This is a genomic window from Haloarcula sp. H-GB4 (assembly GCF_030848575.1).
Taxonomy (GTDB): domain Archaea; phylum Halobacteriota; class Halobacteria; order Halobacteriales; family Haloarculaceae; genus Haloarcula.
In genome coordinates this window covers 171459-285938 of record NZ_JAVDDX010000003.1, presented here as the reverse complement: position 1 = coordinate 285938, position 114480 = coordinate 171459, and the positions used below count along the sequence as shown (strand labels likewise).

Genomic DNA, 114480 nt, shown 5'->3' with positions numbered 1-114480 from the left:
TCGCCAAGTTCCTCAAGCAGCGATGCCGTAACGTCTCCGTACCCGAGAACCACGACGTGGTCCTCAAGGAGTGTGAGTTCTGATGCTGTCATGACTCCGAACGCTGTCGCCATTCTGGATTCGATAGCAGGGCCGATGAGCGCGCCCACGGCGACGGTGAACGCGCCGGTTCCGAACAGGATGATAGAGAGCGAGAACCACCGTGCTTCCGCCGTCACGGGTGTGATATCGCCGTAGCCGACTGTTGCGATTGTGACGACGACGTAGTATACGGCGTCGCCCCAACTGTCGAGTTCGAGGAATTGACCTCGAAGCCCGTAGGCACCCACAGTCCCGTAGAGAACGACGCCGAAAATCGCCGACAGCGATGCGATCTGAATCGGCGAGAGGTCAAGAGACTGATCGAATCGGTGACGGTTCCGGACCAGCAGTGGGTACGTGACCAGCGTTAGCAACAACAACGGGATATCTGTTGGCTGAAACGTGGCAAGCGGTAGCAGTACCAGACCGAGAAGCACGACGGCCGCCACGCGCCAGGCAAGCTGTTTGCGCCGCTGGAGTCCAACCGTCACAATGCCGAGGATGAACGCGAACAACACCCCACCAAACCTGACGAAAAGTAGCGGAATATCGACGACTGCGGTCAGTGGGCCAGTGAGTGCAATCGACGCCTGGCTGAGGTTCGAAAGACCGGTCACGAACGCCAGCAGCGCGACCACACCGGTCAGGACGACCGTCGGTTTTGCGCCAGATAGCTCGTCCCACTCGATGAACGGAACTCTGTCAGCCGGGTAGAACACGTCCTCCAGTGTCCGGTCCGACGAGTCTTCTGGGACGTTAGCCATTGACATACGTTTGTCGGAGTCAATATAAAAATCACGCGGCGAACGCACACTGGACTCAAGTCACCGCCTCCCGTACGATCGGATCAATGCGTCGATTGCACGAGCATAGATGTCGCTGTTCGCCCAGGGCACTTAGAGGGAGTGGGGACCAACTCATCCGGAGGCTGAACCGATGAACGCCGCCGTCCTGTTTGGGCTGGGAACGATGATAGCCTGGGGGTTCTGGATCGCGTTCGGCAACGTTGCGTCGAGTACGATGGACCCGGAGACCGCGGCGTTCGTGTCGTACGCCACTGCGACGGTCGTCACCGGAATATACGTTATCGTCTCAGACGCATCGTTCGTCGTCACAAACCGGGGGATGATGTTCGCCAGCGCGGCGGGCGTCGCGGCGGCTGTCGGCGTAGTGTCGACGTTCGTCGGCGTGACTGTGGGGCCCACATCAATCGTGTCCACCATCGGTGGGATGTACTTCATCACCGCCGCGGTCATCGGCGTCATCGCGTTCGGGGAGTCAATGACGTTGACGAAAGTCGCCGGCATCGGTCTGGCGCTGATAGCGATTGTCGTCATCAATCAATGACTGGACACAACTGGTAAGCGCCCGAGAATGTTGTGCAAGCGTGACCCGTCACGGCAGGGGTTTATCCGATGGGGACAGGTACGGCCGGATATGAAGCATGTAATCAGCACCGACGAGGCACCGGCCGCGGTCGGAGCGTACAGTCAGGCAACGTCGAACGCCGACCTCCTCATCACCGCCGGACAGCTCCCGCTCACAACGGACGGCGAACTGCTCGACGACGAGCCTGTCTCCGACCAGACACGACAGTGTCTTCACAATGTCGCGGCGATTCTGGAGTCAGAAGGGCTCTCGCTGGACGACGTACTCAAGACAACCGTCTATCTCGACGACATCGACGACTTCGATGCGTTCAACGAGGCCTACAGCGAGTTTTTCGAATCGGAGCCACCGGCGCGGAGTGCCGTCGGCGTGGGTGCGGTCCCGAAAGGTGCAGCGGTGGAAATCGAAGCTATCGCAACCACCGACTAGCGGGGGCGGCCGTTCCGTATCCTACCGCAACTCCATCTGTTCTGCTCGCTCTGCGGCGAGCGTCGTCAGTTCGTCGACGCTGCTGTCCGAGCGGTCCGCGAGGACGCGGAGCAACATCCCGAGCTGTATTGCCGCTGCCTCCCGGAGTTCGGCTGCTTCTTCGGTGTCGTTACCGAAGTAGTACTCGTGGCGGCCGTCCTCGTGGATAATACCGGTGTACACTGAGCGCAAGTCGTCCTCAGTTATCGCGGCCGACGCCTCCGTCTTGACTTCCTCGAACTGTGGATTCATCATTTCGATTGGAGTAACGTCCCGCTACCTCATTGTTTCGACGGAATGGTCTGACCAGCGCTGTCCCATCAATATGTGGACAAGTGATATATTGTGCGGGAAGATGACTCCACTGCAACCGGTGGTCCCGGGACCGCTCGGCTGGGGTTTTTAATCGTTCAGCACGACGCACAGAGTATGACACGGGAAACCACGGCCCTCGCTCATTCGACCGTCGTCCGGGTGTCGACGGACGGCCGGTCACAGAGTGGGGACCGGGTCTACTCCGCTGCACGAGCGGCGGCGGACTCGGTCCCTGTGGTCAGGACAGGGCCGACGGGCATCACAGCGGTCACGCCGCTGGTAATGACTACGAGTAGCGGGCGGACAGCGTTCTACGCCAACCCCTCACCGGCGACCGTCCGTGACCTCGTCGCCGAACTAGAAGCTGAGACAGTACCGACAGCCGACGCAGACGCCGTCGTCGAACACGACCCCAAGACGGCGTCGCTTCCCGTCCCGGAGCACGGACCGCTCTCGGTCGGCCACCGTGACGTACTGGGCCCCTGTGGCTGGGTGGCTCCGCTCGAACCGGCTGACTGGTTGTTCGTCTCGACTGGGCAGACTGCCGACGCTGCAGCAGCAGCCGGGCTGCTGGGCCGGGGCCGCGGGGACGCCGCCGCTGACGAACCGGTCGCCGAGACGTGGGAGACGGCCAGCGAAACCGACGGTGACCCGGTGGTCGTCTGTAACGCCAACGACGCCAGCGACCTCCCGACGGGCGACGACACGCTTCTCTCTGGCGCACCGATGGCAGTCCTCGACGGGATTGCAGCAGTCGCCGAGCACGTGGACGCCGGCGACGCCGTCATCTATGTCAACGAGTCGCAAATTGACCTGCAAGCGGACCTCCGGGAAGCAATCGACGCAGCCGGCGACAGCCTGCCAGTTGTTCCGCAACTGGTGGCCGGCCCGGACGAGTTCCGTGCCGGCGAACCCACGGCGGCGCTCGAAGCACTGGAGGGGGCCGACCGCATCGAACCGCGGCTCCAGCCGCCAGCACCGGCCAAACGAGGGCTATACGGCCGCCCAACAGTCATCCACACGCCGCGGACGTTTGCGCACGTCCAGCGGGCCATCGCCGAGCCAGACAGCGTCGACGCTGACGCCGCTGACCCCGGAACACGACTCGTAACGGTCACTGGCGACGTTGCCAACAATGCAACCGTCGAACTCGGGTCCAGCGCGAGCCTCGCGGCGGTACGTGAGGCGGTCGAGATGGACGGGTCGTTCAAAATGGCCTGTGTTGGCGGCGTTCTCGGCGGTATGACTCGCAGCCTCGACATGGCACCGACTGCGCAGTCGCTCCAGGCGGCGGGCCTCGGAACCGACGGCGTCGTCGAACTGTTCGACACCGACCGATGTGCCGTCGAGACGGTCGGAAAGCGGGCGCGGTTCGCATCGATGGAGAACAGCGGCCGATGCGTCCCTGGTCGCGAGGGGACGAAACAGCTCGCTGAACTCCTGCGCGACATATACGACGGCTCGTTCGAGAGCGACAAGATACGCGAACTGTCCCGGGTGATGCGCCAGTCGAGTAACTGCCAGACCGGCGCACACGCGCCGCGACCGGTGACCACAGCTATCGACGAGTTCGAACCGGAGTTCCGCGCCCACACTGACGGACATTGTCCAAGCGGTACCTGTACGGAGAAACTATGAGCACAGACAGATCGATTCCACGAGTTCCAGACCTAGACGACCCACAGCCCGAGACGCCAGTCACCCGCGAGTTCGAGACCGGAACCGCCAACGACCCCGAGGTGGGGACCGACACGGACGGCCCGACAACGCTCACCGTCGACGGCGAGCCAGTCACTGTCTCCTCAGGCTCGACCATTATCGACGCGCTACAGGACCTCGACGACGATATCGTCAGCGTCGACCCCGGTGCCGAGGGCGTCGAAGACGACGCCGACGTGCCGGCGCTGTGTTACTACGACCGCGACGGGGACTGTAGCGACGAGATCGGCCCACGCAGCGAGTGTCGCACCTGTATGGTCGAGACCGAGGAACACGGCCTCGTCCCGTCGTGTTCGTTCCCCGCCGAAGACGGCCTCTCCGTCTCGACGGACACGCCCGATGCCGAGGAGGCCCGCAGCGTCAACCTCGACCTCGTCCTCTCGAACCATAACCTACGGTGTACCACCTGCAATGGCAACGGCCGCTGTGAACTCCAGGACGCCGCCATCAGCGAGGGCGTCGACCACCCCCGCTACGGCGTCTTCGACGAGCGCGACCAGTACGAACCCATCGACGACACCTCCTCGTTTATTCAGATCGACCGCAACAAGTGCATCCTCTGTAACCGGTGTGTCGACGCCTGCAACGATGTGCAAGTCGAGGGCGTTCTCCGCGTCGAGGGCCACGGTGAGGACACTCGCATCGGCTTCCAGTCCGACGCCGAGACCATGCACGACTCGGAGTGTGTCTCCTGTGGCCACTGCGCTACCGTCTGCCCCACCGGCTCGCTGACCGAGAAGGGCATCGACGGCGCGGCGACGCTCCCGCTGCCGGGGTTCACGCAACGGAACTCCATCGGGACCGTCATCGAACACGAGGACGCCGAGACCATCGATGACACCACCGCCCCGAATCGCGGATTCGAACCCGGTGACCCGAGAGCCGATGAAAAGAAAGGCCTCGCCAAGTTCGCGTCGCAGGCCAAGCGACGAGCCGGCGACATCGCCAAGGACTATGGGAAGAAGGCGTTCCTCGCCGGCGAACACACCGCCGAGAGCATCGCGGCGAACACGATGCCTGAGGGTCGACTGTTCGACATCGCCAGCGTGGTCAGCGACTACCGGCTCTCGAAGATCGACAAGCAGGAGACGACCTGCGGGTTCTGTGCCGTCGGTTGCCGGTTCGAGATGTGGGGCAAGGACGGCGACTCGCTCGGCGTCGTTCCGGTTGATGACCCCGACGACGCGCCCGCGAACAACTTCTCGACCTGCGTGAAAGGGAAGTTCGGCCACGAGTTCGCCAACAGTGAACAGCGAGTCACGGAGCCGCTCATCCGCAACGACGACGGCGACCTCGAACCGACGACCTGGGACGAAGCGCTAGACTATGTGGCTAAGCGCTTTAGCGAGATTCAGGACGCCCACGGCATCGACTCACTGGGCTGTCTGGCCTCATCGAAGGGGAGCAACGAGGAGGCGTACCTCGTCCAGAAGTTCGCCCGGCAGGTGCTGGGCACGAAGAACATCGACAATTGCGCGCGGCTGTGTCACTCCTCGACGGTGGCAGCGCTCCAGCAGACGCTCGGCTACGGCGCGATGACCAACCGCATCAACGAGGACATCGGCGAGGCCGACGCGTACCTCATCAGCGGCTCCAACACGACGGAGTCACATCCGGTGCTCGCCACGCGGATCAAACAGAACGTCCGCGAGGGAGCCGACCTCGTCGTGTTCGACCCGCGGAAGGTCGGCATCGCCGAACATGCCGACCAGTACACCCGGACCAACCCCGGATACGACGTGGCCTGGCTCAACGGCCTGATCCGGTACATCATCGAACACGACCTCCACGACGAGGACTTCATCGAGCGCAACACGAAGAATTTCGAGGAAGTCAGAGAGAAAGTCCAAGCGTTCACGCCCGAGAAAGTCGAGGAGCTGGCAGGTGTGTCGCCAGAGGAGCTTGCTTCGGCGGCCGAGACGCTCGCCGAAGCCGACAGCGTCGTGTTCGGCTGGGCGATGGGCATGACCCAGCAGAGCCACGGGACGGAGAATCTCATCGCGATGGCTGACCTCGCGCTCGTCCTCGGGCAGGTCGGCAAGCCCGGTGCCGGCCTCTCGCCGTTCCGCGGCCAGAACAACGTTCAGGGCGGCGGTGGCGACATGGGAACGCTTCCGGGAAGCCTGCCGGGCTATCAGAACCCGGCAGATGAGGAGGTCGGCGAAAAGTTCGCTGACGCGTGGGGCGAGCGACCGCCCGAGGAACCCGGACTCAAAGTGCCGGAGATGCTCGCCGAGGCCCACGCGGGGAACCTCCGGGGGATGTACGTCGTCGGCGAGAACCCGGCGCTCTCGGAACCCGACATCCAGCACGCCGCCGAGGCCTTGGAAGACCTGGAGTTCCTCGTCGTACAGGACATCTTCATGACCGAAACAGCGGACTACGCCGACGTGGTGCTGCCGGCGGCCACCTCGCCGGAGAAACACGGCACATTCACCAATACGGAGCGCCGCATCCAGCGGGTTCGGCCCACGTCCGAGCCGCCGGGCAAGGCCCGCCAAGACTGGGAGATAACGCAGGCGTTGGCCCGTCGGCTGGGCTACGACTGGGACTACGACCACCCGCGGGAGGTCATGGACGAAATCAACTCGCTTGCGCCCATCTACGGCGGCGTCACCTACGACCGGCTCGAATCTGGCGAAGAGCACGGCCTCCAGTGGCCCTGCTGGGACGAGGACCACGAGGGCACGCCGTACCTCTATGACTACGACGAGGGGAACTTCAACTTCGAGGACGGGAAGGCCCGCTTCGTTCCCGCCGACGGCGGACACCCCGGCGAAATTCCCGACGAAGAGTACCCGCTGACGCTCACCTCGGGGCGCGTGCTGTATCACTGGCACACGGGCCAGATCACCCGCCGCGTCGAGGGGCTGATGAGCCACGTCGGCGAGAGTTTCGTCGAGGTGCATCCCGAGACCGCCGAAAAGCTCGGCATCGCCGATGAGGAGTACGTCCGCGTCGAGTCCCGACGGGGTGACATCGTTGTCAAGGCGCAAGTGACCGAGCGTGTCGGCCCGGGGACGCTGTTCATCCCGATGCACTTCGCTGCCGGCGCGGTCAACAAACTCACCGGCGAGACGTTCGACCCAACCGCCGGCATTCCTGAGTACAAAGTGTCGAGTGTTCGCGTGGAAGTGCTGGGCTCGGAGACAGACGAGACGGTGCTCCGGACGCCGGACGCCGGCGGGAAACAGGTCCGGAAGCGAGGGACAGGCGACGACTGAGTCGGCGCATCCGCTTTTTATTAATACACGGGGCCGTGAATGGGATTGTGACAGGCTCAGACAGTCGCCGAGTATACAGACATATTTCGGTTTATTTACCGCTATCTGTTAGCGTTAGTAGTTATCCATACCGAATTTACGTAAGCAAATATTTCTTACTAAGAGGGTAGGTGTGAACTATGTCTATACCTAACCAGATAGCATTGTTTCAATATAAGCTATTTGCTCTTACCTCACTGCTTACTCACGCGGCCCGGCCGGTCGATCCGCGATTTCATCAAGGAGGTCGACGAGTGACTCTGTTGCTAGGTCCAGCAGGGTCTCCCCGCGTTCGGCGCTGCCCTCACGCGGATCACCGACAACCCCGTTCTCAGTGAACTCGTCGGAATCGAACGCAAGGTTGACGCCGCTTTGCCACTCCCCCCAGCCGTCACTACCACCGTCTGCGGCCTCATCCAGCCGGCCCTCGTGGACAGTCTCTGGGTTCGTATGCTGGAGCAGCGAGGTTTCCAGCGGCCCACCATGGCCCATGTCGGCGCTGTGGTCGCCGACTGCGTTGAACCACGTGAACGGAACGGCAAAGGCCTCGTCGTGGCGGGTTATCGTGCCCGCGACTTCCCGCAACGCGTCGATGTTGCCGCCGTGGCCGTTGACCAGCACCACGTGGTCCCAGCCGTGGCTGGCGAGGCTCCGGACGATGTCACGGACGTAGGACCGAAACGTCGACTCGGAGGTCCACAACGTCCCTGAAAAGGCGCGATGCTCTTCGGCGACGCCGACGGGGACTGCCGGTGCGACGACGACGGGGTCATCATGGCGCTCAGCACCGTGTTCGGCGACCACCTCGGCGTCGAGCGTATCCGTTCCGAGCGGCGCGTGTGGCCCATGTTGCTCCGTGCTCCCGACGGGGAGCAGCGCAAGGTCCGTCTCGACCTCGGTCATATCAGTCCACGTCTCCGTCTGCAGTTCCATGGTCGCATCTCTTGTCGGGGCGAAATAAAGCCATTCTCTCAGCGGGTAGTACAGTCGAGGCACAGCTTGCGTCTCCAGTTGGCGTCCGGACGCGGCTTTAATACGCATTGACACGTGTGTTGTGACAGCATGGCTATCGATAGCTCGGGTTCGGTTCCAATGACGGTCATCAGCGGGCCGCTCGGCGCGGGGAAAACGACACTGGTAAACAGGTTGTTGAGTGAGCCCGGAGAACGGCGAATCGCCGTCGTCGTCAACGATATGGGAGAAATAAACGTCGATGCCGAGCTTCTCGCGGACGAAGCAGAGTCGGGGGAGGAGGGCGTCGTAGACCTCTCGAACGGCTGTATCTGTTGCCGACTGCAGGATGACCTCGTCACCGAGGTGACGCGACTTGCCGAGGAGCGGACGTTTGACTATCTTGTCGTCGAAGCCTCCGGTATTAGCGAACCGATTCCCATCGCCAGAACGCTGACAGTCGGCCCGGACGAGGGCGACCCGCCCGACGGCTTGCATCTAGATACGACGGTTTCAGTCGTTGACGCCTACGGATTCTGGAAGGCGTTCGATCCCGAGGAATCGCTTCCGGAGGCTGCCCCCGACCCCGAACGCCCGCTCACCGAAGTACTGATCGACCAGATAGAGTTCTGTGACGTGCTCCTCCTGAACAAGTGTGACATGGTCCCCGATGATGCGCTGGACGCCGTAGAAGCCGCAGTCAGGGCGCTCCAACCCCGAGCAGCCATCCATCGAACCACGTACAGCGAAGTCGACCCCGGCGATGTACTGGGGACCGGACAGTTTGATTTTGAGGATGCCAAGCGACAGCAGGGCTGGAAACAGGCGTTAGCCGGGGCGGACAACCACGATGGTCACGGTCATGACGACGGGGCGGCAGCAGCCCACGGCGTCGAGTCGTTTGTCTACCGCCGTGACACGCCGTTTCACCCCGGTCGGTTCAACGACTGGCTCGACGACTGGGACGGGGCTATCGTCCGCGCAAAAGGGTTCACCTGGGTCGCCAGCAGACCCGAGACGGTGCTGGGCGTGAGTCAGGCTGGCCCGTCTATTCAGGCCGGACCCATCGGGAAGTGGGGCGACGACGGCCCGTCCACGCGACTCGTCTTCATCGGACAGGAGATGGACGAGGACGACATCAAAGCCGAACTCGACAGCTGTCTGGCCACGGACGAAGAGCGAACGCAGACGTTTGTCAGCGATCCGTTCCCACGGGAGGGGTGAGTCAGGTCGCGCCGTAGCCAACCTCCTCGCGGAGTTCGTCCCACGACTCGTGGAAGCCATAGGTCGACTCGGAGTCGCCGCCCATCGCGTCCTGATAGACGTCGTCATAGGACAGGAGCTGCGTCCAGCCGTCGTGGAACCGGTAGCTACAGTACTGACACATAGCTGTTCATACCGGGTAGCAGGATGTATAGCTATCGCCAAAAAATGAGTCGGTGGCTCTGTGTCAGGGCTCCAGCAGCACCTTCGTGACGCCTTCTTCACGGTTGTCGAAGGCCTCGTACATCTCGGGAGCTTCTTCAAGGCCGACACGGTGAGAGACTACCCAGCTGGGGTCGGCGCGACCCTCGATAATCAGGTCACGTAGTTCCCGGTTGTACGACTTGACGTTACACTGTCCGGTCCCGAGCGCCTGACCTTTTTCGAAGAGCAGTCCAAAGTCAATGCCGAGGCGGCCCTGGGCGGCCATGTCGTCTGGAGCGCCCGGGTCCTCGGGAACGTAGAGCCCCGGGATTCCCAGTTCGCCGGTCGGTTTCACCGTTCGGATGAGGTTGTTGATGACGACGGCCGGATTCTCCCGCGCTGGGTCGTACGCGTCGTCACCTTTCTTGTCCGGGTCGATGGCCTGATAGCCAACAGCGTCTACACCCTTGTCGACTCCGCCACCGTGTTGCTCTTTGATTTGCTCGACCGGATTGCCGTCCTCGAAGTTGATCGGCGTCGCGTCGCAGTGTTCTTCTGCGAGTTCAAGCCGGCTCGGAACACGGTCGACGGAGTAAATCTCCGCTGCACCCTTGATCTTCGCGCTGTAGGCGGCCATCAGGCCGACCGGACCGGCCCCATAAATGGCGACGGAGTCGCCCGGCTCGAGGTTAGCGAGTTCTGTCCCATGCCAGCCTGTCGGGAAGATGTCCGCCAGCAGCGAGAAGGCGTCCTCGTGCTCGTCGCCCTCCGGGAGTTTGAGTGCGTTGAAGTCCGCGTAGGGAATGCGGAGCTTCTCCGCTTGCCCGCCCTTGTACGGCCCCATAGCGACGTATCCGTAGGCTCCGCCAGCGAAACCGGGATTGACGTTCGTACAGAACCCGGTATACCCGCTCTCGCAGTTCTCACAGAAGCCACAGGCGACGTTGAACGGCGCGACGACGCGGTCGCCTTCCTCCAGTGAGGAGACGGCCTCCCCGACTTCGGTGACGATACCCATGTTCTCGTGGCCGAACACGATGCCGGGCTCCGCCGCGGTCCGCCCCTCGTACATATGAAGGTCGGACCCGCAGATACATGACGTCGTGATATCGATGAGTACGTCGTTCGGATGTTCTACTTCCGGTTCATCTACTTCTTCGACAGCCACTTCTTTCGGTCCCTTATACACAACAGCGTTCATTGACATTGTTTAACACAACCATATGTCCCATAGGATAGCTGTCACTTATAACTAGTTAACTGTAATGAACAATTCGATGATGGCCCGTGACGGCGCAGTCCGGGGGGTCGCGCCATGCCCGTAACGGGTATGAACAACGCAAAGAGCCCGGAAGCTCCAGCGAGTCCTATTCCCCGGTCGAGGCAGATATCTCCTTCCGTGACCCGGTAAGCGGTGAGCCGTCGTCTCCTGATAGGCGGACAGTCAGGTAGACCAGCGAAACCATGACGGTGTATTCGAGCACACTGACCACCAGATGTAGCTCGGACGGGATGCTCACCGAGATGATGACCGGCGGGTGATTCATCGATGCATGGAACAGAGCGACGAGCCAGAGGTTGCCAGTCAGTGCATAGACGCTCCCGTAAGCGAGTCCCATGAGCGCCAATCCGAAGAGTCTGGCTGCAAGCGCGGAGCTAACGCCGTGCCCCGATGCGAGAAACCACCGCGGGAGGTGAAAGAGAGCGAACAGGACCGCGACGAGTCCGATACCGGACAGCACTGCGCGACGAGTCGTCTCACCGGCCAACCGAGTGAACTTCTGCTGGAGGTACGTACGGAAGAGGAACTCTTCCGGGATTGCAGTGAACAGCAGCGAACTGAAAAGTGCCGCGAGATACAGTAGCGGGTGGGCAGCGGTTCTCGACAACGAGGCTTCGAACCCGGGGATGCCACCCATCGCGAGAGCGACCGCAACAAGGTTGTACAGTCCCCAGAACACGGTGACCACCCCGATCACGGGGCCCAGTGTGCGAACAGACGGGAGCAGAGAGCGCGGTGAGACGGTTTCAATTCTGAGCGCACCAGCCGTGAGTGCGACAAGGAAGACACCCCAGAGCATTCCCAAGACGGGCGGCGGCGATGCGCCGGGGGAGATAGTCACTAGTCCGGAGAGGACACCAATCACTATGAGGTACGTTGCAACGGGAACCAACGGCCCGCCGCTGAATCTCGGCAGGCCAATACCAGGGCGCAACATCCAGTCGGAATCCAATGGCCGACCCAAAATTAGCTTCTATCTCGAATTTCGGTGGGCCTCTGTCGTCGACAAGTGTCCAATGTGTTGGTTATGCACAACCACTCGACTCGATGTTTAAAACTAGTTTTTAGTCACTGGTAGCTTTAGTATGCTCCCGTCCAACGGATCAAACGCCGGTGACCGCCCGTAACAGGTCCCGGCTGCCAGCGCCCTCCCGATGTGCCGCCGGTTTCCACGAACTGGAATCCACCCAGTCCGGTTGTCCGCACGACAACGGGTACGTCCCGCCTTCCCCGTTGTCGATCGCTCAATTCACAGTACCGTTGGTACTACAGTTGGGTCTCACACCACACAGACGGAAAGTAACCATGAAACGACGTGTCCGCCGGCTATACTGTTGCTATGTGGATGTACGTGTGTCAGTTTTCACAGCCGATGTGGTCTGTAATGTGTCTCGCCAAGTAGCAGAGCACCTCGGTACGGCGCTCGACACTCGATCAGTGTTCACTGAAAGACCGGCGATCCACGGACCAGCGAGAGTATCGCAGCAGGTGGTCAGCGATGCGTGATCGGACTGTATTGCTGCTGGCCGTCGTCACAATCGCGTTACTCACTGGAAGCATCGCGGTGCTCGCAGTCGCAGGCCCGACAGAGTCTCGCCCGAACAGGGCCGATGCCGCATCAGTATCGGTGTCGGACGAAGCAGCCGGCCGGTTCGCACGTCTCCACGCAACCGGAGTCACAGGGTCGAATGTCTCGGTCGGCATTGTCGATCCGACCGGATTCGACACAGAGTCGAAAGCGATTGCCGGTCAGATCGCCAGAACACGGAGCTTCGGTGTTGGTTCCGTACACAATACCCACGAGGCCCACGGGACTGCGACGGCCGCCGTCGTGTCGCGGACCGCACCGGACGCCAGCCTATATCTCGCTCGGGTTGACAGCGTCGACAGTTATCGACAGGCAGTCGACTGGCTGGTCCGAGAGGACGTCGATGTGATCGTCGCACCTGTTTCCTTCTACGGGCAGCCAGGCGATGGAACCGGGCCAGTCGCCCGGAGCGCGACACGAGCGACAGAGCGTGGGTCTGTGTTCATCGCCCCAGCCGGTAATCTCGCACAATCTCACTGGTCAGGGCAGTACACGACCGGAACCGTCCAAAATCGGACAGTCGCGTTTACCAGCGGAAACAGGCAGAACTACATCAGAGGTGGGACCGAAATTACGGTCTGGCTTTCGTGGGAACGAGCACACGCAGATGAGGAGTACACGGTCGAACTGTATTGGACGAACGGCACCACCTCTCGCCTCGTCGCCCGCTCACAGCCCTACCGCGGCGACGACGTACCAAACGAACGAATCGTTGCCGACGTCAGGTCCGGCGACTACTATCTCGTGATTCGCGGGCCAGCATCGCCGACTGGCGCGCGGTTACGGCTCGTCTCACCAACGCACGACCTCCAGCACACGTCGGCTCGAAACAGCATCGTCGCTCCGGGGACGGCCCACAAAGTGATTACTGTCGGAGCATACAACGGCCGTGTCGATCAGCTCGAACCGTTCAGTTCGCGGGGCCCGACAGTGGATGAACGGACCGGTGTCGACATTGTGGCACCGGACAGGCAGTTCGCCGCTGCCGCACCTGACGGCTTCGTCGGCTCTTCGGCCGCAGTCCCATACGTCGGCGGAACCGCGGCCCTGCTGCTAGAGGCAAACGAGTCGCTGTCGCCTCGCGAAACAGAGCGCCTGCTTGAACAGACCACGAGAGACGTGGGACAGCCAGGACTCGACAGCGAAACCGGCCACGGAGCGGTCCGTCCAGTTCGTGCGGTCCAGACGGCACAGAACCGCACCGAAGGTTAAATATCGTTTTAAGCCAGCCACAGGCCTTTGGGGAGTCCGTGTCATACATCCGACAGCGACGCTATGTCGAGCCTCATCGAAACGATACAGGAGCGGACCGGGACAGCCGACGAGTCACCGCGGGTACTCGATGTTGCAGAGAACGAGACCGACGACGTACTCGATGCGCTCGCCTCAGACACCAGTCGGTCGCTGTTCCGCACACTGTACAACGAGCCCGGAACGCCGTCCGAAATAGCGGACCGATGTGACACGTCGGTCCAGAACGTCCACTATCACGTCTCCAATCTCGAGGACGCGGAGCTCATCGAACCGGTCGAAACGGTGTATTCCGCGAAGGGCAACGAAATGACCGTGTACGGTCCCGCGAGCGATCCGATTGTACTGGTTGGCGACCGCGACCTCGCGCCGCGTGTCCAGCAATCGATGACCGATATTGTTACCGGGGTCGGGCTGATCGGCTTTGCGAGTCTCTTCATCCAGTGGGGCGCAGAGCGACTGGCAGACGCAACCGCCGGGACTGGGGTCTTGGCTCCTGCGAGCCCACATACCGGGCCAGCCAGTGGACCCAGTACGCTCGCATGGTTCGTTTTCGAAGTCGTCGAGCCGGGTGTGCTATTTTTCTGTCTCTGCCTCACCGTTCTCAGTCTCGCTGCGCTACTGACTGACGAGTGACTGTGAGCGAAGGTGTCTCACAAGAAGGACAGTTCTACCATGGCCGATTTGCGGGCAAAAACTCACAGACCTCGATCCCAGATTGCAACGCGACAGCCGTGGGTAGAGCAATGTGAGCAGGCCGCTGACGATGGAAGCCACTTTACATCTGAGGTGTTTTCAAAAACCGTGCGTGTAGCGGACCGTCACAGCGTCAGTTCATGACGGACCGAAGACCGACTCCCACGCCAACGATAGCGAGCACTCCGCCGACAACGAGAGCGCCGACACTGATCCCGAAGTCTCCAGCCTGTGACTGCTGTGCGGCCGGCGTTTCGCCGGTAACCGAGTCGGCATCATCCGAAGCGGCGTCCGCGGACGTGGTATTCCCATCAGTGATGCGCAGCGAGCCGACCGTATCGGGCTGCCTCTCGGCCACCTCAGTCCCACGGTACAGCGACAGCTCGTAGGTGCCCACATCGAGTTGCGAATCGAGGGCGACCTCCGAACCGGATTCAACTGATACGGCATCGGCGTCTGCGGCGGTTTCGAGGGTGGGTTCGTCGTGGCCGGCCGCCGTGGTATCAAACAGGAGGGCGACACGATCATCGTCGTTCCCGTCACGGACGGTCGCATTGATCTCGTAGTTGACCTCCGGGCTCCCGATAGAAATGGTGGCCGCGTCAGCGGTCGCGAGAGCTATCTGAATTCGAGCAGTCTCTCCCTGCCGCCCCTGAACCACAGTTTCCTCCAGCCCAAAGTCGGCCGACTCCTCAACCTCGAATTGCTCGCTTGTCGTCCCGTTGGCTTCGATGACGATCGTTCCGACAGTCGGTCTCCCGTCAGTCGACTGCCCATCGAACACGCGGTACGAGTACGCAGCGGCGGCGAGCGTGGACGAGAGATCCGGCTCCGACTCGGTCACGGTCAGCGAGTCACCGTCGTCCGCCACGCTGAGCGTCGCTCCGTCCGTGCCGGCCACCGCAGTATCGAAGAGGACTAGCACCTCGCCGTCACCGTCATCGTCACTGACGGTCGCGTTGATCCGGTAGTTAGCCGCCTCGCTGCCAATGGAGAGTGTTTTCGTTCCTCCATCAGTCATTGAGACCGGAATTTCGGCGGTGTCGCCCTGGGCGACCTCAACGACGTTTCCGCCATCGTCAGTCGGTTCCGGGGTCTCTATCTCCGGTACCGGATCAGTACAGTTTCCGTCGCACGGGGCGATGGTCTCAGTACGTTCAAACAGCCAGTCGCCATCGACATGAGCGGACAGTTCGTAGGATGTGTTCGCTGGGTGGCGCGACAGATCGAACTGGGCGGCGAACGTCCCATTGGGCTGTACTATGACCTGCCTTTGGTAAAGGAACGGGTTCGACGAGTTCTCTGACACGATTTCGACCGTCATTTCCGTCCCAGGTTCCAGTGTGGTCTCCCCGGTGACCACCTGTTGTTGGTCGGCGTGCAGTGGGAGGCTGTCCTCTGAGACCGTGGCCTGCTGCTCCGTAGCGGCAGCCTCCGGGTCAGTACAGTTGTCGTCGCACGGGGCGATAGTCTCGGTTCGGTTAAACAGCCTGTCACCGTCGGCATAAGCGGACAGGTCGTAGGATATGTTCGCTGGGTGGCGCGACAGATCGAACTGGGCGACGAACGTTCCATTGGGCTGTACTGTGACCTGCCTTCGATAAATGAACGGGTTCGACGAATTCTCTGACACGATTTTGACCGTCATCTCTGTCCCGGCTTCCAGCGTGGTCTCCCCAGTGACCACCTGTTGTTCGTCAGCGTGCAGCGGGAGGCTATCCTCTGAGACCGTGGCCTGCTGCTCCGCGGCAGCAAGCCCCGGACCCGTCACCGCTGCGGCGATAAGCACCGCGGCCAGCACCACTGATCTGAGACTCACAGAATCACCTCCCGTGGTGCGGGCAACCGGGCGTACGTTTGCGGGCGATGCTGCCAACAGTCCCACGTCGCAGGTGGAGGGCCAGTCGCTGGCATACGGGTAGCGGTTACGCTGGGACTAAAAAATCACCAGCGATAGGTTAAAATCGCGTTGAACTCGGTCATGCTGCTCCGGTCAGTGAGCCGGCGAGTTGGCTGGGGCGTAAAAAGGTAATATATGTGACACTGTTTCGGTGGCGATAGTGTTCATGGCATCCACGTAGGCAATTATTTTGCAGTAAGCGACGAGAGGTCGCGGAGAGATGCAGTAATTTTATGATAATTTCGTTATTATTGACTAATATGCGAACGGTCCTCGCAAACCAGCTCTCCAACGTCCGGGTCGTGAGCACCGATGGCCGCGAAGTCGGCACACTGCAAAACATTACGGTCAATACAACTACGGGAGAACTTCAAACAATTGTCATCAACAGCGACATTCAAGAAATATACGGCGCTGAGCGGGATTCCGACGGCGATATTCGATTGCCGGCGTCCCTCATCGAGTCGATGCGGGATCACCTGACCATTCAGCCGCCTGCAGAACAGCGTGTCGCAGGTGGCGATACTGTGGATTCATAGGTAACCCGTCGGGTGTTCAAACGGGCCGGTCCGAATGCAGTTGTTAGTCGTGCGTATTCAAGTATCGTTGGCTGACAGGTCTGTCAGCGCAAATACGAACGGGTTCGGGCGAATACTCTTTTTTACAAATAGCTGAGGAGGGTTATGGAAGCACTATCGCCTGCACAGCACTATCCCGGCGTTGTACTCGGTCTCCTCTGTGCTGGTGTCGGAGCTGTGCTACAGGGGATCGATGGGAGCGTTCTATGGGGCCTTATCGGGTACTTTCTGGGTAAATCGATACAGAGCATACTCTGGACTGTCACCGGCGAACGGAGCTCGTGACCGAAGGCGATTGGCACAAAACTCCTAGATAGCCGTGATAGACGCAGTATAAGTAGCGTACCTTTTTCGGTGGAGGCCCCCATGCTCGCTTTCTCTGGTACGATCCGAGTTCTGTAACTGTCAGGAGATGGTTTCCCAGTCGAGTAGGGCGCTGAAATCGGATTAGCTCGCCAAAGGGCAAAGCCCGATTCGATAGCCGATGTATCGTGTGTGAGACAGAGAGAGTATCCAATAAGGAGACACTGTGGACGGTTCAGGACCTGGCAGCGGTGTTTTCACGGGTGCCACTCGGGGAGTCGAACACGTCCCCGCACAGCGGAGACCATTCTCGGAACAGGCGTGAAACCGAAACTGTGACTGTCGTGTCCCTAACAGAATTGTAAATCCGATGTATCTGTTTCGCTTGAAGCTGGCGGCCACCATTGCGGTCAGGACGATGAGGCCAAGCAATTTGACGCCGACGAGATACCCTGACTGGTTGCCGTCCAATCGGTGGGGTGATCCGGATGCGGCCGAACCCCTTCGGGACAGGTGACATCAGTCCACTCGTTTACCGACCAGTATAGAGATGCCAAGGGAGATTCAGTTGCGAGACCAGTCGGAAGGAGAACGCCGTGAACAGCTCTTCGACGTACTGTCGGGAGCCGAGGTCGGTGATACCATCGAAGTCGTGGCCGACAGGGATATCGACCCCCAACTGGTTCGCTACCAGCTGGAACAGAACCGGTCGCTGGAGTGGAAATACGCACATCCCGACGCAGAGCCGCGAGAGCTCCAAGTGACCGTCGGCGAGTCGCTTGGGGACGAGTCACTCCCCACAATCGATGTCCGTGACCTGAAGCCACAGCGACGACACGAGGCGCTTCTGGATATCTTCGACGGTCTGGCGGCGGGTGAAGGGTTCGTCCTCGTCAACGACCACGACCCCAAGCCGCTGTACCACGAGCTTAAATCGATGCACGGGGACGTAGTCGAGTGGGACTACGCGAGTCAGGGCGGCGGTGAATGGCAGGTCAAGATCGTCAAGACCGATGCTTCCGAGACCACCGACGAAGACATCGTTACGCGGTATGACGTCCGCGAAATCCCAAAACAGGAGCGGCATCCGACGATCCATCACCGATACGGAATGATACCCGAGGGCGAGACGATGGAACTCATCGCCCCACATGAGCCGCGGCCCCTGCAGCGAGAGTTCAGACAGCAGTACGGCGACGCCTTCACCTGGGAGGTCGTCGAATCAGAGCCCGGCCGCTGTCGTGTCCAGATCACGAAGACCGAGAGTAGGGACGAGTCCAGTGGTTCGGATGCCCCTGCCGATGCCGTGTCGGCAACCCCATCTGACGACGAGTCGCTCAATATCACCGAGGAACTTGATGTCAGAGATCTCCCGCCAGCGCAGCGACACGAGCAAATCTTCGAGGCGTACGCCGAACTGGACACCGGGAGCGGATTCGTCCTGGTGAACGACCACGACCCCAAGCCGCTGTACCACCAGTTCGAGGCCGAGGCGGGCCCGGAGTTCCGCTGGTCGTACCGCCAACAGAACCCCGGCGAGTTCAGAGTCCTGATCGGAAAGGCCGAGACAACCGTCGGCGAGTCAGCCGACGAAGAGACGGAGGTCCCGTTCTGACCATGATCGACGGCCACAAATTCCGAGAACAGCGGAATAGAACGCTGCCAGCAACAAACACAGGTAACAGCTCCCAATGACGGAACCAATCGATTTGGAACGACCGCTCGGCGCACTCGTCAGAGAGAACCCGGCGTTCGCTCGCGTCTTCGAATCAGTCGGACTCGATTTCTGCTGTGGCGGGGACCGGACACTCCGGACAGCCTGTACCGAAGCAGACCTTGATCTCGATGCCGTCCGAGAGCAACTGTACGAGGCTCGCAGACAAAGCGGGGATAGCGGGGACAAATGGAAATCGATGACTGCACTCATCGAGCACGTCGTCGACAGCCATCATCAGTACCTCTGTGAGGAGCTATCGGCCCTGAAACAGCTCGCTGAGGAGGTTCGAAGCGTCCACGTGGAAGAGCATTCAGAACTGGCGGACATCGAGCAGGAAGTCCTTGAACTGGCCGAGGAGATGCGTCAGCACACGACAGAGGAGGAACAGGACGTGTTCCCCATCATCGAGAAGCTCGACAGAGGCACTGAACTCACAGACGAGGAAAGAGCGGTTCTGGACGAGGCGCTTGCGGACCTCGAATCGGACCACGAAGCGACGGCGGAGCATCTCGAACGGATTGCTGAGCTGAGCGACGGGTACGCAGTTCCGGACGACGCCTGTCCGAGCTATCAGAGCCTGCTCGAACGACTCGAAACACTGGAACAGGACACACATATGCATGTCCACAAAGAGAACAACGTCCTGTTCCCGCAGGTGGAATCACAGCTCGCGGGCCAAGCCTGACGGCGAAAAGAGCGATTGGCAGCCGTTACAGTACTGCTCCTCTCCGTCCGAGGTGGCATAACGTTCGCGGCGTTGCTCTCACTACCGATATTTGGAACCGGTGTCCGCACTCTGGGAGGTTCTCTCGACCTCGGTCGACTGGTCGTTCCGTTGCTAGCCCTCGCGCACGTGCCGGCCGTTATCGCGCTGATCAGTCTCTGGTCGATAGGCTGTGACGTCTGTGAAACAGGGGTACAAGCTAACGGCAGCCGATGTCATCAGAAGCCTGTGGTGTAGCTACAAGACAGTCGAACGGTGGGATTACAAGGAGCCTGTTACCGTAACATCGCATCGGCGTACTCACTTGCTGTCTGTCGGGCCGTTTCGAGTTCCGCGGTGTCGTCTAGCATCACGGCCCGAGTCCGGGCACCGTCGATGATCGTCAGCAGCGAGCGGGTAACGTGCTCCGCGTCAACGTCGTTGAACACACCCTCGTCGATCCCGTGGTTGATGACTGCCTTGAGTATATACCGGATATACTCGTCATTCTGGTGGAACCGGTCGCTGAACGCTTCCTTGTACGGTGCTTGACTCCGCATCTCTAGCAGAGCGACCGAAAGATCGGGATTTTCCTGCGGTTTGACAAGCAGTTCGTCGAGCAAGAGGTCCAGTCGTGCTTCAGGGTCTGTTGTCTCGACATCGTGAATCGAATCAACGAACCGCTCCAACAGATAATCGAGAAAGGCCGCAAGAAGATCGTCTTTCGTGTCGTAGTAGTAATGCACTGCAGCCGTCGATTTGCCGTACTCGTCCGCGATCCGTTTTATTGTGAGGTCAGCGTACCCGTGCTCGCGCAACGCCCGGTAGGTCGCCTGCATTATTTCCTCGGTCTGGTCCGAGAAGGTACGGTCCGATGGTCCAGCCATTGCCTAACGGTTTCACCTATGGTTGGATAACCGTTGTGACCCACATACTATTGCTCAGCCAAATTATTAGTTAGTTAGTCTATTCGACGCCTGAATGACCCTATTTATCATCTATGATTTAGATTGTCGACTTCAAAGCGTTTTTGACTAACCGGTTAGTAAGTATTGTCACAGCCGTTATGGATGACGATACAGCTACCGAAATTCTTGAAGCGACGTACCGCGCCCTCTGCCAGCACGGGTACGCCGCGCTCACGGTCAAAGACATCGCTGCCGAGGCAGACCGGAGCAAAGCGTCTATTCACTATTACTACGACAGCAAGGAGAACCTCTTTACGGAGTTTCTGAATTTCCTCTACGAACAATACACTGCAAAGATAACGGCAGTCGACGGGAATACGCCGCGAGAGGAACTCACTTCGTTATTGGATACAGTTCTCACTGATGGGCGACCGACGCCCGGTCAGGAGTTCAGAACAGCGTTACTCGAAATAAAAGCACAGGCCCCGTACAACGATGCTTTCCGGACACAACTGGCCAAGTTCGATGCTGCTCTCTTCGACCAGTTGCGGGACATTATCGCGGCCGGCGTCGAAACCGGTGAGTTCGATGAAACAGTTGAGCCGACCGTTGCAGCGGAGTTCCTCGTGACGGCGATTACGGGTGCCCATACCCGACACGTCGCCACAGACCGTTCAATAGACCAGTTCAACGAGACGATTACGCGCTACGCTGAGACCCATCTTCTTGCAGACGCACCGGCGGAGGCGACCCACTAATGGGGATTCGAAGTCGCGTTAGCGCCCTGTTCAAAGGCCCCGAGGAGTTCGACCTCACGTCGGGTGGCATCGGGAAGCCGCTGTTTTTCCTCTCGATGCCGATTGTCATCACGAACCTCTTTCAGACCGCGTACAACCTCGCGGACACGTTCTGGCTCGGCCAGTACAGCACGGACGCGCTGGCGGCGATCAGCTTTGCGTTCCCGATGGTGTTCCTGCTTATTTCGCTCGGGATGGGGATATCCGTCGCCGGCAGCGTCCTCGTCGCGCAGTTTACCGGCGCAGGTGAGGAGCGCGAAGCTGAGTACGCTGCGTCCCAGACAGTAACGTTCGCCGTCATCGTCTCGTTCGGTCTCGGTATCGTGGGCTATCTCGGCGTCGATACGTTTCTCGGCCTGATGGGCGCGTCCGAAGACGTCCTGCCCATGGCGACCAGCTATATGGAAGTCATTTCGCTGGGTCTGCTGTTCATGTTCGGCTTCTTCGTCTTCGTCGCGCTCATGCGAGGCTACGGCGACACGATAACGCCGATGCTCGTCATGTTCGGCTCGGTCGTTCTCAACATCATCATCGACCCGTTCCTGATCTTCGGCTGGACGGTCGTCGAGAACGCACCGCTCGTCGGGACCGTCTCGTTCCCCGAGCTCGGCATCGAAGGGGCTGCCATCGCGACCGTCTTTTCGCGGGCGCTGGCGCTGGTCGTCGGGCTGGCAATCATGTTCCGAGGGAACCGCGGTGTCCAGATTCACCTCCGCGACATGGCCCCGGACCTCTCGTATCTCCGCCGGCTCGTTCGCATCGGCCTGCCCGCCTCCATCGAAGGAACAGGCCGTGCGCTATCGATGAACCTGCTGCTGGTCATCGTCGCGATGTTTCCGGATACGGTTGTCGCTGCCTACGGGATCGGGACGCGCGTTTTCTCAGTCGTCTTCCTGCCAGCCATCGCAGTTGCGCGTGGCGTTGAGACGATGACTGGCCAGAACATGGGGGCTGATAAGCCGGACCGGGCAGCGAAAGCGGCAGGCCTTGCAGCGACGGTCCTGTTCGGCGTGCTCTCCCTAGCTGGCGTGCTTGTCTGGTTCATCGCCGCACCCATAGCCGACCTGTTCACCACGGATCCCGAGGTCGTCGAAATCACGACGCAGTTCCTCCGGTACGTCGCGCTTTCCTTCGGGTTCATCGGCATCATGCGGGCCTACACCGGGAGCTTCCGTGGTGCCGGAAAGACGCTCACTGCCGCAGCGATATCGGTGTTGATGCTCGGCGTCATCCGCTTCCCGATTGCGTGGTTCGCCGCTGTGCCGCTCGGTGAAACCGGAATCTGGATCTCATTCGCTGTCTCGAATGTCGCTGGAGCGATTATCGCGTACGGCTGGTATCGACGCGGGACGTGGCGAGACAGCGACCTCACCGAAAGCAAAGTCGACGTTGACGAGGCAGGTATCGAGATATCCGCAGACGGAGACTGATAGCAGTGGGTGGTGAGCGCGTGTGACACCCTTTGGTGACCCAATGCTTTCAGGGGAGCCATCGTTACTACTGCCGTGTCCCCTGATCCGAACCCCAGTCAGGAGCCCTCGTCGCCGTTGTTTGCGGCGATCTACGACCCGGCAACGGCGCTCATCGAGCGGGCGCTCTTACGACCACATCGTGAGTATCTGGTAGCGAATCTGGATGGAACGGTGCTGGATCTCGGCGCTGGAACCGGCGCGATGTTCCCCTATTTCGATAGCGTTGCGACCGCCTCGACGGAGTTCCACGCTATCGAGCCGGACTCGCATATGCGGCGGCAGGCAGCAGAGAAGGCGAACGCGCAGGCCACGCCGATTCGCATCGAGTCGTCGCCGGCGGAAGCCCTCCCGTACGACGAGGAATCCTTCGACGTCGTTATCGCCTCGATGGTGTTCTGTACGATACCGGACATCGAGTCAGCGGTGAGTGAAATCGCCCGCATACTCAAACCCGGCGGCGAACTGCGGTTCTTCGAGCACGTCATCGACGACGGCTGGCGCGCCTGGGTTCAGTCGGCTCTCGCACCGCTCTGGAAACGACTCGCTGGCGGGTGCCACCTGACCCGTCAGACAGGGTCGCGGCTCGTCGCCGACCAGTCATTCGATGTCGTCGAAATCGAGCGACTCGCTCTTGGCGTCACACCGATCCGGCCGTTCGTTCGGGGACGGCTCCGCAAGCGCTCAGTGTCTCCGGGGCAGTAACTCGGCGGCCATTAGCTCTGGCTCTGTGTGACAGATCCCTCCTCGTTCGGCTGGATGACGACGAAGCCGTCGTCGCCGGTGAACTCCATCTGGATTGATTCCCCGGAGGTCTGGCCGATTTCGAACGTCTTGTTCATCTCGATAGACGGCGAGAGATTCGAACTCCACGCAACGGTGGCATCCGGGTCGGTGAACACCGGCGGCGTCATCACTAGCGGGTCGCCGTGTGTCGTCAGCGCGATTTCTCCGGGGCCAGTAAGGTAGACGTTCGTCAGGCCGCCAGCCGCCATGCCAGAGAGGCTGCCGACAGTGTTGATTTCGTAGTCGATGGTTGACTCGAACGCGAGCACGTCAGTGCCGTTGACCGATATCGACTCTCCGTCATCGAGTGCCAAGACCTGTACCTTCTTGCCGTTCTCGGCCACATAGAGGTGGCCGCTTCCTTCAGCCTCCATGACCGGCGTCCCTTCGCCGCTCACAGCCTCCTTGACGAAACCCGTGATACCGCCTTCCGCTGAAGACTTGCCAGTGAACGTGACCTCGCCGGTGTACGCGATCATCGACCCGGCCTTGACCATCACTGTCCCGTCAAGGGGGATGTCGAGCAGCCTGTTGTTCTCTTTCTGGAACCCATCGCCACCGTCTGCGGGGGCGTTGGAGCGGACAAATTCCTGTAGGTCCATAGTTACATCGGGACACTCGACAGGCCATGCTCATAGGCTTCGTGAAGGATTAAACTGCATTTTGTGCGAAATGGTCTCATATTGAGGGGGCCAGATAGCTACCAGACAGAGAAGAGGTCAAAATTTAGTATAGCTGTATAACTATTTCGAATAGCTATACAGTTGTCCGAGGAGATCAGTAACGCCGGCTTTGGTTTTGAGGTATCGCCGCTCCTCATCAGGAGTCCGAACAGCGTAGTCGTATACGACGCTGTCCGGGCTTTTGCGGACAAAGTCACCAACGAAGACGACGAGTTCGTCCGCAGCGAGGTCCAGTTGGTTCAGGAGTCGTTCGAGCGTCGGGCGACAGCCGTGGACGTCGCCGACAACATAGATCTCCGCCCATGCATCGCTGTGGATTCACTGATGTGATGCGCCGAGGTCTGCATGAAACGTCGGTGGTGAGACCATCTCTGTGGGGCCGTTGGCGATACGTCGGTGAATCTGCTATAGGCATTGTATATGAGTGCGATATAGCGGTATGAGAGTGAACGTATGCTCGTGACCTGCTGTTAAACCCGCTGGTGGCGATTGGCTACTTCTTGGTTATTACAAGAGGCGGCGAGTCATCCCTCGACGGCATCTCTGGTGTGTTCGGCGTCCAGTCCGAACAGCAGTCCGGCGAGAAACAGTAGTTCGTTACCCTGGTAGTACTGTTCGATCACGAAGTTGACCAGGCCGTTATCCGGCGTGGTCGCACCCAACAGCACCAGAACGAGCGCAAGAGCGGCAGCAAGTCCAGCGATCCACCGGACGACGATGCCTGAGAGCAGCCCCACAATAAAGACGACAACAGCAGCGAAGAGGCTCATTTTCCGCTCCGGGGCATAGCGGCCGTTAGTCTGCCAGCGGTTCCCATACAGAGCTCAACACTTCCACCGGATATAATTCTACTAGCAGCAGGGAACCCAGAGCCGGATCACTCGATTTCGCCAGCAACACGCGTCAGACAGCCCTCACCCGGTTCGAAGTACGAGTAGTGGTCGGCAACGAGGTCAGTGACATTCACGTCTTGGTAGCCGTCAGGAAGGGGCCCCGCGTCACGAGCGCCAGCGTGGCCGACGGCGTGTGTCCGATCTGACGCTCGGTACACCCACGAAAGGACCTTATCGTTGTGGCTGTGGAAATTCGACACTGGGGCGTCAACAGCCTCGATAGCGTCGCCGTAACGGCCACCCTGGACCACGCTATCGTAGGGAATAGCGCCGCCGAGCAGTGACACCGAAGCAAGCGCGTCTGTCGCCCCTTGCTCGGCAAGCACGCGAAGTGTCTCGCCGGTCACCCGCGCGCCAAGCGAATGGGCGAGCACGTGGACGGGTCGCCCGTCGGTTTCGGCCCACTCGACCAGCCACTGGGCGAGGGGAGTGCTGTTCGCCACAGCGTTGTCCTTGGCCTGCTCCCATTCGACGTTGGACTCCCAGCTGTATGCGACGACCGGTGCAGATGTAGACTCTTCGAGCGCGACCTGCGCTGTGTAGGCATTATTTCGCGCCCTCTCAGCGTCGGTGCTGAACCCATGGATGAACAGAAACACCTCCGACGCGTCGTCGAACGACCACGTGCCCTCGGTCTCGGCAGTCGGCCCTTCCGGTGAGTCGAGAAGTCCGCGCGTAGTGACGACGGGCTGTGAATTCGGCGCAGTGTACCCGCCGGAGTCGCCCTGCAACGACCAGTACACGTAGGCACCGCCACCCCCAAGCAGACCGAGTCCACTTCCGAGACCGATAAGCAGTCGCCGTCTGGTCACACCGGTTTGACTGTCCATAGCTGGTAGCTTGTGGATAGGTCACAGGTGTGCAGATAAGTCAGTTGAGGTTGTCGCGCCCGGAAACGGAATACAACGCAAGCGCTGTGTCACAGCCCATAGGCTTCATGTCTCAGCGGGCGGTTACGGGAGCCATGACGACTTGGGACGAACGATACCGAACGGGCACATACCCACAACGCCCGGATCCACACCCGGTGTTAGAGCGATACCTGCCAACCTTTCCACCGGGTCGGGCGCTTGACATCGCAACCGGCACCGGGCGCAACGCGCTGCCGGTCGCAGCGGCCGGGTACCGCGTCGACGCGGTCGACCAGTCGCGTGCGGGGCTTCAGATTGCCCGCGAAAACGCACACGCCGAAGGCGTCGAAGACGATATCGAGTGGATACAGGCGGACCTCGAATCGTTCGCGTACCCGGCATCAACGTACGATGTCATTACGATTAGCTTCTATCGCCCCGTTGACCGCCTTCCCGATATCATCGAGGCGCTGGCCGACGGCGGCTGTCTGTTCATCCAGCACCATCTCCGGACGACCGATGACGTTGACGGCGGCCCCTCGGGAGACCGATACCGGTTCGCCTCGAACGAACTACTCAGGGCCGGGCTCGGGCTGACAGTATTGCATTACGACGAGCGGACCACGACGACGGACGGGACGACCGCCGCCACCGCTCAACTGGTCGCCAGGAAGTCACAGGGCAGCCGACAGTCGTATCCAGACATCTCAGAGTAGGACAGCGGTCGGAGACCGGGAACCGTCAAGAAGAGGACCGCAAACGGGAGCCCGGGGCTGACTCAGTGATCAGTCCCCGGTTGATTCTTCGCCGCCATCGGTCAGCGCCGGTAGCCGCTCACGCTCAAACCATGCGAACTCCCGCGGGAACTGCCCCGTCGCCGCCAGATCCCAGGGGTCGCCGTCCGTGACCAGTGGCCCTTCCAGCCACGAGGTCACGAGGTTCCAGACGAAGATGAGCTGGCCGATGACTAGCAGGACGACGCCCAGTGTCGCCAGCTGGTGCAGGAGCGTAAACAGGTCTACCGGGCCAGCGGTCAAAGCGTACGTGGCGTACCGGCGGGGCATCCCAGCGTAGCCGAGCAACACCATCGGGAAGAACGTGACGTTGGTTCCGAGCAGCGTCAGCCAGAAATGCCACTTCGCCAGCGACCGCTGGTACCACCGGCCGGTGTACAGCGGGAACCAGTAATAGATGCCCGCGAAGACAGCGAAGGCGATCCCGCCCATGATGACGTAGTGGAAGTGGGCGACGACGTGGTACGTGTCGTGCAGGATCAGGTCGACGGGAATGGCGGCTTCGAACACGCCGGTGACGCCGCCGATGATGAAGTTCCCGACGAACCCGACACAGAAGAGGAACGGGGCTGTGGTCCGCAACGCACCGTTCCACATCGTCGCCATCCAATTGAACGTCTTCACCGCGCTCGGGATGGCGATAGCAATGGAGACTGCCATGAACGAGGCCCGCAGTCGGGGGTCCATCCCTGTCGCGAACATGTGATGCGCCCAGACGCCGAAGGAGAGCACCCCGAGGGCCAGCGTCGAGTAGACGACAAATTTGAAGCCGAACAGCTTCCGGCCACAGAACTTCGGCAGGATGTAGCTCACGAGCCCCATCGGCGGCAGGACGAGGATGTACACCTCAGGGTGGCCGAAGAACCAGAACAGGTGCTGCCACAGCAGCGGGCCACCGCCGTCGAGCGCAAAGAACGTCGTTCCGAGATTCCGGTCGAGCAGCAGCATGACCAGCGCACTTCCCAGCAGTGGGAAGGCGAACAGGATCTGTGCGGACTGCACCAGAACGGTCCAGGAGAAGATATCGAGGGTCGCCCAGGTCACATCCTCACTCCGTTCGGTGAAGATGGTTGCAATGAAGTTTATCGCTCCCATCGTCGCCGCGACGCCTGAAAGGTGGAGACCGAGAAGCATCAGGTCTACACCGGGGTTTTGCTGTTCGATCGACAGCGGCGTGTACATCGTCCAAGCGGTCTGTGCCGGTTCGATGTTTTCGAGGAACGGCCCACCAAGGACGCCGCCCCAGATGAGCAGGGCGGCCGGCGGCAGTAGCCAGAACGCGATGGCGTTGATTCGTGGGAACGCCATGTCGTCGGCCCCGATGAGCAGCGGGATCAGGTAGTTCGAGAACGCCGCCAGCATTGGCGTCCCAAACAGGAACAGCATCGTGATGCCGTGAGTCGTAAGGAGTCCGTTGTAGGCACTGGTGCTGAGGAAATCCTCAGCAGGATACAGCAGTTCGAACCGCATCAGAACCACGGCGATACCACCCCATGCAAACGCGACCACGGCAAACACACCATAGAGGATCCCGATGTCCTTGTGGTCGACCGTCGTCAACCACCGGAGAATCCCGCTCGGTTTCTCCGCGTGAGCGCGTTCGTGAGCACCGTGGCTGCCACCGATTGCAATCGTGTACGACCGCCAGTCTTCGATTCGTGCGAGTATGCCAGCGATACCGACGAGCAGTACCGCCATCAGTACTGTTGTCGCCAATGCACCTACAGACACCATTTGGAGGGTGTTTATACGCGCTCCACGTGATTTTTATCGGGAAGATGTTCGGAGACGATTTATACGCATTCTGGGTGCGGGCGGTAGCAGCCACAGACGAAGCGGTTCGGGACCGAGGCTTTCAGTCGTGCGGTCGGACCTCCTTGCGATGCACCTACAGCACCGAAACCGACAGGAGCGAGTGTGCGCACTCGCCGGCGTTCGAATCAGGCCGCATCGGCCAGATGCGACTTCTGCCCTGCAGTTCTTTGAGACTGCAGTGATGGGGAGGGCGTACGATGACGGCGACTGATTTCGGCGCCGTCCGAGAATACGATGATGACCGGTTCTCGGCCGTCGAAGTGTTCCGCAGCGAGCGAATGAAAGTCGTCTGTGGCTACTTCGAACCCGGGCAGTTCATTCCGGTACATGCACCTGCAAGCGACGTAGCGGTACACGTCCAGTCTGGGACCGGTGTCGTCCGTGACGGGGACACGAAGCGCGCGGTCGAACCGGGCGATGTGGTGGTCGTCGAGGCCGATACCGACCGCGGCGTCAAAGCGGATGAGGATGGTCGGCTGGAGGCATTACTGGTAACTGCACCGCCGCCGACCGATGCTGAACACGACCCGGTTCGGAGGGGGCTCAAAAAGGGCGAGTTCGACCCCTAACGCCCAGCCGGATTCGTCCCATCGTTGAGGACACAGGGACCGAACTCACTCCACAACGTACGAGTGGTGTGAGCCACGGGTTCGTACGTCGACGAAATGGTGGCGGGTCGCATCGCCCACGTCGCCGACGGCGGACTGGGGTGTCTCGTCTGCACTGTACACGTTCTCTGCTGGGAGCAGGTCGTGGTCAGCTAGCCTGTCGATGACGGCAGCGGGGAGGGATGCGCCGTCCCGGACATCGACGATGAGTAACTGGTCCGTGAAGCTCTTGGCGAGAAACGCGTCGGTGATCGGCTCGTAATCGGTAAGCTCCCCAGCCAGAGTGCGAAGGTCTGCCTGCCGGTCGGTCATTGATATCTGGTAGGTCGGCTTCACCGAAAGCCGTGCGTACGAACATCTTCCTGCTGACCATCACAGTTCCTCGATGATTTCGCTGGCGAATGTCGTCATCGCCGCCTGTGGCTCTGCTGCTCGAATCCCGACGATAACGTGGTCAAGGCCGTAGTCTTCGAGCCGTTGGAAGTATTCTCGGAACCACTCGACGCCGGCCCGAAACCCCTGATGGAGCGGTTCGGGTTCGGCTGTGGGATCAGCAGCGAACTCGACTTGAAGGGCAATCGTGAACGGTTTCTCGGGAGCGTGACTCCGCCACGTGTCGAGGTACGACTCCAGCGTCGATTCGGGGAGGTGATAGAATATCCAACCGTCGCCGTTCTCTGCGATCCACTCCGTCGACTGTCTGGCGTTCCCCGTCGGAAACAGCGGGAGCGTGTCCGTCGTCGGCTTCGGGAGGATATCCAGTTCGCCGTCGAGGTGGCCCCAGGAACCATCGAGCGTCGGGTACTCCTCTCGCCAGAGCGCACGGAGTGCGTCGACGCTTTCACGCACCAGTTGGCCCCGGTTCTCGGGGTCGACATTGAACGCCGGATACTCCGGGTCACGGTCGCCCGAGGCAACACCAAGCACGAGACGCCCGTCGGAGAGCCGGTCGACAGATGCGGCCGATTTCGCCACATGGAGCGGGTGGCGCAACGGGAGGACAATGCTTGATGTGCCGAGTGTGACCGACTCGGTGTGAGCAGCGACGTGGGACAACAGCGACCACGGGTCGAAGGCCCCGCCGGCGTCCCCGAACCGCGGCCAGTACGTCGGCACGTCTCGCGCCCAGAGCGCGTCGAAGCCGACTGCTTCGGCGTGGCTTGCGAGCCGGAGTTCCGCGTCGATATCCGGCGTCGACTCCGTTTCGCCTGTGAGCGGAAATCCGAGCCCGAACGAGAGCCCGTCCTGCTCGTACAATCGCCGATAGCCGGCGTTCGCGTGGTCCACAGCAGTCATCAGGGTCCTTTCACGCTGGAGCCGTATTTGCACACGGGTGGCTTGCCCGCTACGGGCCGCCGTCTGGGGTATCGACCGTCACGGTTCCCGCCTGCTCGCTTCGGGGAAGCTGCCAATCGATATGTAGCGCGCGGTCCGGGAACGACGGCTTCGCAACGACTTCGAGCGTCCGGTCTTCCGCCGCCGGTGTGACAGGCGCGGCGATCATCAGTCGGGCCACGTCGGCCCGCGAAACACTCCCCCAGAGCTTTGCTCCGGGTTCGGCGACGGAGACGGTGTCAGTTCGTGGCCCGTTCGTGAGGACGCCTGGACGGAGAATCGTGTGTCGAACCGGCGCCTCACGGATCGCGGCCTCGGCCGCTGCTTTGGCACGCTGTATCGGCTGGATGGCAACATCGAAGGCCGCCGCGAGCGGACTAGCCGGCTCGTCGCCGACCCCGATAGCGGATTCCATGACGAATGCCTTGACGCCGGCGTCGACAGCCGCATTGAGTAGATTGGTCGTTCCCTTGCCGTCGACGTACTCGTCCCGAGACCAGACGTCCGTGATGTTCGAGCCGACGGCGCTCAGGACGACATCGACATCCGACAACGCATCGGTCAGCGCAGTCGGATTCAGCAAGTCGTCGACGACAACCTCGTCAGCGCCGGCCGCCTGCAGGTCGTCTGTTTTTGCCGGTGTGCTGGTCAGTGCCCGGACCGTCGGCACGCGCGAACTGAGTAGTCGGAGCATCGCTCGCCCGGTCCCGCCGCTGGCTCCGGCGACAAACACAGTCTCCACGTCAGAAGGGTCCATGCTGTAGCTAGGGACTGCCGATACATGATTGGCCGGGCCTGTGCCACCTGCCGGCTTGCTCAGTCGTCACACGGGGGCGTCTGCTGGGACGACGATGGCTGGTTGAACCGTCGATAGAGCCGGCGCAGTTCCATGCGGATGGTCACACGCTCGATGAGGGCGAAGCCTGCAACGACGACGAGGAAACCAACAAGCGTCCACAGTGATACCGACGAGCCGAGCAGGACCCAGCCCATGAGTGCGGCGAATATCGGCACAACATAGGCGACCAAGTTCGCACGAACCGGGCCGATACGACTGATGAGGCCGAAGTAGATGGCGTAGGCGACCGCCGTCGAGGGAATGCCCACAGCCACGATGCTCACAATCGTCTCCGGGCCGATGCCGATGACGGCCGTGGGCGGCTCCCCGACCAGTAGGCTTGCGACGTGGAGGAGCACCGCGCCGGCGGCCATCGCCCACGCAGTCAGCGGGGTACTGTCCATCTGCGGGCCGACACGCTGGAGGAGGACACTACCGAGTGCAACGGCCGCGGCCGCGCCGAGGACCAGCAGTTGCCCGATAGCGCTCGCGTCGGTGAACGTCGACGGCGACGGCTGGACGATGAGGATAACGCCGCTCAGCGCGACACCGATCCCGAGCGCGCCGAGCCACGAGAGCCGGTCACCCAGCAGCCACCAAGCAAACACGGGGGCGAGAATCGGGTTCAGACCGTACATCACGGACGCCGCTGCGGGCGTCGTCGCACCCTGACCAAGGAACAACAGGCCGTTGTTGAGCGCGATCAGGAACAGCGCCGCCATCCCAATGCCCACGAAGTCACCACGAGTCCGCGGTAGCCACGTTGACCGGGGCCGGGTAAAGACGATGTAGCCAAGCAGCGTTACCGCCGCCAAGTCGAACCGGAGGCCGGCAAACAGCACTGGTGGCAGCTCACGAAGCCCGGTTTTGATTGCGACAAACGAGCCCCCAAACAATACGGCGAGCAGGACAAACAGCGCGCTGTCGCGGTAGCGAGCCGGGATTGAGGGCCGCTCAGTGACCGCGGACCGCAGCATAGGCCAAGTCAGTTGGACCACCCGTCAGAGCGAAAATATCTCATTACCTGATCAACGGGTCGAAATGTGAAGAGGGCTGTGGGAGACGTGGTGTCACGGACCGGCAGCCGATTGGCAAATCCAACCGAGAAACTCCGGCGTCGACTCAGTCCCACGCGGCCGGCCCGAAGTCCGGGTCAACACGTCGGTCAACAGTATCGATATTGTCGATACTGTCGATTTCGGCGTCCGTCAGCGACAGGTCAAGGCTCGCCAGATTGTCCGTAATGTGGGCTTCACTCGTGGCCTTCGGAATCGCTGTCACACCCTTCTCACGGAGCCACGCGAGGCTGACCTGCGCTTCGCTGGCGTCGTGGTCGTCGGCGATGGCTTCGATGACGTCGTGACCGAACACCTCACCGCGTGCCAGCGGGGAGTACGCGACCAGTTCGTAGTCCTGTTCGGCCGCGTGCTCGCGCAGTTCTGCCTGCTGGAGGAACGGGTGCGTTTCGACCTGATTTGCGAACACCGGTGCATCGAGCACGTCCATCGCCGTTTCGACGTGATGCGGTTCAAAGTTCGAGACGCCGATGTTGTCGATCAGGCCGCGGTCAACGAGTTCGTCGAACGCAGGAAGCGTCTCCTCGGGCTCGTACTCGCCCGCCGCCCAGTGGACGTACAGCAGGTCCACCGAATCCACGCCGAGTTTGTCGAGACTCTCTTCGGTCGTTTCGATCACGTCGTCGTGTGAGAGATTCGAAATCCAGACCTTCGTCGCTAGGAAAATATCGTCACGATCCACGTCAGCCGCGGCGATACCGTCGCCGACTGCGCTTTCGTTGTCGTAGGCCTGCGCGGTGTCAATATGTCGGTAGCCGGCTTCCAGCGCCGTCCGAACGCTCTCGGCGCACTGTTCTGCGTCTTCATTCTGCCAGGTACCGAGACCGAGCATCGGCATACCGCTCGTTCGTGGACCACCATCTGTCGAGGACTGTTTCTGAGTCATTATCGGATACCGGAGCTTGTGACTTTAAGCCGTTTGGAAGCCGGCGGGTAGCGCCGACTATTGGATAGTCTGCAGAGAAGCCAGCTATCGCAGGTAGGACAGAGGCAGTCAGAAGCCGTATGACCCGAAAATCCAGAGCGCAACCAAAGGCGACACAGCGAGGAACGATCCGAGAGCGACCGTCCCGAAAACCGTCTCCCAACCCAAGTCACGAACCGGTTTCTCATACCGCCACAGTTGAGTGATGACGTAGACACCGGCGATGACCACGCCACCGAGCAGCATAAACGGCGGAAATCCCAATGACGGAAACTGCCGAAAACCGACCGCCGGAAACGGCTCCGAACCGCTCGACGCCGCGAAATCGAGACCGATGCCGACAGCGCCGACGGCGGTGGCCGCGACGACATACAAGATACCAGCAATGACATGCCGGAGTGCTGCAGCTAGCGCGAGCTGCTCCCGATCGGCTGGCAGGACCGACGGGGAAGCATAGCTCCCGACTCCAGTGTAGAGGAACGGAACCGTTAGAACACCGACAGCAGCGGCGTACGGAAGGACTGACGAGATTGCGACGATGAGAACCGCCACGGTCAGGGCATATGTGCGTCCGGTCGGGCCCCCGAGAACCAGCGCTGGCACAACCAGCACGGCAGCGACTACCGCAGTAAACAGACAGATCGGGACAGAGTAAGGCCGGAACCGCCCGACAAAACGGGATAGAGACATGCCAATGCCGTTTCGGACCCAGGGGCATAGGTTTTCGGCTCTCCAGCAAGCGAGGAGTCGGCATGCTTTTACTCTCCGTTGCAGTATCGTGACATTGGAATGCCACTATTGCGGGTGAAACGTGTCATCACCGAGTCCTGTCCGGACCGACTGTACCCGCTAATTGCCGGACTCTATCAGACCGCGTTCCCACCCGACACGTCCGAGGGAGCGGCAGCGGCGACCATTCTGGATCGGAAGGAAGTTGTGCCAGAGTCGCTCCCGGCGGCAGCACTTGAACACGTGCAAGTCCTTCCCCATCGGACAGATCTGCTTGAACACCTGCCGACCAGCGGGACTGTTGCCGAGTTCGGCACTGGAGACGGGTCGTTCGCCGCGTCAATCAACAGGATCACGCGGCCGGAAACGCTCTCTCTGGTCGACCGGTGGGAAAGCGACGAAGACCGAGAGGCTGTCAAGCGACGCTTCAGCGGGCAAGGAGACACTGTCCGTCTGCGGGACGCTGAGCCGATTACCGTACTCCGTGAGACCAATACCGGCTCGCTCGACTGGGTGTATATCAACAGTTCCCACAAGTATGAGGCCACGCTGGCCGAACTCAGAGAGAGCCAGCGGGCAGTCGCAGACGACGGCTACATCGCAGGCGACGACTACAAAATCGTGAACGGCGTCATCCCCGCCGTCCACCAGTTCTGTTCGGAGACCGACTGGCGGCTGGCGTATCTCACGCTCGAAACCCATGGGCGGCGGAGTTACGCGCTCCACAAGCCGTAAGCGCTGGATCCGCGTCGAAACCCAGTGACGCGAGCGGCGTTATCAGCCAGACTGTTTATACGGCCGGACAGGTTTGACCCTGTATGACAGATTTCGGATTACAGGTGCGGATGCTTGTCGTCGGTGCGATTCTGTTCGGGTTCTACGTGTTCGCCGGAACAGCACTGTCGGTGCTGTTAGGCCTGCCGCTTGTCCCGGTGCTCCTCGGCGGCATCCTCGTCGTGCCGGCGATCCAGTACAAACTTGGAAAGTGGCTGGCGCTCCGTGGCGCGGAGGATATGCCGGATAACCAGCGGTTCGGCTACGTCCACCAGATGGTCCGGCGACTCTGCAGAGATATGAATATCGAGGAGCCGCGACTGATGGTGATGGACATGGGCGTCCCCAACGCCTTCGCGGTCGGACGGAAGGGTGCGGGTGTCGTCGTCGTGTCGAGCGAACTGATGCAACTCCTGGATGATGACGAACTGGAGGGCGTGATCGCACACGAACTGGCTCACATCAAGAACCGGGACGTCATCACGATGGTTGTCGGGCAGTCCATCGGGATGCTCGTCGGCTACGTCGCCTACTTCGCAGTGCTGTTCGGCGGCGAGCGAAACATCGGTTCCTGGATCATAGCGACGATCGCCTCCTCGCTCGCAAACGCGCTTGTCATGGTGTTCGTGCTGGCTATCTCACGGTATCGAGAGTATGTCGCCGACGCGGACGCTCGCCGCGCCATCGGTACCGGCGAGCCGCTGGCTCGTGCGCTCGAAAAAATTTCCCGCGGTGCCGAGGGTCGCGAGTCGACAGTGGAGGACAGCATGAACGCCCTCTGCATTTTCAACGCCGACAGGGGGCTATTCGAGAAGCTGTTTTCGACCCACCCGCCGACGGAGAAACGCATTCAGCGGCTCCGATCCTGAGCGCCGAGAATTCCAGCATCTCTTCCGAATCCCCCGCAACGTGTCGGTGTTCTGCCGGTCGGATTGTGGGAGCGAACGGCAGCGTACAGATGTCTGCTAACTGGCCGCTTATCAGCGTCGAGCCGAAAGTAACGCTATGTCTGACACAATGCAAGCGGCGGTCGTGCCCGAGCCAGGGGCTGACTTCGAGGTCGTCGAACGAGACGTGCCCGAGCCGGACCCCGGCGAGGTGCGGGTTTCGGTCGACGCCTGTGGCATCTGTCACAGCGACGTGTACGCAAAAGAGGGGACCAACCCGGTTGTCTCCTATCCACGGGTTCCCGGTCACGAGGTGGCAGGCCACGTGGACGCCGTTGGCGACGCTGTTGACGCCTGGGACGTGGGCGACAGAGTCGGCGTCGGCTGGCACGGCGGCCACTGTTCGACGTGTGACCAGTGTCGACAGGGGAACTTCCTCCAGTGTGAGAACGGCGAAATTACCGGACTGAGCTACGACGGCGGGTACGCCGAGTACATGACCGCACCGTCGGAGGCGCTCGCGAAGATTCCGGAGTCACTCGATGCGGCGGCCGCGGCGCCGCTGCTTTGTGCGGGCGTGACGACGTTCAATGCGCTCCGGAACAGCGATGCGAGCGTCGGAGACCTCGTCGCCGTACAGGGCGTCGGCGGCCTCGGTCACCTCGGCATCCAGTATGCACACGCGGCCGGCTTCGAGACGGCCGCTATCTCCCGAACGCCGGAGAAAGAATCGCTGGCGAAAGACCTGGGAGCCGACCACTTCATCAACGCGGCGGAGACAGATGCTGGTCAGCGACTACAGGAACTCGGTGGGGCCGACGTGGTGCTGGCGACGGCACCGTCAAGTGACGCCATCAGTTCTATCGTCAGCGGCATCGGTGTCGACGGCTCTGTCGTGGTTGTGGGCGTCCCCGGTGAGCCGGTGGGCGTGAGCGCACAGCAACTCGTCCAGAACCGGGGCGCTGTTGAGGGCTGGGCCTCCGGACACGCCCGTGACTCACAGGACACGCTGGAGTTCAGTTCGCTCCGCGACATCTCTCCTGAGATAGAGACCTACCCGCTTGAAGATGTCAGCGAGGCTTATGGACGGATGATCGACAACGAAGCGCGATTCCGGGCCGTGCTGGAACTGTAATCGGGCAGGTTGCGCTACCGGCGAGAATGCGTATTCCAACGACACACCCACTTGAAACTACACCCTCCCGCAGTGATATTCCGGAGAGCAACGCCTTTGTCTGTGGGTCAAGAACCCATATTCAATGGACCGCACCGCCGACGACCGCGTCTATTACGTCATCAGCGACCTCCATATCGGCGGCGACGAACAGCTAGAGGAGGTGGAGTTTCTCGATGAACTGCTTGATTTTCTATCGCGGCTGGAGACCACTGAGGAGAACGTCGAGCTACTCATTAACGGCGACGCGTTCGGGCTGTGGGAATTCACCGGGATGTCGGGACTAGAGAAGTTCGACGTCCTCGAGGAGACCTATCCGTCGCTGTTCGAGCAGCTGCGAAAGACCGGCGAAAACATCCAGATTACCCTGATACCGGGCAATCACGACCACGACCTCGCAGCCTACGACGAGTACGTGGAGCGGTTCGCGGCGTACAACGTCACGCTCGTTCAGTCGAAGTCGATTACCCGTCCGGTGGGGGACCAGGCCATCCACTTCGAACACGGCAATCAACAGGACCCGAACAACCGTATCGAAGACTGGGGCGATACCAATGTGACGCCGCTCGGTTATTACTACAACACGCTCGTGACGAGCCGGGCCGGCCAGCTCTCGGACCGGGGTCGGTACAACTGGCTCAAGGACGTACAGGCGGTGACGCCGACGGAACGGGTCCCAGTGTGGATGCTCTCGAAGTATTTCTACCGGGAGATGAACCCGCTGTTGCGGTACGCACTTGTCCCGTTCCTGTTGCTGTTCAACATTAGCGCTATCTTGGCGATCCTGGCAGCGCTGAATCTTCTCGGTGTCTGGTCCGCGCCGGTGGAAACGACCACATCGTTTCTGGGTCAGTTCGGCACCGTCGGGACCGCCATCTGGATGCTGCTCGTAGTGAACGCGTCGCTGGCCGGGCTCCTGTTGCTCGTGGGCATCCCACTGTATCTCCTGCGGCGGGACATCAAGAAGACAATCAACCGCTTTGGCGTCTTCGAGACAGACCTCACGGTCGATACCCAGACGACGTACACGGAAGCCGCGCAGAAAATATTCGAACAGGAAGACGACGTGGTCGTCTTCTGCTACGGTCACACACACCGACCGAGTGTGCAGTCAGTCGACGGTGGTCTGGTCGTTAACACCGGGACCTGGCTCAAACGGCTCCACCGGCGGGATGGTGTCATCGGGCTGCTCCCCCCGGTGTTTTATCCCTCCTACCAGCTCTGTGCAGTGCGCATCACCGCCGAGGCGGGGCAGGTAATCGTCGACTACGAGGAAGTCCAGAAACCAAGCCCTAGCCCGGAGGAGTTGACACTCACCGAGCGCCTGCTGACGCTCGGTCGGACACCGAACCCCGAACTTCCGGAGCGTGCAGTCGTGGAAACTGAGCAGTCGAAGCCTGTGCCGGAGCCGGCCGAGTAATGGGTAGACCGGTCCGACAGGAGCGTGGCCGCTGTCGGAGATGAACCGGAGCAGGGAGATCTGAACCAGCCATTGTCGGTACGTCGACTGAAAAGTCGTAATACCTGCCTTCGTGCGTGATTGGGACCTATCGAGCGTCAGACGGATGGAGATCGTTTGCTCCCGAAACGGAGATCGCTGCAGAAAAGTCTATTACATACGACTGTAATGGCTACGTATGAGCAATACCGCGGACGATGGTCGGGCTGACGGGTCGCCACCGTCCACGGCAGAGTTCACACCGGAGCGAGTGCTCTCGGTGTTTCAAGATCGGGCGGACCAGGCGAAGCCGTTGACGGCAACCGATGTGATGGACGCACTCGGCTGTTCCCGGAAGACGGCACACAACAAGCTCGACGTACTCGTGGAACGAGGGGATCTGGAAACGCGGAAGGTCGGGGCACGGAGTCGGGTCTGGTGGATCCCGTTCTCCCAGCTTGTCGGCTCGGGCGCGGAACCACAACAGGAACGAGAGCCCCCAGTCGAGCACAGTATCGCCGACGCGGACCTTCCAGGGACAGGGGATGTACTCGACGACCGGCGTGCAGCGCTGCGGGCTGCGTACGACTATCTCCGCGAAAACCCCGACACCGATGCCGGGGAACTCATTACCGAAGTGTTTCAGGAGCATCCAGCGGGCTACAAGACCGCTGACGAGTGGTGGGACGCCATCGGGCCTGCACTGGAGGATCTCCCACAGGTTGATTTAGCTGCCGACCACGAACACGTCTGGCACTACGTCGGTGGGTGAGTTAACCGATGTCAGAGGAAAAGCCGACGGAACAGTCGGACGTAGCGGAAGAGACGGAGTCAGAGACATCGGAGGTGTACGCTTCTCGCAAAGAGCAACGGTATCCAATCTCGTCGTACACCCCGGTCGCGTACGACAACCTCGAGGTAGCACCGGAGAGCGACGACCATCCGGACACGGGCACCGGCGGGCGGTTCAGAGAACTCTCGTTGCCGAAAGTACCGAAGCTCCGCCACGTCGTCGGTCCCAGCGCGATCATGCTTGGGGCGTCGCTCGGCAGCGGTGAGACGCTGTTCTGGCCGAATCTGGTCGCCAGCTACGGGTGGGGACTGTACTGGCTGTTCCTCGTGGCTGTCTGTCTCCACTTCGTCATCAACACGGAGATACAGCGGTGGACACTCGCGACCGGTGAGAGCGTGTTTCGAGCGTTCGAGCGAGTCCACCCGGTCCTCCCACTAGCCATGCTCATAGGCGGGTTTGTCAGTCTCGGCTGGCCGGGGTGGGCCGCAAGCGCCGCGCAAATCGGTGCTCAGGGCCTCTCCCTCGGCACCTATGAATTTGCCGGCGTCAACATCGTTGGCTGGCGACTGTTTGGCATCGGGCTCATGGTGTTCATCTGGGTTACCTACCAGGTGACGCCGCTGATGTACAACGTCGTCGAGAGCCTCCAGCTAATCCTGGTAGCGCTGTCTATTGCGTTCACACTGCTGCTATTCGTTCTCATCGGATCGGTGGACGTGCTGGTCAGCGTCCCAGGGAGTCTGACTGAGGTGGGCGACTACTCACCGGTCGGGACTATCGCCGTGCTGGTTGGAGCGCTGGCCTACGCCGGCGCTGGCGGCTACCTCAACCTCTCACAGAGCCTCTGGATACGGGAGAAGGGCTACGGAATGGGCCGGTATCAGGGCCGGATCAAGAACCCCTTCGCCGGCGACGACCCTGAGACAGTCCACGAGGACGGGTTCACGTTCACTCCGGATACGCAGAACCTCAAACGGTGGCGCGGCTGGTGGCGCGTGACACAGCTCGAACACCTGTTGACCTTCCTACTGGGCCTCCTGCTGGTCACGACGATGCTGGTCGTCATCGCGGTGTCACAGGCACCGGGCGCGACGAGCGACGCGGTCGATATGTGGCTGATTGAGATTGCGCCGTCGGTCGGCGGGTTCACGACGAGCGTCATCTACGTCACGCTGTTTCTCGCCCTGTTCACGACCGAATACGCGATTATCGAGTCGTTCGTCCGGAACAGCTCCGACATCATCTACGAGCTGTACGGGCGGGAGGCGGGCTGGAGCCTGCCGCGGTTGTTCTGGGGACTGCTGACCGTCTTCTGTGGCTGGGGGATTCTCATTCTCATCCTTCCGATATCGATAGACGACCCCTTCGGGCTGCTCGTCGTCGGAGCGTCGATGTCCGGTCTGTTGATGTGGCCGTATATCGTTATCGTCCAACTCGTCAATACAGTCCGGCTCCCGGAGCACACAATGCCGGGCTGGGGTCGGATCGTCGCAATGTGGGTCGCCGCCGCGTTTTTCGGCTATTTCAGCGTCCTCCTGATTGGAACTGGGCTGGCGACACGACTGGGGCTGCAGGCGTTTGCCGTCCAGACGGCCGTACTCGGGAGCGGACTGGGCGGGTACGTGCTCTGGGTGATATACCTGCTGGTGCAGGTGTATACGATGTACCGAGTGGGGCGTGCAAAAGTCGCGGCGGACGGAACAGTCACTGACGCAGCCACTGCGAAAGGGTGGTTTTCGTGACCGACGAACTCCGCGTCCACTTGCACTACACGATGCGGGGCTCGTACCCGCTCCGACTTATCGACGTGTTGTTCTGTACGGACCGGGCTTACTTCGTCGAATATGACTATCTGACACCCGTCGACCTGTTGTTCGGGTCGCCGGATCAGCGGGCCGCCGCATTCGCCTCACAGGTGGTCGAGGAGGGCGTCCCCACGGCAATCGAGATGGCCGAACAGGTCGAGACACAGTCATACGACACGCTCGACAGCGTCGATATCCACACTGGTGGCCGGATCGGTCGGCCAAAAATCACCGCACAGCCCCGGACAGACTCCGCGACGACGGTTCGAGTCCACGGCCAGTTCGACCCCGAACCGTTCACACAGGCGCTTCGGTCAACAGTTGACGGACACGACGTCACGGTCAGACAAAGAGACGGGTTCGGGTTCTGACCACTGCCGGGAGATGTCGCCGGACCCAGTTACCGTATCGCCGCCGCAACCAGCTCAATGGGATGTGGCGGCTCCGCGTCACTGTCGCCGAAGTCGTCAATCTGGGACCGACAGGATGCGCCGGGCGCGACGACTTGCTCGGCGGGCGAGTCATCTATCTGTCCCAGCAGGAGGTCCGCGATGCCCTCACTCATCGAGTAGTGTTCGGCCTCGTAGCCGAAACTACCGGCCATGCCACAACAGCCCGAATCGAGCGGGTCAACGGCGTAGCCAGCACGGCGCAGAACGCCGACGGCATGGTGGTCTTTCTTCGTTGCCTTCTGGTGGCAGTGGCCGTGGTACGCCAGCGAGTCGCCCGAATCGTCGAAGGAGATAGCCTCCCCCAACCGGTACGTGTCAAGATACTCGCAGACACCATACGTGTTCTCCGCGACAGTGTCGACGTCGTCGCCGGAGAGCAAGTCACGGTAGTCGACCTGATACATCACTGCGTCCGAGGGCTCGATGGTGACCACGTCCCAGCCGTCGCGGATTCGCGGCGCGAGCGCGTCCACGTTCGCCCGTGCCGTCTCGCGGGCGTGGTCCAGCATACTCTTGGAGAACGCAGGACGACCGCTGTCGGTCACGTCGTCAGGCACGACCACGTGGACGCCCGCCGCCTCCAGCACTTCTACAGCGGCTTTCCCGACATCCGGATGGCTGTAGTTCGTGTAAGGGTCGGCGAGCAAGAGTGCCTTCCGGTCAGCTTTGTTCGCCGCAACCATTGCTCCGCCGCGGTCAGCCCACCAGTCCCGGAACGTGGTCCGGTGGAAGCCGGGTAGCGTCCGCTCTTCCGTGATGCCGACTGTTTTCTCCATGAGGAGTCCCGAGCCCGGCAGGTCCATCAGCCAGTTCGACACCGGGGCGAACGTGCTTCCAAGCGAGAGCACCGTCTCGACGTTGGCAAACAGCCGATCACGCAACGAAATACCCTCTCGCTGGTGATGCTCGTGGACCACTTCGGCTTTGAGCTTCGCCATGTCGACGCCGCTCGGGCAATCCTTTTTACAGCCCTTACAGCCGATACAGAGGTCAAGAACCTCCGTGACGAACTCCTCCTCAAAGGGGTCGTCGGGGAGGTCACCGTCCATCGCCGACCTGAGCATATTGGCTCGGCCGCGGGTGCTCGTGATTTCTTCCTCTGCGGCGCGGTAGGTCGGGCACATCACGCCGCCGGTGGTCTCCTGATGGCCGGTACAGCCCGCACAGCCGTGGCAGAGTTCGACCATCCCCTGAAACCCGTTTTCGTTGTCCCAGTTGAGCGCGGGGTCGAAGCCCGCGTCGAACTCGTAGTCGGGGTCGTACCGGAGATTCTCAGCCGGGTCGTGCTCACCACAGATGTTGCCCGGGTTCAGCCGCCAGTCGGGGTCGAACGCCGACTTCAGGTCGCGGAACGTCTCCCAGAGGTCGTCGCCGTAGAGCTTGCGGTTCCACTGGGTTCGGGCACGCCCGTCGCCATGTTCGCCCGACACGGACCCGTCGTACTGGACGACGAGATCCGTGATAGCGTCGGAGATGGTTTCCATCGTCTCGATGCCGTCCCCGGATTTCAGGTTTAACAGCGGTCTGATATGCAGGACGCCGGGGCCGGCATGGGCGTAGTATGAGGCGAACGTGTCGTGCTCATCGAACAACTCCCGGATGTCAGCGACGTACTCCGGGAGGTTCTCGGCCGGGACCGCTGTATCTTCGACGAACGGCCAGTGCTTGTCGTCGCCCGTCCGCGACAAGAGAATCGGCAGCCCGGCCTTGCGCATCTTCCAGAACTTCGCCTGCCGGTCTGCGTCGTAAGCCTCCAGCGCATCGACAGCGTGAACCGAGGCGTCGGTGACCGAACCCGCCCCGTCACTTGGCGACTCTCTGGCGTCGTAGCCCGGAAGTCGGTCGGCGAGCAAGTTGGCGACCTTCTGTGCGCCGTCATCGGGCGAATTGGCGTAGAACTCCACGAGCAGCGTCGAATCCGTCTGTTCTGGGAGCATGCCAACAACGTCGGCGAACTCCGGCGTCTCCGCGGCGAGGTCCAGAAGCACGTCGTCCATCACTTCGACGGCCGACGGGTCGTGATCGAGAATCGGAGCGACGTCCCGCATCGCCGAGATGATGTTGTCGTAGGTCAGCATGGCGACGGCCGTGGCGTCGGGTACGGGTTCAAGCGAGACCGTCGCCTCCGTCACGACGGCCAGGGTCCCCTCGCTCCCGGCGAGCAATCGGGCGAGGTTGACTTCGCCGCGCTCCCTGGCGCTGTGAACCAATTCGTCCAGATTGTACCCGGAGACGTTGCGTTTGAGCTCCGGATATTTGTCGTCGATCTTGGTAGCGTCTTCTGAGAGAATTTTCGCGACTTCGGCATAAATCCGGGTTTCGAGGTCGGCGTCCGGGCCGGCCTCGGTCGCCCGTGCTTCGAGGTCGTCGACGTCTACCCAGCCGAAGGTCGTCCGGGTTCCGTCCGCGAGGACGACCTCACATTCCTCGATATAGGCGTCCGTTTTGCCGTATTTCAGCGAGTGTGCGCCGGTCGTGTTGTTCCCGATTGCACCGCCGAGAACGCTTTTGTCACCCCACGCGGGGTCCGGCGCGAACTTCAGCCCGTGGGGTTCGAGTTGGTCGTTGAGCCGGGCGATAGTGATACCGACCTGCGCACGAGCCCGCTCGGCCTCGGGGTCGATCGACAGCGTCTCGGCCATGTGCCGCTTGAAATCGAGGACGACCGCCTCGTTGACGGCCTGTCCGGCGAGGCTGGTCCCGCCACCCCGGGGAAGCACCGGAATATCCTGCCTGTCGCAGTACTCCATCACCGCGACCACGTCCTCGGTCGAGACCGGCGAGACGACGCCGATGGGGAGCTGTTCGTACGCGCTCGCGTCGGTTGCGAACAGCTCACGGGTGTACGTATCGAAGCGCACGTCGCCGTTTACGCGGCGCTCCAGGGCCGTGACGAGGTCCGGCCGGTTGACGCTGTCGCCCTGATAGTCGTAGTTCGCGCTCGGGTCTGTCGCCGGGTCACGTTGCTCGGGGAGTCGGGAATCGTATGCCATGAGTAGGGAGTAGGTGGAGGGTAGGTGGGAAGGTGAGTCGGGTTAGAACGCGCCTGGAGCCACGACGTAGGCCAAGATGAGCGTCAGTATGCCCGTGAACACGCCGTAGTACAGCACCGGTATCAGTTCGAGACGGATGACACGCCCCTCCTCACCGATAAGGCCGACCACGGTAAGGGCGGCGACCACGTTGTGAATCGCGATGAGGTTGCCGATTGCGCCGCCGACTGCCTGTGCGGCAACGACGATCTGTGTCGGCGCACCGATCTGCTGAGCGGCCTGGAACTGGAACAGCCCGAACAGGATGTCGCTGACCGTGTTCGAGCCGGCGATGAACGCGCCGAACGCGCCGATGAAGCCCGAGAAGAACGGGAACATCTGTCCGGTCCCACTTGCTGTTATTTCCGACAGCAGGCCAAGCATCCCGGCGTTGGTCGGCGCGGCCTCCAGCACGACAGCACTGCCGGTCCGTTGCATAATCATGACTGTCGCGACAGCGAACCACAGCGCCACGACAGCCGGCGCAATGTTTCGAAGCGCCTCGCTCCACGAGGCCTTGATATCGTCCGTGGACATCCCATGGAGCGCGTAGGTAATCACGGCCACGAGGACGAAGAGACTCCCGGGAAGGTAGAACATCTCGACGCCCTCCGAGAACGGCGTGCCGAGGATGTTATTCCACAGCAGAACACCGTTCGTCGAGAGGAACTCCTGAATCGGACTGACAACGCGGGTCACGACGAGCAGCGCGGCGACGAGGAGATAGGGCAGCCAGGCCATCCCCAGCGACATATCCTGCGAGTGCGAGTCTTCAAACGTTGCCGTGCCACCGTCGGCTGCGACAGTTCCTTCTCGGCTGCCACCCGACGTGGTGCCGACACCCTCTCCGGGTTCGATGCTGCCGATCCAGTGGTCCGGCCACTGGGCCTGCGGGCCGAAGTCCCATTCCTCGTCGGGGAGGAAGTAACCGGCACGTAGCGTGGTCGTGACCACGAGTAGCCCAACCATCGCACCCAGCAGTGCCGGGAACGTCGGCCCGAGGAAGTACGCAGTCGCGACGTATGGGATTGCGAAGGAAGCCCACGCGAAGAGGCACAGCGGCAGGACTTCAAGCGCCGGCTTGATCGATCGCTCCTCGCCGAAGAACCGGGTCATCATCGCCACGCCGATAAACGGAATAGCGATACCGACGATAGCGTGGATGAGCGCCGCCCACAGACCGATCTGAGCGACGTACGCGCCGACGCTCTCGAAGCCACCCTGTTGCAGCACCTGCTGTGAGGCGCCCGTGCCCTCTGCGAACACCACGTCACGCAATCCGATGATCAGCGGCGTCCCGACCGCACCGAACGTGATCGCGAGGATGTTCCCCGTGAGCGCAACGACCACTGCGGCCAGTGGGGGAAAGCCCAGACCGACCAGCAGCGGGCCGACGATCGCCGCGGGCGTCCCGAATCCGGCCGCGCCCTCGATGAACGAGCCCATGAGGAAGACGAGCAGGATGACCTGCACGCGCCGGTCGTCGCTAATCGAGGAGAACCCTGCGTTGATTACCTCGAACGCGCCTGACTGTTTCAGCGTGTACAGCAGGAGTATCGCCCCAAAGACGATGACCAGGATTCTGGTCGCTGTCAGCGCTCCGCGTATCGACGCGGCGGCAATCAGCCGGGGGGACATCTGCCAGCCGACGAAAGCGGCGATAGCTGCCACCGCCCACGCAATAGGCATCGTCCGTGTTGCAGGCTGGTACAGCCCGACCATCAACACTGCAATCGTCGCCAGCGGTAGCAGTGCCATCAGCACCAGTGTGTGTTCAGACATTGGTTCTCACCCCCACAATCCGTTCGTCCGGACAGGCCAAACTTTCACCAGCCACCCAATTCCGGAGATGGTATCGTAGTCTCATTTCGGAACCACCTCAATACGTGGTTCTATCCCTCGTGACCCTCTGTTGCAGCGGTTTCTGGTAGGGTGCATCAGTCGCGTCGTCTGGCAGGGAGTATTTATACCTATCTACTGTTTACATTATCCTCTGTTCAGAATAACGACAGAAGGGAAGCGAGAAGCCCTGACGAGATTAAAATCAGGGTTTATCATGTATGTACTGGCGGGATGGGATACAGTCGTGTGTATCCGGTATAGCAGTGCTTTACGCGGCGATTTCACTCGACTGTACTCCTACGGAAGAGCCATACAGTCGTCTGTATTTGGTCGTTTCAGGTCGTTATTCACAGTCTTGTGGATATAGTTGGAAATCGAGTTGTATTGGCGTTCAACATTGCGATTGTCATGGCCACTGTGGCGCGGCGCTGGCGCGCGGTAGACATGAGCCGGATACTCAGGGCCGAGATGCGCAAAACCGTATCTGAGACAGATGAATATCTCGTGGAAGGTTCTCAGCGACTGTTCAACAGCGGTGAAACGCATAGCGCTCACTAATCGCACGGATTGCCGCTTGGCGAACGCCGTTACGGCGGAGGTCAAAATCACGACTATGACACGTGTCACGGTCTGGAACGAGAACGTCCACGAGCAGGAACACGAAGCTGTCGCGGACCTCTACCCCAACGGGATTCACGGCGCTATTGCCACAGCACTCGAAGAGCGCGGGTTCGACACGGAAACCGCGACACTTCAGGAACCCGAACACGGGCTCACCGAGGATGTACTGGCAGAAACGGATGTTCTGACCTGGTGGGGCCACGCCGCGCACGACGACGTTGCTGACGAGGTTGTCGCCCGAGTGAAAGAGCGGGTCCTCGACGGCATGGGGCTCATCGTCCTCCACTCGGGCCACTATTCCAAGATCTTCCGCGAACTGATGGGAACGACCTGCAGTCTGAAATGGCGCGAAGCCGCCGAAACCGAGCGGTTGTGGGTCGTCGAACCAGGTCACCCCGTCACCGACGGCGTCGACGAGTACATCGAACTCCCAGAAACCGAGATGTACGGCGAGCGCTTTGACATCCCCGCGCCGGACACGCTCGTGTTCAACTCTTGGTTTGAGGGCGGCGAGGTGTTCCGGTCAGGGTGTTGCTACCGCCGCGGAGCGGGCCGAATATTCTATTTCCGCCCGGGCCACGAGACCTATCCGATTTACCACAACGACGCGGTCCAGCAGGTCCTCGCCAATGCCTGTGAGTGGGCCACGGCTGGGGACGGTCCGGAGCCATCGTTTGGCAACGCCGACCCGATTGAGGACATTGACGAAAGCGACGAGCGGTCGGTCCACTGATTTCGGCATCGGGTTCAGCGGAACTAGATTCCGCCGAGGCGCATACTTTTTAATACTTCGTATACATTCGGATCTGGACTCGATGTCGTTACTGTGGAAACGCAGGCTGTGTTTTCTCCCGCCATCGTTCAGCGTTTCCCAGATGGTTTACATCGAGTTGCACCTCGGTCGGAAGTACCGATTCGAGATGATCGAACAGCGGATCAAGCGACGTCTCGACCGGTGACAGCACCCGCCACCGATACGCACCGCCGGTGCGTTCCGATTCGAAGACGACACCGTCGCCGATGTAATCGGTAACGACGGTGGGCACCGTACAACACCGGTCAGTCCGGGCGTGATACGTATATACAGTTCTGGCGGCCGGTTGGCAATCAAGAACCTGGTATTCTCGCGTCCCAGAACAGCCGCGTTCGTCGAGACACTCGTTACAGCGTGCGTCATCGAGAAACATCTCATCGAACGCGGAGATTGCGGCAGGGGGACCGTCTACGTGATCGATGCGCCACATGGCGTTTTCAGTCACCGTACACGTGGCGTTCCGGAGTCGTAGCGTCGGATACTCGTGAAACAGGTCCATAACCGGATCAGCACCCGCAGTGAACCTGAGGTTGAACTCGAACTCCTTCACAGCAAACACACTGCTCTGTGTTGCCATAGTGAATCAGTCGATAAAACTGTCGCACGGCTTCAGAATCTCGAACCTGCTGCAGCGACGAAGTAACGGCTCGCTGTCGCAGTTTACGGACCTGCTTAGCACCAGTTAGACCGGGGCGGATCAGTGTCGAACACGGCCCAGACACGCGGGGCAACGGCCGGTAGAACGTTGCTGCATGGTTAGAAATGAGATAGACCCGTCCGGAACCGTTTCGGGGCCTACTCTTTGGGACCGAATACCGCGTCTGCATCGGCGGGCGTATCGAAGTCGTGGAAATGCTCTCCTTTCTCCTTTGTGAGAATGTTCAGGGCTGCCGCTGCACCGTCGCCGGCAGAGATAACCGCCTGCCACTCCTCGGCTCGGACCATTCCCCCTGTCGCGTAGGCGTCGTCAACACTCGTCTCCATCGTCACGTCCACGTCAACGACATCTTCAGCAGTCATCTCACAGCCAAGCGACGCAGCGAGGTCGCGGTTAGCACCCGTCGCGAGGACGAGGTAGTCTGCTTCATATGTCTCGTCCTCAGTTGTAGCCTCAAATCCGCCATCAGTTTGCTGCACGTCTGTCACTTCTGTACCCTGTTTTCGGTCGACACCGAAGCTATCCACCTGTGACCGGGCGGTTTCCATGAACGCAGACCCATCCTGAGAGCCTACCCCGAGATAGTTGAACAGATGTGCTTTGTGCATCCAGGTCCCATCAGTGTCGAAGACTGTCGTTTCCAGCCCGTTTTTCTGTGCAAACAGTGCCGCGCTCAGGCCGGCGGGGCCGCCCCCGACGATGAGAATATCCGTCATGTTTCTGTAATTATATTCCATCGCTGGTAATTGTTTCCATCCAATAAAACGGTCAGTCGGATTCGGCAGACGGCATGAGAACGGTTTTCCACAGCCACCCCGAAGCGGTCATATGCGCGCAGCCATCTACCGTGGCCCCGGTGAGATTACCGTCGAAGAGGTTCCCCGACCGGAAATCGAATCGCCAACCGACGCGATTGTACGCGTGACTCACACGGCTGTCTGTGGCTCCGACCTCTGGTTCTATCGTGGCCAGAGCGACCGTGAAGAGGGGTCCCGCGTCGGCCACGAGCCGATGGGTATCGTTGAGGAAGTCGGAGACGACGTGCGCTCAGTCGAACCCGGCGACCGGGTGTTCGCCCCGTTCGTCATCAGCTGTGGCCGGTGTGAGTTCTGTCGGAAGGGACTGCACACGTCCTGTGTCAACGGCGATTCGTGGGGCGGCGACAACGGCGGCGGCCAGGGCGAGTACGTCCGGGCGACGGAGGCCGACGGGACGCTCGTCCGCGTCCCGGACCGCCACGCCGATGATGAAGACACGCTGGAAGCAATTCTGCCGCTGACAGACGTGATGGGAACCGGTCACCACGCGGCGGTGAGCGCCGGCGTCGGTGAAGGCGACACCTGTATTGTCGTTGGTGACGGCGCCGTCGGGCTGTGTGGCGTCCTCGCGGCGCGTCGCCTCGGGGCAGAACGCATCATTGCGATGGGCCACCACGAGGACCGTCTTGAACTCGCAGAGTCGTTCGGTGCGACCGAAACCATCGCCGCCCGTGGCCAAGATGCCGTGGACGCCGCGGATGACCTGACTGACGGCGGTGCAAACCACGTGCTCGAATGTGTCGGTGCGGCCTCAGCAATGGAGACCGCCATCGACGTCTGTCGGCCGGGCGGGACCGTCGGCTACGTCGGTGTCCCGCATGGCGTTGACGACTCCGGATTGGATGTGTTCTCTCTGTTCGGCGATAATATCGCGCTCAACGGCGGCGTGGCACCGGTTCGTGCCTACGCCGACGAACTACTGGCCGACGTGTTGCAGGGGACGCTCGACCCGTCACCGATATTCACGAAAACCGTCGATCTCGACGGCGTTCCAGAAGGATATCGGGCGATGGACGAGCGTGAGGCAATCAAAGTTCTCGTCAAGTTGTAGTCGGTCTGCGTCGGTTGGAGCCATCAAATCGCTACGTAACTTGTCAGACGTTCTGTGGATAATTCTAAAACAATGCCCACGGGACAGGCCTCCGTGTAGCCAGTGTTATCCTTCTATACGAGTGCAGACCCTGAATGGCGCTAGACTAGTTTTCCGCACGACCGACAGCGAGGGCTGTCAGCCGACGGGTCATAAGCGAGCGCAACGTCGTTGCAGTGACGGCAATATCGGTCGGAGCCAGTGGTGTATGAGTGCGTGTTTCCTTCGTGTACTAGCATATGTTAGTAGATGACATGGTGGTATAAAACTTTTCTGGACAAGTCAATGTCTATATCCTTATATTCCCTATATACTGCTAACGATGTCGGATTTTTCATCCCATTCATCCAGATAATCTAGCGTATGCCTCAATACTGTCGTTCTAAGAGTTTAGATGGTATCAGCTAGATGTCGCCGTTCACGATGTCCGCGACCCGCTGGCGGTCGAACAGCTGCTCCTCCGGCGGAATCTCAGGATACGGCCCCTCAGTGTAGGTCGGCCACTCACCGAACTTCTCCGGGTACAGTTGCTTTGCGGTCATCTCCAACTGGAAGAGATGCAGGATCGGACCCTGATATCTCGCTCCCTGCGGATAGATCCGGTCGTTCTGTACGGCTGTGATTTCTGATCCAACTGGGTCGGATTTGAACGCCTCCCGCCGCTCCGGAAGGCTCGTACTCGGTTCGAATCCACCGAGGTGCAGGATTACGTCGGGGTCAGCCGCAAGTAGCGTCTCGAAGTCGACCACAGAGTTGGTCTCGACCGAGCCCTCGAAAGCGTCCCGTGCGCTGAATGGACGGGTATGCGCGGTCAGGAAGCCGGGGTTGTCAAGTGTGTACGCGTAGATCTCGTCAAGATCAGCTGCGGCGATCATCACCGCCGACGGGCGCTCTGACTCGGGCGGTAAGTTCACGTCGATGGTCGAGCGCATTTCGTCGTGGATAGCCGCGAGCGCCTCGTAGCGAGCCTGTTCCTGAAACGCCTTGGCCACGAGTTCGAACTGCTCCCAGAGGGTGTAGTACTCGTAGTCCGCCCATCCGGACGGCGGTTCGGCGTGCCGGTCACTCAGTGAGTTGCCGAACCAGGGTGAGACGTTGGTAGCGATTTCCTCGAAGTCCTCTCGACCCCAGTTGTCCTGTTTGGCGATCCAGGCTGGGTCTGCTAAGTGGATATCGCTATCCAGTTCATACAGTTTCTCCTTGCTCGGCTTCCATGAGGAGTACAGCCCGGTCCAGTCCAGCGACACCCCCGGCAGCCGTTCGACGAACTGGTTCCATAGCCCACTGTAGTAATCTGGGGCGTGCATGGCCGTGACGGTATCCCCATGCCCCAGCGCGAACGCCATGTCGGCGTGGTGTGTGAGCCGAGTGAAGACGGTTTCCGGGGGCGATTCGAACGTCACCTCTCCCACCGGTGACATCGACACGGAGTACGAACCGTTGCCAGTGGGTGTGTCTGTCTCCACTTCGGACTCCGCCCGTGTGGCTCCAGCTCCCCCCTCGGCGTCGCTGGTACATCCCGCAAGTAGCCCGGCGCTAAGAACCGTTCCCCCGTACTTCACGTACTCTCTCCGCGTCGGTGTCTCGGTGTCTGTAGCGTCGTCAATCATTATTTTAGGCTAGCCTAAAAATTATATAATTGTTCCGGTTCACCGAGCCAGGACAATCCGATCTCAAGCGCAGACTCCAGCGTCCGTGTCAAGAACCCGTCGGCAGAGCTCGATTTCGTGGCCCCTATTCGGCAACGACTTCCTCGCGGTCCGGCTCGGCAGTATCGTCACCACCAGTGTGTTCGTCACCATCGTGGCGGGCCCGGATTGGGTTCACGCGCGGGCCATGGGGCGTGGCCGAGACCTCTGCCTCGATTTCGAAAACGTCCGCGAGTAGTTGCTCCGTCACGACGGCATCTGGCTTCCCCCTAGCCTGTATCTCACCGTTTTTGAGGGCGACCATCTGATCAGCGAGGCGAGCAGCCTGCTCGAGGTCATGGAGGACGACTACGATGGTGATATCACTCTCATCCCGGAGCGTTTCGATAATCTCCATGACCTCAAGCTGGTGGTGCAGGTCAAGGAACGTCGTCGGCTCATCGAGCAACAGCACGTCGGTGTCCTGTGCGAGAACCATCGCGATCCAGGCGAGCTGTTTCTGGCCGCCACTGAGGCTGCCGACTTCGCGCTCGCGGATGTGTCCACAGCCGGCCAGGTCAATCGCCCGTTCAACGGCGGCCTCGTCTTCCTCGGTGACACTGTCGAAGAACCCACGGTGTGGGTACCGACCGTGATACACCAGCTCCTCAACCGAGATACTGTTTGGTGACGTACTCTCCTGAGAGAGCAGCCCGAGCTTTCGAGCGATCGCTTTGGTCTCCAGCGTCTGGATGTCTTGCCCGTCCAGCAGTACCGATCCCGCATCCGGTTCGAGCTGATTGGCGAGGCCTTTCAGCAGCGTGCTCTTGCCCGACCCATTCGGGCCGACGAGCGCAGTCACGGCCCCAGGTTCGGCGGTGATCGATTCACCGTCGATGACCGGGTCATCCGTTCCAGAGTAGGAGAGTACCACATCGTCGCCGACCAGCGGCCGGTCCTGGTGACTGGAATGAGACCCAGTAGGGGTGTTATTTGTCGTGGCGATACCATCCGAGTTAGTATTGTTCTGTGACATTAGATCTCACCCATCTGTTCCTGTCGCCGCATCAAGTAGAGGAAGTACGGGCCGCCGACGACGCCGGTGACGACGCCGACCGGAACCTGCGCGGGGTTCAAAGCCAGCCGTGCACCGACATCTGCAACAACCATCAGCGCCGGACCGACGAACACGCAGCCGATGAGGAGCCGGCGGTAGTCGCTCCCGACGATGAGTCGGACGATGTGTGGAACCACGAGGCCGAAGAACCCGATGATCCCCGCAACGGAGATTGCCGTACTGGCAGCCAGAATAGCAACTCCAGACAGCATGAACCGGACCCGCTCAACACTCATCCCGAGCGAGCGTGCGGTCTCCTCGCCGAGCAGGAGGAGATTCAATTGTCGTGCGCCGGCCAGCGCGAGTAGCGTCGCGGCCAGCGTCGGAATAATAGCGATTCGGAACTCTTCCCAGCCGACACCCGTGAGCGAACCGGTAATCCAAGCCAGTGCTGACTGGACAACGCCCAGATCGTCGGCGAAGAAGAACAGCCCCCGCTGGAGGGAGGTAAACACCATGTTGACGATGACACCGGCCAAGACCAGTCTAACCGGACTCGTTCCGCCCTTCCACGCAATCATGTATACGAGCAGGAACGCGATGGAACCACCGACCGCGGCAAACAGCGGGAGGAACGGGGCGAGACTGCTGAACAGAACGAGAGTCAGCAGTACGGTGAGTCCTGCCCCAGAACTCACGCCCAGCACGAACGGACTTGCCAGTTCGTTTCGCGTTACGGCCTGGAATATCGCCCCGGAGACGGCGAGACACATCCCCGCAAGCACGGCGACGATTACCCGCGGCATCCGGATGTTCCAGACAATGAGCGTCCGTTTCGGCAGTTCGGGAAGCTCGGCCCCGAGGAAAAACGACTGCCATGCCTGAACGCTGAACCACACCTTCGGATCGAACACGGCCTGCCACGCCTCGAGGATCGTCATCGAGTACGCTCCGAAGCTCACCTGAAGGAGACCGGCCCCGAAGGCGACGGCAACGCTCGCAACACACAGCCCGAACAGAGACCCGTCGAGAGTGTCGAGCCAAGATCTGGCTCGTGACCACGCATCGGTGGCCCTCCGTGTCTCGCTGGCCATTACTCGCTCACCTCCGCGCGTCCGTCGCTTGCGCCGAGATAGTCCCGGATCGTTTCGTCGTCCATCGCATCGAGAACAGCGGTCTGGTCGAGCCCCGAAACGACCGCCGCAGGGTCTAGGTAGCCCGCTAGCGCTTCCTGGCCTGTTTCGGTCCGGGCAGCTATCTCGTCGGAGGTGATATACGCCGACCGCCGTTCATCGATGGCCGCCGCACGGACCCGCTGGAAGCGGTCCGAGTCCGACTCGACGGGGGCATCCTCGGCGTACCGGTCGTCGAAATATTCGACCCAGGTTGCTCGTTCAGTCCATTCGTCGTCTAGCTCGGCCTCACGGCGGACCCAGTCCACGCCGTCAGCGACAGCCTCCCACCAGCCGTCGTCAATTCTCGCATCCGCGATTACCCGACGTGCGACCCGCGCACCCCGGCCGGCCGCAATAATCGCCTGCATATCCGCCGCCTCGGACGGTGACGCAACGTAGAGACCCGGAACCGGTGTCGTGCCGTCCGCATCAGCATACTCGCGGTCGAAGGTCTCGCGTTCCTCGCCATCGTGTTCGTGCGTCTCGAACATCGCCGCGTCGTCGTCCAAGCCCCGCATATACTCGCCGTTGTAGCGGGTTGCCGCGATGACACGACGAGTCGTGGCTGTCTCCCCGTCCTGCATCTCGACGACAAACCCCTCCCCATCATCGGTTCTGTCGAGCGAGTCGACCAGCTCAGAGACGACTGTACAGCCGGCGGTTTCGGCGTGGTCCTGAATACGGTCGTACAGCGTCTCTATATCGATGCCGTCCGGGAAGCCGAGGTAGTTTTCGAGGTAGGCACAGCGCTTGAGGGACGAGCGGCCGCGGTCGTAGATAGCCGTATCGAGGTCCGCTCTGGCCGTGAACACACCCGCCGCACAACCCGACGGGCCGCCCCCAACGATGATCACATCACGGTCGAACGTCGTCCCCGTTTGGTTCCCCACTGACACCATAGTCACGACGCTCCGTTCAGTGTCTGTGGCACCGACAGTCGATGTGACTGTGCAGAGGTGCTGGTCGATTCGTTTAACATACTGTTTAGGCCACCCTAAATGGATAAAGCGTTTTCGAAGTTTAGGCAGACCGAACATAATGTAAGCTATCTGCTGTTTCGGTCAGAACGGCACGTCTGGCTGAGCGAATTTGAGAAGTGAGGAAGTCGTATCAAGAAGCGTTCCTACCGACAGCTCAGTCGCCGGCTGCCACTCGAAGCTCGGGGAAGTATCGACCGTGAAAGTCGAACGGGGCTGCGTGGGGAAGCGACGCCTTGGCGCGCTCCTCGAACGTCTGACCATCGAGTACGAGTAGCCGGGACCGGTCGGCGTCTGCGTCCAGCGCAACGACTAGCACCACGCCGTCATCCTCGGTGTCGCCGTCGGGTGCGGGGACGAACACCGGCTCACCGAAGTAGTCCCCGCCGTCGTCGAACGTCTCGACAGTACCTGTGTCTGTGTCGAGTTTCAGGACGTGTCGGGCCCACTCGGTGATGGGCGTATCCATCCCCATCGCGTACACGTAGCGGTGCGGGCGACACCATCGAGACGGTGAAACGGTCGGCAGCGCGCTGCCGTCAGGGTACAGCATCTCGCGTGAGACCGTCGTATCGGCATCGCCGTAGCGAGTCACACCACTTCCGGTACCAAGGTCCACGGTGAACCGCTCGATGCGGCCGACGATAGCGCCCATCTCGCCCGCACGGAGATTATCCAAATACAGCGAGTCGATGGTCGTCGCGTCTGGTACTGTTTCGAGGTCGAACACAAGTTCCCTGCCGCCGGCTCGCTCGAACGCGTTGACGTGGTGGAACCCGAACACGGCGTCGATGACCGGCTTAGCGACGACGGTCCCCGTAGTGCGCTCCATGACGATGATTCGTGTCCCGCGGTCGGGTTCCCACTCGAACTGCTCAATGAAGGGTGCCTGTCGGCCAGGCTTGAGAAACCGTCGTGGGTCAAGCCGGAGTGGGAACTCCGTTAATACGACATACCGGGGTGTGAGCGCGAAGCTGTGCATATACGTCGGCTGGTCGGTGTCGACGCTCCCGATGTGTTTCCGGGTTCCATCGGGCGACATAGCACTGACGTGGTACTGGCTGGTCCGTCCGAACGCCGTGTCGACGTTCACGAGGACACCGCTCGTCGGGTCGCGTTTGACGTGGGCACAGGAGAGTTGCCCTGTCGGCACATCGTCGTCGTGTTCGAGGTGGCCTGTCGTTTCGAGCGTGTTCGGGTCGAAACGCACCTTGCGGGGCGATTCGGTCAAGGCGAAGTACTCGCCACCAAACCGCTCGGCGATAATGTTCGTGTTGTCGTACGGGTCAGTCAGGAACGTCGCCAGCCGCGAGCGAAGCGTCGTCTCGCCGGTCGCAAAGCCGCCCTCAAACTCACCGCTCGTCGCCGCCTCGTACGCGTCCGTCCGGAGGAAGCTGTTCCGGTAGTGCACGGCGTCACTGTCGGGGTCAAAGGTGAACCGGTACAGCATCGCGAATCCGTCGAACCAGTGGTCGACACTGCTACCGTTTGGAAGGGAGAACGCGCCGGGTCCGTTCCGGATAAGACTGCCGCGGAGCCAGTCCGGGAGGCCACCGGTCACGGGTATCGATGTTGCTGTCTCGTCGTGTAGCGAGTGGAACCCAGGGTGAGAAGTCATACCGGTACAATGGGTGACAGGGGCTAAGCCCTGACGCCCATGCTATCAGGGTATCACTCCCGTGTCGTGTACGCGTTCCCGCTGACGACGACGCAGTCGTCCTGTGGTCCGTACGGTCGGTACGACGGCGAGTCTGTTCGGCGACGGCGTAGCGACCGGAGTACGTCGGCTTTCACCCACGCGAAGCCGACCACAATTACGGCGAAGCCGGCGACGGTCACCGGGCCGAGTGTTTCACCGAGCAGGAGCCAGCCGCTGATAGCCGTCACTGCTGGGACTACGTAGGAAACCAAGCTGGTTTCAGCGGCCCCGACTGTGCTGATCAGGCGGAAGTAGAGGAGGAACCCGATTGCGCTGGCGACGATGCCGAGATACGCGATCGCGGCTATCTGTTCGAGCCCAACGGTGACGGTTCCGAGTCGCTCCGAGGGCAGCCCCGCACTGACAACGTGCAGGATGCCCGCACCGAGCAGCGTCATCCAAGCCTGCATGCTCACGAGCGGGAGTGAACTGGTGTAGCGTTCGGTCAGGACTGCGCCGACGGCGAAGGCCACAGCCGAACCGATGAGGAGGGCGACGCCGAGCAGTCGGCCACCGACCGCTCCCGGTGTGGGGTTCGCAATGATAACTACGCCGATGAACCCACAGACGGTGCCGATGAGTTCGTGCGGTCGAGCCCTGTAGCTCGGTATCAGCGTCGATGCGAACGCCGGTGTCACAACCGGCGTGAGACTGAGCAGGATTGCGCCGAAGGAACTCGGGACGTACTGCTGTCCAAGGAACAAGAGCGCGAAGTGTGCGCCGATGAGGACAGTCCCGCCGATGAGAATCAGCGACCAGTCATCGCGAGTCTGTGGGCGCAGTGACCGGCCGCGCCAGAGGGCATAGCCAAGCAGGACGACTGCAGCAATATCGTGTCGGACAGCTGCCAACAGCACCGGCGGGACGCTTTCGAGACCAGTCTTGATCGCCACAAAGGAAAGTCCCCAGATGAGTGCGAGCGCAGCAAACAGCAAGCCAATATGTCGTGTCGAGCGTGTCATTCCAGTAGAGATCAACTATATGTGCTGGAGGAGTATGAAGCTTCTATCGCCACTGTGACGCACACGCACGGCCTCTACGGCCACGTCTGCTGTTCAGAAATTCCCGAGAACAGTGTGTATCCGCAGTGCTATCGAAGCCAGTTGTACCGAGACGTATCGTTCTCCTCGACTCCGTACCACGGAGTTCTCATTCGGCCACCGAACAGTCTTTCAGCTCACTGTCAGTAGCGTCAAAAACGAGGGTGATGCCCACGTCGGCAGTCCCGAACGGATGCTCCGGATCAGCATCCAAGTATGACCCGAGTCAGGTCGACATCGTATCGAAATGCCAGCCCGGGTCGGTCCCAGTTTCGTCAATGTGCTCGGACCGGCACGCCGGACAGCAGTCAGGGACAGCAGTTTCAGACCGGGGAACGTACACCGCGCCGTCACACTCCACACAGGCGTCCGCGACGACTGTCACGCAGTCTGCACAGAGATTGAAGTCGTCGACTGTGAGGTCTCGCAGGGGTTCGAGTTGTTTGTCCAAGAGGTACTCGTCGATAGCCGCCTGACAGTTTTGGCACAGTTGCATAGCGATCCAAATTGACCCATGATACCGTGACACAAATAGTTGCTGCCCGGTTATCGATTGTGAATGTACCGACGGCTAGCTGTTCAAGCACAGCATCACGAGAAAGTGACAGATACAGGTGAGGGCTACGGCGCACGGAACACGCGAATGGTGTCTCGGGACGTCGGTTCTCGAATTAGCTGCGCAAACCCGAGTTCCGAGAATACCTGCTTCCAGTTGCGGTGATACAGCGGGAAATCATCGTCGACGTAGCTCACGTCAGTGTCTGCGCGTCCACGTTCGGGGCTGTTGCCTTCGTTTTCGGCGATAACGAGGAGGTCGCCAGCGATGCGAGCGATCTCTTCGAACACCCATGCGTCATCGGGGTGGATGTGCTGGAGCGTTTCAACCGAATAGACGACATCAAAGGCGTCGTCCTCGAACTCGGTGACGATGTCTTCGAGGGCACCGGTGTGGAACGTCCCCGAATCCGCGAGCCGAGGATAGTGCTCGGCCATCACGTCGAAGGATTCCTCGTTGATGTCGATACCGGTGAGATTCCCGTATCCGCTGGTCTGCAGGTGTGCCAGATGGCGGCCCGAGCCACAGCCCAGTTCGAGGATCCGGGCGTCGTCGTGGACGTAGTGGTCGAGTACGTTGACCAGCGTCTCACTCACCTCGTTTGGTCCGAGTTCAGCGTAGTACGCCGGTGAGAACTTCCCAGAGCGGGAGGCCCAGTCGTCTCGAACATCGTCCGGGTCCATACCCACGGTACACCGTTGCAGAATAAATGTACCACGAAGTGCGCGTCGGACAGCCGTGGGCGCGGGTAAGGGGTCTCACAGTTCTGCAAGTGGCCATCCTGCCAGACTGATAGCCGGTAAAACTACCAGTGACGTGGCCTATGACTCGTGCTGGAGCAATCGGTCAGCCCGCGTTTCGAGTTCGGTCTCGTCAATCTCGCCCGATGCGTACTGTTGTTTAAGCGTCTCCAGCGAATCCGGCTCGGCAGTTGCCTCGCCCTGTAGCTGTACGTACAGCAAAGCGCCGACCGCCACAGCACCGATGATGAACGCTATGAGCAACAGCCACCAGCCGCCGGGGGCCATGCCCATGCCCGTTGCCCCGCCGTGGGGGCCCATCGGTCCATGCTGGAGTAGCGCAGTTGTTGGCGAAAGCATCTGGGACACCTCTGTTTGTAGATACTGCCTTCACGGCATAACTACGGTCGCTGGTTCCCGCAGACTGAGAACGTAAACCGCGACGAAGAGCAACGAACGCAGCACTACAAGGGGTCGATAGACGCCACTGCTAGTGGCTTGCGGCACCGGTGTCACCCGACTCGGAATTCACGTCCGCACCAGTCGTCGATTCGAAGTTCGTACGGCGTCGTCGATGTATCGTCCCAGCTGACTGGGTTGGGGGCGAACTGTGTGTTGCTGGCCAACGAGGCAAGGGCCGGCTCTACATCGCTGTACGTCGTCTCTACCAACTCACCCGTGACCACGACGCTTCGCCAGACCGATTTGGGTTCGGTCTCCTCATACACCGTGAACCCGACGGTGGCGTCCGCGGTTAGATAGCGATGTTTCTGGCTATCGTCGCTCTCTGACAGGTGAAACGCCAGGCTATCCGTCGCCGGGTCATACCCGAACGCGACCGGGAACGGATACGGGGCCGCTCCCGTTGGGCTGGACAGTGCCAGCACGCCGATTCCGTTGTCAGTGAGGACGTCAACGACCGCTTCGTCACGTAATTCTTGCATCCCGAATTCAATGTTGACTGGTAGCTACTTGGAAAGCAAACCGCATTTTCACTCGGTGGGAACGTGAGAGTTGCTTTTCAAATAATGGGTAACAGAACAGGTATGGGAACAGATTCGACGGGGAAATTCGCCGAGTGGGATGAAGAACGGTACAGCACAAATGTCGAGCGGTTCGATGAGCAGCACAAGCGCCTGTTCGGGCTGCTGAACGACCTCCACACGGCGATGAACGAGGGCCATTCCGAGGAGGAGGTCGGTGACATTCTCCGGGAACTCGAACGTTACACGGAGTACCATTTCGGTGACGAAGAGGAGTTCATGCAGAACTGTGGCTACGCTATGGACTGCAGCGACTGTTTCTACAACCATCGTGAAATGCACGAAGAGTTCGCCGGGAAAGTACAGGAACTCCGCAAGAAACACGAGAACGGGAAGTACGTCACGATGGAGGTCCTGACAGTCGCCCGGGACTGGCTCGATGCACACATCGCCGCCGGCGACGAGGACCAGAACTACGCTGACTACTTCCAGACCGAGGTCAGCGACGACTACGAGTACGAACCCGGGCAGCTCTATCATGACCGGACGGCATCAGAAGACCCCGTCCCAGTTGACCGCCAGAGCGAGGACGCCGGCGTGCGCCTCGACAGCGACATCTACGACGGAGGCTCGCTTTCGGTCCCGGACGGGTCAGTAGCGGCCTGGTTCGAGGACATCGTTTCGGACCACGGGGACCGGACCGCGGCGCTTGTCCGAGATGACGACGAGTTCGCCAAGCGGAGTTTCGAGGAGCTGGCCGAGCGGGCGAAGGCAGTCGCAGGCGGACTTCTCGCAACGGAACTGCGCCCCGGGGACCGACTGGCAATCAGAGCACAGTCTCAGTACAAATGGTCCGTGCTCGACCTGGCCTGTCACTTCGCCGGGCTGGTCCCGGTCGCACTCTACCCGTCTGCGAGCGACGACCGAGCAGCCCAGATTATCGAACGGACCGGCGCAACCGGACTCGTGGCAGCAGGAGACGTGGCCGAAGACCTCGCGATGGCTGTCGGGACCGTGCTCGATTTCGAGGACTTACCGACCGAGGAGGCGAGAGTGCTGCCCGGCCTGCAGACTGACGGCGACGGGGTTGCAACAGTCGCGTTCGACGTGGCTTCCCCCGCAGAGAAGGCCGGCTGTGCGCTGACACACCGAAACCTCTTGGCTGCCGCAGAGAGCCTCCGCGAGGCGCTTCCTACCGGCCCCGAAGCGACTGGGACCTGTTCGCTTCCGCTGGCGCACATCTACCAGCGTGTTTCGACGTACTATCTCTGGGCGACCGGGAGCGCCGTCGCCTACCTTGGGGCCGAGGACTTCGTCGACCAGCTCGCGGCCGTCAACCCCAACGTGCTCGTCGGTGTCCCGAAGATGTACCAGCAGCTCTACGGGACGATACAGGACCGTCTCGGCGACATGGGCTGGATGAAACGGAAGGTCGGCGGTCGAGTGGCGTCCTACGGAGAGGGAATCGTCGAGGGACGGGGAACGCCGCTGAAATACAGAGCCGCCAACCGGCTCGTGTACAAGCCGCTGCGGCAAGAAGCGGGGCTATCAAACCTTACCTACGCTCTCTCCGGGACTGGTCGACTCGACGATCATCTGCTGTACTTCTTCCGGGGGCTTGGCGTTCCAATATGCGAACTATACGGCTCCGTCGGAACAACCGGTGTCGGCGCGCTGAACCCGGCAGAATCCTTCGTCCAGGGGTCAATTGGCGACCCGATGCCAGGGGTTGAAATCGCTGTCTCCGAAAACAGAGAACTACTGGTCCGCGGGCCGACCGTCCTCGGTGGGTTCCTTGACAACGACCGGACTGGCGCACAGACGCTCCGAGACGACTGGTACCATACCAATGAAGTCGGGGAAGTAGGACCGGACGGCAAATTGTCGCTCGCCGAGTGAGCGCTGGCGGTAAGCAGACTCGATTGTCGCGTAATCAAACGGTATCGCGGCTAGGCCGAGTCAGACGAACCGAAACCCGAGTGCCACGAGCGGCACGAGAACGAGCAGATACGCAGCTGCCGAGATAGCCCAGTCACGTCGGATATCCGGAATCCGGGCCGACGGCAGTCGGGATCGCGGGAGCACGACGAAGACGAAGAAACCGATCATCAGCGTGTACAGGACAACGGCAGCGAGGACCGCCGCGAGTATCGATGGCCCGCTCAGCAGCCCTTCGCTGGTGAAAAGTACCCAGACGAACAGCGGGCCAGTTAGCCAGCCGGCGATGTAGTGGACCACGCTCGCGAGCCGTCCGGGGGCCTTCTGCGGGGCGCTATCGGTCAATACACCGGAGGCAATGAACGGCGGTGTTTCGCCTTCCGGTAGTCTGGCCATCACCAGATCCATCACAACCGTCGCGACGACACCGGCGGCCACCCCAATCACAAATCTCAGTGACACTGTAAGCGCCGTGACGAGAGGTACCGACTCCATGTAACACTGAGAGGACGGGGCTGTATTTTGTCTGACGATTCAGGCTGACAGTGATACCGATTTGTTGGGTGCGAAAGCCTGTCAGGGCGTACCCCGTAAGGGCTTCATGCGCACACAGGATGCGGGACACCGAGCGGCAGCAGTCGCTGCCATCGCTGACCGCGATTACCGGCGGGCTGGAGATGAATACACGCGGGCTGGGTGGCGTGTTCTCTCGGACCCGCGAGAAGGGATTGAGCCGTTCGGTGCTGACGAGAAGGGCTGGGTCGGTGACGGGCTGCAGTACCTCGCAACAAGCGCGGTCTGTTACCGCGTCGCTGGAAAAGACACGCGCGCCACCCGTCGTGGCGTCGAGGGCGTCGCCGTGGCCAAGGATTTGACCAACGGGCTCGAGCATCCGGTTCAGCACGCTTGTCTCGATGAATTCGTCGCGGATTTCCGGGCCGTCGCAGGGCTTGACGGTATCGAGGCGGCGTACCGCGAAGCGGAATCAGCCTACAGAGACGCTGGAAGTACTGTTGACAACCCACAGGCGTGGGGGACCACGCCGCTGTTCGAGGCCGCTGCAACGCTCATCCAGCAGGTTGCCCGTGGCCCCGCCAATGGTGAAATCGCTCTTCCTTGGGAAGACCTCCACGGCACAGATCCGGATGACCCCGGCAGGTTCCTCGCACAGCGGGCCATCGTCAAGCGTCAACGGTTCCCAAGTCTCATCGAGCAGGTGATCGACGACGGCTTCCTTGCGACCCCCCGCGGAACGACGGAGTACGACACCGACCACCATCGCTGCCCACACTGTGGTTCGACAGATGTGAACTGGGTCGCAGAGAGCGTTGTGTGCCTTCGGTGCTCCCGTCCAACAGACGAGACAAGCTAGTACTCCGCATATATTTTCAAATCAAGGCAGATATCGACATAACATATTTGTATCCAGACAGTCCAACATCAAATAATTCGTGCGATTGGCAACTAGTATTATTTCTCATCTGTTTTGATTGTGCTACGCGTATATTAGCCACATATTCAGTTATCTAGTCTGTTAAGAACTGAAAGTAGAGAGGGATACCCATGTGGACCAACCGCGTTGGTCACGTTGTCGTTTCAGTCGACGCGGGTAGTGACTCCGAGTCGGTACGGGCTTCGATTAGAAGTCGCCGATTAACAATGTGATCGACAACAGTAGTACTATCGAGAATTTCTGTCTCACCGTCGTGGGTTTCTGGGTCGCCAGCGTACCGTCGTATCTTGAACGAGTCCATCGCGTTGCGATTCTCCGAGACCGGTTCGATAACTTCGAGGTACTCACCGGTGGTGGTATTGTGATAGGTTTCGCCCGTAGCAAATCCGACGACAGGGACATCCACAGGCCACGCCCATGAGAACTGCCGAAGATACTGATCGAACTGCCAGACGAGATGTGATGGGTCAAGATCATCGTCAAGCGCACCCACAGTGGGAGAATCGAGCGTCCGGTCCCAGTAGTCGACGACGCATTCCTTGAGGTCGTCTTGCAGACAGTCCTCGACCAGTTTCTGCTCGATCGGGTAGCCGATTTCGATGGCAACGATAGCGTGTCGGTCAAGATGGGTGAGACAGCGCTGGCATTCGATCTCGAATACGGACAGACCAAGTGGGTTATCAGCGGTCAAGTGCGCCAGTTCGTTCCCGCAACTGGGACACCAGAGAAACAACACCCCGCTGTCTGCACCGGATAGTTCGCCGAGCACAGTCAGGTCATCAAACGCGGTGTCGGGGTTGTTTGTTTGGGACTCGGATATCGACTCCGGAGCAGCCTCTGCGGCGTCGTCTGCGTATTTTGCCAGCTTTCGGTCTTTCAGCAGCGACTTGATAACCGAATCGTGCGAGGAGTGCGACTCCGTGTCACGTATCTTCTCTATCTGTTCTTTCGTCCAGTCACGTACGCGGATAGTTGCCATTTATCACACATTCAAACCGGGCTACAAAAACTGTTTCCTTTGATAATGAGGATTAATCTTCGCGCACAACCACCACGTAGAGATCCGTTAATGACTGGCAGCAGAGATACGCCGCTTGATTTCGGCGTTCGAGACACGTATCTGGTTGGCTGCCAGCCGATGAGTGACGAGATCAAGGAGGTCCAGTTCTGACAGTAGTCTGCGTGCATGTGTCTGACTCAGATCGAGACGCTGGGTCACCTCGTCCAGAGAAGTGGACTGGGTAACAGTCTGTGCGAGCTCGGCCACAGTCACGTCCCGGGAGATACCGAGTCCATCCGCAACGAGGTTGTCGTCGCTGTCCTGCGAGTCAGCCTCGGCAAGCAGGTCAGCGACAGACCTGGCTCCCAGTCCGTCCGATTCTTTGGGCGGATTGTTGTCGCTCACCCTGTCGTCAGAAGGGTCTGAACCGGCAGCGGGGTCTGCATCGGTGCCAGTATCGGAATCTGTCTGCACGTCCGCAAGGCTGAGTCCGCCTGCCTGTGGCGTCGTGTCAGTTGGATCGTGGATATCGTACTCCACCATATACCGACGCACAGTTTCGGAAGTCACGTCGGCATCAAGCGCCTCGGTCATCTCCGGGAACGTATCGCAGGCGTCGTAGGCCGCCTGAAGTGCCTCGGGGTCCTTGTATGCTGGCACGGAGTCCGACTGCGAGAGCGTTTCCACTAGTTCGTCGGACGTGTCTTTCTGATCGTCTGATGGGACCGGTATGTCGGTTCCGACGGGGACGGTAACCGTCACATCAATCTCAATTCGTTTGTCAGTCACATCAAACTCCTCAGCGTCGACAGAGACGTCATCATGTATCGATACGCCACCGAATACCGGCGTCGTGAGCGTCAGGTCGGCACTGATTTCGTCGTTATCCGCGGTCGTCTGGCCCCTGACTGAGACCGACTTGACCTCAGTGTCAGACGAATCTAGGCATTCGAGTACCTGCGTGAACGTCTCAAAGGCGTCACTAACTACCATATGCCATTCACGCTCACAGTCCCACTATTACATACGGGAAGCGGAAATATTTTCCACAATACACGAAATAGGCAGATTTGGTTCCTCAACCACGCTGCAGTCCAAATACCATGTGTACAGAATGTGCACATTGACCGGAATATCAAAATATTTCCCAAATTTTTACACCCTAAGGGTGTGTCTTTTCTACAGTCACAGAAGCTACTTTCCAAAATTTATCAGCAGATTGTGTTCACACCTTCAGGGCGTATATCAGATAGGTCCCCAATGACAGCGAACTGAAGTCATACCTATCCAAGAACTGCCCTACAACCGTTCCCAGAGTTCGGCACTCGCATCGCCGACAGCAGTCATATCCGAATCATCGACGCCGGTGATACCTGATGTCTGATCATACACAGGCTCTCCGTCGATAATTGTCCGGGTAACGTCCGCACGGCTTGCGGCGCTGACGACGTAGTAGGGCGCACTCCCGTCCAACACCGGGTTTGGCCCCAGATCCAACGTGACGAAATCACCGCGTTTACCGACCTCGATACTGCCGACAGCGTCCTCCATTCCCAGCACCGCCGCACTGCCGATTGTCGCCCATTCAAGAGCAGTGGCCATGTCGAAGCCGCTCGGGTTGCGCTGCTTGAGGTTGTGGATACCGACGGCTGAACGCATGGTCTCGAACATATCCGGATCCCATCCGTCGTCACCGAGCCCGATTGTCATCTCGTGGGCTTGCATGGTTTCGACATCGGCGATACCGACGGCGTTATTGATGTTGGAATACGGGTTGTGGGCGACGGAAACATCGTTTGCTGCGAGTATTTCGATCTCGGACTCGGTAGAATGGACGCAGTGAGCAGCGATGACTTCGGCGTCGAAAAAGCCCATGTCTTCTAACGCTGGTACCGGTCGTTTCCCGTAGTCGGCGATTGATTCATGAACGTCGACCAGCCCCTCTTCAAGATGGATCTGGATTGGGCGGTCGTCGTCAGTAGCCCTGTCAACACACTCCCTAACGATGTCTTCGGTGTTGGTAAACAGCGTGTGGAGGCAGTAGTGGCCGGATACAGTGTCGTACTCGTCTTCCGCTTCGTCGATGAATCGCTGATTCTCCGCGATTCCGTCTCTGGCCTGGGCTTCAGAGTTCCGGGCTGTCGTCTCGAAGGAAATCATCCCACGGATCGGGGTCTGTGCGACACCCTCTGCGACGGCGTCGAGACCGCCCGGCAGCGTATTCGGCCCGGAGTAGTTGTCACAAAAGGTAGTGACGCCGCTCTGGAGCATCTCGACAGAGGAGCCCAGTGCAGACAGGCGAGCGTCGCGCTCGGTAAACGCCTCGTCAACGTTCCACCAGATGTCGACGAGCGATTCGTAGAAACTCTCGGGTGACGCAGCGAGCGGCGCACCGCGGATCGGGAGCGCGTACATGTGGGTGTGACAGTTCACCAATCCCGGGATGACGACCTCGTCAGTGGCATCTATCACGTCAGCACCGGACGCGTACCCGTCCTCGATAGCGACGATTTCACCATCTTCGACGACGACGTGTGCCTCGGACCGGACCGTGCGCTCATCGTCCATCGTGATGAGCGTCCCTGCGTTCAGTATCACAGGTTGGGGGAAACCGTCAACCGACTAAAAGCTACTCCGCCCCAGAACGGCCCTACCAGCCACTCTATCACAACCACCGTGTGCGACAGATGTGGCGTCTCACACACACCAACTGTTTTCGTCATTCGCCCGGGCTGTTACAGCATGACAGACATTCACATCAAAGGGGCACAGGTGGTGACAGCGTCGGGCATCCAGCACGGTGAAATCACGATATCCGGCGGGACGATAGACGCTGCTGGTCCAGCATCGTCGGTCACAGGCCCCAGTGATCCAGATACTGTCATTGACGCAGACGGCATGGTCGCGCTTCCGGGTGCTATCGACGTGCACACACATATGCACGACGACGAACTCTTTCCGGATGGGATCGACTTCGCGTCCCAGACGGCGAGTGCGGTCGCCGGTGGGGTGACGACGGTCATCGAATTACCGACGCAGACACCTGTCACAACTCCCGACGCACTGCATGAGAAAGCGGAGACGTGTTCGGCGCTCGCACACGTCGATTTCGGCCTCGTTGCCGGCAACGTTCAGGATCCCGACATCGACGTGGCCGGCATCATGGACGCCGGAACAGCGGATTTCAAGACATTTACCGCTGACCCGTACCTGGCCGACGACGAGGCCATCGCAGCGCTCATGAGGCGTGTCGGCAATGCCGGGGGTACGGTTCGCGTTCACTGCGAAACACAGGGACTGCTCGACGACGCGCGATCGACTATCGACGGCGATGAACCCGACGTGTACATGGACTCACGACCCCTCGAAGCCGAACTAGACGCTATTTCACGGGCGGGCTATTTTGCGGAGTACGCCGACTGTCCGCTGCACGTCGTCCACATCTCAAGTGGGAGCGGCGCGCATGAGGGGAACCGCTTCAAATCACGAGCGAACGTCCCAGTGACGCTCGAAACCTGTCCACAGTATCTGGCCTTCTCGAAGGGTGACGTTGCCGATAAGGGACCATTCCTGAAGGTCAATCCCAGCCTCAAATCCGACACCGAGCGGGAGCGGCTCTGGGATGCAGTGCAGGACGGGACGATCGACCTCATCGGCACGGACCACTTCCCGACGTACCGTGAAGCACGGGAAGCCGGCTGGGAGGATATCTGGGAGCCCTATGCCGGCCTCCCGGGCGTCGAAACGATGGTCGAGTACCTCGCCAGCGAAGGCGTCCACGAAGGCCGACTCTCGTGGCCGCGGCTCCGCGAACTCGTGTGTACAGCTCCGGCACGGAACGCCGCAATCTATCCACGGAAAGGATCGCTGCAGGTCGGAACGGATGCGGATGTGATGCTCGTCCGGACCGAGGAGTACGAGGTCACCGCCGACGACCACACGTTCGTCGGTGGCTGGACGCCGTACGAGGGACAGCACTGGAGCGCACGCGTGGACACAGTCATCGCTGGCGGTGAGATTGTCGCAAAGGACCACAGGGTCCAGTCAACGGCGGGCCGTGGCCAGTTCCTGGACCGCCCGCTGTAGCGTTTTGCTGTCCATTGACCTGATTATCAGTTCACAAATAGATGTGTGGCGTGTGTGACCAGTGTGTGAAGGTATGCCATCAATGGCAGAGATCGGTCCCCCCACAATCAAGCTGAAGCCGCAGTACGGTTTTATACCCAGTTGTACTGAGGAAGTAGTATGGGCATGACGCAAGTCACAACCCTCGAGTGTACACTCTGTGGGGCGGAGTACGATCCGAATCAGATCATCTACACCTGTCCTGAACACGAGGGCGTGAAGGGCATCCTCGAAGTAACATACGACTACGATGCTATCGATGACGCGTTCGATGGCGACCTCGGCGGGCCGATCGCAAGTCAATGGAAGTACGAGGCGTTTCTACCAGTCGCAGCGGACGCCGATGTCGTGACGCTCAACGAGGGCGGAACGGACCTCTTCGACGCCCCAAACCTCAGCGACGCGCTGGGCGTCGAAACACTGGTCAAAGACGACGGACGGAACCCGACTGGGTGTTTCAAGGACCGTGCCAGCGCTATCGCTGTCACGAAAGCCAGACACGCCGGTCGCGACATCATCACCTGCGCCTCGACCGGGAACGCTGCCGCGTCGCTATCGGGCTATGCCGCCCGCGGGGGGATGGACTGTCGTATTTTCGTTCCTGGCGACGCCCCGACAGGCAAGCTTGCACAGCCGCTCGTCTACGGCGCGGACGTCCTCGCTGTCAACGGCAGCTACGACGAAGCCTACGACCTCAGCGTCGAAGTCACCGAGAAGTACGGCTGGTACAACCGCAACGCGGCCATCAATCCGTTCCAAGTCGAGGGTAAGCGAACCGTCGGTCACGAACTCGCCGACCAGTCTATCGCTCGCGGACACGTCCCCGACTGGGTCGTCTTCTCGATGGGTGACGGCTGTACGATTGCCGGGGCATGGAAGGGGTTCAAAGAGTTCTACGACCTCGGCTACGTCGACGACCACCCGAAGATGCTCGGCGTCCAGGCCGAGGGGGCGTCGGCCATCCACGACGCTTTCCACGACCACGAGGACATCGACGATATTGCCGAAACGCTGGCCGATTCAATCGCTGTTGGACGGCCACGGAACACGATCAAAGCATGCCGTGCGCTGGAACAGAGCGGGGGGACGAGCGTACTGGTCTCCGACGACGAGATTCTGGACGCCGAGAAACTGCTTGGCAGCACCGAGGGAATCTACTCCGAGCCGGCAGGCGCAACGCCCGTTGCCGGCGTCCAGACGGCGCTCGACCGGGGGATAATCGAGCAAGACGAAACCGTCGTCGTGGTGTCCACCGGCTTCGGCCTGAAGGACACGAAAAGCGCCGAGAGGGCGACCGGGGGGGTGGATCGAATCGATCCAGAAATCACGGAGGTCGAGGGTCTGTACGGCACGGCCGAGGAAGCCGCGGCCGACGACTGACGCCACCGGACAGTTGCCACGACACGGGCCAGCGCGCTGTCGTTTTACGAGCGGTTTCGACACACTGTCGAGTCGGGGGAGCTGCAGTTCCAAAGTATATCAGGTCGCACATCCAACGAGTATCAAATTTTAATGAGACATACGGATAATGATCTCGGACAGAATTAAACACATATATTGGTATAAGGATTCTAGTAGGTGGATTGAAAAGATAGGGGCTGGATGGCGTCCCATGAGCGGTCCAGAGACAGACCAGCAGTCAGTCGTACTGTACGATATCGAAGACAAACCGCCGCTTGGGAAGGCCATCCCACTCGGCATCCAGCACGTGCTCGCGATGTTTCTGGGCAACGTCGCGCCCCCACTCATCCTTGCGGGGGCCGTCGGCTCCGTCACGGGGGAGACGACGTTTCTCGTCCAGATGGCACTCATCGTCGCCGGTGTCGCGACCATGGTCCAAGCGTACCCGGTCGGCCCCGTCGGCGCGAGGCTCCCGGTCGTCATGGGGACCAGTTTCGCGTTTCTCGGGCCGCTTATCGGCATCGGCAATCAGTTCGGTATCGCCGCCGTGTTCGGCGCATCACTGCTTGCTGCGCCGGTCGAGATCATCATGGGTGTCTCGTTCGACCGGTTCCGGCGGTTCTTCCCCCCGCTTGTCACCGGCATCGTCGTGATGCTCATCGGACTAACGCTCATCCCCACGGGAATGAACTACGCTGCGGGGGCCTCGGCCGGTCCGTCAGCGGAGGGATACGGCTCCTTCGTCAACCTCGGCCTCGCCGGGCTCGTTCTAGTCGTCACTGTCGGGCTGAACCAGTTCTTCGAGGGCTTTCTCCGCGTCATCAGCGTGTTCGTGGGCATCATCGTCGGCTACCTCGCCGCGCTCGCACTGGGCGTGGTTGACCTCTCGGCGGTCGCCGCTGCCGGCTGGGTGACGGTTCCCGTTCCGCTCAAATACGGCCTCGCGTTCGAGCCGAGCGCCATCGTCACCGTAGCCTTCCTCTACATCATTACCGGCATGGAAACTATCGGGGACATCTCTGGGACGGTATCCGCAACCGGTCGGAACGCCACGCGGGAGGAAATCCGTGGTGGCCTCGTCGCCGATGGCGTGATGAGCGTTTTCGGTGCAGTGTTCAACGCGCTCCCGAACACGTCGTTCTCGCAGAACGTCGGGCTCGTGAACTTCACCGGCGTCGCCAGCCGGTACGTCGCCGGCATCGGGGGCGTCGTGCTGCTTGCACTCGGGTTTGTCCCGAAAGTTGGGGCAGTCGTCTCGGCGATGCCTGATGCCGTGCTGGGCGGCGGCGCGCTCATCCTGTTCGCGATGATATTCTCCTCGGGCGCACGCCTCATCACGCAAAACGTCGAGTTAGACCACCGCAATTCGACCATCCTCGCGATGTCGATGGCGCTCGGCCTCGGTGTCGCGTTCCGCCCCGAAATCCTCCAGAACTTCCCGTCTGAGGTACAGACGCTGTTCGGGTCCGCACTTGTCACCGGGGGGATGGCCGCCCTCATTCTCAATATTGTGTTCCCCGGCGGGAGTGTCGGGACGGGGCCGACCGAGTACACCGCAGGACTGGAACCCGATCCTGTCGAGACGGGAGCGGGCGCGCCGCCGGTCGACGACGATTGAGAGTCGAGCCGACGAACTACAGATAGCCGTCCGCGAACTCGTCGATCATCAGCCGCCGATCGTCACCCAGCGGATAGAGGATCGGACACTGACAGCCCGTCTCGGCGTATTCCCTAACTTTCTCTCGGCACTGTTCCGGCGTGCCGCTAGCAGTGAGTTTGTGAACCACGTCGTCCGGAATGAGGTGCATCCCCTCCTTGATGTCGTCCTTGTCGGCCGGCCACCCGCCGATGGTATCGCCCACCTCGTCAATGAGGTCCTGACTGACGCCGCTGGCCTTCATGATGTGGGGCTGTTGCCCGAGGTACTGTGTGATGAGTTCGCGGGCGTTGTCCAGAGCCTGCTCCTCGTCGTGGTCCATCGAACAGACGACCAGTTGTGGTCGGTCGATGTCGTCAAGCGAGCGACCACCGCGCTCCGCCCCGGTCTCCAGTGCATCAAGGGCTTTCTCGTTGTACTCCGGGCTGACGAGGTAGTTCAGCAGTGCGCCGTCGGCGAAGTGGCCGGTGAGTTCCAGCATCTTGAACCCGGTCCCACCGACGTAGACGGGAACAGTTCGCGGTCCGTCGTCGCCGTGGACCACGTCCAGTTCTACGTCCCGCATCTGGACGAACTCACCGTCGTAGGTGACGTTCTCCATGTCCAGCAGATCCTGAGTTACTTCGACGCACTCACGCATCGCCCGCAGTGCGCCGCTACGGTCGATACCGACTTTCTCTGCCAGCGGGTCCCACCACGCGCCGATGCCGCACATGATGCGGTCCGGGCCGGCGAGTTCCTCCAGCGTGCTCATCGACTGCGCTATCAACGCTGCGTTGCGCGTCCAGTTGTTGATGACGCCGGTGCCGAGTTTGATGTCATCGGTGACTGCGGCGTACGCGCCGAGCGGGGAGACGGCGTCGCGTGCGAGTCGTGATTCGGCCTGCCAGATCTCGTCGATGCCTTGCTCCTCCGCGTACTGCACAAGGTCCACGTTCTCTTCTAGCGAGTGTTTGTCCTGCAAGTAGATACCGACGCGGTCGCCTCTCTCGAAGACCTGATTGGCGCTCATGAGACATACTGGATTCTCCGAATACCGATAAATAGATTTGGCCACACACACGGTCTGTGGGAGGTGTGGCCGCCAGTATTGACCCGCTCGCCGACCGCTCAGTCCGTCTCGCGGCTGTAGGACTGCAACAGCGCCGAGGGGACCGCGAGCTGGTCGCTCTTGGTCCGGATGACGGCGTAGGCCAGCACGATAATCGTCGCCAGATACGGGTACGTCCCCATGATCTGTGGCGTCATGAGGAACTCGACGACAGGATTGATGACACCCGCGAGGGGAGCATCGGGACCCAGTGTCAACGAAATCGACTGGGAGCGAATGCGGAGCGCGTCAAGTAGCCCGAACAGGTACGCTCCCACGAGCATCCGACGGGGTCGCCACTGCGCGAAGATGACCAGCGCGACGGCGATCCAACCCCGGCCCGCGGTCATGCCAGGGACCCAGAGCTGCGAGAAGGCCAGTGAGAGGTGAGCGCCGGCCGCGCCGGCGAACCCGCCACCGATGAGCACCGCGAGATACCGCAGCCTGAACACGGACACGCCCATCGTGTCCGCCATCTCTGGGTCCTCACCAACGGCTATCATCTCTAGCCCGAGGTTCGAGTGGTGCAGGAAGTACCAGACCACGACCAGTAGACCAAGCGCGAGGTAGTCCGTTGCCGTGCTCCGGAAGAGGGCCTCGCCGATGACCGGGATACCGACGAGGTACTGTCCGATAAGCGGGAACGTGATCTGCGGGAAGCCGCTGATCGACTCTTCGACCCAGCCGGAGCCAAAGAACGTCGTCAGCCCGGTCCCAAGCAGCGTCAGCATGACGCCGCTGATGACCTGATTCGACTTCAGCGAGATACAGAGGAACGCGTGGACCAGCGCCAGCACCATTCCGAGGAGGATGCCGACGGCGAATCCAAGCCAGTGGCTCCCCGTGAGGACGGTCGTGATGAATCCCCCGAGTGCGCCGACGAGCATCATGCCCTCGACGCCGAGGTTGAGGACGCCCGCCCGCTCACTGATGAGTTCGCCCATCCCAGCGAGGAGTAGCACGGTCGCCGCTTGAACGGTCGCATCCAGCAGACCGGCGATGAAGCTCACCATCAGTCGTCACCTCGCTGTGGCTGAGCTGGCGTCTCCGCTGGCCCGCGTTTGAGGTCGATACCGACACGGTAGCTCTTGAAGAACTCCGCCGTGATCAGGAAGAGAATGACCAGCGCTTGAATGATCTCGACCAGCGCCGCAGGCACACCGAACGCCACTTCCATACTCGACCCGCCGACGAACAGCACGGCGAAAAACAGGCCAGCGAGCATCACTTTGAACGCGCTGTTGCGACCAAGCAGCGCAACCGGAATGGCCGTGAAGCCGTATCCGGGTTCGAACCCGGCACGGTATCGACCTTGCGCACCGGCGATTTCGCTGATGCCGCCCATGGCCGCGAACGCGCCCCCGACGACAAACACGAAGAGGTACACGTAGAACTTGCTCATCCCGGCCTGCTGGGCGGCCTCGTCGTTCGAGCCGACGAACGTGATTTCGAACCCGAGCCGGGTTCTCGTCATCAGAACATATGTCACTACGACCATGCAGACGGCGGCGAGCAGACCGGCGTGGACGCCGCCGAACAGTTCCGGAATCGTCGCGGCCTCGGAGAACCGGTCCGACTGCGGGAAGTTCCCGGTCCCGCCCTGCATCGGTCCCCGGAGCAGGTAGCTCTGGATTTCAAGCGCGACGAACGTCAGCAGTAGCGACGTGATGATCTCGTTGACGTCCCACTTCGCACGCAGGTACGCCGGGATGCCAGCCCAGATGCCGCCGGCTACGGCTGCGGCGACGAACATCAGCGGAATCAGTGCGAGCCCCGTGAGCGAGACGTTCAGCCCGATCCACGTCCCTGCAAGCGCACCGGCGACGAGTTGTCCCTCGGCACCGATATTGAACAGGCCCGCTTTCAACGGGAGATACACCGCCAGGCCCGTAAGAATCAACGGAACTGCCTTTGTCAGCGTCTCACTGAGACCGAATTCGGTCACGAGCGTGTCGACGAACATTGTCGTGTACGCCGCGACGGGATCCACGTTGAGAACGACCAGCGCGATGGCGCTCACCGCCAGTGCAGCCAGCACGGTGAATACAGGCGTCCCGTAGGCCAGCCAGGCCGGAATATCTTCGCGTGCGTCGACGGTTACTGCGACGTTCATCAGCTCTCACTCTCCTGTGTGACTCCGGATGGGGGTGGCGCTGTTTCCATCTGGCCTTCGTCGTCGCCGCCACCAGTCATCTCCAGACCGATCCGTTCCCGGTCGGCCTCGGCCGGTGTCGTCTCGTAAACGAACTCGCCCTCGTACACGACAAGAATTCTGTCGCTCAGGTCGAATATCTCGTCGAGGTCCTCTGAGAGCAGGATTATGCCGGTTCCCGCCTTGCGCTGTTCGAGCAGCGTCTCCCTGATGAACTCGATTGCCCCGACGTCGACACCGCGAGTCGGTTGGTTCGCGATGAGCAGGTCCGGGTCGCGGTAGATCTCCCGCGCCAGAATGAGTTTCTGGAGGTTCCCTCCAGAGAGGTCGCCGGCCTGTGTGTCGGTTACGTCGCTGACGCCGCGAACGTCGAACTCCTCAACCAGTGTTTCGGCGTAGTCACGGAGTTCTCCGTAGTCCAGAAACGGCCGGTCGCCGAACCGGCTATCCCTGAAGTCTTTCATCGTGGCGTTGTGCATCACCGAGAGGTCCTCGGCACAGCCGTACTGGAGTCGGTCCTCGGGGACGAACGAGACGCCGCTATCAACGAACGTCTTCGGTTTCGCGCCGGTAATGTCCTCACCGTTGACGACGAGCTCGCCGGCCGTCACGTCCCGAATGCCGGCCATGACCTCCGCGAGTTCCTTCTGTCCGTTGCCGCTTACCCCCGCAATGCCAACGATTTCACCCTGTCGAACCGTCAGGTCGACACCGGAGAGGGCTTCGATGTCTCGATTATCGGTGGCCTTGACCCCGCGTGCGCGCAAAACTGGGTCGCCTAGGTCGACTGCGTCCCTGTCTATTTCAAACAGGACTTCGCGGCCAACCATCATCTCCGCGAGGTCCGCCCGGGAGACTGACGACACCTCAGCGGTACCGACGTTTTCACCCTCCCGAAGCACCGTTACCCGGTCGACGATGGCGTCGACCTCAGTGAGCTTGTGCGTAATGAAGATTATCGAGAGCCCCTCATCGGTCAGCCGTTCGAGCGAGTCGAAGAGCCGCTCCGCCTCGGTCGGCGTGAGAACTGCTGTGGGTTCATCGAGAATCAGGAGGTCGACATCCCGGTACAGCGCCTTGAGGATCTCGACGCGCTGTTGCTGGCCGACATCAAGCTCCCATATCTTCGCGCTCACGTCGATGTCGAATCCGTACTGATCCGCTAGTTCCTGAATCCGTTGTTCGGGCACATCAAGGCCCAATGAAAACTGTCCAGCAAGCGACTGGACGAGGCTATTGTTCCGGATCGCTGCCGGGAGCCAGCTGTCTTCCACATCGCTGCGGAACGCCGTGGCCGGTTCACGTTCGCCGAGCACGACGTTCTCGGCGACGGTCAGGCGTGGAATCAGCATGAAGTGCTGGTGGACCATCCCAATCCCAGCGTCGATGGCGTCCTGTGGCGACCCAAGATCGAGTCGCTTGCCGTCGAGATAGATATCACCGTCGTCCTGCGAGTAGAGCCCGTACAGAATCTTCATCAGCGTACTCTTTCCCGCGCCGTTTTCGCCGAGGAGACCGTGGATTTCCCCGCGCTCGACGGAGAGGTTGACGTGGTCGTTGGCGACGACCCCAGGGAACTCCTTCAGAATCCCCTCCATCCTGAGCGTGGTGTGTTCGGACATGCTCTCTGATCTTGAGCGGGTATCAACAATGTAGTGGCATAATTGTTTCCAAAGGTAGCCATATTCGCCGTCCAGAGCGGGAAATGCCGAACATTTGCCAAGTGTTAGTTGTTGTGTGCCAGTGTTCGTTGTCGACGCTCACGCAGTCTGTCGAGATACCCAGTCATATGAACGTATACTACATATTGTCTCCAGTTAGAGTTCGATGGGGCTATTTTTGTGGCACATATTTTGATAATAGGGTAGAGAAAGCTGCGTGAACGGAACGATTTAAGTTATTGTTTCCGAAATGGCTATTCGGTTCGTTAATGGTTGACAACAAACATACCAAATCGAGACGGGAGCTACTGACAGCACTTGGGGCGGCGGGGATAGCCGGGCTGGCTGGTTGTAGCAGTGGTGGTGACGGGGGCGATGGCGAGGTAGCCACCGATACCGCCGGAGACGGGGCTGCTGAGGGGACTGCGACCAGCAGTAACGGCATGGATTCGCTCACCGCCGCGTGGGTGTATAATTCAGAGGTTGGCGACCTCGGCTGGTCCTGGGCCCACAACGAAGGGCGGAAGGCGGTCGCAGAAGAGTTCGACTGGTTAGAGACCGAGTACACCGAGGCTGTCGCCCCCGCTGATTCCGAGCGGGTGTTCGAACAGTACGCGCAGGGAGACGCCGATATCATCTTCGGCTGTACGTTCGAGTATCAGGACCCGATGGCGTCCGTGGCGGAGCAGTACCCCAATACGTACTTCGAGCACAATACGGGCTACCTGACGATGGAGAACATGGGGCGGTACATGGGCCGAATCTATCAGCCCCGGTATCTCGCCGGGCAAGCGGCCGGGACTGTAACGGAGACCGACACGCTGGGATACGTGGCGGCGTTCCCGATTCCAGAGGTCATCCGTGGCATCAACGCCGACGCGCTCGGGGCCGCGTCGGTTAACGACAGTGCGACACTGAAGGTCAGATGGACGAACTCCTGGTTTGACCCGCCGACCGAGAGCGAGGCGGCGAACGCCCTACTGGACGAGGACGTCGACGTGATGGCCCAGCATCAAGACTCTCCCGCTGCACTCCGTGCAGCTTCCGATGCAGGTGTCTGGGCGACCGGCTACGACGCCCCGATGGGCGACATCGCCGGCGAGAACTATCTCACGTCCCCGATCTGGCACTGGGAGGAGTTCTACGGTCCGACCATCGAGTCTGTCAGGGACGGCAGCTGGGAATCCGACGCGTACTGGGAGGGCATCGAGTCGGGCATCTGTAGTCTGGACGACTGGGGGCCAGGCGTACCACAGGAGGCGAAAGACGCCGTTTCGGAGTCGCAGTCAGCAATACTCGACGGAGAGCTGGAGGTCTGGGCCGGTTCGGCGTTCGAGGGCGAGAGCGACGAATTCCTCTTCCAAGAAATGAGTAGCTACGTCGACGCCGTCGAGGGCGAGGTCCCGAGCTGACCCCGCTACCCGTCTCCACCGACAGTACCACACCTGAATATCACTGTGACTGTCCGACGGTTGCAACAACGTTCGTAGGATTATTGCAGTATTAATGGAAATTACGACCAATTTTGTTCCAATGTATTCCTTCGCTGCAAGGTCGAGAATGGTATCGCTTAAGTAGGAGTTTCCGCTACCTCTACCCAGTTCAGTAATGGTGAATACCAACCGAACGATATCGCGGCGGGAGATGCTGGGTGCGCTTGGGGCGACAGGAATAACCGCACTAGCCGGCTGTAGTGGCGGGAGCGACGACACAAACACGGCTGACGGCACGACGACCAGTGACGATGGGGGCTCCGGGTCGGACTCCGTCACCGCTGCCTGGGTGTACATCTCAGAGGTTGGCGACCTCGGGTGGTCCCACGCCCATGACGAGGGGCGAAAGGCGGTCGACGAAAAGTACGACTGGCTGGAAACCGAGTATACGGAGGCTGTCGCGCCAGAAGACTCGGAGCGTGTTTTCGAGCAGTACGCACAGGGTGACGCCGACATCGTCTTTGGAACGACGTTTGGCTACCAGGACCCGATGTTCAACATTGCGGAACAGTACCCCGACACGTACTTCGAACACGCGACCGGCTATCGCACCCGGGAGAACATGGGACGATACATGGGCCGGATCTACCAGCCCCGATATCTGGCCGGGCAGGCGGCCGGGATGGTGACCGAGAACAACACCATCGGCTACGTCGCCGCGTTCCCGATCCCCGAAGTCATTCGCTCCATCAACGCAATGGCGCTCGGCGCGCGGTCTGTGAATCCGGACGCGACGTTCAAAATCCGGTGGGTCAACGCGTGGTTCGACCCACAGACCTCAAAGCAGGCGGCCAACTCGCTTATCGATGAGGGATGTGACGTCATCTCACAGGAGCAGGACTCCCCCGCTCCGGTCAGAGCCGCAAACGAGGCAGACGTATGGGCCTCCGGCTACAACGCGCCGATGGGCGAATTCGGCGGCGACAACTACCTCATCTCGCCGGTGTGGAACTGGGAAGAGGTGTACGACCCGACCATTTCGGCGGTTCGGGACGGGACCTGGGAATCCGATGCCTTCTGGGGCGGCATGGAGACGAACCTTCCCACGCTCGACGAGTGGGGACCAGAGGTCCCGCAAGAGGTCAAAGACACCGTCGCCGAAACGGAAGAAGAAATCGTCAACGGCGAACTCGATGTCTGGGCCGACTCGCCGTTCGAGGGCGAGAGCGACGAGTTCCTTTTCCAGAACATGAACAGTTTCGTCGACGCCGTCGAGGGCGAAGTGCCGGAGTAAGGGAACCCGGTTCCACGATTTCGGTTCCGTCGGTACCGTCCTGCCGGTAGCGAGCGGGCGGATGGGCACGTCGCCGGACAGTCGGTCAGAGTAGGCAGCCCGGTCAATCAGTCGTCGGCAGTGCGGTCGAGGTCGGGACGGGTCGCACCACCCCATTCCTCGTAGGAGCGGAGCACGTCGCCGTTTCGCTCGCCGGTCAGTTCGCCGACCCGAACAGCTATTTCGCCGCCGACGAGGACGTACTCCATCCCGTCGGAGAACTGGAACGGGTTCTCGTAGGTCGCGTTCGCCGACACCGAGTCGAGGTCAAAGGCCACGAGGTCCGCAATGTAGCCCTCGCGGATGTAGCCGCGGTCCCTGAGGCCGAGGATATCGGCCGGGTTGCCTGCGGCCTTGTACGCCAGCAGTTCCGGCGAGAGTACGTTCCGCTCTCGGACGTACCGTTCGAGGATGCGGCTGAACGCCCCGATAGCTCGGGGATGGGGCTTCCCGCCGAAGATACCGTCCGTGCAGAACGTGCCGCGGTCGTCAGCGAGGAACCGCTCGATGTCTTCTTCGGCCATCACGAAATCAGCCATCGTCACGTCCAGATTCTCCGCGACGAGTAGTTCACACATCGCGTCGACCGGCTCACGGTCCATCTCGGCGGCCATGTCCGCGATGGTATCACCTTGGTAGCGGCTGCTTCCCGTCCGCGTGATAAGAATATTATCCCACGACCCGGCGGCGTACGCGAGGTTCTCCCAGTCACCCGGCTGGGAGATATCAGCGGCAATGCGGTCGCGAACAGCCGCGGAGTTGAGGCGGTGACGGATGTCCTCTGAGTCGCCCTGCCGTGCCCACGGCGGCAACAGTGCTGTAAGCATCGTCGAACCGGCTGTATAGGGATACTGATCGAAGGTGACCCGCTGGCCCCGGTCGACAGCGTCGTCGAACAGGTCGAGCACAGCCTCGGAGTCCCCCCAGTTCTGTTGGCCGCCGACCTTGAGATGTGAAACGTGGGCGTGACAGCCGCCGCGTCGGCATATATCGAGATACCGGTCTATGGACTCGACCACGCGGTCCGTCTCGTTCCAGACGTGAGAGATCATGAACGAGTCGCGCTTGGCGAGGGTGTCCGCAAGCGCCACCAGTTCGTCGTCGCGAGCGTACGAACTCGGCGGATATATCATTCCCTTTGACATACCGAACGCGCCTTCTTCCAGCGCTACTTCGAGTTCCTGTCGGATCGCGTCGAGTTCACCGGGCGCTATGTCGTGGTCGGACGTTGGTCTGTCCAGCCGTTGACCGGTGACTGGCCCGGCAGCGACGACGTGTTCACCGCTGAGTGGGCGGTCCTCGAATCCGGCCAGCATCGACCTGATGTTGCCGTGTGGGGCGTAGTACGCACAGTTGACAGCGGGTTCAGCGGATTCAAGCGCCTCAAGATAGCCGGAAACGGTGTGCCAAGGCCACGTTTCGCCGAGCGTGCCGTCAAGTGATTTGACCCGTTCCGCCCACTCGTCGGTGAGGTTCGGCGGTACCGGAGCGACGCTGACCCCGTCCTGACCGAGGACCTCCGTCGTGATCCCCTGCGTCAGTTTCTCCCTGGCACCGGGGTTCTCGAACAGTCGAAGCTCCGAATGCGCGTGCATATCGATGAACCCCGGCGCGAGATACGACCCGTCGAGATCGATAACGCGGTCGGCGTCTAGCGGGGCCTCGCTGATGGCATCGATTCGACCGTCGGCGACACGCACGCTCGCAGTGAACGGAGAGCGACCGCTCCCGTCCAGCACCCGCGCGTCTCTGAACGCGATAGACGCGGCACTCAGCTCGGTCATGTCTGCTGACTCGCGGAACGGTCGTTTGGCTCTTTCGGTGGTCTCAACCGTGTGTGACAGGGGGCGAGCGCGTGCCACACCGTGTCTGTCGATCTGTGTGGTGCCACCCCGACACAATCTTCAAGACGACACCGCGGAACAGCTACCCAATGCCATCCGTCAGTCTCGATAGCGAGCGGTTCAGACGGCGCTTCGATACGTTCAACAAGATCGGCGCGACAGAACGGGGCGGCGTGAATAGGCCGAGCCTGTCCGACGAGAACAAGGCAGCCCGGGACACACTGGTTGAGTGGTTCCGCGAGGCCGGGCTGGAGGTCCGTATCGATACGATGGGCAACATCTTCGGTCGGCGAGACGGAGCTGACAACGACGCCGCGCCGGTCCTGTTCGGCTCACACATCGACAGCCAGTACAGCGGCGGGCGGTACGACGGCGTTATCGGCGTCCTCGGTGGACTGGAAGTCATCGAGGCGTTCAACGACGCCAGCGTGACGACCGAACGGCCGCTGGAGGTCGTCGCCTGGAGCAACGAGGAGGGCGTCCGTTTTCAGCCGGATATGCTCGGCAGCGGTGTCTACTGTGATATCTTCGACCTCGACTACGCATACGAGCGCGAGGACAAGGAGGGCAGGCGATTCGGCGCCGAACTCGAACGCATCGGCTACAAAGGCGAAACGCCCTGTGAAGCGGACGATATCCACTGCTACTTCGAGATGCACGTCGAGCAGGGGCCGTTTCTCGAACAGCAGGACATCCCCGTCGCTGCCGTCGAAGGCGTGTTCGGCTTTTCCTGGCTGAACGTTACCTTCGAGGGTCAGGCCAACCATGCCGGACCGACGCCGATGGATATGCGCCACGATGCGTTCGTAGCGACGGCGGACGTAACCCGCGCTGTCCGGCGGATCACAACGACCGAAGGAACGGATCTCGTCGGCACGGTCGGCAGTGTCGACGTGTGGCCAAACGCCATCAACGTCATCCCCGAGACGGTGGAATTCACGCTCGATTTCCGCTCGTACGACGACGCCGTGGTCGACGCGGCCGTCGAACAGATCAGGGAAGAGGTTGCCCACGCGGCCGAGCGCGAAGGCCTTGAATACGAGATAGAGGAGATAATGCGGGTCGACGCGGACCCGTTCGATCAGGGCTGCATTGACACAGTCGTCGAGGCCGCCGAGACGGTCCGCTGTGAGTACACGCGACTGGTCAGCGGCGCGGGCCACGATGCGAACTACCTCAACAAGATAGCCCCGACGAGCATGATTTTCGTCCCGAGCGTCGACGGGATCAGCCATCGCGAGAGCGAATTCACCGAATGGGATGACATCGTCACCGGGACTGAGGTACTGCTGAACGCGGTGCAGGCGAAGGCCGCCGAGTGAACTGTTCAGTTTTCAGCGAGTGAACACCACACATATGGCACACGTCACACAGTAACAACCTCGTCTGTCGCACCTGTGTCATCCAGTTGTCTTGTGGTGGCCCATGCCCGTAACTTCGTCTGGCAACAGGCGATCAACACCTGTGAACCATACATATATGAGATGGTGTCGCACACCTGTTCACTAACAGGCGTGTGTTCGTATGCATGCCGAAAACTGGAGGGTACTCTGTGGATATTGAACTCACAATCAACGGCGAGCGGACGATAGTCGAAGCCGGGTCAGGAGATGACCTGGCGACGGTTTTGAGACAGCACGGCTACATCGACGTAAAATGTGGCTGCGACGGCGGAACCTGCGGTGCATCGAAGATATTCGTCGACGGCGAAGTACGGATGGCCTGCGGGATGGAGGCGACAGACGCCGACGGGAGTGAGATACAGACCGTTGCGGCGCTCGGGACACAGGCAGACCTGCACCCGGTGCAACAGGCGTTCGTCGACAACTTTGCCGTCCAGTGCGGGTTCTGTATCCCGGGAATGGTAATCCAGGCGGTGGCACTGCTGGATTCCAATCCCGACCCAACCGAGCAGGAAGTCCGGGAGGCACTGGACGACAACGTCTGTCGCTGCACCGGCTATCAGAAGCCTGTCGAAGCTGTTCTGGATGCAGCAGAACGAATGCAGGGGGAGCAGTCTGTCGCCGCAGACGGCGGCCACCCGGTCACTGTGGCACAGCATGGAGACGAGTCGACCAGTTGCTGTGGAGGTGACTGCGATGAGTAACGACGACGAGACAGCCAAGGCCGACGGCGGAACGGCCTCACAGTCAGAGACTGTCGAAGACGAACGGTTCGAAGAGCACCCGCTCGAATGGGACGAGCCTGAGAACAACGACAAGGCCCCCGACGAGCGCGACAGCGTCTCCCACCGGACGGAGAAGTACGACGACAGAAAGCTCGTCACCGGGCAAGCGAAGTACACCGCCGACTACGAGAAACGGTATCCCGACCTCGCGTACGCGGCAGTCGTCCGGAGCGACATCCCACACGGCCGCGTGACCGACATCGACACGAGCGCGGCCGAGGCGATGGACGGCGTCGACGCGGTCCTGACACCCGAGTCCGACGCAGTGCCGGACGCAAAATACACCAGCGCCGGGCAGTCCTATCCCGAACCGAGCCCGTGGGACATGCACGTGCTGAACGAGCACGTCCGCTACATTGGCGACCCGATTGCCGCCGTCGCAGCCGAAGACCGGGCGACCGCGACCGCCGCCGTCGAGGCTATCGAGGTGTCGTACGAGGATTACGACTACGTCACCGATCCGGAGGACGCCTTCGACGAAGACGCGCCGCAGTTGTTCAAGGGCAGCGAGGTCGAGAACGAGATCGTCGGCAACGACTACGACCGCAACCGGATGGCCCACATCGGGGGCGAACTCGGCGATGTGGATGCAGCACTCGACGGCGACACCCACGTGCACGAGACTGAATGGGAGACGATTCGGCAATCCCACGCCAACGTCGAGAAACACACGTCGCTGGCCTACACGAACGAGGACGACCGCCACGTCCTCATCACCAGTACGCAGGTGCCAAACCACACCCGGAGACAGCTCGCCCACCTGTTCGATATTCCCATTCGCGACATCCGGGTGACCAAGCCGCGCGTTGGCGGCGGTTTCGGCGGGAAACAGGCAATGGTCGTCGAGCCGATTCCGCTCGCACTATCGCTCGCTACTGACCGCCCGGTCCTATACGAAGCCAGCCGCGAGGAGGAGTTCTACGCGATGCGCTCGCGCCACCCGATGAAGGTCAAAGCGAAGACGGCCGTGACCGACGACGGCGACATCAAGGCCATCGACATCTACGCCCTGTCGAACACCGGCGCGTACGGCAGCCACGGCATGACCGTCGCGGGCAACGTCGGCAGCAAGCCGATGCCGCTGTACTCGAAGGTACCAAACGCTCGCTTCGAGGCCGATATCGTCCATACGAACACGCCACAGACCGGTGCAATGCGTGGCTACGGCGCACCACAGGGCACGCTCGCGCTAGAAGGGCATCTCGACGAGGTCGCCCGCGACCTCGATCTCGACCCAATCGAATTCCGGCGGCGGCACCACATGGAGGTGGGCGACCTCGACGAGATCGCGGGGATGATGGGTGGAGAGGGAGCGAACCGCCGTATCCGCTCATGTGGCCTCAACGAGTGTATCGAGCGTGGGAAAGACGCTATCGGCTACGACGACCTCGAACAGCCCGACGAAGACCACTTGCACCGCGGCATCGGAATGGCGCTGTCCGCACAGGGGACCGGCGTCGCCGGTGACGAACTCGGGGCCGCCCAAATAATGATGAACGAGGACGGAAGCTTCCACCTGCAGGTCGGCGGCGTCGACATTGGGACAGGCGCTGACACAGCGTTCCTCCAGATCGCCGCCGAAGTACTGGGCTGTGACGAGGACGACATAATCGTCAAATCCTCCGATACGGATGTAACGCCCTTCGACTATGGGGCGTACGCCTCCTCGACGACGTATATCAGCGGCATGGCGGTCAAGAAGGCCGCAGAGGACGCGAAAGAAAGGATTCTCGACTGGGGATCGAAACTGCTTGAGGAGCCGGTCGGTGATCTGGAAACTGGCGACGGAACGGTGTACAGCGAAGCGAGCGGCGATTCGGTCACACTCGAAGATATCGGCTATGAGGCCGCCTACGGCGACGACGAACGCGAACACATCCTGGGGAAGGGGACCCACTGCACCGAAGAGAGTCCCCCGCCCTTTGCTGCCCAGTTCGCCGACGTGACAGTTGACGAGACCACCGGCGAGTTTGAGGTCCACAAACTGGTCGTCGCGGTCGACTGCGGCGTCGCGATCAACCCCGGCATGGCCGAGGGCCAGATCGAGGGTGCGAACCACATGAGCTACGAGATGGCCGTCAGTGAGGGGATCACGCTCGATGACGAGGGACGGGCAGAGATAGCTGACTTCGACGAGTACGGACTACCGTCGGCGACCGAGACGCCACCCATCGAGTCGATTCTGGTCGAGACCCACGAACCAACCGGTCCGTTCGGCGCGAAATCGGTCGCCGAAGTTCCGACTAACACAGTCCCGCCGGCGCTGTCAAACGCCGTCCGGGACGCTGTCGGCGTCCGAGTCCGAGAGATGCCCATCACCGCCGAGAAAATCAGGTCAAAACTGGACGAGCGTGAAATCTGAATCGGAGTGCGTGGACAGTCACGGCTACAGTGCCGGTGTGTCGGCGTGCCATATCACAAATCCGCGATAGCTATTTACCGTTCTGTTCGTCATGTACCTGACATAGCCAGCGAGCTGATGAGCCATATGGAAATCGAACTGGAAATTAACGATGTGGAACGGACGGTCGAAGCATCGAAGTCCGATTCGCTTCTCGATATCCTTCGACGGAACGGGTACACTGGGGCGAAGCGGGGATGCGACACTGGCGCGTGCGGCTTCTGTACGGTGCACGTCGACGGCGAGCCAGTGAAGTCCTGCGTCGAACCGGTGACGAAAGTACGGGACGCATCGGTCGAGACGATCGAGGGTCTGGGCGAACAGGACGACCTGCATCCGGTGCAACAGGCATTCGTCGACAATACTGCGCTGCAGTGTGGGTTTTGTATTCCGGGGATGATTATGCGCTCGATGGCGCTACTTGCGGAGAACCCGGACCCGACCGAACAAGAGGTCCGGGAAGCGCTGTCGGACAATCTCTGTCGGTGTACTGGCTACAAGAAAATTGTCGAAGCGGTGCTAGACGCCGCTGAGCGGATGGACAGCGGGACAGCGGTCGCCGCCGACGGTGGACAAGCAGTCGATAACGACGGCGGGGCCGCCGCTGTGACCGAGTGTTCATTCAAGAACTGCAATTGCATGGAGGGCGATCAGTGAGCGATTCCGACCGGGTACGGGAGACGAGCAAGCAACCAGAGGGGACAGAGAGGAATGGATCGGACCCAGCCGAAGCCGACAGAGAGTCAGCGACGGGCGCGGCACGCGAACCTGACCGGAAGCCCGAAGCCGAGCGCGACGCCATCACCGTGGACGAAGAGAAAGACGACGCACGGAAAATCGTCACCGGGCAAGCCCGCTACACGGCGGACTACCGCGACCGGTTTCCGGACCTCGCCCACGGAAAGGTGGTTCGCAGCGACATCGCCCACGGCTACGTCGAATCGGTCGACACAAGCGCCGCCGAGACGATGGACGGCGTCAACGCCGTCATCACACCGTTCGATGACGTGGTTCCGGACAAACTGTACTCCAGTTCGGGCCAGTCCTACCCCGAGCCGAGCCCGTGGGATCTGAAAGTGTTGCGCGAACACGTCCGTTTCGTCGGCGACCCGGTCGCCGCCGTGGCGGCTGACGACGCGGAGACAGCCGACCGCGCTGCACGGAAAATCGAAGTCGAGTACCGAGAGCTGGATGCCGTCTTCGACCCAGAAGAAGCCCTCAACGAGGGCGCCCCGCAACTGTTCGAGGCTGATGACGTAGAAAACAAACAGTCGGGGGCTGATTACAGTAAAAATCTCGAATCTGGTTTCGAGGGCGAACTCGGTGACGTAGAGGGCGCGTTCGAACAGGCGAGCGACGACGAGGAGCGACACGTCATCGAGACGGAGTGGGAAACGCCATACCAGTCCCACTGCGTCCCGGAGCCGCACGCGACTATCGCCTACACCGACGAGGACAATCGGCACGTGTTTATTACGGCGACACAGGTTCCCTTTCACACCCGTCGCCAGATAGCGCACCTGTTCGACGTGCCTATTCGCGATGTGCGGGTGAAGAAGCCCCGCATCGGTGCCGGGTTCGGGTCGAAACAGGAGATGGCAATCGAGCCGATAACGTTCGCACTGCATCTGGCGGCCGAGCGGCCGGTCAAACTGGAGATGAGCCGCCAGGAGGAGTTCACCGCGCTTCGCTTTCGGCACCCGATGCAGATGCAGATGCGGACCGTAGTGACAGACGTCGGCGACATCGAGGCGATGGACCTCTACACGCTGTCGAACTCGGGGGCCTACGGCACCCACGGCATGACCGTCGCGAACAACGTTGGAACGAAGCCGCTTCCCCTCTATCCACGGGTCCCGAACGTCAGATTTTCCGGGGATGTGGTCCATACGAATCTCCCGATGGGGGCGGCCATGCGGGGCTACGGCGCGCCACAGGGGCATTTCGCCGTTGAATCGCACATGGATGAGGTAGCCCGCCGCCTCGGCTTCGACCCGATCGAGTTTCGCCTGCAGAACGCGGTCCGGGAGGGCGACCTCGACCGGAGCGTCGCGATTCTGAAAGACGGTGACCGGTTCACCCGGGAGATTCGCTCGTGTGGCATCCGCGAATGTGTCCAACGCGGGAAGGAAGCCATCGACTACGACGGCATCGAACAACCCGACGAAGACCATCGCAAGCGCGGGGTCGGAATGGCGCTCATCGCCCAGGGGAGCGGCGTCGCGGGCAAGGAACTCGGCGCGGCACAGATACAGATGAACGAAGACGGGAGCTTCCACCTGCAGGTCGGCGGCGTCGACACTGGGACCGGCGCGGACACGATGTTCTCCCAGATTGCCGCCGAGGTGCTCGGTTGTACGCCGGACGATGTTGTCGTCATCGCCGCCGACACCGACCTGACGCCGTTCGACTACGGGGCGTACGCCTCCTCGACGACGTACATCAGCGGCCGCGCAGTAAAGAATGCCGCCGAGGACGCCAAAGAGCGGTTGCTGGAGTGGGGATCGAAACTGCTCGGCGAGCCGCCGGATGTGCTCGACACCGGCGACGGCGGCGTGTACAGCGAGCGGACCGGGAACCGCGTATCGCTGGAGGACATCGGCTACGAAGCGACCTACGGCGACGACGAGCGCGAACACATTCTCGGGGACGGCAACCACTCAACCGACGAGAGCCCACCGCCCTACGGCGCGCAGTTCGTCGACGTGACTGTCGATACGGAGACCGGCGAGTACGAACTCAACAGGCTGGTCTTTGCGGCAGACTGCGGCGTCGCTATTAATCCCGCGCTGGTCGAAGGCCAGATAGAGGGCGGCGAACACATGAGCCTCGAATACGCCACGAGCGGCGACCTGACCTTCGATGAGGACGGGAACCCGGAGGTGCTGGGCTTTCGCCAGTACGGGATGCCGCGGACGACGGACCACCCCGAAATGGAGACGATTCTCGTCGAAACACACGAACCCACGGGTCCATTCGGCGCGAAGTCTATCGCGGAACTCCCAACGAACGGCGTCCCGCCGGCGCTCTCGAATGCCATCCGCGACGCCGTCGGCGTTCGGCTGACCGAGTTGCCGTTCACCGCGGCGGACCTGAAGGCGGCACTGGACGGGCAGTCTGCTGACGATTGATTGGTTAGTTTCGGGCAGTTTTGTCCCGGTTAATATCACACACGGAGTGTTTTTCCGTTGTGTCGAGCAAACTATTAAGAGCTGTTCGTGAAAATCTCGAAAGTATGGCGTACATCGGCTTTCTGCTGACAGGGGGTCCCTTCGACAGCGAGCGGTGGCGCACCGCCTACGAGCTGGGGCGGGCGGCGCTGGATCAGGGCCACGAGGTGAGCTACTTCCACTACCTCGACGGCGCGCTCGTCCCCGTTGCGGACCAGACCCTGCCCGGCTGTTCGGACAGCGGGCTGTACGACGAAATGCCGACCGAGAAGTTCCAGGAACTCATCGCAGACGGGGCGGAAGTCATCTGCTGTGGGCTCTGTGTCGATGCACGGGGAATCGACGCGCCAGCCGACTACCCTGAGGGCGTCGAGGTCGGGCTGCTTCCGGACCTCGCGGACATCATCGGCGAGGCCGATCGGGTGGTTTCGTTATGAAGCGAGATGTCGTGGTACTGCTCACTCGCGCCCCGTGCGGCCGAGTCCACATCCCAGAAGGACTGCGCGCCGCCCGCGGCGTCGCGGCCGGCTTCGATATGCACGACGTGACCGTCATATTCACCCAAGACGGCGTGTACGGAGCTCGGGACGCCGTCGACCGCGAGGCGCTCAACATGAGCGGGCACGTCGCCGACCTTGTGGAACAGGACGGACAGATGGTCGCGGACGGGGCGGCAATGGCCGAGCGCGGCGTTGACGAGACCGAAATCGCCGACGATGTGGCCGTCTGGTCGGACGACCGTGTCACCGCCCGTATTCGCGACGCCGACCAGACACTGGACTTCTGACAATGCTATATCTCATCGATAAACCGATGGCAGAAATCGGACTGCGTACCGCCGCCGGGGACCCTGAAGCACATGTCGTCCTGATTCAGGACGGCGTCTACCTCACTCCGGATATCGACACACCCATCTCAGCAGTCGCGAGAGACGTGGCCGTGCGTGGCGTCTCGCTACCGCCGGATATCGACCGGATATCCTACGACGCCGTCGTTGATCGCCTCGTCGAACGGGAGGTCAAGAGCTTCGTATGAGCCTGTTCGAACGACTCGACGAACTGGCTGCCCGGGGAGAGCCGGCGGCGCTCCTGACTATCGTCCGGAAGGACGGCAGCGCGCCGCGGGACGTGGGGGACAAGATGATCGTCACCGCCGACGACGAGTACGGGACCATCGGCGGCGGCACGGTCGAGCACCTCGCTGTACAGGACGCCAGGTCAGTGCTTTCGGGAGCCGACGAGCCTGGCGTCCAGACGTACGAACTCGAACGAGGCGGCAACACGGGCATGGTCTGTGGCGGCGAGATGGACGTGTTCATCGACCGCGTTCGCGGGCAAGCACGGCTCTACATCGCCGGCGGCGGCCATATAAGCGCCGAGCTGGCCCCATTGGCCGAGCGGCTGGGCTATGCCGTCACCGTGGTCGACGACCGCGAGGCGTACGCCGACCCGGCGCAGTTCCCCGACGATACGGACGTGATTCACGGCGACTACGGTGAGGCGCTCAGTGACCTGCCGATGGGGACAGAGACAGCCGTGGCCGTCGCGACGCGGAGCGGGACGTTCGATCAGGCTGCCGTCGCCGCAGCGCTGGACGGCGAGGCTGGCTACGTTGGCCTCGTCGCAAGCGAGACAAAGGCCGACCACGTGCTCGATTCGCTCGCCGAGTCTGGGTACGTCCGTCGGGACCTCAGCCGGGTCCAGACACCGGTGGGGCTCGACCTCGGCGGGAGTGGGCCGGCCGCCGTGGCGCTCTCGATTCTCGCCGAGGTCACCATGGACCGCCATGACGCCACCGGTGAGCGGGCGACGCGCCTGAATCTCGACGACCTCGTCGTCGTCCGCGGTGGCGGCGACCTCGGGAGCGGCGTCGTCTATCGGCTTCAGCAGGCCGGCTTTCCGGTTATCGTCACCGAAGTCGAACAACCGACAGTCGTCCGGCGGGCGGTCGCCTTCGGCGCGGCGCTGTACGAAGACGAGGTGGAAGTCGAAGGAGTCACTGGCCGTGCAGCAGCGGACATCGACGAGGCACTCGAACTGCTCGCCGACGATGTCGTGCCGGTACTCGTCGACCCCGAGGCGACTGTCGCTGACGACCTCGACGCCGCAGTCCTCATTGATGCGATCATGGCGAAAGGGGCGTTCGACACCGATACGCGCCGGGAAGACGCCGACGTGGTGGTCGGGATGGGGCCCGGTTTCGAGGCCGGCGAGGACGTGGACGCGGTCGTCGAGACAGACCGCGGGCACGAACTTGGCCGCGTGTTCTACGAGGGGGCAGCGAGCGAGTACGACGGCGAGCCCGGCGAGCGGCGCGGCTACACCCACGAGCGGGTGCTTCGCGCCCCGACCGATGGCGAGTGGACCCCGGCGGTCGCCATCGGCGATAGTGTCACAGCCGGCGACGTAGTCGGCACTGTCGGTGATAGGCCGGTCGAAACCGAGATAGATGGACTGGTTCGCGGCTTAGTTCACGGCGGCCTCGGCGTCAGTGAGAGCACCAAACTCGGCGATGTCGACCCTCGCGGCGAGTCTGTCGACCCAACGAAAGTCTCCGACAAAGCGTTGTGTCTCGGCGGTGGCGTGCTAGAGGCAGTGCTCCGGTTGCGGTAGAAGGCACCTAATCGACGTTAGCGACGAACTTCTTCGATGGCCGGGTCGTCAATCGTGACACCGCGTCCAGCCGTAACACGGCCGACAACCCGATAGAATACGCCGGCGTTGTCGAATGCCGATTCGACGGCGTCAGCCGAAGCCGGCGGGACGGAGACGAACAGTCCCCCGCTGGTCTCTGCGCTCTCACCCTCAGTCAGTCCGTATCCGAAAAGCGTCGAGAGGGCGGGCGTTCCCGCGATGACCGGGAGGTGCGTCAGTTCGATACCGACATTGGAGCGGGCGGCCACCACGCGGCTCTGGCCGGCGAGGCCGAAGCCGGTAATATCGGTGGCGGCTGTCGCGTGTTCGCGGCACGCGAGCGCCGCGTCCCGGTTCGGTGTCGTCATCCACGCGATGGCCTCCGACTCGATTTGGTCGAGCGGGCGCTCAGTGGCGTCGGTGACCGTCTCGACGAACTGGTCGTCGGTCACGCGGGTCGCCCCCATAGCTGGCTGAGTCCCGAGCGGTTTGGTCAGGTAGAGCCGGTCGCCAGGACTGGCTCCCTGTGATGTGAGGAGAGCGTCGGGACGCGCCGTCGCTGAGATGGCGCCGCCAGCGAAGGGCCACGGACTCATGATGGTGTGGCCGCCGGCGATGACGCCGTCCATCGCGTCCAGCGCGTCGGCCATGCCGGCGAGAATCGGCGCTGCGCTCTCGGTTAGTTCTCGCGGGAGGCCGAGAACGACCAGGCAGTCGACGTTCTCCACCGCACCCGTGGCGAAGGCATCGCTGGCGGCGTTGCAGGCGGCGATACGGCCGAAGTCGTACGGGCCGTCGACAATAGGTGTGAAAAAATCCACCGTCGAAACCAGCGCGAAGTCGTCAGTGAGTTTCCGCGCAGCGGCATCCTCACCGATGCCGAACAGCAACGCGTCGCTCTCACCGGTGAGGCCGGCATCGGCGAGCAGCGAATCGAGGTCGCTCTGGCCGACTTTGCAAGAGCAGCCGTGGAGTTCCGTGTACTCCGTCAGGCGCGTTGTCTCGTCATCACCGTCAGTCACCGCGTCGGGTCCCACACTCAGGCCTCCGATAGCGACGCCATCTCGGTCACCCGAAGTTCGAGTTCGAACTCGTCGGACTCGCCAGCGGTCTCCGCGGTTGTCACGTCGATACCGTGAGTCGTACACATCCGCCGGAGGTTCTCTTCGGCCGGCGGGTAATCGCCTCGCACGACGAGCGTCTCGCCGGTATCGAGGTCTGCAAGCGCCCGCCGGACAATGAGTGCCGGCCGGGGACAGATTTCACCACGAACGTCTACGCGGGCCATACCGGTACGTGTGCCATTAGATCACAAAAACGCTACCGCCGCCACACGTGGTTGCGCCGGTAAGCTATTTGTGTGTCTTGCGCGGAGCGAGCGTATGGATCTGGCTGCTGCGCTGGGCCTGGGTTCCAGCGCCGCTGTCGCCTTCGTCGGGGCCGGTGGGAAGAAAACTGCGATGGGACAGTTGACTGTCGAAGGGACCGACAGGGGGTACGACGTGGGTTACACGACGACGACGGCGATGCCACCGCCGCCTGACCTGCCGCTGACGCTCACGGGTCCGAACGATTGGCGCGCCAATCTCGAAGCCCACGACCCGCCAGTTGCCGTTGCTCGTGAGAGGGTTCCCAACCCAGCACGAGTCGACCGGAAGGTCCGTGGGTTCGAGGCGAGTGTGGTGGAGCAGCTATCCGATGCCGGACTGTTCGACTGGCTCCTCGTCAAGGCTGACGGGGCACGCAAGCGGGAGTTCAAAGCGCCTGGCGACGGGGAGCCAGTCGTCCCGAGTACAGCGACCCACGTCGTCCCGGTCGCCTCGGTCGCCGCCGTCGGTGAAGCGCTGACGACGGACGTGGTCCATCGACCGGAGCGGGTCGCTGATATCACTGGCCTCCGTGTGGGCGACACGATTACTGCGGCGGCTGTCGGGATAGTGCTCACGCATCCGGAGGGTGGCCTCCGAAACGCGCCGGCCGAGGCGTCTGTGATACCGCTAGTCAACAAGGCGGATACCGAACCACAGCGGCGTATCGCTACGGATGTGCTCACCCACGCGCTTTCACAGACAGAGCGGTGTTCTCGGGGCGTCATCACATCGTTTGCGTCGGATGTCTGTGAGGTGGTCTCAACAGCGGATGTGCAAGAGGAGGAGCAGCGATGACTGACTGCGGGGGCACAGCCGGTAGTGTTGCGAGACGAGGGGTATTATGAGCGGTCAACATCGGACCAGAGTCGGCGGTGTCATCCTCGCTGCTGGGCAGGGTTCTCGATACGAGTCGGGTAACAAACTGCTGGCGACTATCGATGGGAAAGCAGTCGTCCGACAGGTGGCCGAAACCGCCTGCAAGTCATCGCTGTCGGACGCTGTCGCCGTCCTCGGCCATGAAAAAGTGGCCGTCGCTGCAGCGCTGGATGGTCTCTCGCTCTCGGTTCAGCATAACGACGAGTACGCGACCGGCCAGAGTACGTCAGTTCGACACGGTGTCGAGTTCGCCCGTTCGGCCGGCTGGGACGCCGTCCTGTTCTTGCTGGGCGATATGCCGTTCGTACGCGTCGAAACCATCGAGGAGCTTCTTGAAGCGTACCGTACAGGAACGGCAACCGTTGTTGTTCCCGAGCACGAGGGGAGACGGGGTAATCCGGTGCTTTTCGACAACTGCCATTTCGATGGGCTCGCCACTGTCTCCGGCGACCGCGGCGGTCGAGATCTCATCGATACCACCGAGCGGACAGCGTTCATCGAGGTTTCGGACCCCGGCGTCCACTGGGATATCGATACCGATACTGATCTCGCCGAGTTCACCGAGCGCCGCGACAGCCTGTAAATTTAAGACACTGATGGTGGAACACTCGGCTGATGAAACGGACCATCAGCACGGCCGATGCACCCGATGCGGTTGGCGCGTACAGCCAGGCGACGACAAACGGCTCGCTCGTGTTCACCGCGGGCCAGATTCCGATGACGCCCGACGGCGACCTGCTAGACGACGAGCCGATAGCGACGCAGGCGGAACAGGCGCTATCGAACGTCGAAGCGGTGCTGGCAGCCGAGGGGCTGGAGATGAGTGACGTATTGAAGGTGACCGTCTATCTGGACGACATCGACGATTTCGAGTCGATGAACGACACGTATGCCGGCTTTTTCGACGAAGAGCCGCCGGCCCGGAGCGCAGTCGAGGTCGCAAACCTGCCAAAGGGCGTGGGAGTCGAAATCGAAGCCATCGCAACGAACGACTGAGGCCGACAGACGCGCACTGCTGTCGTGGGCCACACAGCCGGGATGTGGCGCACACAACTTTCAAGCCCGGCGACTCGCATCACAGCGTAATGCGACCTACGAGGCGTGAATTCCTGGGTACAGCGGCAGCGCTCTCGCTGTCGGGCTGTCTCGGAAGGACAGCGACGGCGACGCTGACGGTCGGTGTCGTGCCCGACGTGGACCCGGATACCGCCATCGAACAGAACACCGAACTCGCGACGTATCTGGCGACCGAACTCGACGTCGAGACCGAGCTACGCACAGCGGCTGACTATGCCGGTATGGTACAGGCGATGGTTGCGGGGCAGGTCGACATCGCCTATTACGGCGGTGTGTCGTACATTCTGGCGCATCATCGAGCAGGCGCAAAGCCAGTCGCCGTCGGGTCACGGAACGGACAGACGGAGTGGCACTCTGCGTTCATCGCCCCGTCAGACAGTGACCTGACAGAGATGGCAGATGTAGTCGAAACCGCAAGCGAGATCGAACTGGTGTTCGGCGACCCACTCTCGACCAGCGGGACCGTGATGCCGACGTACCACCTTCAGACGGAGTACAGCCTACACACCGACGCGTTCGCACAGGTCACACACGTCGGTGCCCACGACGCAACGGCAGCAACAGTCGGCCGGACGAGCGGTGTCGTCGGGGCGCTGAACGCCCGCATCTACGACAGACTACGCGCAGAGGACGCTGTTGAAGGGGTGCAAGAGCTCTGGCGGACCCCCGGTTTCCCTGACTACCCGTGGGCCGTCGCCCCGTCGCTGGAGGCAACGACAGCGGACGCTGTGCAGAGGGCGTTCACGACTCTCGATTCGAAAGGGCGAACGGACATTCTCGACCAGCAGGCCGTCGACCAGTACGTCGGGGTGAGCCACGACGTGTTCGCCTCGCTGGAAACGGCTGTCGAGATGGCTGGCATCGAACAGGGAGGCGACGGGTGAGGAACAAGCACACAGCGCGGCCAGAGGGGAAACAATCAGGACAAGGACTTGTTTTCGACAGTGTCACCAAGCGATTCGGCGGGAAAGTTGCGGTACAAGATGTCTCGCTCAAACTGGATGCTGGTGAACGGGTCGCCGTCATCGGTCCGTCGGGTGCCGGCAAGACCACGCTTCTCAGGCTGGCAGCCGGCGCGTTGCAGCCTGATGTTGGAACAGTGCGCTTCGACGGGAGCAGCAGTACGGGTTCGACCGCGACGCTTGCGTATCAGGGGGAGACGCTCGTGGACCGGCGGACAGCACTGTCGAACGTCCTCACTGGGCGCCTCGGAGCCCTGTCCTGGCTCCGTGGCTTCATCGAGCCACTGCTGCCCAAGCATCCCGAGCCAGCCCTCGAACGGCTCGATGCCGTCGGGCTGGTCGACCGGGCCGATGTCCCCGTGAAGTCGTTGAGTGCCGGTGAACGCCAGCGGGTCGCCTTCGCACGGGCCCTCATGCAGGATGCTGAGGTCGTGTTGGCCGACGAGCCGACAGCGAACCTCGACCCCAGCTCCCGTCGGAACGTTATCGACGTGCTCAACGCTGTCCTCGATGGAGAACTGCTGGTCACCGTCCTCCACGAAGTCGATCTAGCACTGAAGCACTTCGACAGAATCGTCGGCATGGCTGACGGCCGAGTCAGGTTCGATACGCCTGCATCGGCAGTGACCGACGACCAACTGGATGCCCTCTTTGCAGCGGGCACATCCACACCGGATACCGACGCCGAGCGGACGCGAACGGAGAAAGAGAGCGACGCCCCGGTTCCACGGTATGTCTGAGAAATATAGCGGTCCAGATGCCGCCCAGCACGCTGCTTCCGGACTGTCGAAGCGCCAGCTCACGACACTCCTCAGCGGCTGTGTCATCCTGGCGACCGCGGCGTGGATTGCCGAAGTGGATCCGATGGCCCTGTTCGCCACCGGAGCTCGTGAGCAGATGGCCGCGTTCGTTGCCGAGGGCGTGCCACCGGAGACTGGCCGTGAATACCTGCTGGGACGAAGCCTTCGGGACGGTCTGCTGTGGGCTATCGTCGAAACCCTGGCTATCAGCGTCGTCGGAACCACGCTTGCCGTCGCGCTCGCCGTCCCACTCGGTCTGACCAGTGCCGCCACTGTCACCCATCGTGGCCCGCTATACAGAAACGCTTCAGCCGGCCGTATCGCCGTCGGACGCGGTCTCTATCACGCCAGCCGAACCGTGCTCAGCTTTCTGCGCTCTGTCCCCGGCATCGTCTGGGGGTTCCTGTTCGTTACCGCTATCGGCCTCGGCCCGTTTGCGGGTGTACTCGCGCTTGCGGTTCATAACGCCGGTGTCTTGGGAAAACTGTACGCCGATTTCCTCGAAGACACAGATCCGATGACGACCGAGGCAGTTGCCGGAAGTGGCGCGACACGCCTGCAGGCGGTCTGTCACGGGATGGTCCCCCAGGTGACACCCACAATCGCCTCGTACACGCTGTACCGCTGGGAGTGTACCATCCGGTCGGCCGCCATCCTCGGGTTCGTGGGGGCGGGCGGCGTCGGATACTATCTCGTCATCACCATTCAGCGGTTGCAGTACGGGAAACTCTCGACCGCCATCCTTGCCGTGTTTGCGCTGGTCGTCACGAGTGACTGGCTCGGCTCTCAGTTGCGGACGCGGCTCGGCTGACGGTCAGACGGGAGATAACAGACTTCTCAGGGCTTCTGTTCCTGTGCGGACTTGCGCGCGTCTTCGAGGTCCATCTCAAGACCCATCGTCGAGGCCTGAGAGCGGACGGCGTCGGCGTCGATAGTGGTTACCTCACCCTGTTCCATGAGGACGTTCCCGTCGACCATCGTGAAGCGGACATCGTCTCCGTGGGCCGCAAACACCAGATGGGAAAGCACGTCGTGCAGTGGCGTCGCCCGCGTGAGGTCCGTATCGAGGCCGACAATGTCAGCGCGCCATCCCTCCCGGATCGCACCGAGTTCCTCGAAGCCAGCGGCTTTCGCACCGTTTCGCGTCGCCATCTCGAAGATTTCGGCTGCCGGCGTCACCGTCGGGTCTAGCTGGTCGACCTTCTGTAAGAGGCTCGCCTGTCGCATCTCGGTAAAGGCGTCAAGCGTGTTGTTACAGGGCGGTCCGTCGTTGCCGATTGCGACGTTGATACCACGGTCGCGGTAGTCCCAGATCGGTGCGATACCGCTGGCAAGTTTCATATTCGAGGACGGGCAGTGTGTGACGTGAGTCCCTGTCTCTGCGAGGACTTCGCGCTCGCTCTCATCGGTCCAGACGCAGTGCGCAAGAACGACGTCCTCGCCGGTGAGACCTACCTCGTCGAGCCAGTGGATGTTGCGCATCCCAGTGTCTTCTTTCACCGTCTCGATTTCGCTCTGGTTCTCACTAGCGTGGGTGTGGATGCGGACACCGTCGTATTTGTCCACGAGCTCGCGCACCCCGCGGAGGCAGGCCTCACTACACGAGACGGCAAAACGGGGTGTGACGGCGTACCGAATCCGGTCGTTGTAGGCACCGTGGTATTGCTGAATGAGGCGTTCAGACTCGTCCAATGCGGCCTGTGTGTCCTCCAGCAGGCCGTCCGGCGAGCGCTGGTCCATCAGCACTTTCCCGAGCACGCCGCGGATGCCCATCTCACCCGCCGCTTCAAAAGCGCGGTCCGCGTGAGCAACCGACAGGTGGTCGATGCAGGTCGTCGTCCCGCTTTCGATCATTTCCAGATAGCCCAGTTTCGCCGCGACTTCCATCTCCTCGGCCGTTAGAGAGGCTTCCATCGGTAGAATGTAGTCGAACAGCCAATCGAGTAGTTCCGTATCGTCGGCGATGCCGCGGCCAAGACTCTGCACGGAGTGGATATGACCGCCGACAAGTCCCGGTAGCAGCACGTCGTATGACTGGTGTTCGTGGTCGGCGTACTGCGATTCGAGTTCGGCCCGGGAACCCACGGCCTCGATACGGTCCCCGGAGACGACAACCGCCCCGTCCTGCAGGACGGTCTCAGAATCCGCAACGACAGTCCCAGTGAGTAGCATACGTCCTGCAAGACGGTCTCTACATAAAGAAGGTCCTCATATCGGGATGGCCGCCGAGTGCAGACAATCCGGCCACAGACGTGTGGCACTCCGTGTGGCGCGTGTGCTTCGCAATGGCTTCAGCTTTGCGAGCCGTTCCGTGTCCGTTTTTCACGGGTGATATATCTGGTGAGGCGAGTCTGGGTCCGAAACGAATCCACGCTGGCAAGTCGCTGAACGAGACGAGTGTTTGTCTCGTACTGCTCAGTAAACAGTTCAGGGTACTCCGACAGTAGCCTGTCGCCGATGTCGATTATCTCCTTGGGATCGGCCTGCATGGATGTGAGAATCGCGGAGTATAGCTGTTAACTGCTTTGCTCACAGAAAGACCACCGTTTGGCTCATACTGTTGGCCGTCCCTATTTCGAGAGGTTTGTCACCCTAGGTGGCCAAATACGCCACGGACGGACGTCAGTTATCCATCGAGGGCTTTGGTGGCGTGTGTCGCTTGTGCCGCGTGCTGGCACACCACTGAATCGTTCGCTCAACGACAGATTCGCCAACACCGACTTTGTCGGCCACTGTCGACGCGGAACAGCCCCTATCAATCGCGAAGTGGAGGATGCTGTCGAGGTCCTGCTGGTCGATGCCCAGCTCCGCCGCATCAGTTGCACCAGTGTGCTCCATTGGACGTGAGGACTGGTCGAGTAGGTCCGATGGAACCGCAAGCGCATCAGCAAGGACCTCGATCTCAGTTCGATAGAGGTCGCCAAATAGCGACAGGTCAACGCCGTTCTCGCCGTGTTTCGCAACGGAACCCAGCAGCCGGTCAGTCCGGGAGACTGTCCCGACAACGAGTTCGTTTCTGGTGTTTGCGACGTAGTACTTACACGCCATCCGGAAGCGTTCGCCGGCGTTTTGCATCGCCACGAGGTCGTCGGTCGGCTCGCCTGTTTCACCGACGACCCGCTGGAACGCCGTCAGTACCGGCTGCAGGTTGAGCCGGTGAAAGTCGATATCCAGCAGCGACGCGACGGTTTCAGCCGTCCGGGCAGGCCCTTCATCGCTTAGCTGTACCGGCATCACCAGTCCGGTCACGTAGTCGGCCCCAATACCGTCGACGGCTAGCGCCGCCGCAACTGTCGATTCGATGCTGCCGTCAAGCGGCACGACCAGTCCATTGGCCTCCGCCTCCATGATCTTGTTCTCCAGAAACACCGGAAGGATACCCTGTATCCGTCTGGTCGCTGCCTTTGAGGTCGCCAATCCGTGTTCCTCACGCGGGAGTTTGAGCGTGTGAGGGTGGGTCGCTTTGCTCACAGGTCACTCCCTCGCTTGCAACTCTGGACATGCTCGGAGATGCAACTAGCGAAGCGCGTGCATCCAACCAGCCTAATCATACTGGAAAGTAGGTCACTGATGTCGTATAACTGTTGTCGACAAACGTCATGGGTGTCTTCAGTAGCCTCAATACACCTTATATATTATCTCGAGCCATCTCACATTATAGGCGACTCTATAAATCAAACCAAAAGAATCTACGGCCCATAACCGACAGATCACACCACAATACTCAGAATATTGTACACTCGTTAGATTTATCACGGAGGTAGAAGGGGCACTTCGAGGCGAAAATGTACCCAGCCACTCAACCCGGCATCCAGTAGACCACGTTCTGCGAAGGACGCCACATGCACCAGCAATGAACTAAAGCACGAGGCATCAGGGTCGCTTATGTTGCTGGTTTGGTCGTTTCCACGGACCGCTCAGTGACAACCAGTTCACGGTTGACAATCCAATCGACAATCGTACTACTGTCTATCTTATCCAAGATGACATCGCCGTCTACAGTGCTACGTCTGATTTTGTACGAATCAATCGCATTCCGATTCTCGGTGACAGCTTCGACGGCTTCGATTCGCTCGTCAGTCACGGTGTTACGATACGTGACGCCGGGGACAACGCTGACAGCCGGAACGTCAGTCGGCCAGTCCCAAGCGAACTGCTTGTGGTACTGGTCGAACTGCCACACGAGACGGTCGGCAGAAGTCTCTATTTCGAGCGTATCATCAGCTGCCGTCTCAAGTGTCCGGTCCCAATAGTCTATCAGGCAGGATTTCAGGTCCGCCTGAAGCTGTCCCTCGATCATCTTCTGTTCGATGGGATACCGCAGTTCAATAGCGACGATGGCGTGGCTGTCGAGATGGGTAAGACATCGCTGACACTCCATCTCAAACACGGAGAGGCCAAGCGGTTGCTCGACCGTGAGATGGACGAGTTCGTTCCCACAGTTCGGACACCACAGGAACAACACATCGTCGTGGCTCCCAGTTAGTTCCGCCAGCACAGTCAAATCGTCGAACGCCTTGTCGATGTCGGCGTCCTGTGGCTGTCCGAGCTCGCTTGTCGCTGTACTGGAGGCGTCGTCGGTGTACTTCGCGAGTTTGCGGTCTTTGAGCAGTGTTTTGATGACCGAATCGTATGACGAGTGTGACTCCGCGTTTCGTATTTTCCGCAATTTATTTTTCGTCCAATCTTTTACCCGAATGGTCGCCATCTGATTGTAGAACAGCCCTACTACTAATAGTATTTTTGTATAATTATCCTAAAATTGAAAATACTCTTAGAGAATGTGTTCCATTCTTGGACAACAGAGGTATGCAGTCAAGCAAGCCATCGGCATCGGTGGTGCGGACACTCCGACTTGAGGGAGTGTTAGTCGGCCGAGGCCTGTTTCTCGTTCGCAACAGTCCACTGGGTCGGGTCGATATCGCGTCCGTCAAACGCAGTGTATTCCGGGTACGCAGTGAATACCAGATACTCCGTTCCTTGTTGTAGATACTCAATAAGCGTGTGGAGATTGTCGTCGTCAAGGCCGCCAAGGCCGTCAACGAGCAAGAGCGGGACAGCGTCGCCAACATCGAACGACTGGCGGCCGGCCAGCGCTGCCACAAAGCCGATGAGTTCGAGCTCCCCCTCGCTAAGGGCATCTAAGCTCGCTTCCTGGCCGTCGCGAGCGACCACAATATCGAAGTCAGCGGTGAGTCGAGCCGTTTCGAACCCAGTCCCGAATCGGGAAAGAATGTCCTGCATCGCCGTGTCGAATGCTTCCCGTGCCTCACGCTTGAGCCGGTCTTTCCGGCCCCGGAGTTCCGCGAGGTCGTCACGAAGGGATTCAAGATCGGTTTCGAGCGTGTCGACGCGGGCCGCTCTCGTTTCGAGTTGCGCCAGTTCGTCGGCGGTGTCTTCGAGTTCGGCCTCGCGGTACTTGATCTCACTTTCGACATCCGAAAGTTCCGCCACGGCCGCATCAACGTGGTCGGAAAGCCGCTCCACGTCCGCCTGGGCCTGTTCGAGCCTGTCTCTGGCTGCGTCGAGGCTCTGTCTGCGGTCGGCTAGCGTCGTCTTCAACTCAGCGATGTCTTCCTCTAGATCGGCTTTTCGCTGGCGAGTCTGGCTAATCTCCTCGCGCTGTGTTTCCAGTTCCTCGACAGTATCTCGGTAGGTCTCCTTCTGAGCGCGGAGCGCCGTAAGTTCGCTCCCGAGTGCGTCCAGTTGGTCATCCAGGTCCGCTCGTGTCGTCTCACTGCCGCACGTCCAACAGGCGACGGTGTCCCCGTCAATATCACGCTCCACCTCGGTAAGCAGGTCCAGCCGGTCTTCACTGAGTACCATCTCGGTGGCGGAGTAGATGGACTGGAGTACCTCGGCATCTCGTTCTATTTGTGAGAGCCTCTCCCGGGCCTCAGAGAGTTTGCCTTCAACATCATCGTACTCCGGGATTTTGAGAGCATCGAGAGCGTCTTGGCGTTCCAAGAGACGCTGTTCCGTCCGCTCGATGCTCTGCTTAAGTCGTTCGACGCGGTTTTGCGCCTGATTCTGTTCGGTCCGTGCTTGGCTGAGTTGGCGGCGGGCCGACCCCGAACTGTCGTCGCCTCCTGCCTCACCGTCGATTGTCTCACGTTTGGTCCGCAGGTCTTCGATCTCGTCTTCCAGCCGTGTCACTTTCTCTTGCACGCTGGGGATCCGCTTTTTCGCTTCACGCGCCTGCGTGAGTTCAGTTTCAACCTGTTCGCGCTCTCGCTGTAACGTCTCGATCTGTGCGTCGATGTTCTGGAAGTCAAGCGGCCGCAACAGCACGTCCTCAAGGTTTTCTCCTGCCCGGACGGCACGACGGACTTCGTTCCGCTCGTCCAAACACGCGAACAGTTCAACGCGAATCACGTCGTACTCGTCATTAAGATACGGCTCACCATGTCTGACCACGGTGCCGTTCTCACGGGTGAGCGTCACGTCGTAGGCGCCTGTTGGTGTTTCCAGATGTACTGTACCGCTTTCTGCTCCTTCCGTCAATTCTGTCGAGGTGCCAAGAGCCGTTTTGATTGATTCGATAAAGCTCGATTTCCCCTGCCAGTTTGAGCCGCGGACGACGTTTACTCCCTGCTCTATCGTTGCCGACCCGTCAAGTATACCCGCGATTCGTTCGATATCGATGTTCCACGTCATGTGTTGTGTGCTGATAGATTCGCACTCCGATGTTGCTTACAGACGTACCCACGCTCGAGTGCGACATCGAACGGAACACGGGTCGGACAGTCCGGGCATCCGAGTTGTATCTGGGCCTCGATCTCCGCTGTGTCACCGCCGTCGATATCGCCTTTCTTCGCGAGCGATGACAGTGCCGTTTCGGCCTTCTGTTCGACAACCGTTTTGGCCGTTGCCACGCTTTCGCGCTCCCAGTTAGTTGTCGCCTTCCGTGGCTCTTTTTCACCGTCCAGACAGTCGTTGAGATGCGTTCGCATCGTCCCCCACGAGACCATATCATCGTGGAGCGACGCACCGGGAATACCTGTAGCCTGCAGCCGCTCGATGAGTTCGTCCCGTTGTAAGTCAGCATCACCACGCAATGTCTCGTAGTCACTGTCTATACGGGTATCAAGGGATTCGCGACCGTGTTCAGTATACACCTGTTTAAGTAGTCGTTTGTTGAACCACGCTGTCAACGACCGATACCCCATTTCGGTTCGGTCATCAGCGCCCGTCCAGCGTGCGAGCAGGCCATCGTCAAGGGAATCGTAGACGGGGTCCGCCGACGCCAACCCGTACTTGTCGATAACCGCGTCTACTTTACAACTGGAGTCAGCAACCATTGTTGAGTTATCTCAGTCTACTCAGTAATAGTTTTTGACGGCCGGTGTACGCGCAGTGGACATGATCCCAGACTGGGATAAAATGCACACCCTTAGTGTGTGTCTCAGCTATGGAGAAATAGGGGTGGGAAAAATTTGGTCGCAAATAGAAATTGCTATCATCCATGTGCTAATAAATGTATTACCACTATTATCTGGTATTTCGGCCACCCTATTATACACCCAATAGTACCTGAACTAAATGCAGATGTCAGTCAGCTCCTTTAGGAGCGGTTTTTAAGGCAGTTGATAACTGTATAATAGTCTACGGACGAAGGCCATTCAAAATATAGGATTATTATAATATAATATATTCCAATAAGTATGGTCAAAAAGAATTAGTGCTTCGGAGGACGTAGTATCCGTATACTAGTAAAAATAGAAGTTACTTACTGATTTAGAGGGGGCCGGTTTCCTCGAGAAAAACGGTTATGACCGGAGGCAGAACAATGGCGGCGTTGCAACTAAGTCAAACGTTTATACGGACTGTCGTATAAGTAGTGTAGTATGCGGAAGTTGGCCGGTGAGACTGGACCGGCGCCAACGGACAGTGAAACGGCAGCCTCGAAAATCAGGGTGCTGTTGGTCGATGACTACGGAGAGTTCCGGCAGACGACAGCGGAACTGCTGGAACACGAAAATGACCGGATCGAGGTGATTGAGGCCGCAAGCGTCGATGATGCGCTTAGCTACTTCGATTCCGAGTCGATCGACTGTATCGTCAGTGACTACGAGATGCCCGAAGCTGACGGGATTGAATTCGTAGAAACAGTGCGACAGTCGAACGGAGATCTCCCGTTCATCCTGTTAACGGGCCAAGGGAGCGAGAAGCTCGCCAGCGAAGCGGTTTCGGCTGGCGTCACTGACTACTTCGTCAAAGGTGGTGGGCCGGAACAGTACGCAGTACTCACAAACAGGATCGAGAACGCAGTCGAATCATACCGGTTCCGGCGAGAAACAGCACGGTTATCGCGGATTAATTCCCTGTTCCGAGAAATAAATCGCCAGGTACTGAGGGCGTCAACAGCCGATGAGATCAAAGCGGCTGTCTGTGACATTCTGACCAGGTCGGATGCCTACCAGTTTGCCTGGATCGGCGAGAAAAACGAGTCAGGCGATGTCGTTCCCACCGCTGGCGGTGGCGACGCACTCGAATACGTGGAAGCGATGCTCTCCCGCTATGGCCGCTCAGTGTTCGATGACGGGCCATTTGGCCATGCAATCGAAACCGGGGAACAACAGGTAGCGTCGGATATCCGGACTGGAACATCTGTTCAACCATGGCAGGAACTCGCATCGGAGTATGGGTTCCGGTCAATGATCGTTCTCCCAATCCAGTACACGGGATCAGTACAGAGTGTGATTTCGATATACGCGGACACACCCTTCGCGTTTGACGAGGCGGAGCAGACAGTGCTGACAGAGCTTGCTGAGATTGTCGCCGATGGGCTCCATTCAACCGCAACGCGTGCCGAACTCGAAATGCGGGAGGAAGTCCTGCGGACGATGACAGAAGTGTTCACAGCACGGGATGGGGCGCTACAAGAACAGATAGCGGATCTCATGCAAGTCGGCCGCAGCGTGCTTGGAACCGAGTATGCGACACTTTCTCATGTCAACGGGGTGGAATACGATTTCGAAGTGCTCCAGACACCTGAGGAAACGATTTTTTCAGGCGGAACGATTCCGTTGTCGGAAACCCCCTGCGCGAAAGCTATCGCAAACGGGGAAACGGTCGTGATGACTGATGTTGATGCCGAATGCGGTGACAGTGGCCGAGATCATATATGGGATGACGAAGTCGATCGGTATCTCGGAACGCCACTCACTGTGGGTGGGAGTATCTACGGGACGCTCTGTTTCTACGGGTCCGAGACGAGCGGGACCGGGTTTTCAGACTGGGACGTAACGCTCGTGGATCTGCTGAGCAAGTGGATCGGAAACGAACTACAGACACAGCGAGCTGAAATGGGCTTTACACAGTTGTACGAAACGGCAACAGATCTCTTGGGTGTTACTTCAGAGGAGGAAGCCGCCCAAATTGTGGTATCACGGACCCGCGATATCATCGGTCTCCCTGAGGTTGTGCTGTACGCGTTCGACAGCGAGACGAACACTTTTCGCCCGCTTTCGGCCACGGAGACTGAGGAACACCAAGCTATCCCAGCAGACGGTGATAGCTTCGTGAGTTCGGCCTTCTTTACCGAGGAAACTATAATTTTCGACGAGAACACGGCCTCGGAAGCGGATGAGGACACGGCAACTGACCGAAAAGCCGTGTTTGTCCCGCTGGGCGACCATGGGGTACTTCGAGCGGGCGATACAATCGGCGGCGAGTTCGATACTCAGACCCGTCGAATTACCGAACTCCTTGGGGCGACAATTCGAACAGCGTTCGATAGGCTGAACTACGAGACTGAACTTGAGGACAGGCAGCGCGACCTAGAGCAGCAGACGGTGCAGCTCGAGCAGATGAATCGGTTGACAGAGCTGAGTCAGAAGATTCACGAGCGAGTGCTCAGAGCAGACAGTCGCTCAGAAATAGAGCAGGCAGTGTGTGACCAGTTGGTCGCGTCCGATATCTGTTCGTTTGCCTGGATCGGTGAGTACGAATCCGATACCGACCGAGTCACGCCACGGACGTGGGCGGGAACCGACCGTGGCTTTCTGGAAGAATCCCGCACGCCCTCAAATGAGACACCGCCTCCACCAGCAGTCCAGACAGCCCGGACGAACGAGCAGACACTGAACAACAACATCGCGGACGGGCTCAGAGGGAAAGGATGGCAACGGCGGCTATTGGAACGGGGGTTCCAGTCAGTCGTCAGCATTCCACTCAGCTATCAGCAGCTCTCCTACGGAATCCTGACTGTGTACGCGAAATCGCCGAACGTTTTCGATCTGCCGACACAGTCAGTACTCGAAGAGGTGAGTGAAACGGTTGGATACGCCATTAACAGCATTGAGACGAAGCAGGGGCTCGTGGCAGATCGAGCTGTTGAGCTTCAACTGGAAGCAACCGAATCCGACGATATCCTTCATCGGATCGCGGGGGTCGTCGATACAGAAATCACGTTCGAGGGGATCGTCCCACAGGGAGATGACAGCTGTATCGTGTTTTTCAGCACTGATGCCCCCACAGAAGACCTGCAGGCGTGCTTGGACACCCTCCCTCGCATTGAGCGATTAGAGTGTTTAACCGACACAGAGGACACGAGTTTGTTCGAAGCGACAGTATCAGGTACACAACTCGCACTGACAGTCGCCGAACAAGGAGGGGCCCCACAGTTAATCCAGTCTGACGGGAAGACACTGGAGATCCAGATTGAGGTCCCACAGACCGTCGATATTCGCCAACTCATAGCTGAATTACGGCGTTCGTGTCCGGACATCGAACTCATCAGTCGTCACAAACGGGAACGTGGTGTCCAAACCCGTGAGTCGTTCTACGCAGAACTGACAGCACAGCTAACCCCCCGGCAGTTTGAGGTGCTGCTCGCAGCCTTTTATAGCGGATTCTACCAATCTCCCAGGGACAAGACCGGACAGGAGATTGCTGATACACTCGATATATCACAACCGACGTTCAGCCACCACCTTCGGGTAGCTGTTCGAAAACTACTTGAGCAATTGTTTGGCGAAGGGAGAACGACACAGCATCTAGATAGATAGCGCCCGTCGTCTGAGTTTGCTAGTCTGATAGAGTATATCCTGATACGGGAGTAGATTCATACAAAGAACAATGAGTCTGGAATGGAATGAGACAGAAACTGTCTTTTGGGCAAACCAGTACGAATCACCGAGCGAAGCAATTGTTACCGCTATAGCGGCGAAAGAATCAGTAACGGAAACCAAACTCCCGCCGTTGTATAATCAAATTGACCCAGATGCTCTCGACACGCTTGTCGCAGGGCAGTCCAACGACGACATTCAAATCAGTTTCACATACAGTGGATACACCGTTCGCATTCGAGACAGCGAGACGATCGAGATCACGCCCACGTAACCGGCTGACAATCCTCTACTAGTTCTTAAGTGAGTGGTTAATAACCAGCCCCGGTAAAAGAGTATGCTGGGGAGACGATCTGGAAGGGCAATACAGTAGCCGCAGAGGGGATGCCCGAATTTTGTGAGTAGACTTGGGGTGTCAGGCTCTTACCTCGACGGTTGGCGATATATCCTCTATGGCTGAGGTAAGCCAGGTATTTCAGCGTGGATAACAGCTATGCGACATTCGTGCGTTATCAGTAGAGTTGCAAAAAGGCCAACTGTTCACAGAGAATGGGACATACTATTTCTGGGATTGCTATCGCAGCCGCGGCTACCTTTTAGACTGGTCTCACTGAATTACTACTCAGCGATCTAATAATCAAGTGACAGGGGCATACCGCATAACCACAATATATTATTAATAGGATACTACGTAGTTCCCGCCTATTCGCGTTAGGGTTCGACCGCGTAGCACTAATCTTTGCAGATATGCTAATAGAAGGAGATCCGGAGCGTAGTAGTGTGATACAGCGACTTGTCCAAGATCAAATAATAACTCAGCGTACTGCGGTTTCACCCGTATATCAATTTTTATTTATTCTCAGTTGCTGTTATTTGTTGGTATAACACCAAGAACACTTCCCATCGCAAACTCAGAGATTATATACCGACTGTGGCCCATCAGGGAAGGACAAGAGCCCAGTACGTCATACAAGTAGCTATTTCTTACTCAGGAATTAGAAGGTAACGGGGGTGTAACAAAACGGTACCCCGGGTTTCGTGTATATATGTCGCTCTCGCGGCCTGACCACCAACCAAAGCAGCAACCGAGGTCATGAGTGCACCGATGGTAGAGGAAGAACCAGAGCTCTCACGAGACCAAATGTTCGATATCCTCAGCAGTTCCAGGCGTCGATATACACTTTACTATCTACGCCAGCAGCTGGAGCCAGTCCAGCTAACCGATCTAGCTGAGGAGTTGGCTGCGTGGGAAAACGATACAACCGTCGAAGAACTCTCCTCGCAGGCGCGAAAGCGGGTGTATGTCTCGCTGTATCAGACCCATGCTCCGAAGCTTCAAGAGGCAGGACTGATAACTTATGACGCTGACACGGGTGAGATAGCTCTTCGAGAGGATGCTCCGGAAGTTGAACCATTCATCAGTAATGGCGATGACGAGTCAAAATGGTATCAGTACTATGGCGCCGTGGCCCTGTTGAACGCCGTTTTACTCATAGCAGCAATCGTCGGTGTGCCTCCGCTTGGTGCGATTAGTCCATTAGTTATCGGATTAGTCGTCATGAGTTCGTTTCTCGTGCTTTCTATTGCTCACGCGGTCTCCAGACGACGGGGGAAGAACGACAAGTCCTTTGATATCGGTGAGCCGTGAGTGGAACCGTATGCTAACTGAAAAATACCCCCCAAGGGTGTGTTATTCTTCGTCGTCGGCCGCACCGTCCGGCAGTAACTGGTCGGGCGACCGCTTGTACATCGGAGTGCTCGCGAATTCCGAAATCCGTTCCATTTCGCTGTCGGAGATATGTTCCGGCATACACCGCTACGTGAAACTGTTATAGTTTAGTAATTGAGTTCATATTTTGAGGTAGTCGGCTTCTTCTAGCACTTGCCAGTTATCCATGTCCTGAAGTATACTTGTGTCGAGCTTGCGAGTTTGTATTATAAAGCGCTCTGAAGTTCTCGACTACAATAGGTACCACCCAAAAATTAGCTATGAGAGTGCTCATCAGGGATCTGAATAAGATTATAATATCAGTTTCACGTTCATTACATCTGATGTGTAGTTGTACTGTGCCTACCAGACATCAGTAGCTTTCTGATAGCTCCATCTAATTCGAGAAATTTTCGGTAGTATCTCAACAGTTGGTCAAGAGAATCGGCGAAGTCTTGGGAAAGATTAGAGTCCACTCGTCATAGCTAAAAAGTCAAGGCCAGAATGAGCCGGAAAGGACGGTGTGACCGAAGCCGCTCCGGCTCACTGCAAATGGAGAGAGCGATCCGAGTCGACAGCGACTATACAGGGCACGAGCGTCCCTGAGGGGGGTGGTAAGGATTGGGCCGGTGTTGTGGGTGTCGGGTAACTGCCCTCTCCATCACTGTCTTACGCGCAGGGGGGTATTGTTATAGTCGTGTTATTTCGGCATGGCGAAGCTTACCACTCCAGACGGACGTAGAGCAGCGGTAGCTAACCAAATTATTCAGATGTTGGGTAGGACTAAGATACGTGGTAGCACCATTTGAGAAAGAGTGTCGGTTTGGAGCTTCGGAGCCACGGTCACGGCTAGGCGAGACGTGTAGAATTACAGATTAGGATCCGCAGATACAACAGTGGTATTGATTTGGGTGGACTCGGAGATGTTCTTCACCCTGATCGATGGTGAATCCCGTTGCTGCGCTCAGCGTTCATTGGCTCGGGTACGTCGCAAAGTAGTGTCATTGTCCAGTGGCGTCCTATCGAATAGCAGGGTAATTTTATCCTACTATCAGAGATTAGTCTGTTTTCAGGGGCTTTGTTAGGTCCGAGATTGCAAGAAAAGTTGGTAAGTAACTGCTTTGCAAATGGTATATAAATATGCGATATAGGGACGCAATCTTTAATACAGTAATTACTCCTTTCCGAGATATGCTCGATGTCAGCGCAGCAGAGAGGAAGTTTAAACATTGTCTTAATCTGGGATTAGGGCAGGGCCAGAATTCGTGGTTTACACACAAGTGGCTAAGTTTGTCAAGATCAAGATGGTTGAATGGAGTGGCGGCTGAATGATGACCTCAGAGGAGTGGGAAGACGTAGCAACAGACCCAGACTGGGAATCTGACCTGGGCTACGAAATGGAGGAACTCACCGTCGTCAAATCATCGACTGATTCACAGTTGATATTTTTACCGGAGCATGAGTCGCAGCTCGGTGAAGAAGAGTTCATTGTTATTCACTCAGATTCACTTGTAGATCTGCGCCGATAGCTGAACAACGTTACTAGCCGAAAGAATATGTGGCTCATCCACCGATAACTGAGTAGCATTAGTAGCGGCATTACAATGTGTCATCTGGAGAAGCGTGTGAGTGATGAAAGCAGTAGTTCTCGCAGCCGGGAAGGGAACACGACTTCAGCCATTGACTGATGACCTCCCGAAAGCGTTAGTTCAAGTAGATGGAAAACCGCTTCTAACCCACTGCCTTGACGAGCTCGTTTCACTTGATGCAGACGAGTTTGTTATCGCCGTCGGATACCGTCAAAAGCAGATTATTGATTATTACGGTAACTCGTACGATGGTGTCCCAATAACGTACGTCCACCAGGAGGAACCTGCTGGGCTAGCGCACGCCTTGCTACAGGCCGAACCGGAAATTGAGGATGATTTCATGTTGATGCTGGGAGACAATGTATTTCGAGGAAACCTCAGCACAGTTGTGCAACGTCAACGGGAACAACGGGTCGACTGTGCGTTTCTGGTAGAGGAAGTTCCAGAAAAGGAAGCGTCTAGATATGGCGTTTGCGTGACCAATAAATACGGTGAAATAACCGATGTAGTAGAGAAGCCGGACAACCCTCCGTCTAATCTGGTCATGACCGGCTTTTATACGTTTTCGCCGGCAATATTCAAAGCTTGTAGCCTCGTCCAGCCCTCTGATCGCGGCGAGTACGAACTCAGCGATGCTATTGATTTACTGATGGACAGTGGAAGAACAATCGACGCTGTTCGTCTCAACGGGTGGCGTATCGACGTTGGGTATCCTGAAGACAGGGATGCTGCAGAGCAACGTCTTTCAGGAGAAACGGCCACACTAACTTCTGACGGCGGGAACATCCCTCAATAGATCCGGCCAATACAGACGATAGTTGATGTGCTCCAGAAGTTCCGGTCAACTAGCTATATCGCGCTTTCAGCATTGGTTCCTATTCCCCTGCCACATGGTGAGTATACGGGAGAGTCACATTTGTGCCATGCCGCATGTACCGGTTTTTGCCCTGTTATCTCCAATCAACTGCTTTGTTTGGTGGCCGGGAGTCGATGAATCCCAGTGCTATTTGATTCATTGTTTACGGAGTCTACTCTTATCAGCAACAATGTTCCTGTGGCACATCGACGGGGCGCCCAGTTGGAACATTTTGCGCCGGCAATTGCCGATACAGCGACTGTCACAAGCAAAATTACCGCCCAATAGCACTCTAGTAGTAGCATAACAAAACAGGAAGGCGTGTATTGACTTGTCTATGTGCGCTGGATGGGCCCAACAGTTTGTGGGAGTTTTTGTCGTCTGGCTATCGACGACGCTGGGGGGGATGATATTTATTGGTCGTTGGAATCCGTTATTGTATTACCTGCTCAGCTACGCGGGCTTTCTCTTTGCGGTCGAACTCAGTAAACCAGATGGTGTCCGGCCAAAAAATCACAGGCGACTACGCTGGATTTCCATGGGCGGGTTTGTGGTCTTTATTTACGGGGTTGTGTCATGGGTCCAGGCAGTCATTGCAACCATGCCGGCGTAGGCCGGGCAAGTGAATGGCTTGCCTAATAATGAAGGGGGGCTATACTAATATCTTGAAAGCGAGAGCAACCTTATAGAAGGAATTTCATGGTATCGGTTAGTGTTGTCATCGCGACATTGAAAACGCGAGATGAGATTGAAGCGATACAGTGCCTCAAAGATCAGGCATTCGATGACTTTGAGGTTATCGTGTGTGACGAAAGCCCAGTGACCAGAGCACGAAATGAGGGAATCAGACGGGCCTCAAGCGACAAAATCGTGTTTCTAGATGACGATTCCCGAACCCGACCGGGGTATCTTCAAAAAGCCAACGAGGTCCTTGAAACAGAGGCGGCATACGCCGGTCGAACTATCCACCCTGCAGATGACGTGTTTGCTCGACATTTCACCACGCATTACGACTGGGGAGACGATGCTTGCTACGTCAAACATTTCTGGGGGTGTAATATGGGCGTTCACAGGGACGTTTTCGAGGCCGTCGGTGGGTGGGACGAAGAAATGGGGTGGGGGCACGAAGAAAAAGAACTCGCCAGGCGAGTCAGAAGCGAGTTTGACATTCGGTACGATCCCGAACTCATTGTCGACCATCCATATGCATCATCCATTACTGACTACTGGAAAAAACAGTATAAACTCGAAACGAAGAGTCCGTACTACTGGTCAAAGTGTAACATCTCGCAAGCGGATCAACTCAAGAATATTTTCTGTGAGGTACTTGACCCGCTGAATTACGTCAGAATAACGCCAGTAGCTACCGTGATAGAAGCGGGTAGTACTGTTGCAAAGACGGTCGGACGTCTTCGAGGAGTCCTCGATCAGACCCACCACGACGGAGACAAAGGCGAGGTGCCGGATATTGATCGGACCTCCCAATCTGCAGAGCTGTCGAGATAACGTTACTCTGGGATCTTCGATGTTGAGAGTTTAGAGAGATAGTTGCTTCTGGTCTCAACTCGTTCATTAGAGAAAATTGGAAGAAATTCAGTACTAGTTATTCGCCGAAGCCCTGTTCACCATACCCATCTTCACCGTACCCACGATACAACATCTCCCGCTTCATTAGCACTGCAGCACCAAACGAGAGTCCAGTCGCAACGAGGGTCAGAATGGTCCGCCGGGTCGCCTGCTCCGACTCCACAGTCTTAGTCTCTTCATCTGAAGACATCAGTACAGTGAGATAGTCTCCCTCGGTACCGTAGCTACGCTTTGTCGGCGACGATTTTGGTCCATCGTTATCGAGAATCCAACGACGGAGACCGTTTTAGTAAACAGGCCATACCGTCAATCACGCTACAGTATATCCCCCTATTGACCACTTTGTGATTTGGACACAAGGCCAACTACTACCGATATGGAGGGATCCCAAAACTAGACTGTAGCCGGCTTGGCTGGCTTCGTATGTTCACTCACAGAGTGACTGTGATTCGTCCACGGGTGAACGACCAATTAGTTGGAGAACCGGTTGTCCTCATTGGAATTCACCAAGTTTGGGGTAGTTAAGAGTCATATAACACGCTGTTCGTGATCTAAAACGACACGAGATGGCGCTTACTCCCTTCTCAGATAGAACCGGCCAGAAGTTCATATATATTGTCACGATGGTAGTGAGAAAGCAGGCAGTCGGTGGGGACTGTCTGGGTAAATCAGTACGAGGTTACTACTATTGAGGCTACTAACCCACCTTCCATCGATGACTTACACTGTCGCAGTCATTGGGACTGGTGAGGATCCGGATGACCCGGATACCGACGGGTTCGCAATGGCATACAGACACGCAGGCGCGTACGAACGGCTGGATTCGTGTGAACTCACCGCCTGTGCTGACGTCGTCCCAGAGAACGCGAAAAACTTCGGCGAACGATGGAATCTCCCAGATGGAAACGTCTACACGGACACTGAGAAAATGCT

Annotated in this window: 102 protein-coding genes and 2 pseudogenes (2 of these 104 running past the window's edge); 53 read left to right on the top strand and 51 right to left on the bottom strand. The window is 59.9% G+C overall.

Features of this window, described 5'->3' with window-relative positions:
• Positions 1 to 845, bottom strand: partial view of an NAD-binding protein gene (locus RBH20_RS17480; protein ID WP_306711030.1) — the 5' portion only. The gene continues 403 nt to the left of window position 1, outside the view; 845 of the gene's 1248 nt are visible here — the first part of the coding sequence; the start codon lies at positions 843 to 845; its stop codon lies beyond the left edge, outside the window.
• Positions 846 to 1017: 172 nt separating this feature from the next.
• Here RBH20_RS17480 and RBH20_RS17475 point away from each other — a divergent pair, with 172 nt between their 5' ends.
• Positions 1018 to 1428 carry an EamA family transporter gene (locus RBH20_RS17475; protein ID WP_306711028.1) on the top strand — a complete coding sequence of 137 codons (411 nt, stop codon included), beginning with the start codon at positions 1018 to 1020 and terminating at the stop codon, positions 1426 to 1428.
• A gap of 90 nt (positions 1429 to 1518) precedes the next feature.
• The gene (locus tag RBH20_RS17470) at positions 1519 to 1899 is read left to right on the top strand and encodes a Rid family detoxifying hydrolase (RefSeq protein WP_306711026.1); all 381 of its coding nucleotides are present in this window, start codon (positions 1519 to 1521) and stop codon (positions 1897 to 1899) included.
• Between the two features lie 21 nt (positions 1900 to 1920).
• Here the strand turns inward: RBH20_RS17470 and RBH20_RS17465 are convergent, their stop codons facing one another.
• A complete protein-coding gene (locus RBH20_RS17465; RefSeq protein ID WP_306711238.1) occupies positions 1921 to 2190 on the bottom strand; it encodes a hypothetical protein in 270 nt (89 codons plus the stop codon).
• Between the two features lie 177 nt (positions 2191 to 2367).
• Here RBH20_RS17465 and RBH20_RS17460 point away from each other — a divergent pair, with 177 nt between their 5' ends.
• Positions 2368 to 3891, top strand: a complete 1524-nt coding sequence (locus tag RBH20_RS17460) for an NADH-ubiquinone oxidoreductase-F iron-sulfur binding region domain-containing protein (protein WP_306711023.1) — start codon at positions 2368 to 2370, stop codon at positions 3889 to 3891.
• Positions 3888 to 7196, top strand: a complete 3309-nt coding sequence (fdhF, locus tag RBH20_RS17455) for a formate dehydrogenase subunit alpha (protein WP_306711021.1) — start codon at positions 3888 to 3890, stop codon at positions 7194 to 7196. The genes RBH20_RS17460 and fdhF overlap by 4 nt, the downstream gene beginning before the upstream one ends.
• Before the next feature lie 240 nt (positions 7197 to 7436).
• Here fdhF and RBH20_RS17450 read toward each other — a convergent pair whose 3' ends face one another.
• Positions 7437 to 8168, bottom strand: coding sequence for a creatininase family protein (locus RBH20_RS17450; protein WP_306711019.1), 732 nt, complete (start codon positions 8166 to 8168; stop codon positions 7437 to 7439).
• A 159-nt stretch (positions 8169 to 8327) separates the two neighbouring features.
• Between RBH20_RS17450 and RBH20_RS17445 the strand changes: the two genes are divergently transcribed.
• The gene (locus tag RBH20_RS17445; RefSeq protein WP_373567976.1) at positions 8328 to 9410 is read left to right on the top strand and encodes a GTP-binding protein; all 1083 of its coding nucleotides are present in this window, start codon (positions 8328 to 8330) and stop codon (positions 9408 to 9410) included.
• 1 nt (position 9411) lies between these two features.
• Here the strand turns inward: RBH20_RS17445 and RBH20_RS17440 are convergent, their stop codons facing one another.
• The 3 genes from RBH20_RS17440 to RBH20_RS17430 form a co-directional block, all read right to left on the bottom strand.
• The gene (locus tag RBH20_RS17440) at positions 9412 to 9573 is read right to left on the bottom strand and encodes a hypothetical protein (RefSeq protein WP_306711015.1); all 162 of its coding nucleotides are present in this window, start codon (positions 9571 to 9573) and stop codon (positions 9412 to 9414) included.
• A 63-nt stretch (positions 9574 to 9636) separates the two neighbouring features.
• Positions 9637 to 10794, bottom strand: a complete 1158-nt coding sequence (locus RBH20_RS17435; RefSeq protein ID WP_306711236.1) for a glutathione-independent formaldehyde dehydrogenase — start codon at positions 10792 to 10794, stop codon at positions 9637 to 9639.
• A gap of 166 nt (positions 10795 to 10960) precedes the next feature.
• Complete coding sequence (locus tag RBH20_RS17430; RefSeq protein ID WP_306711013.1) at positions 10961 to 11812, bottom strand: type II CAAX prenyl endopeptidase Rce1 family protein; 852 nt, start codon at positions 11810 to 11812, stop codon at positions 10961 to 10963.
• A gap of 561 nt (positions 11813 to 12373) precedes the next feature.
• On the opposite strand from RBH20_RS17430, the gene RBH20_RS17425 reads away from it, so the two are divergent.
• Both RBH20_RS17425 and RBH20_RS17420 read left to right on the top strand, forming a co-directional pair.
• Positions 12374 to 13675 (top strand): S8 family serine peptidase, encoded by a 1302-nt coding sequence (locus tag RBH20_RS17425; protein ID WP_306711011.1) that lies wholly within the window; start codon positions 12374 to 12376, stop codon positions 13673 to 13675.
• 63 nt (positions 13676 to 13738) lie between these two features.
• A complete protein-coding gene (locus RBH20_RS17420) occupies positions 13739 to 14350 on the top strand; it encodes a helix-turn-helix domain-containing protein (RefSeq protein WP_306711009.1) in 612 nt (203 codons plus the stop codon).
• Between the two features lie 193 nt (positions 14351 to 14543).
• Here RBH20_RS17420 and RBH20_RS17415 read toward each other — a convergent pair whose 3' ends face one another.
• Positions 14544 to 16229: a BGTF surface domain-containing protein gene (locus RBH20_RS17415; protein ID WP_373567973.1), complete on the bottom strand. Its 1686-nt coding sequence runs from the start codon at positions 16227 to 16229 to the stop codon at positions 14544 to 14546.
• A 341-nt stretch (positions 16230 to 16570) separates the two neighbouring features.
• Here RBH20_RS17415 and RBH20_RS17410 point away from each other — a divergent pair, with 341 nt between their 5' ends.
• The 3 genes from RBH20_RS17410 to ric all read left to right on the top strand — a co-directional run bounded on the left by RBH20_RS17410 (position 16571) and on the right by ric (position 19593).
• Complete coding sequence (locus tag RBH20_RS17410; protein WP_306711007.1) at positions 16571 to 16849, top strand: PRC-barrel domain-containing protein; 279 nt, start codon at positions 16571 to 16573, stop codon at positions 16847 to 16849.
• 892 nt (positions 16850 to 17741) lie between these two features.
• Entirely contained in the window at positions 17742 to 18806 is a 1065-nt protein-coding gene (locus tag RBH20_RS17405) for a DUF2249 domain-containing protein (RefSeq protein ID WP_306711005.1), read from the top strand.
• A 76-nt stretch (positions 18807 to 18882) separates the two neighbouring features.
• Positions 18883 to 19593 carry an iron-sulfur cluster repair di-iron protein gene (gene ric, locus RBH20_RS17400; protein WP_306711003.1) on the top strand — a complete coding sequence of 237 codons (711 nt, stop codon included), beginning with the start codon at positions 18883 to 18885 and terminating at the stop codon, positions 19591 to 19593.
• Positions 19594 to 19907: 314 nt separating this feature from the next.
• Here ric and RBH20_RS17395 read toward each other — a convergent pair whose 3' ends face one another.
• Entirely contained in the window at positions 19908 to 20498 is a 591-nt protein-coding gene (locus tag RBH20_RS17395) for a TetR family transcriptional regulator C-terminal domain-containing protein (RefSeq protein ID WP_306711001.1), read from the bottom strand.
• Positions 20499 to 20677: 179 nt separating this feature from the next.
• Between RBH20_RS17395 and RBH20_RS17390 the strand changes: the two genes are divergently transcribed.
• From RBH20_RS17390 to RBH20_RS17380, 3 genes are all read left to right on the top strand, one after another.
• Positions 20678 to 21277, top strand: a complete 600-nt coding sequence (locus RBH20_RS17390) for a TetR/AcrR family transcriptional regulator (RefSeq protein WP_306710999.1) — start codon at positions 20678 to 20680, stop codon at positions 21275 to 21277.
• Positions 21277 to 22746 carry an MATE family efflux transporter gene (locus RBH20_RS17385; protein WP_306710997.1) on the top strand — a complete coding sequence of 490 codons (1470 nt, stop codon included), beginning with the start codon at positions 21277 to 21279 and terminating at the stop codon, positions 22744 to 22746. The genes RBH20_RS17390 and RBH20_RS17385 overlap by 1 nt, the downstream gene beginning before the upstream one ends.
• Positions 22747 to 22821: 75 nt before the next feature.
• On the top strand, positions 22822 to 23490 hold the full coding sequence (locus RBH20_RS17380) for a class I SAM-dependent methyltransferase (RefSeq protein WP_306710995.1): 669 nt from the start codon (positions 22822 to 22824) through the stop codon (positions 23488 to 23490).
• Between the two features lie 11 nt (positions 23491 to 23501).
• Here RBH20_RS17380 and RBH20_RS17375 read toward each other — a convergent pair whose 3' ends face one another.
• The 4 genes and pseudogenes from RBH20_RS17375 to RBH20_RS17360 form a co-directional block, all read right to left on the bottom strand.
• Positions 23502 to 24173, bottom strand: a complete 672-nt coding sequence (locus tag RBH20_RS17375; RefSeq protein WP_306710993.1) for an AIM24 family protein — start codon at positions 24171 to 24173, stop codon at positions 23502 to 23504.
• A gap of 216 nt (positions 24174 to 24389) precedes the next feature.
• Positions 24390 to 24572 (bottom strand): annotated as a pseudogene (locus tag RBH20_RS17370) (metallophosphoesterase); the annotation flags it as partial.
• Between the two features lie 206 nt (positions 24573 to 24778).
• On the bottom strand, positions 24779 to 25024 hold the full coding sequence (locus RBH20_RS17365) for a hypothetical protein (RefSeq protein WP_306710991.1): 246 nt from the start codon (positions 25022 to 25024) through the stop codon (positions 24779 to 24781).
• Between the two features lie 107 nt (positions 25025 to 25131).
• Positions 25132 to 25977 carry a DUF726 domain-containing protein gene (locus tag RBH20_RS17360; protein ID WP_306710989.1) on the bottom strand — a complete coding sequence of 282 codons (846 nt, stop codon included), beginning with the start codon at positions 25975 to 25977 and terminating at the stop codon, positions 25132 to 25134.
• A gap of 134 nt (positions 25978 to 26111) precedes the next feature.
• Here RBH20_RS17360 and RBH20_RS17355 point away from each other — a divergent pair, with 134 nt between their 5' ends.
• Positions 26112 to 26714, top strand: coding sequence for a bifunctional 2-polyprenyl-6-hydroxyphenol methylase/3-demethylubiquinol 3-O-methyltransferase UbiG (locus RBH20_RS17355; protein WP_306710987.1), 603 nt, complete (start codon positions 26112 to 26114; stop codon positions 26712 to 26714).
• Between the two features lie 69 nt (positions 26715 to 26783).
• Here the strand turns inward: RBH20_RS17355 and RBH20_RS17350 are convergent, their stop codons facing one another.
• Positions 26784 to 28490: a cbb3-type cytochrome c oxidase subunit I gene (locus tag RBH20_RS17350; RefSeq protein ID WP_306710985.1), complete on the bottom strand. Its 1707-nt coding sequence runs from the start codon at positions 28488 to 28490 to the stop codon at positions 26784 to 26786.
• Positions 28491 to 28804: 314 nt separating this feature from the next.
• On the opposite strand from RBH20_RS17350, the gene RBH20_RS17345 reads away from it, so the two are divergent.
• Positions 28805 to 29176 carry a cupin domain-containing protein gene (locus RBH20_RS17345; protein WP_306710983.1) on the top strand — a complete coding sequence of 124 codons (372 nt, stop codon included), beginning with the start codon at positions 28805 to 28807 and terminating at the stop codon, positions 29174 to 29176.
• A 45-nt stretch (positions 29177 to 29221) separates the two neighbouring features.
• Here the strand turns inward: RBH20_RS17345 and RBH20_RS17340 are convergent, their stop codons facing one another.
• The 6 genes from RBH20_RS17340 to RBH20_RS17315 form a co-directional block, all read right to left on the bottom strand.
• Entirely contained in the window at positions 29222 to 29527 is a 306-nt protein-coding gene (locus tag RBH20_RS17340; RefSeq protein WP_306710981.1) for a hypothetical protein, read from the bottom strand.
• Between the two features lie 60 nt (positions 29528 to 29587).
• On the bottom strand, positions 29588 to 30511 hold the full coding sequence (locus tag RBH20_RS17335; protein WP_306710979.1) for an LLM class oxidoreductase: 924 nt from the start codon (positions 30509 to 30511) through the stop codon (positions 29588 to 29590).
• Between the two features lie 49 nt (positions 30512 to 30560).
• Positions 30561 to 31307, bottom strand: coding sequence for an NAD(P)-binding oxidoreductase (locus RBH20_RS17330; protein ID WP_306710977.1), 747 nt, complete (start codon positions 31305 to 31307; stop codon positions 30561 to 30563).
• A 59-nt stretch (positions 31308 to 31366) separates the two neighbouring features.
• The gene (locus RBH20_RS17325; RefSeq protein WP_306710976.1) at positions 31367 to 32365 is read right to left on the bottom strand and encodes a DMT family transporter; all 999 of its coding nucleotides are present in this window, start codon (positions 32363 to 32365) and stop codon (positions 31367 to 31369) included.
• A gap of 145 nt (positions 32366 to 32510) precedes the next feature.
• On the bottom strand, positions 32511 to 33302 hold the full coding sequence (locus tag RBH20_RS17320; RefSeq protein WP_306711233.1) for an aldo/keto reductase: 792 nt from the start codon (positions 33300 to 33302) through the stop codon (positions 32511 to 32513).
• A gap of 156 nt (positions 33303 to 33458) precedes the next feature.
• Positions 33459 to 34079: a hypothetical protein gene (locus tag RBH20_RS17315; RefSeq protein WP_306710974.1), complete on the bottom strand. Its 621-nt coding sequence runs from the start codon at positions 34077 to 34079 to the stop codon at positions 33459 to 33461.
• Positions 34080 to 34178: 99 nt separating this feature from the next.
• On the opposite strand from RBH20_RS17315, the gene RBH20_RS17310 reads away from it, so the two are divergent.
• From RBH20_RS17310 to RBH20_RS17280, 7 genes are all read left to right on the top strand, one after another.
• Complete coding sequence (locus tag RBH20_RS17310) at positions 34179 to 34853, top strand: class I SAM-dependent methyltransferase (protein WP_306710971.1); 675 nt, start codon at positions 34179 to 34181, stop codon at positions 34851 to 34853.
• A gap of 83 nt (positions 34854 to 34936) precedes the next feature.
• The gene (locus RBH20_RS17305; protein WP_306710969.1) at positions 34937 to 35761 is read left to right on the top strand and encodes a M48 family metallopeptidase; all 825 of its coding nucleotides are present in this window, start codon (positions 34937 to 34939) and stop codon (positions 35759 to 35761) included.
• Positions 35762 to 35909: 148 nt separating this feature from the next.
• Positions 35910 to 36914, top strand: a complete 1005-nt coding sequence (locus RBH20_RS17300; RefSeq protein ID WP_306711231.1) for an alcohol dehydrogenase — start codon at positions 35910 to 35912, stop codon at positions 36912 to 36914.
• A 124-nt stretch (positions 36915 to 37038) separates the two neighbouring features.
• The gene (locus RBH20_RS17295) at positions 37039 to 38373 is read left to right on the top strand and encodes a metallophosphoesterase (protein WP_306710967.1); all 1335 of its coding nucleotides are present in this window, start codon (positions 37039 to 37041) and stop codon (positions 38371 to 38373) included.
• A gap of 217 nt (positions 38374 to 38590) precedes the next feature.
• Entirely contained in the window at positions 38591 to 39163 is a 573-nt protein-coding gene (locus RBH20_RS17290) for an ArsR family transcriptional regulator (protein WP_306710965.1), read from the top strand.
• Positions 39164 to 39171: 8 nt separating this feature from the next.
• Entirely contained in the window at positions 39172 to 40926 is a 1755-nt protein-coding gene (locus RBH20_RS17285; RefSeq protein ID WP_306710963.1) for an Nramp family divalent metal transporter, read from the top strand.
• Positions 40914 to 41360, top strand: coding sequence for a hypothetical protein (locus RBH20_RS17280; protein ID WP_306710960.1), 447 nt, complete (start codon positions 40914 to 40916; stop codon positions 41358 to 41360). Before RBH20_RS17285 ends, RBH20_RS17280 begins: the two co-directional genes overlap by 13 nt.
• Before the next feature lie 29 nt (positions 41361 to 41389).
• Here the strand turns inward: RBH20_RS17280 and RBH20_RS17275 are convergent, their stop codons facing one another.
• On the bottom strand, positions 41390 to 44434 hold the full coding sequence (locus RBH20_RS17275; protein ID WP_306710957.1) for an FAD-binding and (Fe-S)-binding domain-containing protein: 3045 nt from the start codon (positions 44432 to 44434) through the stop codon (positions 41390 to 41392).
• Positions 44435 to 44476: 42 nt separating this feature from the next.
• Positions 44477 to 46255, bottom strand: a complete 1779-nt coding sequence (locus RBH20_RS17270; protein ID WP_306710955.1) for an L-lactate permease — start codon at positions 46253 to 46255, stop codon at positions 44477 to 44479.
• A gap of 673 nt (positions 46256 to 46928) precedes the next feature.
• On the opposite strand from RBH20_RS17270, the gene RBH20_RS17265 reads away from it, so the two are divergent.
• On the top strand, positions 46929 to 47669 hold the full coding sequence (locus tag RBH20_RS17265) for a ThuA domain-containing protein (RefSeq protein ID WP_373567972.1): 741 nt from the start codon (positions 46929 to 46931) through the stop codon (positions 47667 to 47669).
• An 88-nt stretch (positions 47670 to 47757) separates the two neighbouring features.
• Here RBH20_RS17265 and RBH20_RS17260 read toward each other — a convergent pair whose 3' ends face one another.
• On the bottom strand, positions 47758 to 48327 hold the full coding sequence (locus RBH20_RS17260; RefSeq protein ID WP_306710951.1) for a hypothetical protein: 570 nt from the start codon (positions 48325 to 48327) through the stop codon (positions 47758 to 47760).
• Between the two features lie 218 nt (positions 48328 to 48545).
• Positions 48546 to 49124: an NAD(P)/FAD-dependent oxidoreductase gene (locus tag RBH20_RS17255; RefSeq protein ID WP_306710949.1), complete on the bottom strand. Its 579-nt coding sequence runs from the start codon at positions 49122 to 49124 to the stop codon at positions 48546 to 48548.
• A 112-nt stretch (positions 49125 to 49236) separates the two neighbouring features.
• Between RBH20_RS17255 and RBH20_RS17250 the strand changes: the two genes are divergently transcribed.
• Entirely contained in the window at positions 49237 to 50277 is a 1041-nt protein-coding gene (locus RBH20_RS17250) for a zinc-dependent alcohol dehydrogenase family protein (RefSeq protein ID WP_306710946.1), read from the top strand.
• A gap of 443 nt (positions 50278 to 50720) precedes the next feature.
• Here RBH20_RS17250 and RBH20_RS17245 read toward each other — a convergent pair whose 3' ends face one another.
• The 10 genes from RBH20_RS17245 to RBH20_RS17200 all read right to left on the bottom strand — a co-directional run bounded on the left by RBH20_RS17245 (position 50721) and on the right by RBH20_RS17200 (position 60132).
• Positions 50721 to 51926, bottom strand: coding sequence for an ABC transporter substrate-binding protein (locus RBH20_RS17245; protein ID WP_306710944.1), 1206 nt, complete (start codon positions 51924 to 51926; stop codon positions 50721 to 50723).
• Between the two features lie 124 nt (positions 51927 to 52050).
• The gene (locus RBH20_RS17240) at positions 52051 to 52980 is read right to left on the bottom strand and encodes an ABC transporter ATP-binding protein (protein ID WP_306710942.1); all 930 of its coding nucleotides are present in this window, start codon (positions 52978 to 52980) and stop codon (positions 52051 to 52053) included.
• Positions 52980 to 54095, bottom strand: a complete 1116-nt coding sequence (locus RBH20_RS17235) for an iron ABC transporter permease (RefSeq protein ID WP_306710940.1) — start codon at positions 54093 to 54095, stop codon at positions 52980 to 52982. Before RBH20_RS17235 ends, RBH20_RS17240 begins: the two co-directional genes overlap by 1 nt.
• Positions 54095 to 55075: an NAD(P)/FAD-dependent oxidoreductase gene (locus RBH20_RS17230; RefSeq protein ID WP_306710937.1), complete on the bottom strand. Its 981-nt coding sequence runs from the start codon at positions 55073 to 55075 to the stop codon at positions 54095 to 54097. Before RBH20_RS17230 ends, RBH20_RS17235 begins: the two co-directional genes overlap by 1 nt.
• A gap of 235 nt (positions 55076 to 55310) precedes the next feature.
• Entirely contained in the window at positions 55311 to 56771 is a 1461-nt protein-coding gene (locus RBH20_RS17225) for a carotenoid oxygenase family protein (protein ID WP_306710935.1), read from the bottom strand.
• A gap of 53 nt (positions 56772 to 56824) precedes the next feature.
• The gene (locus RBH20_RS17220) at positions 56825 to 57814 is read right to left on the bottom strand and encodes a DMT family transporter (RefSeq protein ID WP_306710933.1); all 990 of its coding nucleotides are present in this window, start codon (positions 57812 to 57814) and stop codon (positions 56825 to 56827) included.
• Between the two features lie 304 nt (positions 57815 to 58118).
• Positions 58119 to 58388 carry a hypothetical protein gene (locus RBH20_RS17215; protein WP_005532887.1) on the bottom strand — a complete coding sequence of 90 codons (270 nt, stop codon included), beginning with the start codon at positions 58386 to 58388 and terminating at the stop codon, positions 58119 to 58121.
• A gap of 125 nt (positions 58389 to 58513) precedes the next feature.
• Positions 58514 to 59131, bottom strand: coding sequence for a class I SAM-dependent methyltransferase (locus RBH20_RS17210; protein ID WP_306710929.1), 618 nt, complete (start codon positions 59129 to 59131; stop codon positions 58514 to 58516).
• 138 nt (positions 59132 to 59269) lie between these two features.
• Complete coding sequence (locus RBH20_RS17205; protein WP_306710927.1) at positions 59270 to 59548, bottom strand: SHOCT domain-containing protein; 279 nt, start codon at positions 59546 to 59548, stop codon at positions 59270 to 59272.
• Between the two features lie 152 nt (positions 59549 to 59700).
• A complete protein-coding gene (locus tag RBH20_RS17200) occupies positions 59701 to 60132 on the bottom strand; it encodes a pyridoxamine 5'-phosphate oxidase family protein (protein ID WP_306710925.1) in 432 nt (143 codons plus the stop codon).
• Between the two features lie 102 nt (positions 60133 to 60234).
• Here RBH20_RS17200 and RBH20_RS17195 point away from each other — a divergent pair, with 102 nt between their 5' ends.
• Positions 60235 to 62070, top strand: a complete 1836-nt coding sequence (locus tag RBH20_RS17195) for a bacteriohemerythrin (RefSeq protein WP_306710923.1) — start codon at positions 60235 to 60237, stop codon at positions 62068 to 62070.
• 60 nt (positions 62071 to 62130) lie between these two features.
• Here RBH20_RS17195 and RBH20_RS17190 read toward each other — a convergent pair whose 3' ends face one another.
• On the bottom strand, positions 62131 to 62604 hold the full coding sequence (locus RBH20_RS17190) for a hypothetical protein (protein WP_306710921.1): 474 nt from the start codon (positions 62602 to 62604) through the stop codon (positions 62131 to 62133).
• Between the two features lie 106 nt (positions 62605 to 62710).
• Between RBH20_RS17190 and RBH20_RS17185 the strand changes: the two genes are divergently transcribed.
• A complete protein-coding gene (locus tag RBH20_RS17185; RefSeq protein WP_306710919.1) occupies positions 62711 to 63481 on the top strand; it encodes a hypothetical protein in 771 nt (256 codons plus the stop codon).
• A gap of 211 nt (positions 63482 to 63692) precedes the next feature.
• Here the strand turns inward: RBH20_RS17185 and RBH20_RS17180 are convergent, their stop codons facing one another.
• The 3 genes from RBH20_RS17180 to RBH20_RS17170 all read right to left on the bottom strand — a co-directional run bounded on the left by RBH20_RS17180 (position 63693) and on the right by RBH20_RS17170 (position 67160).
• Positions 63693 to 64541: a hypothetical protein gene (locus RBH20_RS17180; RefSeq protein ID WP_306710917.1), complete on the bottom strand. Its 849-nt coding sequence runs from the start codon at positions 64539 to 64541 to the stop codon at positions 63693 to 63695.
• Positions 64542 to 64628: 87 nt separating this feature from the next.
• Entirely contained in the window at positions 64629 to 65555 is a 927-nt protein-coding gene (locus RBH20_RS17175; RefSeq protein ID WP_306710916.1) for a hypothetical protein, read from the bottom strand.
• Between the two features lie 306 nt (positions 65556 to 65861).
• Entirely contained in the window at positions 65862 to 67160 is a 1299-nt protein-coding gene (locus RBH20_RS17170; protein WP_306710915.1) for an amidohydrolase family protein, read from the bottom strand.
• Positions 67161 to 67304: 144 nt separating this feature from the next.
• On the opposite strand from RBH20_RS17170, the gene RBH20_RS17165 reads away from it, so the two are divergent.
• From RBH20_RS17165 to RBH20_RS17155, 3 genes are all read left to right on the top strand, one after another.
• Positions 67305 to 68648 (top strand): dihydroorotase family protein, encoded by a 1344-nt coding sequence (locus RBH20_RS17165; protein WP_306710913.1) that lies wholly within the window; start codon positions 67305 to 67307, stop codon positions 68646 to 68648.
• Between the two features lie 159 nt (positions 68649 to 68807).
• Positions 68808 to 70067: a threonine synthase gene (gene thrC / locus RBH20_RS17160; RefSeq protein ID WP_306710911.1), complete on the top strand. Its 1260-nt coding sequence runs from the start codon at positions 68808 to 68810 to the stop codon at positions 70065 to 70067.
• A 232-nt stretch (positions 70068 to 70299) separates the two neighbouring features.
• Entirely contained in the window at positions 70300 to 71706 is a 1407-nt protein-coding gene (locus RBH20_RS17155; RefSeq protein ID WP_306710909.1) for a uracil-xanthine permease family protein, read from the top strand.
• A 16-nt stretch (positions 71707 to 71722) separates the two neighbouring features.
• Here RBH20_RS17155 and RBH20_RS17150 read toward each other — a convergent pair whose 3' ends face one another.
• The 4 genes from RBH20_RS17150 to RBH20_RS17135 form a co-directional block, all read right to left on the bottom strand.
• Positions 71723 to 72757, bottom strand: coding sequence for an LLM class flavin-dependent oxidoreductase (locus tag RBH20_RS17150; protein WP_306710907.1), 1035 nt, complete (start codon positions 72755 to 72757; stop codon positions 71723 to 71725).
• 98 nt (positions 72758 to 72855) lie between these two features.
• Positions 72856 to 73848, bottom strand: coding sequence for an ABC transporter permease (locus tag RBH20_RS17145; RefSeq protein WP_306710905.1), 993 nt, complete (start codon positions 73846 to 73848; stop codon positions 72856 to 72858).
• Entirely contained in the window at positions 73848 to 74948 is a 1101-nt protein-coding gene (locus RBH20_RS17140; protein WP_306710903.1) for an ABC transporter permease, read from the bottom strand. The genes RBH20_RS17145 and RBH20_RS17140 overlap by 1 nt, the downstream gene beginning before the upstream one ends.
• Positions 74948 to 76609, bottom strand: a complete 1662-nt coding sequence (locus RBH20_RS17135; protein ID WP_306710901.1) for an ABC transporter ATP-binding protein — start codon at positions 76607 to 76609, stop codon at positions 74948 to 74950. The genes RBH20_RS17140 and RBH20_RS17135 overlap by 1 nt, the downstream gene beginning before the upstream one ends.
• A 308-nt stretch (positions 76610 to 76917) precedes the next feature.
• Between RBH20_RS17135 and RBH20_RS17130 the strand changes: the two are divergent.
• Both RBH20_RS17130 and RBH20_RS17125 read left to right on the top strand, forming a co-directional pair.
• Positions 76918 to 77931 (top strand): annotated as a pseudogene (locus tag RBH20_RS17130) (BMP family ABC transporter substrate-binding protein); the annotation flags it as partial.
• A gap of 325 nt (positions 77932 to 78256) precedes the next feature.
• Positions 78257 to 79375, top strand: a complete 1119-nt coding sequence (locus tag RBH20_RS17125; RefSeq protein ID WP_306710897.1) for a BMP family ABC transporter substrate-binding protein — start codon at positions 78257 to 78259, stop codon at positions 79373 to 79375.
• A 107-nt stretch (positions 79376 to 79482) separates the two neighbouring features.
• Here the strand turns inward: RBH20_RS17125 and RBH20_RS17120 are convergent, their stop codons facing one another.
• A complete protein-coding gene (locus tag RBH20_RS17120) occupies positions 79483 to 81198 on the bottom strand; it encodes an amidohydrolase family protein (protein WP_306710895.1) in 1716 nt (571 codons plus the stop codon).
• 149 nt (positions 81199 to 81347) lie between these two features.
• On the opposite strand from RBH20_RS17120, the gene RBH20_RS17115 reads away from it, so the two are divergent.
• From RBH20_RS17115 to yqeB, 9 genes are all read left to right on the top strand, one after another.
• Positions 81348 to 82580: a Zn-dependent hydrolase gene (locus RBH20_RS17115; protein ID WP_306710893.1), complete on the top strand. Its 1233-nt coding sequence runs from the start codon at positions 81348 to 81350 to the stop codon at positions 82578 to 82580.
• Positions 82581 to 82786: 206 nt separating this feature from the next.
• Positions 82787 to 83365, top strand: coding sequence for a (2Fe-2S)-binding protein (locus RBH20_RS17110; RefSeq protein WP_306710891.1), 579 nt, complete (start codon positions 82787 to 82789; stop codon positions 83363 to 83365).
• Positions 83358 to 85808: a xanthine dehydrogenase family protein molybdopterin-binding subunit gene (locus RBH20_RS17105; protein WP_306710889.1), complete on the top strand. Its 2451-nt coding sequence runs from the start codon at positions 83358 to 83360 to the stop codon at positions 85806 to 85808. The genes RBH20_RS17110 and RBH20_RS17105 overlap by 8 nt, the downstream gene beginning before the upstream one ends.
• A 126-nt stretch (positions 85809 to 85934) precedes the next feature.
• A complete protein-coding gene (locus tag RBH20_RS17100; RefSeq protein WP_306711229.1) occupies positions 85935 to 86504 on the top strand; it encodes a (2Fe-2S)-binding protein in 570 nt (189 codons plus the stop codon).
• Positions 86501 to 88978 carry a xanthine dehydrogenase family protein molybdopterin-binding subunit gene (locus RBH20_RS17095; protein WP_306710887.1) on the top strand — a complete coding sequence of 826 codons (2478 nt, stop codon included), beginning with the start codon at positions 86501 to 86503 and terminating at the stop codon, positions 88976 to 88978. The genes RBH20_RS17100 and RBH20_RS17095 overlap by 4 nt, the downstream gene beginning before the upstream one ends.
• Positions 88979 to 89082: 104 nt before the next feature.
• The gene (locus RBH20_RS17090; RefSeq protein WP_011222661.1) at positions 89083 to 89454 is read left to right on the top strand and encodes a DsrE/DsrF/TusD sulfur relay family protein; all 372 of its coding nucleotides are present in this window, start codon (positions 89083 to 89085) and stop codon (positions 89452 to 89454) included.
• Positions 89451 to 89804 (top strand): DsrE family protein, encoded by a 354-nt coding sequence (locus RBH20_RS17085; protein ID WP_306710882.1) that lies wholly within the window; start codon positions 89451 to 89453, stop codon positions 89802 to 89804. The genes RBH20_RS17090 and RBH20_RS17085 overlap by 4 nt, the downstream gene beginning before the upstream one ends.
• Before the next feature lie 2 nt (positions 89805 to 89806).
• The gene (locus RBH20_RS17080; protein WP_306710880.1) at positions 89807 to 90052 is read left to right on the top strand and encodes a hypothetical protein; all 246 of its coding nucleotides are present in this window, start codon (positions 89807 to 89809) and stop codon (positions 90050 to 90052) included.
• On the top strand, positions 90049 to 91629 hold the full coding sequence (yqeB, locus tag RBH20_RS17075; RefSeq protein ID WP_306710878.1) for a selenium-dependent molybdenum cofactor biosynthesis protein YqeB: 1581 nt from the start codon (positions 90049 to 90051) through the stop codon (positions 91627 to 91629). The genes RBH20_RS17080 and yqeB overlap by 4 nt, the downstream gene beginning before the upstream one ends.
• 17 nt (positions 91630 to 91646) lie before the next feature.
• Here the strand turns inward: yqeB and selD are convergent, their stop codons facing one another.
• Positions 91647 to 92687, bottom strand: coding sequence for a selenide, water dikinase SelD (selD, locus tag RBH20_RS17070; protein WP_306710876.1), 1041 nt, complete (start codon positions 92685 to 92687; stop codon positions 91647 to 91649).
• 2 nt (positions 92688 to 92689) lie between these two features.
• Positions 92690 to 92938, bottom strand: a complete 249-nt coding sequence (locus tag RBH20_RS17065; protein ID WP_306710874.1) for a sulfurtransferase TusA family protein — start codon at positions 92936 to 92938, stop codon at positions 92690 to 92692.
• Positions 92939 to 93032: 94 nt separating this feature from the next.
• On the opposite strand from RBH20_RS17065, the gene yqeC reads away from it, so the two are divergent.
• The 6 genes from yqeC (at position 93033) to phnE (ending at position 97546) form a co-directional block, all read left to right on the top strand.
• Positions 93033 to 93815, top strand: a complete 783-nt coding sequence (gene yqeC / locus RBH20_RS17060) for a selenium cofactor biosynthesis protein YqeC (protein WP_306710872.1) — start codon at positions 93033 to 93035, stop codon at positions 93813 to 93815.
• 46 nt (positions 93816 to 93861) lie between these two features.
• Positions 93862 to 94479, top strand: coding sequence for a nucleotidyltransferase family protein (locus tag RBH20_RS17055; RefSeq protein WP_306710869.1), 618 nt, complete (start codon positions 93862 to 93864; stop codon positions 94477 to 94479).
• Positions 94480 to 94511: 32 nt separating this feature from the next.
• Positions 94512 to 94892 (top strand): Rid family detoxifying hydrolase, encoded by a 381-nt coding sequence (locus RBH20_RS17050; RefSeq protein WP_306710866.1) that lies wholly within the window; start codon positions 94512 to 94514, stop codon positions 94890 to 94892.
• A gap of 89 nt (positions 94893 to 94981) precedes the next feature.
• A complete protein-coding gene (gene phnD, locus RBH20_RS17045; RefSeq protein ID WP_306710864.1) occupies positions 94982 to 95857 on the top strand; it encodes a phosphate/phosphite/phosphonate ABC transporter substrate-binding protein in 876 nt (291 codons plus the stop codon).
• Entirely contained in the window at positions 95854 to 96675 is an 822-nt protein-coding gene (locus RBH20_RS17040) for a phosphonate ABC transporter ATP-binding protein (protein WP_306710861.1), read from the top strand. Before phnD ends, RBH20_RS17040 begins: the two co-directional genes overlap by 4 nt.
• Complete coding sequence (phnE, locus tag RBH20_RS17035; protein WP_306710859.1) at positions 96668 to 97546, top strand: phosphonate ABC transporter, permease protein PhnE; 879 nt, start codon at positions 96668 to 96670, stop codon at positions 97544 to 97546. The genes RBH20_RS17040 and phnE overlap by 8 nt, the downstream gene beginning before the upstream one ends.
• Positions 97547 to 97572: 26 nt before the next feature.
• Here phnE and RBH20_RS17030 read toward each other — a convergent pair whose 3' ends face one another.
• The 6 genes from RBH20_RS17030 to rdfA form a co-directional block, all read right to left on the bottom strand.
• A complete protein-coding gene (locus tag RBH20_RS17030; RefSeq protein ID WP_306710857.1) occupies positions 97573 to 98907 on the bottom strand; it encodes a 5'-deoxyadenosine deaminase in 1335 nt (444 codons plus the stop codon).
• A 119-nt stretch (positions 98908 to 99026) separates the two neighbouring features.
• Positions 99027 to 99224: a 30S ribosomal protein S17 gene (locus RBH20_RS17025; protein ID WP_306710855.1), complete on the bottom strand. Its 198-nt coding sequence runs from the start codon at positions 99222 to 99224 to the stop codon at positions 99027 to 99029.
• 133 nt (positions 99225 to 99357) lie between these two features.
• Positions 99358 to 100206: an NAD(+) synthase gene (gene nadE, locus RBH20_RS17020; RefSeq protein WP_306710853.1), complete on the bottom strand. Its 849-nt coding sequence runs from the start codon at positions 100204 to 100206 to the stop codon at positions 99358 to 99360.
• A 412-nt stretch (positions 100207 to 100618) separates the two neighbouring features.
• Positions 100619 to 101443 carry a hypothetical protein gene (locus tag RBH20_RS17015; protein ID WP_306710851.1) on the bottom strand — a complete coding sequence of 275 codons (825 nt, stop codon included), beginning with the start codon at positions 101441 to 101443 and terminating at the stop codon, positions 100619 to 100621.
• 158 nt (positions 101444 to 101601) lie between these two features.
• Positions 101602 to 103392, bottom strand: a complete 1791-nt coding sequence (locus tag RBH20_RS17010) for an archaea-specific SMC-related protein (protein ID WP_306710849.1) — start codon at positions 103390 to 103392, stop codon at positions 101602 to 101604.
• Positions 103389 to 104036, bottom strand: a complete 648-nt coding sequence (gene rdfA / locus RBH20_RS17005; RefSeq protein WP_306710848.1) for a rod-determining factor RdfA — start codon at positions 104034 to 104036, stop codon at positions 103389 to 103391. The genes RBH20_RS17010 and rdfA overlap by 4 nt, the downstream gene beginning before the upstream one ends.
• A gap of 546 nt (positions 104037 to 104582) precedes the next feature.
• On the opposite strand from rdfA, the gene RBH20_RS17000 reads away from it, so the two are divergent.
• The 6 genes from RBH20_RS17000 to RBH20_RS16975 all read left to right on the top strand — a co-directional run bounded on the left by RBH20_RS17000 (position 104583) and on the right by RBH20_RS16975 (position 113466).
• A complete protein-coding gene (locus RBH20_RS17000) occupies positions 104583 to 107747 on the top strand; it encodes a GAF domain-containing protein (RefSeq protein WP_306710846.1) in 3165 nt (1054 codons plus the stop codon).
• 70 nt (positions 107748 to 107817) lie between these two features.
• Positions 107818 to 108081 (top strand): HalOD1 output domain-containing protein, encoded by a 264-nt coding sequence (locus RBH20_RS16995; RefSeq protein ID WP_306710844.1) that lies wholly within the window; start codon positions 107818 to 107820, stop codon positions 108079 to 108081.
• A gap of 831 nt (positions 108082 to 108912) precedes the next feature.
• Positions 108913 to 109455: a hypothetical protein gene (locus RBH20_RS16990; RefSeq protein ID WP_306710842.1), complete on the top strand. Its 543-nt coding sequence runs from the start codon at positions 108913 to 108915 to the stop codon at positions 109453 to 109455.
• A 1388-nt stretch (positions 109456 to 110843) separates the two neighbouring features.
• On the top strand, positions 110844 to 111044 hold the full coding sequence (locus RBH20_RS16985; protein WP_306710840.1) for a hypothetical protein: 201 nt from the start codon (positions 110844 to 110846) through the stop codon (positions 111042 to 111044).
• Positions 111045 to 111147: 103 nt separating this feature from the next.
• Positions 111148 to 111900, top strand: a complete 753-nt coding sequence (gene aglF / locus RBH20_RS16980; protein ID WP_306710838.1) for a UTP--glucose-1-phosphate uridylyltransferase AglF — start codon at positions 111148 to 111150, stop codon at positions 111898 to 111900.
• A 759-nt stretch (positions 111901 to 112659) separates the two neighbouring features.
• Positions 112660 to 113466, top strand: coding sequence for a glycosyltransferase family 2 protein (locus tag RBH20_RS16975; protein ID WP_306710836.1), 807 nt, complete (start codon positions 112660 to 112662; stop codon positions 113464 to 113466).
• A gap of 97 nt (positions 113467 to 113563) precedes the next feature.
• Here the strand turns inward: RBH20_RS16975 and RBH20_RS16970 are convergent, their stop codons facing one another.
• Positions 113564 to 113710 carry a hypothetical protein gene (locus RBH20_RS16970; protein ID WP_306710834.1) on the bottom strand — a complete coding sequence of 49 codons (147 nt, stop codon included), beginning with the start codon at positions 113708 to 113710 and terminating at the stop codon, positions 113564 to 113566.
• Positions 113711 to 114262: 552 nt separating this feature from the next.
• Here RBH20_RS16970 and RBH20_RS16965 point away from each other — a divergent pair.
• Positions 114263 to 114480: the beginning of a Gfo/Idh/MocA family protein gene (locus RBH20_RS16965; protein ID WP_306710832.1), read on the top strand. 919 nt of this gene lie beyond the right edge of the window; the window shows 218 of its 1137 coding nt (coding positions 1–218); its start codon is at positions 114263 to 114265; its stop codon lies beyond the right edge, outside the window.

What these genes read in the sequence shown, in the direction of transcription:
- RBH20_RS17475 (WP_306711028.1), top strand. Translation starts at nt 1,018, where the DNA reads ATGAACGCCGCCGTCCTGTTTGGGCTGGGAACGATGATAGCCTGGGGG.
- RBH20_RS17470 (WP_306711026.1), top strand. Translation starts at nt 1,519, where the DNA reads ATGAAGCATGTAATCAGCACCGACGAGGCACCGGCCGCGGTCGGAGCG.
- RBH20_RS17465 (WP_306711238.1), bottom strand. Translation starts at nt 2,190, where the DNA reads ATGAATCCACAGTTCGAGGAAGTCAAGACGGAGGCGTCGGCCGCGATA.
- RBH20_RS17460 (WP_306711023.1), top strand. Translation starts at nt 2,368, where the DNA reads ATGACACGGGAAACCACGGCCCTCGCTCATTCGACCGTCGTCCGGGTG.
- fdhF (WP_306711021.1), top strand. Translation starts at nt 3,888, where the DNA reads ATGAGCACAGACAGATCGATTCCACGAGTTCCAGACCTAGACGACCCA.
- RBH20_RS17450 (WP_306711019.1), bottom strand. Translation starts at nt 8,168, where the DNA reads ATGGAACTGCAGACGGAGACGTGGACTGATATGACCGAGGTCGAGACG.
- RBH20_RS17445 (WP_373567976.1), top strand. Translation starts at nt 8,328, where the DNA reads ATGACGGTCATCAGCGGGCCGCTCGGCGCGGGGAAAACGACACTGGTA.
- RBH20_RS17440 (WP_306711015.1), bottom strand. Translation starts at nt 9,573, where the DNA reads ATGTGTCAGTACTGTAGCTACCGGTTCCACGACGGCTGGACGCAGCTC.
- RBH20_RS17435 (WP_306711236.1), bottom strand. Translation starts at nt 10,794, where the DNA reads ATGAACGCTGTTGTGTATAAGGGACCGAAAGAAGTGGCTGTCGAAGAA.
- RBH20_RS17430 (WP_306711013.1), bottom strand. Translation starts at nt 11,812, where the DNA reads ATGTTGCGCCCTGGTATTGGCCTGCCGAGATTCAGCGGCGGGCCGTTG.
- RBH20_RS17425 (WP_306711011.1), top strand. Translation starts at nt 12,374, where the DNA reads ATGCGTGATCGGACTGTATTGCTGCTGGCCGTCGTCACAATCGCGTTA.
- RBH20_RS17420 (WP_306711009.1), top strand. Translation starts at nt 13,739, where the DNA reads ATGTCGAGCCTCATCGAAACGATACAGGAGCGGACCGGGACAGCCGAC.
- RBH20_RS17410 (WP_306711007.1), top strand. Translation starts at nt 16,571, where the DNA reads ATGCGAACGGTCCTCGCAAACCAGCTCTCCAACGTCCGGGTCGTGAGC.
- RBH20_RS17405 (WP_306711005.1), top strand. Translation starts at nt 17,742, where the DNA reads ATGCCAAGGGAGATTCAGTTGCGAGACCAGTCGGAAGGAGAACGCCGT.
- ric (WP_306711003.1), top strand. Translation starts at nt 18,883, where the DNA reads ATGACGGAACCAATCGATTTGGAACGACCGCTCGGCGCACTCGTCAGA.
- RBH20_RS17395 (WP_306711001.1), bottom strand. Translation starts at nt 20,498, where the DNA reads ATGGCTGGACCATCGGACCGTACCTTCTCGGACCAGACCGAGGAAATA.
- RBH20_RS17390 (WP_306710999.1), top strand. Translation starts at nt 20,678, where the DNA reads ATGGATGACGATACAGCTACCGAAATTCTTGAAGCGACGTACCGCGCC.
- RBH20_RS17385 (WP_306710997.1), top strand. Translation starts at nt 21,277, where the DNA reads ATGGGGATTCGAAGTCGCGTTAGCGCCCTGTTCAAAGGCCCCGAGGAG.
- RBH20_RS17375 (WP_306710993.1), bottom strand. Translation starts at nt 24,173, where the DNA reads ATGGACCTACAGGAATTTGTCCGCTCCAACGCCCCCGCAGACGGTGGC.
- RBH20_RS17365 (WP_306710991.1), bottom strand. Translation starts at nt 25,024, where the DNA reads ATGAGCCTCTTCGCTGCTGTTGTCGTCTTTATTGTGGGGCTGCTCTCA.
- RBH20_RS17360 (WP_306710989.1), bottom strand. Translation starts at nt 25,977, where the DNA reads ATGGACAGTCAAACCGGTGTGACCAGACGGCGACTGCTTATCGGTCTC.
- RBH20_RS17355 (WP_306710987.1), top strand. Translation starts at nt 26,112, where the DNA reads ATGACGACTTGGGACGAACGATACCGAACGGGCACATACCCACAACGC.
- RBH20_RS17350 (WP_306710985.1), bottom strand. Translation starts at nt 28,490, where the DNA reads ATGGCGGTACTGCTCGTCGGTATCGCTGGCATACTCGCACGAATCGAA.
- RBH20_RS17345 (WP_306710983.1), top strand. Translation starts at nt 28,805, where the DNA reads ATGACGGCGACTGATTTCGGCGCCGTCCGAGAATACGATGATGACCGG.
- RBH20_RS17340 (WP_306710981.1), bottom strand. Translation starts at nt 29,527, where the DNA reads ATGACCGACCGGCAGGCAGACCTTCGCACTCTGGCTGGGGAGCTTACC.
- RBH20_RS17335 (WP_306710979.1), bottom strand. Translation starts at nt 30,511, where the DNA reads ATGACTGCTGTGGACCACGCGAACGCCGGCTATCGGCGATTGTACGAG.
- RBH20_RS17330 (WP_306710977.1), bottom strand. Translation starts at nt 31,307, where the DNA reads ATGGACCCTTCTGACGTGGAGACTGTGTTTGTCGCCGGAGCCAGCGGC.
- RBH20_RS17325 (WP_306710976.1), bottom strand. Translation starts at nt 32,365, where the DNA reads ATGCTGCGGTCCGCGGTCACTGAGCGGCCCTCAATCCCGGCTCGCTAC.
- RBH20_RS17320 (WP_306711233.1), bottom strand. Translation starts at nt 33,302, where the DNA reads ATGCCGATGCTCGGTCTCGGTACCTGGCAGAATGAAGACGCAGAACAG.
- RBH20_RS17315 (WP_306710974.1), bottom strand. Translation starts at nt 34,079, where the DNA reads ATGTCTCTATCCCGTTTTGTCGGGCGGTTCCGGCCTTACTCTGTCCCG.
- RBH20_RS17310 (WP_306710971.1), top strand. Translation starts at nt 34,179, where the DNA reads ATGCCACTATTGCGGGTGAAACGTGTCATCACCGAGTCCTGTCCGGAC.
- RBH20_RS17305 (WP_306710969.1), top strand. Translation starts at nt 34,937, where the DNA reads ATGACAGATTTCGGATTACAGGTGCGGATGCTTGTCGTCGGTGCGATT.
- RBH20_RS17300 (WP_306711231.1), top strand. Translation starts at nt 35,910, where the DNA reads ATGCAAGCGGCGGTCGTGCCCGAGCCAGGGGCTGACTTCGAGGTCGTC.
- RBH20_RS17295 (WP_306710967.1), top strand. Translation starts at nt 37,039, where the DNA reads ATGGACCGCACCGCCGACGACCGCGTCTATTACGTCATCAGCGACCTC.
- RBH20_RS17290 (WP_306710965.1), top strand. Translation starts at nt 38,591, where the DNA reads ATGAGCAATACCGCGGACGATGGTCGGGCTGACGGGTCGCCACCGTCC.
- RBH20_RS17285 (WP_306710963.1), top strand. Translation starts at nt 39,172, where the DNA reads ATGTCAGAGGAAAAGCCGACGGAACAGTCGGACGTAGCGGAAGAGACG.
- RBH20_RS17275 (WP_306710957.1), bottom strand. Translation starts at nt 44,434, where the DNA reads ATGGCATACGATTCCCGACTCCCCGAGCAACGTGACCCGGCGACAGAC.
- RBH20_RS17270 (WP_306710955.1), bottom strand. Translation starts at nt 46,255, where the DNA reads ATGTCTGAACACACACTGGTGCTGATGGCACTGCTACCGCTGGCGACG.
- RBH20_RS17265 (WP_373567972.1), top strand. Translation starts at nt 46,929, where the DNA reads ATGACACGTGTCACGGTCTGGAACGAGAACGTCCACGAGCAGGAACAC.
- RBH20_RS17260 (WP_306710951.1), bottom strand. Translation starts at nt 48,327, where the DNA reads ATGGCAACACAGAGCAGTGTGTTTGCTGTGAAGGAGTTCGAGTTCAAC.
- RBH20_RS17255 (WP_306710949.1), bottom strand. Translation starts at nt 49,124, where the DNA reads ATGACGGATATTCTCATCGTCGGGGGCGGCCCCGCCGGCCTGAGCGCG.
- RBH20_RS17250 (WP_306710946.1), top strand. Translation starts at nt 49,237, where the DNA reads ATGCGCGCAGCCATCTACCGTGGCCCCGGTGAGATTACCGTCGAAGAG.
- RBH20_RS17245 (WP_306710944.1), bottom strand. Translation starts at nt 51,926, where the DNA reads ATGATTGACGACGCTACAGACACCGAGACACCGACGCGGAGAGAGTAC.
- RBH20_RS17240 (WP_306710942.1), bottom strand. Translation starts at nt 52,980, where the DNA reads ATGTCACAGAACAATACTAACTCGGATGGTATCGCCACGACAAATAAC.
- RBH20_RS17235 (WP_306710940.1), bottom strand. Translation starts at nt 54,095, where the DNA reads ATGGCCAGCGAGACACGGAGGGCCACCGATGCGTGGTCACGAGCCAGA.
- RBH20_RS17230 (WP_306710937.1), bottom strand. Translation starts at nt 55,075, where the DNA reads ATGGTGTCAGTGGGGAACCAAACGGGGACGACGTTCGACCGTGATGTG.
- RBH20_RS17225 (WP_306710935.1), bottom strand. Translation starts at nt 56,771, where the DNA reads ATGACTTCTCACCCTGGGTTCCACTCGCTACACGACGAGACAGCAACA.
- RBH20_RS17220 (WP_306710933.1), bottom strand. Translation starts at nt 57,814, where the DNA reads ATGACACGCTCGACACGACATATTGGCTTGCTGTTTGCTGCGCTCGCA.
- RBH20_RS17215 (WP_005532887.1), bottom strand. Translation starts at nt 58,388, where the DNA reads ATGCAACTGTGCCAAAACTGTCAGGCGGCTATCGACGAGTACCTCTTG.
- RBH20_RS17210 (WP_306710929.1), bottom strand. Translation starts at nt 59,131, where the DNA reads ATGGACCCGGACGATGTTCGAGACGACTGGGCCTCCCGCTCTGGGAAG.
- RBH20_RS17205 (WP_306710927.1), bottom strand. Translation starts at nt 59,548, where the DNA reads ATGCTTTCGCCAACAACTGCGCTACTCCAGCATGGACCGATGGGCCCC.
- RBH20_RS17200 (WP_306710925.1), bottom strand. Translation starts at nt 60,132, where the DNA reads ATGCAAGAATTACGTGACGAAGCGGTCGTTGACGTCCTCACTGACAAC.
- RBH20_RS17195 (WP_306710923.1), top strand. Translation starts at nt 60,235, where the DNA reads ATGGGAACAGATTCGACGGGGAAATTCGCCGAGTGGGATGAAGAACGG.
- RBH20_RS17190 (WP_306710921.1), bottom strand. Translation starts at nt 62,604, where the DNA reads ATGGAGTCGGTACCTCTCGTCACGGCGCTTACAGTGTCACTGAGATTT.
- RBH20_RS17185 (WP_306710919.1), top strand. Translation starts at nt 62,711, where the DNA reads ATGCGCACACAGGATGCGGGACACCGAGCGGCAGCAGTCGCTGCCATC.
- RBH20_RS17180 (WP_306710917.1), bottom strand. Translation starts at nt 64,541, where the DNA reads ATGGCAACTATCCGCGTACGTGACTGGACGAAAGAACAGATAGAGAAG.
- RBH20_RS17175 (WP_306710916.1), bottom strand. Translation starts at nt 65,555, where the DNA reads ATGGTAGTTAGTGACGCCTTTGAGACGTTCACGCAGGTACTCGAATGC.
- RBH20_RS17165 (WP_306710913.1), top strand. Translation starts at nt 67,305, where the DNA reads ATGACAGACATTCACATCAAAGGGGCACAGGTGGTGACAGCGTCGGGC.
- thrC (WP_306710911.1), top strand. Translation starts at nt 68,808, where the DNA reads ATGGGCATGACGCAAGTCACAACCCTCGAGTGTACACTCTGTGGGGCG.
- RBH20_RS17155 (WP_306710909.1), top strand. Translation starts at nt 70,300, where the DNA reads ATGAGCGGTCCAGAGACAGACCAGCAGTCAGTCGTACTGTACGATATC.
- RBH20_RS17150 (WP_306710907.1), bottom strand. Translation starts at nt 72,757, where the DNA reads ATGAGCGCCAATCAGGTCTTCGAGAGAGGCGACCGCGTCGGTATCTAC.
- RBH20_RS17145 (WP_306710905.1), bottom strand. Translation starts at nt 73,848, where the DNA reads ATGGTGAGCTTCATCGCCGGTCTGCTGGATGCGACCGTTCAAGCGGCG.
- RBH20_RS17140 (WP_306710903.1), bottom strand. Translation starts at nt 74,948, where the DNA reads ATGAACGTCGCAGTAACCGTCGACGCACGCGAAGATATTCCGGCCTGG.
- RBH20_RS17135 (WP_306710901.1), bottom strand. Translation starts at nt 76,609, where the DNA reads ATGTCCGAACACACCACGCTCAGGATGGAGGGGATTCTGAAGGAGTTC.
- RBH20_RS17125 (WP_306710897.1), top strand. Translation starts at nt 78,257, where the DNA reads ATGGTGAATACCAACCGAACGATATCGCGGCGGGAGATGCTGGGTGCG.
- RBH20_RS17120 (WP_306710895.1), bottom strand. Translation starts at nt 81,198, where the DNA reads ATGACCGAGCTGAGTGCCGCGTCTATCGCGTTCAGAGACGCGCGGGTG.
- RBH20_RS17115 (WP_306710893.1), top strand. Translation starts at nt 81,348, where the DNA reads ATGCCATCCGTCAGTCTCGATAGCGAGCGGTTCAGACGGCGCTTCGAT.
- RBH20_RS17110 (WP_306710891.1), top strand. Translation starts at nt 82,787, where the DNA reads ATGCCGAAAACTGGAGGGTACTCTGTGGATATTGAACTCACAATCAAC.
- RBH20_RS17105 (WP_306710889.1), top strand. Translation starts at nt 83,358, where the DNA reads ATGAGTAACGACGACGAGACAGCCAAGGCCGACGGCGGAACGGCCTCA.
- RBH20_RS17100 (WP_306711229.1), top strand. Translation starts at nt 85,935, where the DNA reads ATGGAAATCGAACTGGAAATTAACGATGTGGAACGGACGGTCGAAGCA.
- RBH20_RS17090 (WP_011222661.1), top strand. Translation starts at nt 89,083, where the DNA reads ATGGCGTACATCGGCTTTCTGCTGACAGGGGGTCCCTTCGACAGCGAG.
- RBH20_RS17085 (WP_306710882.1), top strand. Translation starts at nt 89,451, where the DNA reads ATGAAGCGAGATGTCGTGGTACTGCTCACTCGCGCCCCGTGCGGCCGA.
- RBH20_RS17080 (WP_306710880.1), top strand. Translation starts at nt 89,807, where the DNA reads ATGCTATATCTCATCGATAAACCGATGGCAGAAATCGGACTGCGTACC.
- yqeB (WP_306710878.1), top strand. Translation starts at nt 90,049, where the DNA reads ATGAGCCTGTTCGAACGACTCGACGAACTGGCTGCCCGGGGAGAGCCG.
- RBH20_RS17065 (WP_306710874.1), bottom strand. Translation starts at nt 92,938, where the DNA reads ATGGCCCGCGTAGACGTTCGTGGTGAAATCTGTCCCCGGCCGGCACTC.
- yqeC (WP_306710872.1), top strand. Translation starts at nt 93,033, where the DNA reads ATGGATCTGGCTGCTGCGCTGGGCCTGGGTTCCAGCGCCGCTGTCGCC.
- RBH20_RS17055 (WP_306710869.1), top strand. Translation starts at nt 93,862, where the DNA reads ATGAGCGGTCAACATCGGACCAGAGTCGGCGGTGTCATCCTCGCTGCT.
- RBH20_RS17050 (WP_306710866.1), top strand. Translation starts at nt 94,512, where the DNA reads ATGAAACGGACCATCAGCACGGCCGATGCACCCGATGCGGTTGGCGCG.
- phnD (WP_306710864.1), top strand. Translation starts at nt 94,982, where the DNA reads ATGCGACCTACGAGGCGTGAATTCCTGGGTACAGCGGCAGCGCTCTCG.
- phnE (WP_306710859.1), top strand. Translation starts at nt 96,668, where the DNA reads ATGTCTGAGAAATATAGCGGTCCAGATGCCGCCCAGCACGCTGCTTCC.
- RBH20_RS17030 (WP_306710857.1), bottom strand. Translation starts at nt 98,907, where the DNA reads ATGCTACTCACTGGGACTGTCGTTGCGGATTCTGAGACCGTCCTGCAG.
- RBH20_RS17025 (WP_306710855.1), bottom strand. Translation starts at nt 99,224, where the DNA reads ATGCAGGCCGATCCCAAGGAGATAATCGACATCGGCGACAGGCTACTG.
- RBH20_RS17015 (WP_306710851.1), bottom strand. Translation starts at nt 101,443, where the DNA reads ATGGCGACCATTCGGGTAAAAGATTGGACGAAAAATAAATTGCGGAAA.
- RBH20_RS17010 (WP_306710849.1), bottom strand. Translation starts at nt 103,392, where the DNA reads ATGACGTGGAACATCGATATCGAACGAATCGCGGGTATACTTGACGGG.
- rdfA (WP_306710848.1), bottom strand. Translation starts at nt 104,036, where the DNA reads ATGGTTGCTGACTCCAGTTGTAAAGTAGACGCGGTTATCGACAAGTAC.
- RBH20_RS17000 (WP_306710846.1), top strand. Translation starts at nt 104,583, where the DNA reads ATGCGGAAGTTGGCCGGTGAGACTGGACCGGCGCCAACGGACAGTGAA.
- RBH20_RS16995 (WP_306710844.1), top strand. Translation starts at nt 107,818, where the DNA reads ATGAGTCTGGAATGGAATGAGACAGAAACTGTCTTTTGGGCAAACCAG.
- RBH20_RS16990 (WP_306710842.1), top strand. Translation starts at nt 108,913, where the DNA reads ATGGTAGAGGAAGAACCAGAGCTCTCACGAGACCAAATGTTCGATATC.
- RBH20_RS16985 (WP_306710840.1), top strand. Translation starts at nt 110,844, where the DNA reads ATGATGACCTCAGAGGAGTGGGAAGACGTAGCAACAGACCCAGACTGG.
- aglF (WP_306710838.1), top strand. Translation starts at nt 111,148, where the DNA reads ATGAAAGCAGTAGTTCTCGCAGCCGGGAAGGGAACACGACTTCAGCCA.
- RBH20_RS16975 (WP_306710836.1), top strand. Translation starts at nt 112,660, where the DNA reads ATGGTATCGGTTAGTGTTGTCATCGCGACATTGAAAACGCGAGATGAG.